This is a genomic window from Streptomyces sp. NBC_00887, assembly GCF_045207585.1.
Map to the genome: position 1 here is coordinate 4579436 of NZ_CP108788.1, position 112880 is coordinate 4692315.

The 112880-nt window shown below is 70.0% G+C and carries 107 protein-coding genes, 2 tRNA genes, 1 pseudogene and 1 riboswitch (2 of these 111 running past the window's edge); of the genes and pseudogenes, 53 read left to right on the forward strand and 57 right to left on the reverse strand.

The features are described 5' to 3' along the window. From OG844_RS20700 to OG844_RS20720, 5 genes are all read left to right on the forward strand, one after another. A protein-coding gene (locus OG844_RS20700) for a PBS lyase (protein ID WP_406392170.1) crosses the window boundary here: on the forward strand, positions 1-147 show its 3' end. The gene continues 1974 nt to the left of window position 1, outside the view; only the last 147 of its 2121 coding nucleotides appear in the window; the start codon falls outside the window, past its left edge; its stop codon occupies positions 145-147. Then, positions 144-461: a zinc-ribbon domain-containing protein gene (locus OG844_RS20705; RefSeq protein WP_406392171.1), complete on the forward strand. Its 318-nt coding sequence runs from the start codon at positions 144-146 to the stop codon at positions 459-461. Before OG844_RS20700 ends, OG844_RS20705 begins: the two co-directional genes overlap by 4 nt. 62 nt (positions 462-523) lie before the next feature. Beyond that, positions 524-1903: an FtsW/RodA/SpoVE family cell cycle protein gene (locus OG844_RS20710; protein WP_406392172.1), complete on the forward strand. Its 1380-nt coding sequence runs from the start codon at positions 524-526 to the stop codon at positions 1901-1903. After that, the gene (locus tag OG844_RS20715) at positions 1900-3363 is read left to right on the forward strand and encodes a peptidoglycan D,D-transpeptidase FtsI family protein (RefSeq protein ID WP_406392173.1); all 1464 of its coding nucleotides are present in this window, start codon (positions 1900-1902) and stop codon (positions 3361-3363) included. The genes OG844_RS20710 and OG844_RS20715 overlap by 4 nt, the downstream gene beginning before the upstream one ends. A gap of 4 nt (positions 3364-3367) precedes the next feature. Then, on the forward strand, positions 3368-4441 hold the full coding sequence (locus OG844_RS20720) for an amidase (protein WP_406392174.1): 1074 nt from the start codon (positions 3368-3370) through the stop codon (positions 4439-4441). Here OG844_RS20720 and OG844_RS20725 read toward each other — a convergent pair. Next, complete coding sequence (locus OG844_RS20725; protein WP_406392176.1) at positions 4434-5273, reverse strand: hypothetical protein; 840 nt, start codon at positions 5271-5273, stop codon at positions 4434-4436. The genes OG844_RS20720 and OG844_RS20725 overlap by 8 nt on opposite strands. A 93-nt stretch (positions 5274-5366) precedes the next feature. Further along, positions 5367-6479 carry a ferritin-like domain-containing protein gene (locus tag OG844_RS20730; protein WP_406392178.1) on the reverse strand — a complete coding sequence of 371 codons (1113 nt, stop codon included), beginning with the start codon at positions 6477-6479 and terminating at the stop codon, positions 5367-5369. Positions 6480-6656: 177 nt separating this feature from the next. Here OG844_RS20730 and OG844_RS20735 point away from each other — a divergent pair, with 177 nt between their 5' ends. The 5 genes from OG844_RS20735 (at position 6657) to OG844_RS20755 (ending at position 12959) form a co-directional block, all read left to right on the forward strand. After that, complete coding sequence (locus OG844_RS20735) at positions 6657-7592, forward strand: diiron oxygenase (RefSeq protein WP_406392179.1); 936 nt, start codon at positions 6657-6659, stop codon at positions 7590-7592. 41 nt (positions 7593-7633) lie between these two features. Continuing rightward, on the forward strand, positions 7634-8413 hold the full coding sequence (locus OG844_RS20740) for a TetR/AcrR family transcriptional regulator (RefSeq protein WP_406392181.1): 780 nt from the start codon (positions 7634-7636) through the stop codon (positions 8411-8413). A gap of 102 nt (positions 8414-8515) precedes the next feature. Continuing rightward, positions 8516-8791 carry a hypothetical protein gene (locus OG844_RS20745; protein WP_406392183.1) on the forward strand — a complete coding sequence of 92 codons (276 nt, stop codon included), beginning with the start codon at positions 8516-8518 and terminating at the stop codon, positions 8789-8791. A gap of 73 nt (positions 8792-8864) precedes the next feature. Next, entirely contained in the window at positions 8865-11645 is a 2781-nt protein-coding gene (locus OG844_RS20750; protein ID WP_406392184.1) for a PQQ-binding-like beta-propeller repeat protein, read from the forward strand. Positions 11646-11798: 153 nt separating this feature from the next. Continuing rightward, a complete protein-coding gene (locus OG844_RS20755; protein WP_406392186.1) occupies positions 11799-12959 on the forward strand; it encodes an NlpC/P60 family protein in 1161 nt (386 codons plus the stop codon). A gap of 62 nt (positions 12960-13021) precedes the next feature. Here OG844_RS20755 and OG844_RS20760 read toward each other — a convergent pair whose 3' ends face one another. Genes OG844_RS20760 through OG844_RS20780 form a run of 5 tightly spaced genes read right to left on the reverse strand, consistent with a single transcriptional unit; the run spans position 13022 to position 18828 of the window. Then, complete coding sequence (locus tag OG844_RS20760) at positions 13022-14263, reverse strand: styrene monooxygenase/indole monooxygenase family protein (protein ID WP_406392187.1); 1242 nt, start codon at positions 14261-14263, stop codon at positions 13022-13024. 39 nt (positions 14264-14302) lie between these two features. Continuing rightward, a complete protein-coding gene (locus tag OG844_RS20765) occupies positions 14303-14953 on the reverse strand; it encodes an ATP/GTP-binding protein (protein ID WP_351174928.1) in 651 nt (216 codons plus the stop codon). Next, positions 14934-15347, reverse strand: coding sequence for a DUF742 domain-containing protein (locus OG844_RS20770; RefSeq protein ID WP_406392188.1), 414 nt, complete (start codon positions 15345-15347; stop codon positions 14934-14936). Before OG844_RS20770 ends, OG844_RS20765 begins: the two co-directional genes overlap by 20 nt. Then, positions 15344-15832 (reverse strand): roadblock/LC7 domain-containing protein, encoded by a 489-nt coding sequence (locus OG844_RS20775; protein WP_406392189.1) that lies wholly within the window; start codon positions 15830-15832, stop codon positions 15344-15346. The genes OG844_RS20770 and OG844_RS20775 overlap by 4 nt, the downstream gene beginning before the upstream one ends. Further along, positions 15829-18828 (reverse strand): nitrate- and nitrite sensing domain-containing protein, encoded by a 3000-nt coding sequence (locus OG844_RS20780; RefSeq protein WP_406396201.1) that lies wholly within the window; start codon positions 18826-18828, stop codon positions 15829-15831. Before OG844_RS20780 ends, OG844_RS20775 begins: the two co-directional genes overlap by 4 nt. 363 nt (positions 18829-19191) lie before the next feature. Between OG844_RS20780 and OG844_RS20785 the strand changes: the two genes are divergently transcribed. Further along, on the forward strand, positions 19192-19977 hold the full coding sequence (locus OG844_RS20785) for a hypothetical protein (RefSeq protein ID WP_406392191.1): 786 nt from the start codon (positions 19192-19194) through the stop codon (positions 19975-19977). 67 nt (positions 19978-20044) lie between these two features. Here the strand turns inward: OG844_RS20785 and OG844_RS20790 are convergent, their stop codons facing one another. After that, entirely contained in the window at positions 20045-20542 is a 498-nt protein-coding gene (locus OG844_RS20790; protein ID WP_406392192.1) for a MarR family winged helix-turn-helix transcriptional regulator, read from the reverse strand. A gap of 239 nt (positions 20543-20781) precedes the next feature. Here OG844_RS20790 and OG844_RS20795 point away from each other — a divergent pair, with 239 nt between their 5' ends. Both OG844_RS20795 and OG844_RS20800 read left to right on the forward strand, forming a co-directional pair. Then, a complete protein-coding gene (locus OG844_RS20795; protein ID WP_406392193.1) occupies positions 20782-21615 on the forward strand; it encodes a lysozyme in 834 nt (277 codons plus the stop codon). Between the two features lie 163 nt (positions 21616-21778). Then, positions 21779-22543 carry a polysaccharide deacetylase family protein gene (locus tag OG844_RS20800; RefSeq protein ID WP_406392195.1) on the forward strand — a complete coding sequence of 255 codons (765 nt, stop codon included), beginning with the start codon at positions 21779-21781 and terminating at the stop codon, positions 22541-22543. Between the two features lie 119 nt (positions 22544-22662). Here OG844_RS20800 and lon read toward each other — a convergent pair whose 3' ends face one another. Then, positions 22663-25089, reverse strand: coding sequence for an endopeptidase La (gene lon / locus OG844_RS20805; RefSeq protein ID WP_406392196.1), 2427 nt, complete (start codon positions 25087-25089; stop codon positions 22663-22665). A 329-nt stretch (positions 25090-25418) separates the two neighbouring features. Here lon and OG844_RS20810 point away from each other — a divergent pair, with 329 nt between their 5' ends. The 5 genes from OG844_RS20810 to OG844_RS20830 all read left to right on the forward strand — a co-directional run bounded on the left by OG844_RS20810 (position 25419) and on the right by OG844_RS20830 (position 32489). Further along, positions 25419-26102: a spermidine synthase gene (locus tag OG844_RS20810; protein WP_406392198.1), complete on the forward strand. Its 684-nt coding sequence runs from the start codon at positions 25419-25421 to the stop codon at positions 26100-26102. Between the two features lie 231 nt (positions 26103-26333). Continuing rightward, on the forward strand, positions 26334-27071 hold the full coding sequence (locus OG844_RS20815; protein WP_406392199.1) for a response regulator transcription factor: 738 nt from the start codon (positions 26334-26336) through the stop codon (positions 27069-27071). Then, positions 27068-28144, forward strand: a complete 1077-nt coding sequence (locus OG844_RS20820) for an ATP-binding protein (RefSeq protein WP_406392201.1) — start codon at positions 27068-27070, stop codon at positions 28142-28144. The genes OG844_RS20815 and OG844_RS20820 overlap by 4 nt, the downstream gene beginning before the upstream one ends. A 259-nt stretch (positions 28145-28403) precedes the next feature. Then, the gene (locus tag OG844_RS20825; protein ID WP_406392203.1) at positions 28404-32216 is read left to right on the forward strand and encodes a multifunctional oxoglutarate decarboxylase/oxoglutarate dehydrogenase thiamine pyrophosphate-binding subunit/dihydrolipoyllysine-residue succinyltransferase subunit; all 3813 of its coding nucleotides are present in this window, start codon (positions 28404-28406) and stop codon (positions 32214-32216) included. 90 nt (positions 32217-32306) lie between these two features. Then, the gene (locus tag OG844_RS20830; protein ID WP_003961784.1) at positions 32307-32489 is read left to right on the forward strand and encodes a DUF6104 family protein; all 183 of its coding nucleotides are present in this window, start codon (positions 32307-32309) and stop codon (positions 32487-32489) included. On the opposite strand, the gene OG844_RS20835 is transcribed toward OG844_RS20830, so the two are convergent. Next, positions 32490-33323 (reverse strand): hypothetical protein, encoded by an 834-nt coding sequence (locus tag OG844_RS20835; RefSeq protein ID WP_406392204.1) that lies wholly within the window; start codon positions 33321-33323, stop codon positions 32490-32492. A 155-nt stretch (positions 33324-33478) separates the two neighbouring features. Between OG844_RS20835 and OG844_RS20840 the strand changes: the two genes are divergently transcribed. Next, positions 33479-34336, forward strand: coding sequence for a DUF4097 family beta strand repeat-containing protein (locus tag OG844_RS20840; protein ID WP_406392205.1), 858 nt, complete (start codon positions 33479-33481; stop codon positions 34334-34336). A 1-nt stretch (position 34337) separates the two neighbouring features. Then, positions 34338-35333 carry a helix-turn-helix transcriptional regulator gene (locus OG844_RS20845; RefSeq protein WP_406392207.1) on the forward strand — a complete coding sequence of 332 codons (996 nt, stop codon included), beginning with the start codon at positions 34338-34340 and terminating at the stop codon, positions 35331-35333. Positions 35334-35545: 212 nt separating this feature from the next. Here the strand turns inward: OG844_RS20845 and OG844_RS20850 are convergent, their stop codons facing one another. From OG844_RS20850 to OG844_RS20870, 5 genes and pseudogenes are all read right to left on the reverse strand, one after another. Further along, positions 35546-36118: a Clp protease N-terminal domain-containing protein gene (locus OG844_RS20850; protein WP_406392208.1), complete on the reverse strand. Its 573-nt coding sequence runs from the start codon at positions 36116-36118 to the stop codon at positions 35546-35548. After that, a complete protein-coding gene (locus OG844_RS20855; protein WP_329207492.1) occupies positions 36118-36327 on the reverse strand; it encodes a helix-turn-helix domain-containing protein in 210 nt (69 codons plus the stop codon). The genes OG844_RS20850 and OG844_RS20855 overlap by 1 nt, the downstream gene beginning before the upstream one ends. 31 nt (positions 36328-36358) lie before the next feature. Beyond that, a pseudogene (locus tag OG844_RS20860) lies at positions 36359-36801 on the reverse strand (GNAT family N-acetyltransferase). Positions 36802-36905: 104 nt separating this feature from the next. After that, positions 36906-37871: a zinc-binding dehydrogenase gene (locus tag OG844_RS20865; RefSeq protein WP_406392210.1), complete on the reverse strand. Its 966-nt coding sequence runs from the start codon at positions 37869-37871 to the stop codon at positions 36906-36908. Between the two features lie 150 nt (positions 37872-38021). Beyond that, positions 38022-39260 (reverse strand): NADP-dependent malic enzyme, encoded by a 1239-nt coding sequence (locus tag OG844_RS20870; RefSeq protein ID WP_406392211.1) that lies wholly within the window; start codon positions 39258-39260, stop codon positions 38022-38024. Positions 39261-39781: 521 nt separating this feature from the next. Between OG844_RS20870 and OG844_RS20875 the strand changes: the two genes are divergently transcribed. Genes OG844_RS20875 through OG844_RS20885 form a run of 3 tightly spaced genes read left to right on the forward strand, consistent with a single transcriptional unit; the run spans position 39782 to position 42498 of the window. Next, entirely contained in the window at positions 39782-40744 is a 963-nt protein-coding gene (locus OG844_RS20875; protein ID WP_351167080.1) for an ABC transporter substrate-binding protein, read from the forward strand. A 27-nt stretch (positions 40745-40771) separates the two neighbouring features. Continuing rightward, positions 40772-41740 carry an amino acid ABC transporter permease gene (locus tag OG844_RS20880; protein WP_406392213.1) on the forward strand — a complete coding sequence of 323 codons (969 nt, stop codon included), beginning with the start codon at positions 40772-40774 and terminating at the stop codon, positions 41738-41740. Further along, positions 41737-42498 carry an amino acid ABC transporter ATP-binding protein gene (locus OG844_RS20885; RefSeq protein WP_406392215.1) on the forward strand — a complete coding sequence of 254 codons (762 nt, stop codon included), beginning with the start codon at positions 41737-41739 and terminating at the stop codon, positions 42496-42498. Before OG844_RS20880 ends, OG844_RS20885 begins: the two co-directional genes overlap by 4 nt. A 183-nt stretch (positions 42499-42681) precedes the next feature. On the opposite strand, the gene OG844_RS20890 is transcribed toward OG844_RS20885, so the two are convergent. Next, complete coding sequence (locus OG844_RS20890) at positions 42682-43443, reverse strand: class I SAM-dependent methyltransferase (protein ID WP_406392216.1); 762 nt, start codon at positions 43441-43443, stop codon at positions 42682-42684. Positions 43444-43531: 88 nt separating this feature from the next. Between OG844_RS20890 and OG844_RS20895 the strand changes: the two genes are divergently transcribed. Beyond that, positions 43532-44161, forward strand: coding sequence for a CGNR zinc finger domain-containing protein (locus OG844_RS20895; RefSeq protein ID WP_383185879.1), 630 nt, complete (start codon positions 43532-43534; stop codon positions 44159-44161). On the opposite strand, the gene sodX is transcribed toward OG844_RS20895, so the two are convergent. Next, positions 44065-44502 carry a nickel-type superoxide dismutase maturation protease gene (gene sodX / locus OG844_RS20900; protein ID WP_351167088.1) on the reverse strand — a complete coding sequence of 146 codons (438 nt, stop codon included), beginning with the start codon at positions 44500-44502 and terminating at the stop codon, positions 44065-44067. The two genes, OG844_RS20895 and sodX, sit on opposite strands and share 97 nt — an antisense overlap. Positions 44503-44679: 177 nt before the next feature. Between sodX and sodN the strand changes: the two genes are divergently transcribed. Further along, a complete protein-coding gene (gene sodN / locus OG844_RS20905) occupies positions 44680-45075 on the forward strand; it encodes a superoxide dismutase, Ni (protein ID WP_406392217.1) in 396 nt (131 codons plus the stop codon). 197 nt (positions 45076-45272) lie between these two features. Here sodN and OG844_RS20910 read toward each other — a convergent pair whose 3' ends face one another. From OG844_RS20910 to OG844_RS20925, 4 genes are all read right to left on the reverse strand, one after another. Continuing rightward, the gene (locus tag OG844_RS20910) at positions 45273-46154 is read right to left on the reverse strand and encodes an SDR family oxidoreductase (RefSeq protein ID WP_406392219.1); all 882 of its coding nucleotides are present in this window, start codon (positions 46152-46154) and stop codon (positions 45273-45275) included. Next, positions 46151-46504: a DUF952 domain-containing protein gene (locus OG844_RS20915; RefSeq protein WP_406392221.1), complete on the reverse strand. Its 354-nt coding sequence runs from the start codon at positions 46502-46504 to the stop codon at positions 46151-46153. The genes OG844_RS20910 and OG844_RS20915 overlap by 4 nt, the downstream gene beginning before the upstream one ends. A gap of 9 nt (positions 46505-46513) precedes the next feature. Then, complete coding sequence (locus OG844_RS20920) at positions 46514-47518, reverse strand: NAD-dependent epimerase/dehydratase family protein (protein ID WP_406392223.1); 1005 nt, start codon at positions 47516-47518, stop codon at positions 46514-46516. A 75-nt stretch (positions 47519-47593) separates the two neighbouring features. Continuing rightward, positions 47594-48547 carry a LysR family transcriptional regulator gene (locus OG844_RS20925; protein WP_406392224.1) on the reverse strand — a complete coding sequence of 318 codons (954 nt, stop codon included), beginning with the start codon at positions 48545-48547 and terminating at the stop codon, positions 47594-47596. Positions 48548-48826: 279 nt separating this feature from the next. On the opposite strand from OG844_RS20925, the gene snpA reads away from it, so the two are divergent. Then, positions 48827-49480 (forward strand): snapalysin, encoded by a 654-nt coding sequence (gene snpA, locus OG844_RS20930; protein ID WP_406396202.1) that lies wholly within the window; start codon positions 48827-48829, stop codon positions 49478-49480. Positions 49481-49549: 69 nt separating this feature from the next. On the opposite strand, the gene OG844_RS20935 is transcribed toward snpA, so the two are convergent. From OG844_RS20935 to OG844_RS20950, 4 genes are all read right to left on the reverse strand, one after another. Beyond that, entirely contained in the window at positions 49550-50218 is a 669-nt protein-coding gene (locus OG844_RS20935) for a DUF6304 family protein (protein ID WP_406392225.1), read from the reverse strand. Between the two features lie 78 nt (positions 50219-50296). After that, positions 50297-50893, reverse strand: a complete 597-nt coding sequence (locus OG844_RS20940; protein ID WP_406392226.1) for a GNAT family N-acetyltransferase — start codon at positions 50891-50893, stop codon at positions 50297-50299. Between the two features lie 94 nt (positions 50894-50987). Beyond that, the gene (locus tag OG844_RS20945) at positions 50988-52031 is read right to left on the reverse strand and encodes a family 2 encapsulin nanocompartment cargo protein polyprenyl transferase (protein ID WP_406392227.1); all 1044 of its coding nucleotides are present in this window, start codon (positions 52029-52031) and stop codon (positions 50988-50990) included. A 95-nt stretch (positions 52032-52126) separates the two neighbouring features. After that, on the reverse strand, positions 52127-53533 hold the full coding sequence (locus OG844_RS20950) for a family 2B encapsulin nanocompartment shell protein (RefSeq protein ID WP_406392228.1): 1407 nt from the start codon (positions 53531-53533) through the stop codon (positions 52127-52129). A 177-nt stretch (positions 53534-53710) separates the two neighbouring features. On the opposite strand from OG844_RS20950, the gene OG844_RS20955 reads away from it, so the two are divergent. The 4 genes from OG844_RS20955 to OG844_RS20970 all read left to right on the forward strand — a co-directional run bounded on the left by OG844_RS20955 (position 53711) and on the right by OG844_RS20970 (position 57135). Next, positions 53711-54163: an RrF2 family transcriptional regulator gene (locus OG844_RS20955; protein WP_406392230.1), complete on the forward strand. Its 453-nt coding sequence runs from the start codon at positions 53711-53713 to the stop codon at positions 54161-54163. Positions 54164-54268: 105 nt separating this feature from the next. Further along, the gene (locus OG844_RS20960; RefSeq protein WP_406392231.1) at positions 54269-55465 is read left to right on the forward strand and encodes a globin domain-containing protein; all 1197 of its coding nucleotides are present in this window, start codon (positions 54269-54271) and stop codon (positions 55463-55465) included. A gap of 138 nt (positions 55466-55603) precedes the next feature. Beyond that, positions 55604-56194, forward strand: coding sequence for an N-acetylmuramoyl-L-alanine amidase (locus OG844_RS20965; protein ID WP_406392233.1), 591 nt, complete (start codon positions 55604-55606; stop codon positions 56192-56194). A 44-nt stretch (positions 56195-56238) separates the two neighbouring features. Next, complete coding sequence (locus tag OG844_RS20970; protein ID WP_406392235.1) at positions 56239-57135, forward strand: 1-aminocyclopropane-1-carboxylate deaminase/D-cysteine desulfhydrase; 897 nt, start codon at positions 56239-56241, stop codon at positions 57133-57135. Positions 57136-57175: 40 nt separating this feature from the next. On the opposite strand, the gene OG844_RS20975 is transcribed toward OG844_RS20970, so the two are convergent. Beyond that, the gene (locus OG844_RS20975) at positions 57176-58777 is read right to left on the reverse strand and encodes a Na+/H+ antiporter (RefSeq protein WP_406392236.1); all 1602 of its coding nucleotides are present in this window, start codon (positions 58775-58777) and stop codon (positions 57176-57178) included. Between the two features lie 35 nt (positions 58778-58812). Here OG844_RS20975 and OG844_RS20980 point away from each other — a divergent pair, with 35 nt between their 5' ends. From OG844_RS20980 to OG844_RS20990, 3 genes are all read left to right on the forward strand, one after another. After that, positions 58813-59073, forward strand: coding sequence for a UBP-type zinc finger domain-containing protein (locus OG844_RS20980; RefSeq protein WP_351167241.1), 261 nt, complete (start codon positions 58813-58815; stop codon positions 59071-59073). A 231-nt stretch (positions 59074-59304) separates the two neighbouring features. Further along, positions 59305-59718 (forward strand): anti-sigma regulatory factor, encoded by a 414-nt coding sequence (locus OG844_RS20985; protein WP_003966375.1) that lies wholly within the window; start codon positions 59305-59307, stop codon positions 59716-59718. A 17-nt stretch (positions 59719-59735) separates the two neighbouring features. Further along, entirely contained in the window at positions 59736-60662 is a 927-nt protein-coding gene (locus tag OG844_RS20990) for an RNA polymerase sigma factor SigF (protein ID WP_351167255.1), read from the forward strand. A 133-nt stretch (positions 60663-60795) separates the two neighbouring features. Here OG844_RS20990 and OG844_RS20995 read toward each other — a convergent pair whose 3' ends face one another. Further along, entirely contained in the window at positions 60796-61173 is a 378-nt protein-coding gene (locus tag OG844_RS20995; RefSeq protein WP_406396204.1) for a hypothetical protein, read from the reverse strand. Positions 61174-61400: 227 nt separating this feature from the next. On the opposite strand from OG844_RS20995, the gene OG844_RS21000 reads away from it, so the two are divergent. Beyond that, entirely contained in the window at positions 61401-62369 is a 969-nt protein-coding gene (locus OG844_RS21000) for a diacylglycerol/lipid kinase family protein (RefSeq protein ID WP_406392238.1), read from the forward strand. A 320-nt stretch (positions 62370-62689) separates the two neighbouring features. Next, positions 62690-62947 (forward strand): WhiB family transcriptional regulator, encoded by a 258-nt coding sequence (locus OG844_RS21005; protein ID WP_003953983.1) that lies wholly within the window; start codon positions 62690-62692, stop codon positions 62945-62947. 173 nt (positions 62948-63120) lie between these two features. Here OG844_RS21005 and OG844_RS21010 read toward each other — a convergent pair whose 3' ends face one another. Together OG844_RS21010 and OG844_RS21015 are read right to left on the reverse strand one after the other, a co-directional pair. Next, positions 63121-64587: a sensor histidine kinase gene (locus OG844_RS21010; protein ID WP_406392240.1), complete on the reverse strand. Its 1467-nt coding sequence runs from the start codon at positions 64585-64587 to the stop codon at positions 63121-63123. A 426-nt stretch (positions 64588-65013) separates the two neighbouring features. After that, positions 65014-66063 (reverse strand): SIS domain-containing protein, encoded by a 1050-nt coding sequence (locus OG844_RS21015; protein WP_406392242.1) that lies wholly within the window; start codon positions 66061-66063, stop codon positions 65014-65016. A 184-nt stretch (positions 66064-66247) separates the two neighbouring features. On the opposite strand from OG844_RS21015, the gene nagB reads away from it, so the two are divergent. After that, the gene (gene nagB, locus OG844_RS21020; protein ID WP_406392244.1) at positions 66248-67033 is read left to right on the forward strand and encodes a glucosamine-6-phosphate deaminase; all 786 of its coding nucleotides are present in this window, start codon (positions 66248-66250) and stop codon (positions 67031-67033) included. Positions 67034-67143: 110 nt separating this feature from the next. Here nagB and OG844_RS21025 read toward each other — a convergent pair whose 3' ends face one another. The 4 genes from OG844_RS21025 to OG844_RS21040 form a co-directional block, all read right to left on the reverse strand. Then, positions 67144-68670 (reverse strand): glycoside hydrolase family 3 protein, encoded by a 1527-nt coding sequence (locus OG844_RS21025; protein WP_406392245.1) that lies wholly within the window; start codon positions 68668-68670, stop codon positions 67144-67146. A gap of 8 nt (positions 68671-68678) precedes the next feature. Then, positions 68679-69551, reverse strand: a complete 873-nt coding sequence (locus OG844_RS21030; protein ID WP_406392247.1) for a carbohydrate ABC transporter permease — start codon at positions 69549-69551, stop codon at positions 68679-68681. Then, positions 69548-70564, reverse strand: a complete 1017-nt coding sequence (locus OG844_RS21035) for a carbohydrate ABC transporter permease (protein ID WP_406392248.1) — start codon at positions 70562-70564, stop codon at positions 69548-69550. The genes OG844_RS21030 and OG844_RS21035 overlap by 4 nt, the downstream gene beginning before the upstream one ends. Before the next feature lie 126 nt (positions 70565-70690). Further along, positions 70691-71989 carry a sugar ABC transporter substrate-binding protein gene (locus tag OG844_RS21040; RefSeq protein ID WP_406392250.1) on the reverse strand — a complete coding sequence of 433 codons (1299 nt, stop codon included), beginning with the start codon at positions 71987-71989 and terminating at the stop codon, positions 70691-70693. Between the two features lie 286 nt (positions 71990-72275). Here OG844_RS21040 and OG844_RS21045 point away from each other — a divergent pair, with 286 nt between their 5' ends. From OG844_RS21045 to OG844_RS21070, 6 genes are all read left to right on the forward strand, one after another. Continuing rightward, a complete protein-coding gene (locus OG844_RS21045; protein ID WP_383185682.1) occupies positions 72276-73040 on the forward strand; it encodes a GntR family transcriptional regulator in 765 nt (254 codons plus the stop codon). 179 nt (positions 73041-73219) lie between these two features. After that, the gene (locus tag OG844_RS21050; protein ID WP_406392251.1) at positions 73220-73474 is read left to right on the forward strand and encodes a DUF3311 domain-containing protein; all 255 of its coding nucleotides are present in this window, start codon (positions 73220-73222) and stop codon (positions 73472-73474) included. Continuing rightward, the gene (mctP, locus tag OG844_RS21055) at positions 73471-75162 is read left to right on the forward strand and encodes a monocarboxylate uptake permease MctP (protein WP_406392252.1); all 1692 of its coding nucleotides are present in this window, start codon (positions 73471-73473) and stop codon (positions 75160-75162) included. Before OG844_RS21050 ends, mctP begins: the two co-directional genes overlap by 4 nt. Before the next feature lie 196 nt (positions 75163-75358). After that, positions 75359-75859 (forward strand): GNAT family N-acetyltransferase, encoded by a 501-nt coding sequence (locus OG844_RS21060; RefSeq protein WP_406392254.1) that lies wholly within the window; start codon positions 75359-75361, stop codon positions 75857-75859. Positions 75860-75904: 45 nt separating this feature from the next. Further along, a riboswitch (cobalamin riboswitch) is annotated at positions 75905-76036 on the forward strand. A gap of 137 nt (positions 76037-76173) precedes the next feature. Beyond that, on the forward strand, positions 76174-78576 hold the full coding sequence (locus tag OG844_RS21065; RefSeq protein WP_406392256.1) for a ribonucleoside-diphosphate reductase subunit alpha: 2403 nt from the start codon (positions 76174-76176) through the stop codon (positions 78574-78576). Continuing rightward, on the forward strand, positions 78576-79592 hold the full coding sequence (locus tag OG844_RS21070; protein WP_385620431.1) for a ribonucleotide-diphosphate reductase subunit beta: 1017 nt from the start codon (positions 78576-78578) through the stop codon (positions 79590-79592). Before OG844_RS21065 ends, OG844_RS21070 begins: the two co-directional genes overlap by 1 nt. On the opposite strand, the gene OG844_RS21075 is transcribed toward OG844_RS21070, so the two are convergent. Then, positions 79589-79801, reverse strand: coding sequence for a hypothetical protein (locus OG844_RS21075; protein WP_406392258.1), 213 nt, complete (start codon positions 79799-79801; stop codon positions 79589-79591). The two genes, OG844_RS21070 and OG844_RS21075, sit on opposite strands and share 4 nt — an antisense overlap. Positions 79802-79882: 81 nt before the next feature. On the opposite strand from OG844_RS21075, the gene OG844_RS21080 reads away from it, so the two are divergent. Beyond that, the gene (locus tag OG844_RS21080) at positions 79883-80857 is read left to right on the forward strand and encodes a GlxA family transcriptional regulator (protein WP_406392259.1); all 975 of its coding nucleotides are present in this window, start codon (positions 79883-79885) and stop codon (positions 80855-80857) included. Between the two features lie 72 nt (positions 80858-80929). Here the strand turns inward: OG844_RS21080 and OG844_RS21085 are convergent, their stop codons facing one another. From OG844_RS21085 to OG844_RS21125, 9 genes are all read right to left on the reverse strand, one after another. Next, positions 80930-81667 carry a D-Ala-D-Ala carboxypeptidase family metallohydrolase gene (locus OG844_RS21085; protein ID WP_406392260.1) on the reverse strand — a complete coding sequence of 246 codons (738 nt, stop codon included), beginning with the start codon at positions 81665-81667 and terminating at the stop codon, positions 80930-80932. 167 nt (positions 81668-81834) lie between these two features. Beyond that, positions 81835-82473: a peptide deformylase gene (gene def / locus OG844_RS21090; RefSeq protein ID WP_406392262.1), complete on the reverse strand. Its 639-nt coding sequence runs from the start codon at positions 82471-82473 to the stop codon at positions 81835-81837. Positions 82474-82554: 81 nt separating this feature from the next. Next, entirely contained in the window at positions 82555-83547 is a 993-nt protein-coding gene (locus OG844_RS21095; protein ID WP_406392264.1) for a tetratricopeptide repeat protein, read from the reverse strand. Positions 83548-83638: 91 nt separating this feature from the next. Continuing rightward, the gene (locus OG844_RS21100) at positions 83639-84901 is read right to left on the reverse strand and encodes an HD-GYP domain-containing protein (RefSeq protein WP_406392266.1); all 1263 of its coding nucleotides are present in this window, start codon (positions 84899-84901) and stop codon (positions 83639-83641) included. Further along, positions 84898-86286 carry an HD-GYP domain-containing protein gene (locus OG844_RS21105; protein WP_406392267.1) on the reverse strand — a complete coding sequence of 463 codons (1389 nt, stop codon included), beginning with the start codon at positions 86284-86286 and terminating at the stop codon, positions 84898-84900. The genes OG844_RS21100 and OG844_RS21105 overlap by 4 nt, the downstream gene beginning before the upstream one ends. A gap of 158 nt (positions 86287-86444) precedes the next feature. Further along, positions 86445-86762, reverse strand: a complete 318-nt coding sequence (gene rsrA / locus OG844_RS21110) for a mycothiol system anti-sigma-R factor (protein WP_406392269.1) — start codon at positions 86760-86762, stop codon at positions 86445-86447. Beyond that, on the reverse strand, positions 86759-87415 hold the full coding sequence (locus OG844_RS21115; RefSeq protein ID WP_329215066.1) for a sigma-70 family RNA polymerase sigma factor: 657 nt from the start codon (positions 87413-87415) through the stop codon (positions 86759-86761). Before OG844_RS21115 ends, rsrA begins: the two co-directional genes overlap by 4 nt. A 304-nt stretch (positions 87416-87719) precedes the next feature. Then, positions 87720-88379 (reverse strand): alpha/beta family hydrolase, encoded by a 660-nt coding sequence (locus tag OG844_RS21120; RefSeq protein ID WP_406392271.1) that lies wholly within the window; start codon positions 88377-88379, stop codon positions 87720-87722. A gap of 9 nt (positions 88380-88388) precedes the next feature. Beyond that, entirely contained in the window at positions 88389-89204 is an 816-nt protein-coding gene (locus OG844_RS21125) for an SOS response-associated peptidase (RefSeq protein ID WP_406392272.1), read from the reverse strand. Between the two features lie 74 nt (positions 89205-89278). Here OG844_RS21125 and OG844_RS21130 point away from each other — a divergent pair, with 74 nt between their 5' ends. The 4 genes from OG844_RS21130 (at position 89279) to OG844_RS21145 (ending at position 92928) form a co-directional block, all read left to right on the forward strand. Beyond that, entirely contained in the window at positions 89279-89992 is a 714-nt protein-coding gene (locus OG844_RS21130; protein WP_384612160.1) for a M50 family metallopeptidase, read from the forward strand. A 103-nt stretch (positions 89993-90095) separates the two neighbouring features. After that, positions 90096-91475, forward strand: coding sequence for a 3-phosphoshikimate 1-carboxyvinyltransferase (aroA, locus tag OG844_RS21135; protein ID WP_406392274.1), 1380 nt, complete (start codon positions 90096-90098; stop codon positions 91473-91475). A gap of 4 nt (positions 91476-91479) precedes the next feature. Then, positions 91480-92496: a ribosome small subunit-dependent GTPase A gene (gene rsgA, locus OG844_RS21140; protein ID WP_329207568.1), complete on the forward strand. Its 1017-nt coding sequence runs from the start codon at positions 91480-91482 to the stop codon at positions 92494-92496. A gap of 108 nt (positions 92497-92604) precedes the next feature. Beyond that, a complete protein-coding gene (locus OG844_RS21145) occupies positions 92605-92928 on the forward strand; it encodes a multidrug efflux SMR transporter (RefSeq protein WP_277328279.1) in 324 nt (107 codons plus the stop codon). A 34-nt stretch (positions 92929-92962) separates the two neighbouring features. Here the strand turns inward: OG844_RS21145 and OG844_RS21150 are convergent, their stop codons facing one another. After that, on the reverse strand, positions 92963-93577 hold the full coding sequence (locus OG844_RS21150; RefSeq protein WP_406392276.1) for a TetR/AcrR family transcriptional regulator: 615 nt from the start codon (positions 93575-93577) through the stop codon (positions 92963-92965). Between the two features lie 144 nt (positions 93578-93721). On the opposite strand from OG844_RS21150, the gene hisN reads away from it, so the two are divergent. Further along, a complete protein-coding gene (hisN, locus tag OG844_RS21155) occupies positions 93722-94522 on the forward strand; it encodes a histidinol-phosphatase (protein ID WP_329207573.1) in 801 nt (266 codons plus the stop codon). Between the two features lie 228 nt (positions 94523-94750). Next, the gene (locus OG844_RS21160) at positions 94751-95152 is read left to right on the forward strand and encodes a CBS domain-containing protein (RefSeq protein ID WP_351180041.1); all 402 of its coding nucleotides are present in this window, start codon (positions 94751-94753) and stop codon (positions 95150-95152) included. A gap of 223 nt (positions 95153-95375) precedes the next feature. Here OG844_RS21160 and OG844_RS21165 read toward each other — a convergent pair whose 3' ends face one another. Continuing rightward, entirely contained in the window at positions 95376-96827 is a 1452-nt protein-coding gene (locus OG844_RS21165; RefSeq protein WP_406392277.1) for a catalase, read from the reverse strand. Positions 96828-96989: 162 nt separating this feature from the next. On the opposite strand from OG844_RS21165, the gene OG844_RS21170 reads away from it, so the two are divergent. Continuing rightward, entirely contained in the window at positions 96990-97409 is a 420-nt protein-coding gene (locus OG844_RS21170; protein WP_406392279.1) for a Fur family transcriptional regulator, read from the forward strand. A gap of 138 nt (positions 97410-97547) precedes the next feature. On the opposite strand, the gene OG844_RS21175 is transcribed toward OG844_RS21170, so the two are convergent. The 4 genes from OG844_RS21175 to OG844_RS21190 all read right to left on the reverse strand — a co-directional run bounded on the left by OG844_RS21175 (position 97548) and on the right by OG844_RS21190 (position 102979). After that, positions 97548-97621 (reverse strand) — tRNA-Met (locus tag OG844_RS21175). A gap of 82 nt (positions 97622-97703) precedes the next feature. Further along, positions 97704-99695, reverse strand: coding sequence for a tetratricopeptide repeat protein (locus OG844_RS21180; protein WP_406392281.1), 1992 nt, complete (start codon positions 99693-99695; stop codon positions 97704-97706). Positions 99696-99920: 225 nt separating this feature from the next. Beyond that, positions 99921-99994 (reverse strand) — tRNA-Met (locus OG844_RS21185). Positions 99995-100036: 42 nt separating this feature from the next. Beyond that, positions 100037-102979, reverse strand: a complete 2943-nt coding sequence (locus tag OG844_RS21190; protein WP_406396206.1) for a UPF0182 family protein — start codon at positions 102977-102979, stop codon at positions 100037-100039. 136 nt (positions 102980-103115) lie between these two features. Between OG844_RS21190 and OG844_RS21195 the strand changes: the two genes are divergently transcribed. Continuing rightward, positions 103116-103676 (forward strand): PPA1309 family protein, encoded by a 561-nt coding sequence (locus tag OG844_RS21195; RefSeq protein ID WP_384612150.1) that lies wholly within the window; start codon positions 103116-103118, stop codon positions 103674-103676. 124 nt (positions 103677-103800) lie between these two features. On the opposite strand, the gene OG844_RS21200 is transcribed toward OG844_RS21195, so the two are convergent. From OG844_RS21200 to OG844_RS21215, 4 genes are all read right to left on the reverse strand, one after another. Next, complete coding sequence (locus tag OG844_RS21200) at positions 103801-104889, reverse strand: PDZ domain-containing protein (protein WP_406392283.1); 1089 nt, start codon at positions 104887-104889, stop codon at positions 103801-103803. Between the two features lie 180 nt (positions 104890-105069). Next, positions 105070-105240, reverse strand: coding sequence for a hypothetical protein (locus OG844_RS21205; RefSeq protein ID WP_329207588.1), 171 nt, complete (start codon positions 105238-105240; stop codon positions 105070-105072). A 127-nt stretch (positions 105241-105367) separates the two neighbouring features. Next, complete coding sequence (locus OG844_RS21210) at positions 105368-105829, reverse strand: molybdenum cofactor biosynthesis protein MoaE (RefSeq protein WP_351181278.1); 462 nt, start codon at positions 105827-105829, stop codon at positions 105368-105370. Between the two features lie 140 nt (positions 105830-105969). Then, on the reverse strand, positions 105970-107112 hold the full coding sequence (locus tag OG844_RS21215) for an SDR family oxidoreductase (RefSeq protein WP_351167966.1): 1143 nt from the start codon (positions 107110-107112) through the stop codon (positions 105970-105972). A gap of 191 nt (positions 107113-107303) precedes the next feature. Here OG844_RS21215 and OG844_RS21220 point away from each other — a divergent pair, with 191 nt between their 5' ends. Then, positions 107304-108749, forward strand: a complete 1446-nt coding sequence (locus OG844_RS21220; protein ID WP_406392284.1) for a zinc-dependent metalloprotease — start codon at positions 107304-107306, stop codon at positions 108747-108749. Beyond that, a complete protein-coding gene (locus OG844_RS21225; protein WP_406392286.1) occupies positions 108746-109291 on the forward strand; it encodes an NUDIX hydrolase in 546 nt (181 codons plus the stop codon). The genes OG844_RS21220 and OG844_RS21225 overlap by 4 nt, the downstream gene beginning before the upstream one ends. A gap of 73 nt (positions 109292-109364) precedes the next feature. Here the strand turns inward: OG844_RS21225 and OG844_RS21230 are convergent, their stop codons facing one another. The 4 genes from OG844_RS21230 to OG844_RS21245 form a co-directional block, all read right to left on the reverse strand. Next, positions 109365-110120, reverse strand: coding sequence for an AIM24 family protein (locus tag OG844_RS21230; protein WP_406392287.1), 756 nt, complete (start codon positions 110118-110120; stop codon positions 109365-109367). 18 nt (positions 110121-110138) lie between these two features. Then, a complete protein-coding gene (locus tag OG844_RS21235; protein ID WP_329207599.1) occupies positions 110139-110819 on the reverse strand; it encodes an AIM24 family protein in 681 nt (226 codons plus the stop codon). A gap of 11 nt (positions 110820-110830) precedes the next feature. After that, positions 110831-112381 (reverse strand): TerD family protein, encoded by a 1551-nt coding sequence (locus tag OG844_RS21240; RefSeq protein ID WP_406392288.1) that lies wholly within the window; start codon positions 112379-112381, stop codon positions 110831-110833. A 107-nt stretch (positions 112382-112488) separates the two neighbouring features. Next, positions 112489-112880, reverse strand: the 3' portion of a protein-coding gene (locus tag OG844_RS21245; protein WP_406392289.1) for a M48 family metallopeptidase. The gene runs 232 nt beyond the window's last position; 392 of the gene's 624 nt are visible here — the last part of the coding sequence; the start codon falls outside the window, past its right edge; the stop codon is at positions 112489-112491.

The following is a 112880-nucleotide window of genomic DNA, read 5'->3' on the forward strand; positions in this document are numbered from 1 at the left end:
GTGCTGCGTGCCGAACTCCTCTCCGTACGCCGCCACAACGCGATGGACGGCGGATACGGCAGTCACGACACTTACGAGGACGAGAAACTGCTGGCGCTGTGCCGGCGGGCCCTTCTGGGGAACACGGGAGAAGGAACGACATCATGATCATTTTCGGCACGCGGGGCTACCTCTACCAGCTGGCCATCCTCACGATGGTGTGCGGCTGGTGCGGCAATCCCGCCGCACACACGCTGCGCAAGCGGGTCACGAAGTTCACGCTGTTCTTCGTACCGCTGTTCCCGTTCTCGACGAAGTACGCGACGCAGTGCACCTTCTGCGGCGGCGAGCGCCAGATACCGAAGGAGCAGGCCGACCAGCTGCTCGCGCAGCACAGCGCGGGGCAGGACGGCCTGCAGCACGGCGCCGCGCAGCAGCAGCCGGGCTACGCGCCTCCCGGCCAGAACCCGTACCAGAGCTAAGGACGAGTGCCACGAAGCCGACATAAGGGAAATAACACCCGCGTCTTGCTACGTTGCGGGGCATGACCGCAACGACGGCGGACGCGCGCCCTCCCGAGCTACGCCTGCCCAAGCGGCGCGGGGTCGAGCTCTCGCTCCTGATCGGGGCCGTGCTCATCTCCGTCTACGGCTACGCGGCCGTCGGCCTCGCCAGGAACAACGCCGTGCCCCCGGACGTCGCCGGATACGGCGCCGGTCTCGGCCTCCTCGCCCTGCTCGCCCATCTCGCGGTCCGCTTCCGTGCCCCGTACGCCGATCCGCTCCTGCTGCCCATCGCCGTCCTCCTCAACGGGCTGGGCCTGGTGCTGATCTACCGGCTCGACCTGGAGACCCCCAGGGACCAGGCGGCGACCACACAGCTGGTCTGGTCCACCCTCGGGGTCGCGTTCTTCATCGCCGTCGTCGTCCTGCTGCGCGATCACCGGGTGCTCCAGCGCTACGCGTACCTCTCGGTCGCCGCCGCACTGGTGCTGATGATCGTGCCGATCTTCTTCCCCGCGGTGAACGGGGCCAAGATCTGGATCAGGTTCGGCGGACTGTCCTTCCAGCCGGGCGAGTTCGCCAAGATCCTGCTGGCCGTCTTCTTCGCCGCGTACCTCGCGGCGAACCACAACGCGCTCGCGTACACCGGCCGCAAGATCTGGAAGATCCAGTTCCCCACCGGCCGGGTGCTGGGCCCCATCGTGGCGATCTGGCTGATCAGCGTCGGCGTCCTCGTCCTCGAACGGGATCTCGGCACCTCGCTGCTCTTCTTCGGCCTCTTCGTGATCCTCCTGTACGTGGCCACCGGCCGGACCGGCTGGATCGCGGTCGGGCTGCTGCTCGCCGCCGCGGGTGCCTTCGTCGTCGGCTCGTTCGAACCCCATGTGCACAGCCGGGTGGAGGACTGGCTGGACCCGTTCGCGACGATCAACGCCGGACAGGGGCCGAGCCAGCTCGCCCAGTCCCTCTTCGCGTTCGCGGCGGGCGGCATGCTCGGTACCGGCCTCGGACTCGGCCACTCCATCCTCATCGGCTTCGCCGCCAAGTCCGACTTCATCCTCGCGACCGCGGGCGAGGAGCTCGGCCTGGCCGGACTCACCGCGATCTTCCTGTTGTACGCCCTGCTGGTGGCCCGCGGGTACCGGGCGGGCCTCGCCCTGCGCGACCTGTTCGGCCGGCTGCTGGCGATCGGACTCGCCTCGATCATGGCGCTCCAGGTCTTCGTGATCGCGGGCGGGGTGATGGGGCTGATCCCGCTGACCGGCATGGCCATGCCGTTCCTGGCCCAGGGCGGTTCCTCCGTCGTCACCAACTGGATCATCATCGCGCTGCTGATCCGGGTCAGCGACGTGTCCCGCACCCCGGATCCGGGCAGGGCGGAGACCGGCGTCGTCGCACAGGTCACCGAGGACGAGCGGTGATCCGCTACATCCGGCGGGCCGCCGCGTTCTGTCTGCTGCTGCTCGTGGCGCTCCTGGCGAACGCCGCCCGCATCCAGCTCTTCGAGGCCGACGAGCTGGACAGCAACCCCGCCAACCGCCGCACCACGATCGACCGCTACGACCAGCCGCGCGGCAACATCCTGGTCGGCGACGAGCCCGTCACCGGATCCAAGAACACCGGCGAGCAGCTCGCGTACGAGCGCACCTACCCGCACGGCCCGCTGTACGCGCCGGTGACCGGCTACGCCTCGCAGACGTACGGCACCACGCTCCTGGAGAACGCCGAGGACGACATCCTGTCCGGCACGGCCTCGATCCTGGCGCCGCTCCCCCTCTGGGGCGACATCACGCGCAGCCGGCAGCCCGGCGGCGACGTCGTCACCACCATCAGGGACTCGGTGCAGCACGCCGCGTACGAGGGCCTCGACGGCCGCCGCGGCGCGGTCGCCGCCCTCGACCCGGCTACCGGCCGGATCCTGGCGCTGGTCTCCTCCCCGTCGTACGACCCCGAGGTGCTCTCCGGTACGGGATCCTCCGTCACGGACGCGTGGGCGCGGCTCAACCGGTCCGCGAGCCAGCCGATGCTCAACAGGGCCATCCGGCAGACCTATCCGCCGGGCTCGGCCTTCAAGATCGTGACGGCCGCGGCAGCGCTGGACGACCGTGTGGTGACCGATCCGGACGCGGCGACGGACACACCGTCGCCGTACGTCCTGCCCGGCACCTCGACCACGCTGCCCAACGAGGCGCGCGGCTGCGCGAAGGCCTCGCTGGCGGAGGCGATCCGGGTCTCCTGCAACACGGTGATGGCGCACCTGGGGGTGGAGGTGGGGCTGGACGGGATGCTGGAGGCGGTAGGCAGGTTCGGCTTCAACGACAACGACCTGAAGATCCCCTCCAGAGTGGCCCGCAGCAACTTCGACTCGGACATGAGCGACGACCAGCTCGCCCTGTCCTCCATCGGGCAGTTCGACACCACGGCGACGCCGCTGCAGATGGCGATGGTCGCGTCGGCGGTGGCGAACGGCGGCGACCTCAGGCGCCCCCACCTGGTTGACCGCACGACGGACGCCGACGGCGCCACGGTCCGCCGGCAGGACTCGGGCTCGTACAGGCAGGCGATGAACCCGGCAACGGCCATGCAGCTGCAGCGGATGATGGTCGACGTCGTGGAGAGCGGTACGGGGACGAACGCGGCGATCGACGGAGTGACGGTCGGCGGCAAGACCGGCACGGCCCAGCACGGCATCGACAACTCCGGTACGCCGTACGCCTGGTTCATCTCCTGGGCGCAGGCACCGGACTCGGGCCGTCCGGCCGTCGCCGTGGCCGTGGTCGTGGAGGACGCCTCGGCGGACCGCGCGGACATCAGCGGCGGCGGCAACGCGGCCCCCATCGCCCGGGCGGTGATGGAGGCGGCGCTCGAGGCCGGAGACTGACCGCATGAGTTCAGCAGTGGCGGCGGCGCTGGCCCGGATCGACGAACTGGACCCGGAGCTTTGCGCGTTCACCGAGGTGTGGCACGAGGACGCCCTGGCCCGGGAGCGGACCGCCCGGGACCTTCCGCTCGCAGGCCTGCCGTTCGCGGTGAAGGGCAGCGCGGGCATCCGCTCGTACGCGGCCCGCCGCCTGACCGCCGCGGGCGCCGTCCCGGTGGGTGCGACCTCGGTCCCCGGCCCGGACACGCACTGGCAGACGTGGGGGCAGGGCGCGCACGGCCGTACGGTGAACCCCTGGCACCCCGACCGCACCCCCGGCGGCTCGTCGGCGGGTTCGGCGGTGGCGGTCGCGACGGGCATGGTGGACCTGGCCACGGGCAGCGACGGGGCGGGGTCGGTACGGATCCCGGCGGCGTGGTGCGGGGTGTTCGGCCTGAAGACGACCACGGGGCTGCTGCCCTCCCCGGACCGCACGGGCCTCGCCTCCCCCGGCGTGCTCGCGAGCTCGGCGGCGCGGGCCGGAACGTATCTGCGGCACGTACTGGACGGGTACGCACCACGGCCACCGCGGCTCCCGATCCGCGCCGCCTACAGCCCGGACCTGGGCTTCGCGTCCGTGGACGCGGACGTCGCGGAGGTGACGCGAGCCGCGGTGGAGCGGCTGGCCGCGGCCGGAGTCGTCCACCTCGTCAGGGACCCCGTCACGCTGCTCGACCCCGCGGAGGCGTGGACGGCGGTACGCGGGGGATCGCCGACCCCCGCCGACCGGGCGCTCCGCGCCGCCAACGCCCGCACCCTCGACGCCTTCTTCGCCCGCACACCGGTGCTGCTCACTCCGGTCACTCCGAACGCGCCGCACGGTCACGACGGCCCGGGTGACGTCTACTCCACGGCTCTCACCTGGGCGTTCAACCTCAGCGGCCATCCGGCGGCGAGCATGCCGGCCGGATTCACCCCGGACGGCTGCCCGGCAGGCCTCCAGCTGGTGACCGACCGGGGAACGGACGCGGAGCTGCTGGGCATGGCCTGCGCGGCGGAACGCGCCCTGCCGCCGTCGCGTCCGCCCCGGTTCAGCTGATCGGCTTGCGGATCTCGGAGCGGACCTTCGCGGTGTCCTCGGCGACCCTGGCCAGGTCGAGCGACTCCGGAGCCTCGTTGAGCTCGGCCGGCCGGATCACGGCGACCGTGGCGGCGGTGTTCGCGTCGCCCCACGCGCACATCGGCATGTTGACGGTCAGGCCGATCTCCTTGGACTGCACGACCTGGCACTCCACCGTGAGGTCGTACCCCTCGGGCGTGAACTCCTTGGGCGGCACGACCACCTTCGCGTTGTCCGCCCCGGCCGCCCCCTCCATCATCTTGCTCCGCATGAGGGCGGGGCCGGCGAGCCGCCCGTACATGCCGGAGAGCACCAGCATGCCGTTCTCCTCCGAGCCGTACTGCGCTACGACGGCCCTGCCGTCCCGGATGCTCGCGTCGGGGGTGTCCTCGATCTTCTTGCCCTCGGTGTCCGACAGGTCCTTGGTGAGGGTGAACTCCCCCTCCAGGACCGTCTTCTCCACGACCAGCCTGTGCGTGGCCTCGGGGAACACGGCGTCCGCGCCCTTGCCGACCAGCTCGTAGACACCGAAGACGACGGCGATGACGCCGACGAGCGACCCGGCGACGATGCCGACGATCAGTCCGGTCCGCTTCCTGCGCGGTGGCCGCGGCTGCAGGCCGGGCATGCCGGGCTGCGCCACGTGCTGCGGCTGCCCCCACGGCCCGGGTGCGCCCTGCGGCTGCTGGGGCGGGTACCCGTAGCCCGGCTGCTGAGGAATCGCGGGCCCCGGGGGCTGCCGCCCGTACGGATTCTGCTGAGGCTGAGGCGGCCCGTACGGGCCGTGGGGCGGCTGCGGCGGCATGGTCATGCGCTCACGTTACGTCCCCACCGAGAACAGACATTCGATGCGCGCGCATCGGTATCACGTCGCAGGATTCGCCCCACCGGCCGGACGGCGCCGTCACGCCGGCGAGGCACCGCCCTCCGCTATCGCGTCCGCGACCTCCGCCACCCGTGCCTGCTCCTCCACCGCGAAGCGGTCCCGGTCCAGCTGCTCGGCTATCTCCTCGTCCTGCGCCATCAGCAGGTCGAGGCTGGAGTCCCCGAGCTCGAAGACGCCCATGTCGACGTACGCCTTCTGGAGCCGTTCGCCCCACAGGCCGATGTCCTTGACACAGGGGACGATCCGGCTGAACAGCAGCGTGCGGAAGAGCTGCAGGTACTCCGAGTGCTCGGAGAGCTCCATGGCCTCCTGCTTGCCGATGCCGAAGTTCTCCAGCACCTCGACGCCGCTGAGCCGGTCGCGCATCAGGTAGCAGCCCTCGATGACGAAGTCCTCGCGCTCACGCAGTTCCGCGTCGCCGAGCTGCTTGTAGTAGTCGCGCAGCGCCATCCGCCCGAAGGCGACGTGCCGGGCCTCGTCCTGCATGACGTAGGCGAGGATCTGCTTCGGCAGCGGCTTGGTCGTCGTGTCGCGGATCATGCCGAACGCGGCGAGCGCGAGGCCTTCGATGAGGACCTGCATGCCGAGGTAGGGCATGTCCCAGCGGGAGTCGCGCAGGGTGTCGCCGAGCAGTCCCTGGAGGTTGTCGTTGATCGGGTAGAGCATCCCGATCTTCTCGTGCAGGAAGCGGCCGTAGACCTCCGCGTGCCTGGCCTCGTCCATCGTCTGGGTCGCGGAGTAGAACTTCGCGTCCAGGTCGGGGACCGACTCGACGATCCGCGCCGCGCAGACCATCGCGCCCTGCTCGCCGTGCAGGAACTGACTGAACTGCCAGGAGGAGTAGTGCTTGCGCAGCTCACCCCGGTCCCGCTCGGTCATCTTCGCCCAGTGCGGGGTGCCGTAGAGCGTGAGAGCCTCGTCGGGGGTGCCCAGCGGGTCGGTGGGGTCGACCTCCAGGCTCCAGTCGATGCGCTTGTTGCCGTCCCACTGCTTGTCCTTGCCCTTCTGGTAGAGGGCGAGCAGGCGTTCGCGGCCGTCGTCGTAGTCCCAGCTGAACCGGGCCGCTCCGGTGGCGGGAACCTGCCACGACGGGGCCTGGGGGGCGTTGATGTAGAGGTCGTGTGTCGACACGGACAGCTCCTTCGCCTGGCGAGGATCGTAAGTTCCGTGGTGCTGAGTGCAGTTGGCAGGTTCACACGTTGGTAGACGCCGGGTCAACAAGTCGCGCACAAGGGATTGACTGCCTTGCTGACGAGCAGTCTCATAAGAGACGACCGCCGGAAGCCCACGTGCGAGGTGCCCTCAGCCATGACGACCGTGACCGAGAAGGACGTTCAGGCGCTTAGCGATGCGCTCGGCCCTCTCAAGGACCGCGAACAGCTCGCCGCCCGCCTGCTCGAAGCGTCCGCCAAGCACTCCTTCGACCCCGACACCGAACTCGACTGGGACTCTCCCGTCGAGGACGGCAAGTGGTTCCTGCCGCCCGAGCTGGTCTCCCTCTACGACACCCCGCTGTGGCGGAAGACGTCCGAGGAACAGCGGATGGACCTCGCCCGGCACGAGGCGGCTTCACTCGCCTCCCTCGGCATCTGGTTCGAGATCATCCTCATGCAGCTGCTCGTACGGCACATCTACGACAAGTCGGTGACCAGCAACCACGTCCGCTACGCGCTCACCGAGATAGCCGACGAGTGCCGGCACTCGATGATGTTCGCCCGCATGATCCAGTGGGGCAAGTGGCCCACCTATCCGGTACCTCCGCGCTACCACAACCTGGCGCGCGTGATGAAGACCGTCTCCACCACCCCCGGTTCGTTCGCCGCGACCCTGCTCGGCGAGGAGATCCTCGACTGGATGCAGCGGCTGACCTTCCCGGACGAGCGCGTGCAGACGCTGGTACGCGGCGTGACCCGCATCCACGTCGTCGAGGAGGCCAGGCATGTCCGGTACGCCCGCGAGGAGCTGCGCCGTCAGATGGTCACCGCGCCCCGCTGGGAACGGGAGTTCACCCGGGTCAGCTGCGGGGAGGCGGCACGGGTCTTCTCCGTCTGCTTCGTCAACCCCCAGGTCTACGAGAACGTCGGCCTGGACCGCCGGGAGGCAGTCGCCCAGGTGAAGGCGAGCGGCCACCGCACGGAGGTCATGCAGACGGGCGCCAAGCGGCTGACGGACTTCTTCGACGACATCGGGCTGCTGAACGGTGTCGGCCGCAGGCTGTGGAAGAGCTCGGGCCTGCTGGCCTGAGCGAACTCCCCTTCGCGAGGGGTTCGCTTAGGCTTCGGAGCATGACGTCCGCCGCTGCTGCCCCGCCGACCCGCGCGTACCGAAGGCTCGGCGTCGAGGAGCGGCGCGCCCAGCTCCTCGGCGCGGCGCTCAGCCTCTTCGCGCACCGGGCCCCGGACGACGTGTCGCTCGACGAGGTGGCGACCGTGGCCGGGGTCTCCCGGCCGCTCGTCTACCGGTACTTCCCCGGCGGACGTCAGCAGTTGTACGAGGCCGCGCTCGGGTCGGCCGCCGAGAAGCTGACGCTGTGCTTCGCGGAGCCCTCCGTCGGCCCGCCCACCGAGCGGGTCGGCCGGGTCCTGGACCGCTACCTGGGCTTCGTCGACGAACACGACACCGGGTTCAGCGCGTTGCTGCGCGGTGGCAGCGTCGCCGAGACCTCGCGTACGACCACCATCGTGGACGGCGTACGGCGCGCGGCGTCCGAACAGATCCTCCTGCACCTGGGCAGGGGATCGGGTCCCGGTCTGCAGCCCGCCGGGCCCCGGCTGCGGATGATGGTGCGCACCTGGATCGCGGCCGTCGAGGCTGCCTCCCTCATCTGGCTGGACGAGGACAAGCAGCCCGCGGCGACCGAACTGCGCGGCTGGCTGGTCGACCATCTGATCGGCCTGCTGGCGGTGACGGCCACCACGGACGCGGAGACCGCGTCCGTGGTGGCGGACCTGCTGGGCCAGGAGACCGCCGACGGCCCGGTCGGACGGCTTGCGGCACTGGTGATCCCGGTGGCCGGCGAGGCGGCGACGCGCCCGCTGCCCTCGGGTCAGGCCGCACAGGGCTGAGGGTCGACGGACGGTCAGTTCTCCCGGCGGACCCCGGGGGCCGTCCTCACCCGCCGAACCGGCCGAGGGGCCGCGTCCGGTCCTCTGGGTCACACTGGCACCGTGAAAAGCGAGAACACCCCCTTCACCGGCGGCCCCCTGGACGGCAGGGTCCTGCCCGTCCTGCTCGGCCCCACCGGACATCCGCCCAAGTGGTACGAGGTTCCCGTGCCGGACGCCGACGGCGGACCGGACACCGTGTACGCCTACCGGCGCGCCCCGGCCGGCTATACGAAGCGGCTCCGGCTGCAGCGCGGCTGGGTGTACGAGTACGTGCCCGGGGGCCGCGAGCGCCGCACCCTCAAGTGGCCCTGGAACAAGCCCGGCAGCGGCGCCTGAGCCGGTGGGGGGAACCGGACCAACTAAGATCGACGGTCAGGTGCCGAGGGCACGGTGACAAGGGGGGTGCGCCATGGAGGCGCTGCGTCAGGACGATCCACGCCACTTCGGGCCGTACACCGTGCTGGCACGCTTCCGTGAGACCGCGAGCGCGGTGCACTATCTGGCCGGAGGCGCCGACGCCGACGACATCGCCGTGGTGGCCGCCGCCCGGCCCTCCCTGGCCGCGGTGCCCGCCTTCAGCCGCCGCTTCCAGTCCGAGGCCCGCACGGCCGAACGGCTGGCCGGCGGCTGGGTGCAGCCGCCGCTCGCCGCACCGGCGGACGCCCTGTGGACTGCGGCTGCGTACGTGCCCGCCCTGACGCTCGCCGAGGCGATCGATCTCGCGGGGCCGCTGCCCGAGCGTGCCGTGCGGATACTGGGCGCCGGCCTGGCCGAGACCCTCTCCCGGGTGCACGCCACCGGGGCGGTCCTCCAAGGGCTCGCGCCCGGGACGGTGCTGCTGGCGGAGGACGGGCCCCGGCTGACCGCGTTCGGCCCCCTGGGCGCGGCTGCCGCAGCCGAGGCGAACGCGAGCGGGCAACTGTCCGTGCGGCTCGGCTACCTCACCCCCGAGCAGGTCGACGGCAAGGACGTGGGCCCGGCCTCCGACCTCTTCGTGCTCGGGCTCCTGCTGGCGTACGCGGCGACGGGGACGACCCCGCTCGCCGACGGACCCGCCGCCGAGGCGGCCGAGCGGATCGCGCACGCCTCCGCGGAACTCGACTCCGTACCCGACGAGTTGCGTGACCTGATCGCGGGCTGCCTGGCGAAGGACCCCGCCGACCGGCCGAGCGCGGGCTCGGTCGCGGCGGAGCTGGCGCTGGAGGGCGCGGCGGGCCTCGCCAAGGGCGGCTGGCTCCCCGAGCGGCTGGCGGCGTCGGTGGCGGACCAGGCCGCGCGGGTACGGGCGCTGCGGGTGCCGCAGAAGGGAGCGGATCCGGAAGCGGCCGCCGGCCAGGCAGTGACCGAACCTGCCGACAGCGCACCTGCCCCGGCATCCGGCCCTGCCGCACCCGAGGACGTCCGGCCCGCTTCCGAACGTGCCGACGGAGCCTCCGCCGGCCCGCAGGACGCACGGCCTGCCGAAGCACCGAGCGGTGCTGTCGGGGAGAGCGGAAACCTCGCGGCGCCCACCGGCACCCAGGACGTCGGCACCCCGGACGCCGGCCACCGGGAGGGAGGACTGCCCGTCCCCGCCTCCGCCGACGGGGACATCGGCGACAGCAGGACCACCCGTTTCCTGGGGACCGTCTCGCCCGCCCCGCGGACCGACCGGGCGACGACCCAGCTCGCCGTCCCGCGCGAACTGGCCGCGGGTCCGCAGGCGCAGCCACCGGAGCCCGTCCGGCCCACCACCCCTCCCGCAGCCCCTGTTTCCGCACCCGCCGCTCAGCCGTACCCGTACACGTACCCTGCCGCCGCACCGCAGGGCGCCCCCGCCCCGCTCCCGCTGCCCGCCCAGGCGCCCGCGGCACCGGCAGCTGCCGCAGCGTCCCCCACGAGCCGGCGTGCCCTGCTCACCGTGGTCGCCGCCGGGGCGGCAGGACTGATCGTCGGCGGGGGTGCGGTGGCCGCGCTCGGGTCCGGTGACGACGCCTCGGCCGCCGACGACAAGCCCGCGCCGAAGCCCCGCCGCGCCCTTCCCGGGCAGGCGCCGGAGCCCAGTTGGATCTACACGCATCCGGCCGCCGAGCCCGCCCCGCCCACCTCCGGGGTCTGGGGGGACAAGCTGCTGGTGCTGACCGGCACGACCGGGGCGACGGGCATCGATCTGCGGACCGGGCGGAAGCTCTGGGAGCGTGCGGACGCCGCCGGCGCCCAGGCGGTGCTGGCCGCCGGCAAGGACCTCTGCTTCCTGGCGAGCCCCACCGAGTTCCTCTGGCTGTCCCCGAAGGACGGGCAGGTCAAGCACCGGGTCCGGTTCGTGGACCAGTTCACCGGCGTACCGAACATGAAGGTGGCCCCGCTCACCGGCCAGTCCGGCTCCGTCGTCTGGTTCACCGGCTCCCACACCGTCCTCGTGAAGGCCCCCACGCCGAAGAAGGGCCAGAAGCCCGGCAAGGACACGCAGGTCGTCAAGGCGTACTTCTTCGCGTACGACATCGTCCTGCGCAAGGAACTCTGGCGCGTCGCCGTCCCCGCGGGCCGGTCCCCGGGCACTCCCGACTACCGGTTGACCGCGGTCCGGGCCGCCGATCTCGTCGTCCGCCAGAACGCGGCGACGCTGACACCGGCCGACGTCACGGCAGGAAAGGGCAAGGCGTTCTTCCGCTGCTTCGACCGGAAGACGGGAAAGCTGCTGTGGTCCCGGCAGTTCGGCGCGCTCACACCGGCCGGCGCGGTGCTCGGCGACGAGGAGGGCCGGCTGTACGGAGGGGTGGGCGACGACCTGCAGGCCTTCGAGACGGCCACCGCGAAGCCGGTGTGGACCCTGAACGGCACGGCGGCGTCGGTGTTCGGCACGCCCGTTCTGGCCGGGAAGCTGCTCCACACCACGAATCGCAACCAGGAGGTCGGCGCGGTCGACCGGGCGACCGGGAAGCTGCTCTGGCGGCGCTCCACGGAGGTGCCACTCGGCGGCAACGCCCCCACCCTCACTCTCAGCAGCGGCGCCAAGACCCTGCTCGCGGCGGACGCGTCGCAGGTGACCGCGTTCGCGGCGGCCGACGGGCGCCGGCTGTGGAAGTTCCAGGACATCGGGGCGCAGGACCCCGAGGGCGCCACGGTCGGCGCGCCGTACCGGGTGCTGGCCGCCGGGAAGACCGTCGTCGTCCAGCGGGGCGGGGTCTTCTACGCGTTCCCGGTGGAGTGAGGCGTTCGGGCGTCCGCCGTCCGGGCGGTCCTCCGGACGCCACGCCCCGCGGTTCTTGCATCATCTGACACCGACTGACCGGATTGACGAGATCCGAGCATTTGTGGGGTAGTCCGATTTTTGGGCGGCGCCCCCGTCACCGGAGGTGATGTCGTGTCAGGCAAAGTCGCGCGCACGCTCTGCACGGCGGTGCTGGCCGCGGTCGTGGCCGCCTCCCCCGCCACCGCGGAACCGGCGGACCCGAGCCCCGCACCGGCGGACCCGAGCGCCGCACCGGCCCCCGACGCCCCGCAGGGCGTCGCCGGGCTGCTCGAGCGGCTGCAGACGCTCTATCAGGAGGCCGAGGAGGCCGGCGAGATCTACAACGGCACGGCCGAGGAGCTCAGGAAGCGGACCGCCGAGGCCAAGAAGCTGGACACCGCTCTCGCCAAGGCACGCACGGTGCTGGATTCGAGCCGCCGGGATGCCGGACGCCTGGCCCGCGCCCAGTACCAGGGGCGCACCGACTTCTCCGTGTACATGCGGCTGCTGCTGTCCGACAACCCCGAGCACGCGCTGGCGCAGAGCCATGTGATCGAGCGGGCCCAGGCGGGCCGGTCGGCCGCGGTCGGCAGGCTCACGGACGCCGAGAAGCGTGCCGACAGCCTGGCGACCAGGTCACGTGCGGCGCTGGACCGGCAGCAGTCGCTGGCCAGGAAGCAGAAGCGGCAGCGCGACACCGTGCGGTCCCGGCTGGAGGAGGTCGAGGGGCTCCTCGCCTCCCTGTCCGACGAGCAGATCGAGGCTCTTGCGCAGCTGGAGCGGAAGAACATCGACGAGGCCCAGGACGAGCTGGTCGCCTCGGGGGCGCTGAGCTCGGCCCGCCCGCCGTCCGAGCAGGGCGGTGACGCCGTGCGGTACGCGATCGAGCAGATCGGCAAGCCGTACGTCTGGGGGGCGGAGGGACCCGAGTCCTTCGACTGCTCCGGCCTCACCTCGCAGGCATGGACGGCGGCGGGGCGGACCATTCCGCGTACCTCGCAGGAGCAGTGGCGGCAGCTGCCGAAGGTACCGGTCGAGTCGCTGCGCCCCGGCGATCTGGTGATCTACTTCCCCAGGGCCACCCATGTGGCGCTGTACATCGGCGACGGTCTCGTCGTGCAGGCACCCAGACCCGGCGCCACGGTCAAGGTCTCACCCGTGGCGTCGAACCCGCTGCTGGGCGCGGTCCGTCCGGACCCCGGCGGCGAGCCGCTGTCCACGTACACGCTGCCGGAGCTGCCCGACGAGGCCTCCTCGGGGCCGGACACGGGCTACGACGCTCCGGACGAGTGAGCCGGGCGCGCCCCGCCGTCGTGACCGGCGGGGCGGCCCGGCCGCCGTCGTTCGCGTGGACGTCAGGCCCGCGCGCCCGAGACCTCGGCGAGGTACGCGTTCGTACGGTCGGGCTCGAAGAAGAAGTTGTCGAAGTCCGCCGGGTCGTTGAACCCGTTGGCGAAGCGGTCGGCGACCGGCTGGAGCTGACCGGCGGCACCGATCAGGTTCAGCACGTGCTCCGGCGGGACGCCGAGCATCGCGTTCGTCCACTTCGTCACATGCTGGGCGGTGTCCCAGTACCGGTCGAACGTGGACTGCATCCAGTCCGCGTCGAACGCGCGGTCGCCGTGCTCGATGATCGAGTCCAGGTAGGCCTTCGCACACTTGGACGCCGAGTTGGAACCCTGGCCGGTGATCGGGTCGTTGGCCACGACCACGTCCGCCACACCGAGCACCAGGCCGCCGCCGGGCAGCCGCCCGATCGGCTTGCGGACGGTCGGGGCGTAACGGCCCGCCAGCGTGCCGTTGGCATCGGTCAGTTCGACCTTGGTGGCGCGTGCGTACTCCCACGGGGTGAACTTCTCCATGAGCTCCAGGGTCTTGGCGAGGTGCTCGGAAGGGTCCTTGATGCCCTGGAAGGCGTCGAGGGGGCCGCCGGGGATGCCCTCCCAGAACAGGATGTCCGCGCGGCCCGAAGTGGTCAGCGTCGGCATCACGAAGAGTTCGCCGACACCGGGGACCATGTTGCAGCGGACCGCGTCGAAGTCCGGGTGCTCCGGGCGTGGGCCCATGCCGTGGACGTACGAGACGGCCAGCGCACGCTGCGGGGCGTCGTACGGCGAACGGGACGCGTCCCGACCGAACATGGAGACGAGCTCGCCCTTGCCCGCGGAGACCATCACCAGGTCGTAGGTGCGGGAGAAGTAGTCCAGGTCGGAGACGGCGGCGCCGTGGATGACGAGCTGACCGCCGCGCTGCGCGAAGGTCTCCATCCAACCGGCCATCTTCACGCGCTGGTCGACGGACTGCGCGTAGCCGTCCAGCTTGCCCACCCAGTCGATGGGACGCGAGGAGTCGGGAGCGGCGACCGAGACACCGACGCCCTCGATCCGCGGCGCCTGCGACTCCCAGAAGTTGAGCTGGAGGTCGCGTTCGTGCTGGAGAGCCGTGTGGAACATGCACTGCGTCGACATGACCCGGCCGGACCGGATCTCGTCCGCGGTGCGGTTGGACATGAGGGTGACTTCGTACCCGCTGGACTGCAGTCCTAGGGCAAGCTGGAGACCGGACTGGCCGGCTCCCACTATCAGAATCTTCCGCATCGCGGTTCTCCGTTACGTGTACGTGGGTGCGTCTGGCAGTTACGCGGGGGTGACGTCGAGCGCGTGCCCCACGAGGGCGAGCAGCGATTCGACGACCGTGATCCTCTTACGCGCATCCATGATCACAACAGGCACGTGCGGCGGTACGGTCAGGGCCTCCCTGACGTCACTCTCCTCGTAACCGGTCGATCCCTCGAAGTGGTTGACCGCGACGATGTACGGAAGTCCGCAGCTCTCGAAGTAGTCGAGTGCCGGGAAGCAGTCGGCGAGACGCCGGGTGTCGGCGAGCACGACCGCACCGATCGCGCCACGCACGAGGTCGTCCCACATGAACCAGAAGCGCTGCTGGCCCGGTGTGCCGAACACGTACAGCACGAGGTCCTCGTCGAGCGTGAGACGGCCGAAGTCCATCGCGACGGTCGTGGTGACCTTGTCGGGCGTGGAGGTGAGGTCGTCGGTCTCCTCACTGGCCTGCGTCATCATCGCTTCGGTCTGCAGAGGGGTTATCTCCGAGACCGAGCCCACGAAGGTCGTCTTGCCCACGCCGAAGCCGCCCGCGACCACGATCTTGGTCGCGATCGGCGCGCGCGTGTGGTCCAGCTGCCAGGCCTGCACCGACTCGTCGGGCTGGTCCCGAGGCCCCGGCTGACGCGGGGTGAAGAGCGGAGCCTCAGAGACGGCGGAGTCCATTGAGCACCCTTTCGAGCAGTGCGCGGTCGGGCTGACCGGTTCCGTGACCGGTTCCGTACACGCGGATCTTTCCCTGGTCGGCCAAGTCGCTGAGCAGCACCCGGACCACACCGAGCGGCATCTTCAACAGGGCCGAGATCTCCGCGACCGTACGCATACGACGGCAGAGTTCGACGATGGCGCGGAGTTCCGGCATGACCCGCGAGGTGAGGTTGCCGTTCGTGAGTTCGCGGCGCTCCTCGGGGGCCTCCAGCGCTGCGACGAACGTCTCGACGAGCAGGACGTGGCCGAAGCGGGTACGGCCGCCGGTGAGGGAGTACGGGCGGACCCGTGCGGGCCTGCGGTCGGACCCCCGGACGGGGAGCTTGCGTACGGGTTCAGCGGCAGAGGTCACTGGGCGCTCTCCATCGATTTGCGCAGTTCACTGCGGAGTTCGGGGGTGAGTACGTGTCCGGCGCGGCCGACGAAGAGCGCCATGTGGTAGGCGACGACGCTCATGTCGCAGTCGGGGGTGGCGTGCACACCCAACAGGGAGCCGTCACTGATCGACATGACGAAGACGCTTCCCTCGTCCATGGCGACCATCGTCTGTTTGACGCCGCCGGCCTCCATCAGCTTCGCGGCGCCGACGGTGAGGGAGCCGATGCCGGAGACGATGGTGGCGAGGTCGGCACTCGAGCCCTTGGGGCCCTTCTGCCGCTCGGCCGGCTCGGCCGGCTCGGCCGTCGCGAGTCCGGGGTCGGAGGAGAGCAGCATCAGTCCGTCGGACGAGACGACGGTGACCGAGTGGACCCCTGGCACCTCCTCCACGAGATTGCTCAGCAACCAGTGAAGGTTCCGGGCCTCGGTACTCAGCCCGAACGTGCTGGGCGCAGTCAACTGCGTGCCTCCTCGACTGTGTCCCCCGTCTCATCGAATCGACCATCGGTACGGTCGTCCAGCTCAGTGTGGTCGGTCTGTGGGGCGCTCTCGGCGCCGTCGCTCCCGTCGGTGCTCCCGGCGATCTCGGCATCGACGTCGCGCCGGCCGTCCCTCGCACCCTGCTGGAAGCCGCCGAGCCTGCGGCGCAGGGCGTCCCTGTCCACGCCGCCCTTGCGCTCCTTGACGGGCGCCGCGACGGGCGTGACGACCTTGGGGGTGCGCTTGGGCAGCCCCTTGTCGGTGAGGGGCTCCGTGATCGGCTGCCGCGGGCCCGGGAGGTCGTCGGCGGCGGACACGGGGTCGGTTACGGGGGCGTCCGGGGAGGCTGCGGGGCTCGTGTCGGCGGCGCGCTCGTGGCTGTCGGGTCCGATGGCGTACGGGCCGGGCGCGTCCTGCGGCACCGGCAGCCTCACCTGCATCGTGGTCTCGGACTCGGACTCGGGCTCGGCGTGCCCGGAGGCATCCGCTTCGGGCCTGTCGCTCTCCGGGCCGCGGCTCTCGGGCCCGTCGGACGCGGGTACTTCGCGCGGGAGCACGGTCGACGCGGGTTCCGCATCCGTGGGTTCCGCATCCGTGGGTTCCGCGTCCGCGGGTACTGCGTCAACGGGTACTGCGTCAGCGGGTACCGCGTCCGTGGGCTCCGCGTCCGCGCTCTCGTCGAGCGCGGCGGGGGCTGCCTGGTCACTGTCCGCGCCCGCTTCAAGGACCGTCCGCTCGGCGGCGGCGATCAGCGGGTCCTCGGACACGGGCGCCGAACGCGTCGGCAGCGCGTTGGAGTTGGCCTCCGCGACGGAACCCGGCAGGTTCAGCGTGGGCGCGTCCCCGGGCATCTGCACGGGTGGCGGCGACGAGGCGGGCGGCGCCTTCGGCAGCAGGGCCTGCGGAAGCACGACGACAGCTGTCACTCCGCCCCCCTTCTGCTCGCGCAGCTGTACCCGTACACCGTGGCGTGCGGCCAGCATCGACGTCACCTGAAGTCCGAGTCCTGCCCCGTCCGCGGCCTGTTCACCGGCCTCGAACGATGCCGGGTCGGCGAGCCCGGCATTGAGCTCGCCCATCCGGACCGCCGACATGCCGATGCCCTCGTCCTGCACGGAGAGCATCACCTCACCGGACTCCAGCAGCCAGCCGGAGAGCTCGACAGGGGAGTCGGGGGGCGAGAAGGACGTCGCGTTCTCCAGGAGTTCGGCGACCAGGTGGCTCAGGTCGTCGGCGGCGAAACCGGCGATCTGGGAGTGCGGAGGCAGGGACTGGATGGTGACCCGCTCGTACCGCTCGATCTCGCTGACGGCCGCACGCAGCACGTCGACCAGCTGGATCGGCCCGCCGTGCCCGTGCCCGTGGTCGGTACCGGCGAGGACCAGCATGTTCTCGCTGTGGCGCCGCATGACGGTGGCCATGTGGTCCAGCTTGAAGAGCGTGGCGAGGCGCTCCGGGTCCTGCTCGCGCTCCTCGAGCCCCTCGATGACACCGAGCTGGCGCTCGACGAGACCGAGCGTGCGCAGGGAGAGGTTGACGAAGGTGTGGTGGACCGTGTTCCTCAGCTGCGCCAGCGCGGTGGTGAGCTCGGCGACCTGGGCCTGGAGTTCGGCGCGCTGGACAGCGAGGGCCTCGCGGTTCGCGATCAGTCCGCCGCGCTCGCTCTGCAGGCTCTCGAAGCGGCCGGCCGTCTCGTGGTGCAGCCCGTGCAGCTTGCTGTGCAGGGTGTTGATGGACCGCACGACCTGGGCGAACTCGTCGTTGCGCCCGGTGTAGCGGACCGGCTCGGCCGCCTCGGGTTCGGCGGCGAGGCGGGCTGCGCCGATCCGCAGGACGGCGAGCGGCTGCGTGAGGGTGCGTGCGACCGCGGTGGAGACACCGACGGCGATCAGCAGACAGCCGCCGAGCAGCGCGATGCGCAGTTCGAGCGCGGTGACGTCGTCGTCGCGCAGTTGTTCGAGGCTCTTGATCCGGGCGGTGCCCAGTGCGGACTCGACGCCCCGCATCCGGTCGATGCGGGCGGAGAGCGCGGAGCGGGCCTTCTTGCGGTCGGTCCTGCGGTCCGCCTCGGACAGCTCGGGGCGGTCGGTGAGCCGGGTGAGGTACTTCTCCGCGCTGTTGACCTCGGGTCCGGTCACGGTGGACGCGAGCTTGTCCCGGGCGGCCGCGCCGGCGGCCTGGTCGAAATCGGCGAGCGAGGCGAGTTCGCGCACCCGGGCCTGCTGGGCGGCGGCACTCAACTCGTCGCGGTTGCGGTCGTTCCCGCTGTCGCCCTCGTCCTGGGTCTGGACGGGGAGGCCGGTGAACGGGTCGATCTGCGGTTCCGCCGGCTCGGTGCCGGGCACGGAGAGCGCGGCCAGGAGCAGCCCCCGGGTGGCGGAGGCCTGCTCGACTGCGCCACCGAGGGCGAGCGGTGCGCGGGTGGCGTCGGCGGCGCGGGGCGGGGTGCTCTCGGCCAGCTCGTCGGCGAGGTCGTGGAGCTTGGAGATGACCTCGGAGTACGCCTGGTGGGCCTCCAGCGCCGAGCCCTTGCCCGTGAGGGCGTCGCGGCGCAGCGAGGGGATGGCGGAGAGGTCGCGTCGCAGGGCCGCGGGGGCGGCTGCCCTGATCTCGTCCACCTGCTGGTCGACGCGGGCTGCGGGTACGCGCCCTGCGTCCTTGGCGTCGTCCTCGTCACGGCCGGCGGCGATGTGGGCGGTGACGTCGTCGCGTTCGTCGGCGAGGGAGTGGGCGAGCGTGATGGCCTGCTGGTTCAGCTCGGCGAGCGTGACCAGTCGCTGGGACTCGTTGAGATCGGAGGACGCGCCGAGAGCCGCAGGGGCTCCCGCGGCGATGACGGTGATCCCGACGACGGCGACGCCGGCGACGAGCCGACTGCGCACCCGCACGGTCCGCTTGTCAGCACCCGCTGCCGGAGGCGTCGCCCCGGAACCGTCGCGCGTGCTGTCCTTGCTCCGAGGCCGCTTCTTCTGCACCGGTGCTCGCAATCTTGACTCGTCCACCCTTGAAGCAGAGGTGACACACGGTCACGTGAAAAGGCGCCCCCGCCCTGGTACGGCTTCTGACCATTCCAGTGCTTTTGAGAGGGAGGCGCGCATCAACCGCTCCGCCACTCGAAGGAGTGAACATCACTCCGGAGTTGGCGAACAAGTCTCCCCGCGGGCGCTCCCGGCCATGCACGGGCCCCTGGGTGGAACTTCGGCCCAGGCTTTGGCAAGATGCCCGCCCGCATATGCACGGAGCCTCTCCTTCTCCCCGGGGAGGCCGCTCTGACCTGCTGGTACGACCCAACCCCTGCTTCGTGCAGCCCTCGTGAAGACATCGTGCAGACTGAACGCATGCGCATCGAGCTGGCCACCGAGCCGGGCAGTCCCGAACGCCCCAACGAGGACTGGGTATCCACCGCCCTCCCGGCAGCCGGCCTGGGCGGGGCGCTCGTCCTGCTCGACGGCGTCACGCCACCCAGGGGCGACGACGGATGTGTGCACTCGGTGCCCTGGTTCACTGCGGTACTGGGTGGCTCATTGGCCGAACTGTCCGCTTCGCGGCGGGATCTGACGCTGACCGAGATCCTCTCGATGTCCATTCGGCGCACCGCCGACACGCACCGTTCCCCGTGTGACCTTTCTCACGTACGGACACCACAGGCAACGGTGGTCATGGCGCGCTGGGACGAACAGGAGATCGAGCACCTGGTTCTTTCCGACTCCGCGCTGCTCCTCGAAGCGCCCGACGGCACGGTTCGGGCGGTCCTCGACGACCGCCTCGACCGGCTGCCACCGGACTCTCTCGCCTCCGAGGCGATCACCGACGCGCGCGTACGGAACAAGGAGGGCGGCTTCTTCACCGCAGCCGCCGACCCCGCCGTGGCATCACGCGCGGTGACCGGCCGCACCCCGCGCGCGGAGGTCCGGACGCTGGCGGCGATGACCGACGGGGCGAGCCGCTGGACGGAGACGTTCCGTGAGGGCGACTGGGCGGCCACGCTGGGGCTGCTGCGCAAGGCGGGGCCGCAGGGGCTGATCGACCGGGTCCGGGAGCTGGAGCGGGCCGACACGGACCGCACGTACCTGCGCCGCAGCAAGACGCACGACGACGCGACAGCCGTCCTGGTCGAACTGTAGGCCGAATCGAGCCGCGGCCCCGCCCGTCGTCGCGCCCGCCGGCATCCGTCCGCGACGACCGACACCCTCACTCCTCGGCGCGCTCGTTCAAGTGGTGCAGCAGCCGGGCCAGTTCCGCGACCTCGGCGCGGTCCCAGTCCGCCAGCTTGCGGGCATAGCGCCCTCTGCGGGCATCCCGGACGCTCCGGAAGCGGGCGAGACCCTCCTCGGTGAGCCGGACGAGCGAGGCACGGCCATCCGCCGGGTCGCTCTCGCGGGCAACCAGCCCCAGGGTCTCCAGCGCGCGCAGCTGTCGGCTCATGGTCGCCTTGCCGACTCCGAAGTAGGCGGCGAGCTCGGTGGCACGCTGCCGGCCGGCCGACTCCAGCCGCACGAAGAGCCCGTAGGCCGCCGACTCGAGGTCCGGGTGGACCTCGCGGGCCATCTCCCCCGAGCTGGCCCGCGCCCGGCGCAGGAACACCGCCAACTCGCGCTCCAGCGCAAGGAATTCGTGGTCCACACCACTCCCGGCCGCAGCACCGGGTCCGCTTGCGCTTCCACTCCCGTGCACGTCAGCACCCTTCATACGCTTTCCCGCCGATGAAAGTTTCTTCCAGCCCCGGCCATCGCCGCAGCTGGGCCAGTATTTCGCAGGCGTAGACCATCGGCAGCGGCCGGTCCCCCTTCCGCCGGGCGGGTCTACGTGCGTAGCTTCATGAGTGTCACGGGTGGCATGTCCACACCATGGCGGCACGCACCGCAGGAGTGTCCCGCACACGCTCCTGGGCCGGCACTTCCCCCCACCGAGTCCTCGGAGGCACGCAGATGCCCGTGCACAGATCCGGATCCGGAACGACCCGCCGCTCGCGCCTCGCCGCAGCGGGATCCCTCCTCGCCGCCCTCGCCCTCCTGCTCGCGCTGCCCGGCGCGGCCGGCGCCGCCGACGTTCCTCAGCGCGGTACGGCGAGGATGGGCCAGGGCGTCATCGCCCACGACGGACAGCAGGGCGGCAGCCCCACGGGCCCCGCCGCCGTCCAGACCGAAGGTGTGGACGTCAGCGGCCATCAGGGCAACGTCGCCTGGCAGACCCTGTGGAACAGCGGCGTGAAGTGGGCCTACGTCAAGGCCACCGAGGGCACGTACTACAAGAACACCTACTTCACGCAGCAGTACAACGGCTCGTACAACGTCGGCATGATCCGCGGCACCTACCACTTCGCCACCCCCGACACGACCAGCGGTGCGGCCCAGGCCAACTACTTCGTGGACAACGGCGGCGGCTGGTCCAGGGACGGCAGGACGCTGCCCGGCGTGCTCGACATCGAGTGGAACCCCTACGGCGCGCAGTGCTACGGGAAGACCCAGGCCGCGATGGTCTCCTGGATCCGCGACTTCACGAACACCTACAGGGCACGCACGGGGCGCGACCCGGTGATCTACACCGCCACCAGCTGGTGGAAGGACTGCACGGGCAACAACGCGAGCTTCGGAGCCACCAACCCGCTCTGGGTGGCCCGCTACAACACCACGGTCGGCGAACTGCCGGCCGGCTGGGGCTTCTACACGATGTGGCAGTACACGTCGTCCGGCCCCACGGTCGGTGACCACAACCACTTCAACGGCGCCCTCGACCGCGTGCAGGCACTCGCGAACGGCTGATCGGACCCCACCCGCACGACCCGGGCCCCGGTGACAAGACCCACGTCGCCGGGGCTCCGTACTGCCCGGGCACTCACTATACATCGCGCGTATACGCACTATGTATAGTCGCGGCGTGCCGCACCGCAGGTGTGCGGCTCAGCCACGAAGGAGTGACGTTGCCGTGCCCAGAAAGATGTCGTCGTTCGGTACGGGACCGGCCGCCGCCCTCGCCGCCGCGCTCGCACTGACGCTCAGCGGCTGCTCGATGCAGACCACCGCCCCGGGGTCCGCACGCCGGGACGCCCCGTCCGACGCGAAGGGGTCGTTCGGCCAGGTGGACTGCCGCAGGGCGAAGTGCATCGCGCTGACATTCGACGCGGGTCCGGCGAAGGACACCCCGCACCTCCTCGACGTCCTCGAGGAGAAGAAGGTGCCGGCCACGTTCTTCCTCCTCGGCAGGGACCACGTCCTGAAGCACCCCGGCACCGTGCGGCGCATCCAGGCCGAGGGGCACGAGGTCGCCAACCACACCTGGACGCACGAGATCCTGACGGACAGGGAGCCGGGCGAGATACGCGCCGAGCTGGAGAAGACCCAGCTCGCGATCGAGAGGATCACCGGGAAGAGGCCGCGGCTGATGCGCCCGCCGCAGGGCCGTACCGACGACACGGTCTCCGGGATCTGCGAGGAGCTCGGGCTCTCCCAGATCCTGTGGAGCGCGACCGCCAAGGACTACTCCACGAACGACTCCGCGCTGATCAGGAAGCGGATTCTCGACCAGGCCGGCAGGGACGGGATCATCCTGCTGCACGACATCTACCGGGGGACGGTCCCCGCGGTGCCGGGCATCATCGACACCCTGAAGGACCGCGGCTACACCTTCGTGACCGTCCCCCAGCTGATGGCCCCCGCGGAACCGGAGGCCGGCACGGTGTACCGCCCCTGAACCGCCCGCGCCCCGGCCCCCTCCTCAGGAACGCGGAACGGCCCGCGCCTCCCTCGCGGGAGGAGCGGGCCGTCCGTACCGGCCGTGTCCGTGGTGCCACGCCCGTCACTGCGTGACACCTACGCCGCAGCCGGGATCCTCTCCTCTGCCCCGACCGACGCCGGAGCGAGCGCGATCTCCAGCACCTGGCGGACATCGGTGACCGGGTGGATCTCCAGGGTGTCGAGGACCTCGGCCGGGACGTCGTCCAGGTCGGCCTCGTTCCGCTTGGGGATCACCACCGTGGTGATGCCCGCCCGGTGCGCGGCCAGCAGCTTCTGCTTCAGACCGCCGATCGGCAGCACCCGTCCGGTCAGTGACACCTCACCGGTCATCGCCACATCGGTACGGACGAGCCGCCCCGAGAGCAGCGAGGCCAGCGCCGTCGTCATCGTGATGCCGGCACTCGGGCCGTCCTTGGGAACGGCGCCCGCCGGGAAGTGGATGTGCGCGCCGCGGTCCTTCAGGTCCGCGACCGGCAGTTCCAGCTCCGCGCCGTGCGACCGCAGGAAGCTCAGCGCGATCTGGGCGGACTCCTTCATCACGTCGCCGAGCTGGCCCGTGAGGGTCAGTCCGGACGCCCCGGTCTCCGGGTCGGCCAGCGACGCCTCGACGAACAGCACGTCGCCGCCCGCTCCGGTCACCGCGAGCCCGGTGGCCACGCCCGGCACCGCGGTGCGGCGCTCGGCCGGTACCTGGGCGGACTCGGGCACGTGGTGGGGGCGTCCGATCAGGCCCCGCAGGTCCTCATCGGTCACCGTGAACGGGAGCTCGCGGTCGCCCAGTTCGTGCTGTGCCGCGACCTTGCGGAGCAGTCGTGCGACCGCCCGCTCCAGGTTCCGTACGCCGGCCTCCCTCGTGTACTCGCCGGCCAGCTTGCGCAGCGCCGACTCGTCGAGGCTCACCTCGTCCTTCTCCAGACCTGCCCGCTCCAGCTGGCGCGGGAGCAGGTGGTCGCGGGCGATGACGACCTTCTCGTCCTCGGTGTAGCCGTCCAGCCTGACCAGCTCCATGCGGTCGAGCAGGGCTTCCGGGATGGCTTCGAGCACATTCGCCGTGGCCAGGAACACCACGTCGCTGAGGTCGAGTTCGACCTCCAGGTAGTGGTCGCGGAAGGTGTGGTTCTGCGCCGGGTCGAGCACCTCGAGCAGGGCGGCGGCGGGGTCGCCCCGGAAGTCCGAGCCGACCTTGTCGATCTCGTCGAGCAGGACGACCGGGTTCATCGAACCGGCCTCCTTGATGGCGCGGACGATGCGACCCGGGAGCGCGCCGACGTACGTACGCCGGTGGCCGCGGATCTCCGCCTCGTCCCGGACGCCGCCGAGTGCGACGCGGACGAACTTGCGGCCCATGGCGTGCGCCACGGACTCACCGAGCGAGGTCTTGCCCACCCCCGGCGGACCGACCAGCGCCAGCACGGCACCGCCGCGCCGCCCGCCGACCACACCGAGCCCGCGGTCGGCACGCCGCTTGCGCACCGCGAGGTACTCGGTGATGCGCTCCTTCACGTCCTGCAGGCCGGCGTGCTCCGCGTCCAGGATCTCCTGGGCGCCCCTGATGTCGTACGCGTCCTCGGTCCGCTCGGTCCACGGCAGTTCCAGGACGGTGTCCAGCCAGGTGCGGATCCAGGAGCCCTCGGGGCTCTGGTCGGACGCGCGCTCCAGCTTCTCGACCTCCTTGAGCGCGGCCTCACGGACGTTCCCGGGGAGCTCGGCGGCCTCGACACGCGCCCGGTAGTCGTCGGACTCGTCCTCCGGATCACCGTTGAGTTCGGAGAGCTCCTTGCGTACGGCGTCGAGCTGGCGCCGCAGCAGGAATTCGCGCTGCTGCTTGTCGACGCCCTCCTGGACGTCCTTGGCGATGGATTCGGCGACGTCCTGCTCGGCGAGGTGCTCGCCGAGCCACTGGACGGCCAGCTTGAGCCGGGCGACCGCGTCCACGGTCTCCAGCAGCTGGACCTTCTGGGCGGTGGTGAGGAAGGGCGAGTACCCGGAGTTGTCGGCGAGCGCCGAGATGTCCTCGATCTGCTGCACCCGGTCCACGACCTGCCAGGCACCGCGCTTCTTCAGCCAGCTGGTGGCGAGCGCCTTGTACTCCTTGGCGAGTTCGGCGGCGGAGCCGGGCAGTGGATCGGGCAGGGACACCTCGATCCGTGTGCCCTCCACCCACAGCGCCCCGCCGGGCCCGCTGGTCCCGGCACCGATCCGTACCCGGTGACGGGCGCGGATGAGAGCGCCCGGGTCCCCGTCCGAGAGCCGCCCGACCTGCTCGACGGTCCCGAGGACACCGGTCCCCGTGTAGTTCCCGTCGATACGGGGGACGAGCAGCACCTCGGGCTTGCCGCCGCCGGGCCGTGCGACGGCCTGGGCCGCCTCCACGGCGGCACGTACTTCCGCATCGGACAGATCGAGCGGCACCACCATTCCGGGAAGCACGACCTCGTCGTCGAGCGGCAGCACGGGCAGGTCGACCGGCGTGGACGCCTGGGACGTGGACTCAGCAGTCATGATCTCCCCTTCGGCAGGCAAGTTGAGTTATGTGGACTCAATGCTTCTGAGCTACCGAATGTTCCCCACCGGGTGTTCGCTCTCAGCGATCGCCCTGGAGCCCTGCCCCGCCCCGAGGCCTGCGGGCCCCACGGCGCATGCCTCTACGGCAGCGTTCCGCGTGGCACTGCCATTCCCGACGGGCCGCCCCGCGAGCGGCGAGATCGAACACGGCGGCCGCGCGGGCCGGAGGGTGACACTGCGGAAATCCGATGGTCCCGGCGGCGGCGGCTGGGGATGATGGACCCGCCGACCGTCCCGCCGCCGACCGGAGACCGGAGACCGCCCACATGTCCGTCACAGACGTCCACCGCCCCGTCACCCTCGACCGGCGCGAAGGGCCGTACGGTGAAGTCGTCCTGCGGGAGCGCGGCGACGACTTGGAGATCATCGCCAACGGCTGCTTCCTCATGGACACCTCCGACGGGCGCTCGGAGCGGCTGCTGATCGACGCGGCGCTCGACGCGCTGCCCGACGGGCGACAGGACCCTGCCGTGCTCATCGGCGGGCTCGGCGTCGGCTTCTCGCTGGTTCGCGCCGCGGCCGGCGAGCAGTGGGGCCGGATCGTGGTCGTCGAGCGGGAACAGGCGATCGTGGACTGGCACCTGGAGGGGCCGCTCGGCCGGATCTCCGGGGCCGCGCTCACCGATCCGCGGACCGAGATCCTCCGTACGGACCTCGTCGAGCACCTCCGTACGACCACGGAGCGTTACGACGCGCTGTGCCTGGACATCGACAACGGCCCCGACTGGACCGTCACGGAGGGCAACGGAAGCCTCTATTCACCGGCCGGTCTCGCGGCCTGCCTGGCCCGCCTGACGCCCGGCGGAGTCCTTGCCGTGTGGTCCGCGCAGCCGTCCGCGGACTTCGAGAACGCCTTACGGAATGCCGGATTCCACGCGGTACGGACCGAAGAAGTAGCCGTTGCCCGAGGTGTGCCCGACGTGGTCCATCTCGCACTCCGGAGTGCCTGAACCCCCACCCGGTATCCATCGCCCCGGTATCCCGCGGGCCAAGCGCCACATGGCCGACGATCCGCCGCTCCCGGGGAGGTAACACCTTCACCTCGGTCAACACCCTGCGTAGCCGTGAGCCGTCTTCTGCCTTTACGCTCTGACCGGCACAAGGGATCACCCACGAAATCCACAAGCGATAACCGTGCCTCCGGGGGAATGGCCTCCGCGAGAACGGGCAGGGGCGGGGCGATGGAACAGACACACACCACCCACAACGGCGTCGCGGCCACCCCCGGGGCTCAGCGCCGGGTTCTGGTGGTCGAGGACGACGCGACGATCGTCGACGCCATTTCCGCCCGTCTGCGGGCCGAGGGCTTTCTGGTGCAGACCGCACTGGACGGTCCGGCGGCCGTGGACGCGGCCGAGGCCTGGCAGCCTGATCTGATGGTGCTCGACATCATGCTTCCCGGCTTCGACGGCCTGGAAGTCTGCCGCCGTGTGCAGGCCCGGCGCCCCGTACCGGTGCTGATGCTCACCGCACGCGACGACGAGACCGACATGCTGGTCGGGCTCGGGGTCGGCGCCGACGACTACATGACCAAGCCGTTCTCCATGCGTGAGCTGGCGGCGCGGGTGCACGTCCTGCTGCGGCGGGTGGAGCGGGCCGCGCTGGCCGCGGTCACCCCGCGCAGCGGCATCCTGCGCCTCGGCGAGCTGGAGATCGACCACGCGCAGCGCCGGGTCCGGGTGCGCGCCGACGACGTCCACCTGACGCCGACCGAGTTCGACCTGCTGGTCTGCCTGGCCAACACACCGCGCGCGGTGCTGTCCCGGGAGCAGCTCCTGGCAGAGGTGTGGGACTGGGCGGACGCCTCGGGCACCCGTACGGTCGACAGCCACATCAAGGCGCTGCGCCGGAAGATCGGCGCCGAGCGGATCCGAACGGTGCACGGCGTCGGTTACGCCCTGGAGACTCCCGCGCCATGACGCGGCCCGGCTCCGGACTGCGGCCCTTCTCGATCAAGGCCAAGCTGGGCACGCTCGTCGTGGTCTCGGTGTTCATCACGACCGGCCTGCTGATCGTCGCGCTGCGCACCAGGACCGAGTTCAGGTTCATCACGGTCTTCTCGGTGATCGCCACGCTGCTGATCACCCAGTTCGTGGCCCACGGCCTGACCGCACCGCTGGACGAGATGAGAGCTGTCGCCCGATCGATCTCGCACGGCGACTACACGAGACGGGTGAGCGGCGCCGGACGCCGCGACGAGCTCGGCGACCTGGCGCAGACGATCAACCGCATGGCGGACGACCTGGAGGCCGAGGACAGGCACCGCAAGGAGCTGGTGGCCAATGTCTCGCACGAGCTGCGCACCCCCATCGCGGCGCTGAGAGCCGTACTGGAGAACGTGGTGGACGGCGTGTCCGCCGCCGATCCCGAGACGATGCGTACGGCCCTGAAGCAGACCGAGCGCCTCGGCAGGCTGGTGGAGACGCTGCTGGACCTCTCACGGCTGGACAACGGCGTGGTCACGCTGAAGGCACGCCGCTTCGAGGTGTGGCCCTATCTGTCGGGGGTCCTGAAGGAAGCGAACCTGGCGGCCTCGCACCGCAGGCTCTCCTCGGGCTCCGGCAACCACTCCCGTACGGACGTCCATCTGCACCTCGACGTGTCGCCGCCCGAGCTGACCGCGCACGCGGACGCGGAACGGCTGCACCAGGTGGTCGCCAATCTCATCGACAACGCGGTCAAGCACAGCCCTCCGCACGGCCGGGTGACGGTGCTGGCGCGTCGCGGGGACCACCCCGAGTCGCTCGAACTGGAGGTCGTGGACGAGGGCCCGGGCATTCCGGAGGCGGAGCGCCACCGGGTCTTCGAACGCTTCAACCGGGGCCAGGCGCCCTACCCGCACGGGTCCGGCAACGACGGCGGTACGGGGCTGGGGCTGGCGATCGCCCGCTGGGCGGTGGATCTGCACGGCGGCCGTATCGGCGTGGCCGAATCAGCTCGCGGATGCCGGATCCAGGTCACTCTTCCGGGGACCTCTCAGTTCCACGGTTGACATAGAGTTCGAACCGGAAGGCGGCGTTCTACGCCGTGGCCCCGAAAGAGATACGGTCCAAGGGGCCGTGTCCACGGCCTCGCGTACCCGAAGTGCAGCGGAACCCCGCTTGTTTCCCGCCATTTCATGCGCCGAAACCCGGCTTCCGATGTGATGTGCACGACGAAGACCGGCCCGGCCTGCATGTAACGGCTGGGGAGGCGTAGCCTTGATTTCCGCTGTCCATCACCTTGTGAAGCGGAAGAGGGCGGTTGCCGCCGTGTCGTCTCAGTCCCCCAGTAACTCGAGCATCTCGACCGATCAAGAAGCAGGCTCCGGGTCCAACCCGGCGGCCGCATTCGGCCCCAATGAGTGGCTTGTCGACGAGATCTACCAGCAGTACCTCCAGGACCCCAGCTCGGTCGATCGCGCCTGGTGGGACTTCTTCGCCGACTACAAGCCGGGCACGTCCGGCACGGCGGACAAGCCCGGCCCCGCAGCCGCGGGGGCTGCGGTGACGCCCGCTCCCGCCGCGACCACCGTCGACAACGCCGTTCCGGCCGAGTCCGTGGCGAAGGCCCCGGCCACGGCCGCCGTGCCCGCACCCGCCGCTCCGGCGCCGAAGGCGGCGGCCCCTGCTCCGGCCGCCCCTGCTCCGGCAGCACCCGCCCCGGCGAAGGCAGCACCCGCGAAGGCCGAGGCCGCCGATGCGACCGAGGCTCCGGCCGGCCCTGAGTACGTGACACTGCGCGGCCCCTCGGCCGCCGTCGCGAAGAACATGAACGCCTCGCTGGAGCTGCCGACGGCCACATCCGTCCGCGCCGTCCCGGTGAAGCTGCTCTTCGACAACCGCATCGTCATCAACAACCACCTCAAGCGGGCCCGCGGCGGGAAGATCTCCTTCACCCACCTCATCGGCTACGCGATGGTGCAGGCCCTCAAGGCCATGCCGTCGATGAACTACTCCTTCGCGGTCAAGGACGGCAAGCCGACCCTGGTCAAGCCGGAGCACATCAACCTCGGCCTGGCCATCGACCTGGTGAAGCCGAACGGCGACCGCCAGCTGGTCGTCGCGGCCATCAAGAAGGCCGAGACCCTCAACTTCTTCGAGTTCTGGCAGGCGTACGAGGACATCGTCCGCCGCGCCCGTGTCGGCAAGCTCGGCATGGACGACTTCTCCGGGGTCACCGCCTCGCTGACCAACCCCGGCGGCATCGGCACCGTTCACTCGGTGCCCCGCCTGATGCCCGGACAGGGCCTCATCATGGGCGTCGGCGCGATGGACTACCCGGCGGAGTTCCAGGGCACCTCGCAGGACACCCTGAACAAGCTGGGCATCTCGAAGGTCATGACGCTGACCTCGACGTACGACCACCGGGTCATCCAGGGCGCCGCGTCCGGCGAGTTCCTGCGCGTCCTGTCCCAGCTCCTGCTCGGCGAGAACGACTTCTACGACGAGATCTTCAAGGCGCTGCGCATCCCCTACGAGCCCGTCCGCTGGCTCAAGGACATCGACGCCTCGCACGACGACGACGTCACCAAGGCCGCACGGGTCTTCGAGCTGATCCACTCCTACCGGGTCCGCGGCCACGTCATGGCCGACACCGACCCGCTGGAGTACCGCCAGCGCAAGCACCCCGACCTGGACATCAACGAGCACGGCCTCACCCTGTGGGACCTGGAGCGGGACTTCGCGGTCGGCGGTTTCGCCGGGCAGACGCTGATGAAGCTCCGCGACATCCTCGGTGTGCTGCGTGAGTCGTACTGCCGCACCACAGGCATCGAGTTCATGCACATCCAGGACCCGAAGGAGCGCAAGTGGCTCCAGGACCGGGTGGAGCGTCCGCGCCCCGCGCCGGAGCGCGAGGAGCAGCTGCGGATCCTGCGCCGTCTGAACGCCGCGGAGGCCTTCGAGACGTTCCTGCAGACCAAGTACGTCGGCCAGAAGCGATTCTCGTTGGAGGGCGGGGAGTCCGTCATCCCGCTGCTCGACGCGGTCATCGACTCCGCCGCCGAGGCGCGCCTCGACGAGGTCGTCATCGGTATGGCCCACCGCGGCCGTCTGAACGTCCTGGCGAACATCGTCGGCAAGTCGTACGCGCAGATCTTCCGGGAGTTCGAGGGCAACCTCGACCCGCGGTCGATGCACGGTTCCGGCGACGTCAAGTACCACCTGGGCGCCGAGGGCACCTTCACCGGTCTGGACGGCGAGCAGATCAAGGTCTCGCTGGCCGCCAACCCCTCGCACCTGGAGGCCGTCGACCCGGTTCTCGAGGGCATCGCCCGCGCCAAGCAGGACATCATCAACAAGGCCGGCACGGACTTCACGGTCCTGCCCGTCGCGCTCCACGGCGACGCGGCCTTCGCGGGCCAGGGCGTCGTCGCCGAGACGCTCAACATGTCGCAGCTGCGCGGCTACCGCACCGGCGGTACGGTCCACGTCGTCATCAACAACCAGGTCGGCTTCACCGCCGCCCCGGAGGCGTCGCGCTCCTCGATGTACGCCACTGACGTCGCGCGCATGATCGAGGCGCCGATCATCCACGTCAACGGTGACGACCCGGAGGCCGTGGTCCGCGTCGCGCGGCTCGCCTTCGAGTACCGGCAGACGTTCAACAAGGACGTCGTCATCGACCTCATCTGCTACCGCCGTCGCGGTCACAACGAGGGCGACAACCCGGAGTTCACCAACCCGCAGATGTACACCCTGATCGACAAGAAGCGCTCGGTGCGCAAGCTCTACACCGAGTCCCTCATCGGTCGCGGCGACATCACGCTGGAGGAGGCCGAGCAGGCGCTCCAGGACTTCCAGGGTCAGCTGGAGAAGGTCTTCGCGGAGGTCCGCGAAGCCACCTCCGCGCCGTCCCAGCCGCATGTCCCGGACGTCCAGGCCGAGTTCCCGGTGGCGGTGAACACCGCGGTCTCCTCGGAGGTCGTGAAGCTGATCGCCGAGTCCCAGGTCAACATCCCCGACGGGATCACCGTCCACCCGCGTCTGATGCCGCAGATGCAGCGCCGCGCGGCCTCGGTGGACAACGGCACGATCGACTGGGGCATGGGCGAGACCCTGGCCATCGGATCGCTGCTGATGGAGGGCACTCCGGTCCGGCTCGCCGGCCAGGACACCCGCCGCGGCACGTTCGGCCAGCGCCACGCGGTCCTCGTCGACCAGAAGACCGGCGAGGACTACACCCCGCTGCTCTACCTCTCCGACGACCAGGCGCGCTACAACGTCTACGACTCGCTGCTCAGCGAGTACGCGGCGATGGGCTTCGAGTACGGCTACTCGCTGGCCCGCCCGGAGTCGCTGGTCATCTGGGAGGCCCAGTTCGGTGACTTCGTCAACGGCGCGCAGACGGTCGTGGACGAGTTCATCTCCTCGGCCGAGCAGAAGTGGGGCCAGACGTCCGGCGTCACGCTGCTGCTGCCGCACGGTTACGAGGGCCAGGGCCCGGACCACTCGTCCGCCCGCCCGGAGCGCTTCCTGCAGATGTGCGCGCAGGACAACATGACGGTGGCGATGCCCACCCTGCCGTCGAACTACTTCCACCTTCTGCGGTGGCAGGTGCACAACCCGCACCACAAGCCGCTGATCGTCTTCACGCCGAAGTCGATGCTCCGTCTCAAGGCGGCGGCGTCGAAGGCGGAGGAGTTCACCACCGGCGGCTTCCGTCCGGTGATCGGCGACGAGTCGGTCAAGGCGGAAGCGGTCCGCAAGGTCGTCTTCTGCGCCGGCAAGCTCTACTACGACCTGGACGCCGAGCGCGAGAAGCGTGGCGACACGGAGACGGCGATCATCCGTCTGGAGCGCCTGTACCCGCTGCCGGGTGCGGAGATCCAGGCCGAGATCGCCAAGTACCCGAACGCGGAGAAGTACCTCTGGGCCCAGGAGGAGCCGGCCAACCAGGGGGCGTGGCCGTTCATCGCTCTCAACCTGATCGACCACCTGGACCTGGCCGTCGGCGCCGATGTGCCGCACGGTGAGCGCCTGCGCCGCATCTCGCGCCGGCACGGCTCGTCCCCGGCGGTCGGTTCGGCCAAGCGTCACCAGGCCGAGCAGACCCAGCTGGTCAACGAGGTCTTCGAGGCCTGATCGGCTGCTGTAAGCACCGTCGGTGCCCGGTCCCGCGAGATCATCGCGGGGCCGGGCACCGCGGCGTTTCGGCCTCGTTATTCTGGTCGCATGTACTTCACGGACCGTGGCATCGAGGAACTTGAGAAGCGGCGCGGCGAGGAGGAAGTCACCTTCGAGTGGCTCGCCGAGCAGCTGCGCACGTTCGTCGACCTCAACCCCGACTTCGAGGTTCCCGTCGAGCGCCTGGCGACCTGGCTGGCCCGGCTCGACGACGAGGACGAGGACGAGTAGTCACCGCCGGGGCGTTCCCGCGGCTTCCGCTTCGCGTCTGAACCGGTTGTAGGCGAGCCCCAGGGCGCCCTGCGCCAGCAGGATCAGGCCCGCCGCGACCCAGCCCCCGCTGCGTCGGCGGGCACCCCACAGAGCGAGCGGAACTCCTACCGCGACCTGCGCGGCGGCCGCTGCACGGGCCCGGGGACCGAGCACCCACGGCCCGAGACTTCCGCTCTCGACCGCGTCGAGCTCCACCCGTACGGCATCGCGCCAGCCGGCCCACTCGATCTGTTCCGCTTGCGGGTGCGCCCCGGCCACGCCGCGCAGCCGGTCGGCCGGTTCGCCGGGGGTGAGGCCGGCGGGGAGGGAGACGCCGGTACGGGAGAGGACGGAGAGAAGTCCGCGCAGCCGGGCGTCGGCGTCCGCCTCCGGGTCCGGACGCGTCAGCGCCTCCAGTTCCTGGACGTCCAGGACCGGGTCGAGGCCCAGCCGTACCGCGAACGTCCGCATGGCCTCGTCCTCGCCCGCCGGGGTGCCGTCGGCCAGCCAGATGTAGCCGACCGGGCGGCGGAAGCCCGAGGCGAGGGTGTAGCCGGAGCGGTCGCCGTCCCACCACAGGGCGAGCACCGGCCACGCCGAACCCACCGCGAGCGCGGTCGCCCAGCCGCCGAGGACCCGGTCGACCGGCTCGCCGCCCTCACTGCGCCAGGGCTTCCCCTCGGGAACGACGGCGCTCCACCCGTCGCCGGCCGGGGTGAGCAGCATCGGTTCGCGCAGGAGATGCGCCAGGGGCCGTACGGTCTCGGGGTCGGCCCGGCACAGCAGCAGGGCGCCCACGGATGTCGCGGTCATGGTCCATACGCTAGGGCAATTCGCCCACACATGGCTTTATTTGTCCGCTATCGCGATCCATCGAAGGCCCCTTGACTTCCGCAATCCGCGATATATCGTGTTCTCAAGAGACGCGATATGTTGCGTCACGTCATGCTCTCCGGGAGGTCCGATCCATGCCTGAGTCGACGTGGTCCGTCGCCGAGCCCCAGAGGCTCACATTCGACGCCCCCGTGACGGCGCTCAGTGTGCGCATCGTCAACGGGGCGGTCAATGTCGTCGGCACCGACGAGGCCACCGCGCGCCTGGAGGTCTCCGGCATCGAGGGCCCCCCGCTGATCGTGACCCAGCGGGACGGCACCCTGACCGTGACCTACGAGGATCTGCCCTGGAAGGGGTTCCTCAGCTGGCTCGACCGGAAGACGCCGCGGCGTCACGCCGTCGTCTCGCTCGCTGTTCCCTCCGGTTCCGCGGTGGAGGTCGGTGTGGTCGGCGCCGGGGCGGTCGTCTCCGGGATCCGGGGCCGCACGGAGCTGCGGGGTGTCACCGGTGACACCACCCTGGTGGGACTCTCCGGCGTGGTCCGCGCGGAGACCGTCTCCGGCAACCTGGAGGCCCAGGCCGTCACCGGCGACCTCCGCTTCCAGTCCGTATCGGGAGACCTGACGGTCGTCGAGGGCGCCGGGACGTCGGTGCGGGCCGAATCGGTCAGCGGCCACATGGTCCTTGATGTCGACACGTCCCCGAAGCCCACGGACATCAGGCTGACCACGGTCTCCGGCGAGATCGCCATCCGGCTGCCGCATCCGGCGGACGCGAAGGTCGAGGCGAACACCGCGAGCGGCGCGGTCTCCAACGCCTTCGAGGACCTGCGGGTGGGCGGCCAGTGGGGAGCGAAGAAGATCACCGGCACGCTCGGCGCCGGGACGGGGAAGCTCAAGGCGACGACCGTGTCCGGCTCGATCGCCCTGCTGCGCCGCCCACCGGCCGAGGACGACCAGTACGACGCCGAGCCGACCGGAAAGGTGCTCTGACATGCCCCCCGTATTCGCCCACGGCCGCCTACGCCTGTATCTCCTGAAGCTGCTGGACGAGGCCCCGCGGCACGGCTACGAAGTGATCCGTCTGCTGGAGGAACGCTTCCAGGGGCTGTACGCGCCGTCGGCCGGCACCGTGTACCCGCGCCTGGCGAAGCTGGAGGCCGAAGGCCTGGTCACCCATGCCACCGAAGGCGGCCGCAAGGTCTACTCGATCACCGACGCCGGGCGCGCCGAACTGGCGGGCCGCGGCGGCGAGCTGGCCGACCTGGAGCTGGAGATCCGCGAATCGGTCTCCGAGCTGGCCGCGGAGATCCGCGACGACGTACGCGGGGCGGCGGGCAAGGTGCGCAGCGAGATGCGGGCGGCGGCGTCCGAGTCGCGACAGGCGACGGGCGGCGCCCGGAGCGGCTGGGACTCCGACTTCGGGGACAGCGAGACATGGCGCACGGCGAAGGAAGAGCTCCGCAAGGCGAAGCAGGAGTGGAAGGAACAGGCCCGCCGGGCGAAGGACGAGTCCCGTCGCGCCCGTGAAGACGCGGAGCAGGCCCGCCGGCAGGCCCGGGAGGCCCACGAGAAGGCGCGTGAGCAGATGCAGAACGCCGCACGCCAGGTGCAGGAGCATTTCGCTCGGGGCGACTGGCCCACGGGCGTACGGGAAGGCCTGGCCGAGATCACCGGCCAGCTCGGCAACTTCGCGAAGACCGGCAGCTGGCCCTCGTACACGAGGCCCGACCCCGCCGCCCCCGACGTCGAGTGGGCCCCCGACGTCGAGTGGGCCTCCGACGCGACGACCACGGGCGACCCGTCCCGCGACCTCGACCGCCTGCTGGACCGCTTCCGCGACGACATCCGGGACGTGGCGCGGGACCGGGGAGTCACCGAGGACCAGCTGACAGAGGCCCGCCGCCACCTCGCGACGGCCGCGGCACACATCGGCACACTGCTCCGAGGCACCGCCGACGGCAAGACCGAGAACACCAAGAAGGGCTGAACCGGCGAAGCGGCCGGGCGTAGGTTCCGACCGGGTCCGGCCGGAGCCTACGCCGGGGGGGGGGCAGGGGCAGCCCGGCGGATGGTCAGGCCCGGGGGCCCCGGGCGGCCCTTCGCCCGGGCGGCCTCTTCGCCCGGGCGGCCTCTTCGGCCGGTGGGCCTCTTTGCCCGGTAGTGGGGCGGGCCCAAGGGCCGGGGCGGGCCCGGTGGGTGTCAGCCCGCCTTCGCCCGGCCTTCCCCCTCGTCCCCGTACAGCGCACGCTCCACCGTGGCGTACGTGGCGCCGTGTTCCGCGAGCACATCGGCGACCACTCCGGGGCAGGCCGTCAGTGCCAGCAGGACGTGTTCCTCGCCGATGAATTTGTCGCCGCGCCCGAGGGCGACACGCAGGGACTTCTCCAGGATGCCCTTCGCGCCCCCGGTGAACGGGCGCTGCGCCGACCACCACCGACGGCTCCTGCGGTCGCCTTGCAGGGCTCCCTCGCCATGGGCCCCTTCGACTCTGGCCACGATCTCGGTGACGTCGATACCCAGACCGGCCAGCGCCTCCGTATCCGCCTTGGTGAGGCCGCCGAGACGCCTGGCCTCCGCGAGAGCCGCCTCCAGGGAGGAGCGTTGGTCGACGAGACCGAGGGAGGCGGTGGCGAAGGCCGCGCGGCTGCCTGTCCGGTCCAGCAGCGAGAGCAGCAGATGCTCCTCGGTGACCGAGTTCGAGCCCTTTCGCTCGGCATGAACCACGGCGCCGGTCACCGTGGCCCGGGCACCCTTCGTGAATCGCTCGAACATCAATGCCTCCCGTACTTCTTGTGCACGGCCTGCCGGCTGACACCCAGCTCTGCGGCGATTTCCTGCCACGACCAGCCCTGGGCGCGGGCACTTCTCACTTGCACGGCTTCGAGTTGCTCAAGCAGCCGCCGCAGCGCGGCGACGGCCCGCAACCCCACGCGCGGGTCGTGATCACCGGCACGTGCGGCGAGATCCGTTGCTTCGGTCATGATGTCAACTTACATTGACAACCAAGAGGCGTCAACCAAAATTGACAGGATCGGTGGCCGGCCGGGCGTGCCGCTCCACGTCGTACCGGACGTCGCCGTAGCGGAGCTTCCCCCGTTCGAGGCCCTCCACCGCGAAGCCGGCCCGCTCGGCCACCTTGCAGGAGGCCGGGTTGTTCGTCCGGTGTCCGAGTTCCAGCCGGTGGAGTCCCAGATCGTCGAAGGCCCAGCGGGCGAGCGCCCGTACGCCCGCGGCGGCAACACCCCCGCCACGCGCCCCCTCAACCGTCCGGTACGAGACCCAGCCCGTGTCGTGGACGTGGTTCACCGCGGTCACGGCGGCACACCCGAGCACCACGTTCTCCCGGACGACGGCCCACGCGTACCCGAGCCGGCCGCTCGCCCGTTCTCCCGGTCGGCGATCCAGTCCAGGGCCTCGGCCGGGGAAGTGACCGGCCGGCCCGACTGGCGCGACATCTCGGCCGGGGCGAAGGCACCAAGGACGGCCGGGGCGTCGTACGGCTGCCAGGGGCGCAGCGACAGCCCCTCCCCGGCGCACGGGGCGCCTTCGGTCCCGGCGGTCACACGGTGGTCAGAACGATCTTCCCGAACTGGTCTCCGGCAGCGAGTCGCTCGAAGCCCTCACGGGCCCGATCCAGCGGAAGGACCTCATCGATGACGGGACGTACCCCTGTGGCCGCGCAGAACGACAGCAGGTCCTCCAGTTCGTCCTTGGAGCCCATCGTCGAACCGACGACCTTGAGCTCCAGGAAGAAGATCCGGGTCAGCTCCGCATGCGCGGGACGGTCGCCGCTGGTCGCACCCGAGATGACCAGTGTGCCGCCGGGACGGAGGGACTTCACCGAGTGTGACCAGGTCGCTGCGCCCACGGTCTCGATGACGGCGTCGACGCGCTGCGGCAGCCGTGCGCCGGGCTCGTACGCCTCGATCGCACCCAGCTCGACGGCCCGCTTGCGCCTGGCTTCGTCACGGCTGGTGGCGTACACCCTGAGCCCGGCGGCCCTGCCGAGCACGATCGCCGCGGTGGCGACACCGCCACCGGCCCCCTGGACGAGGACGGAGTCGCCCGGCCGCACGCCCGCGTTGGTGAACAGCATCCGGTACGCGGTGAGCCACGCGGTCGGAAGGCAGGCGGCCTGCTCGAAGGTGAGTTCCTTCGGCTTGGGCAGCACGTTCCAGCTCGGGACCGTGACCTGCTCGGCGAACGTCCCCTGGTAGCGCTCGGTGAGGATGGAGCGGGGCTCCCGGGGACCGACGCCGTGTCCGGTCTGGCCGATCACCGAGTGCAGGACGACCTCGTTGCCGTCCTGGTCGATCCCCGCGGCGTCGCAGCCGAGGATCATGGGCAGCTTGTCCTCGGCGAGGCCGACGCCCCGCAGGGACCAGAGGTCGTGGTGGTTGAGGGAGGCGGCCCTGACGGAGACGGTGGTCCAGCCGGATCGCGCCTCGGGAGCGGGGCGTTCGCCCAGCTCAAGTCCGTTGAGGGGCTGGTCCCGGTCGATGCGTGCGGCGTAGGCGGCGAACATGGCCCCGACGATAGGCGGTGACGCGCCGTGACGTAACTGTCCGATGGTGTGACGCTCGCCCCAACGAGCTCGCCCCGACAGGAACGGGGGCGGGTGGGGAACAGACCCGCGCAGCGGACCCGCTCCCCGACCCACCCCCGCCTCACCGCATCAGCGGCGTGCCACGCCCTCGGCCCGCGCGGCCGCGGCCACCGCGGCCGTGACCGCAGGAGCGACCCGCTCGTCGAACGGCGACGGGATCACGTAGTCCGCCGCCAGTTCGTCGCCCACGACATCGGCCAGTGCGTTCGCCGCGGCGATCTTCATGCCCTCGGTGATCCGGGAGGCCCGGACCTGGAGAGCGCCCGCGAAGATGCCGGGGAACGCCAGCACGTTGTTGATCTGGTTCGGGTAGTCCGAGCGCCCGGTCGCCACGACCGCCGCGTACTTGTGCGCGATGTCGGGGTGGACCTCGGGGTTCGGGTTCGCCATGGCGAAGACGAACGCTCCCCGTGCCATCGAGGCGACCGCCGGCTCGGGAACCGTGCCGCCGGAGACCCCGATGAAGACGTCCGCACCGGCGAGGGCCGTCTCCAGCGGACCGGAGAGGCCCCCCCTGTTCGTCAGTTCCGCCAGCTCTCGCTTGACGTCCGTGAGGTCGTCGCGGTCCCGGCTGACAATGCCCTTGCGGTCGGCGACGGCGACGTCACCGATGCCCGCCTCCAGCAGGAACTTCGCGATGGCAACCCCGGCCGCACCGGCACCGGAGATGACGCCGCGCAGATCACCGAGGGTCCGCCCCGAGAGCTTGGCGGCGTTGCGCAGTGCCGCGAGCGTCACGACGGCCGTGCCGTGCTGGTCGTCGTGGAAGACCGGAATGTCCAGGCGCTCCTGGAGCTTGCGCTCGATCTCGAAGCACCTGGGGGCCGAGATGTCCTCCAGGTTGACCCCGCCGAAGGACGGCGCGAGGCGCACCACGGTCTCGATGATCTCGTCCGTGTCCGTGGTCGCGAGCGCGATCGGAACCGCGTCGACGCCGCCGAACTGCTTGAACAGGATCGCCTTGCCCTCCATCACCGGAAGGGATGCCTCGGGGCCGATGTCCCCGAGGCCGAGCACGGCGGTGCCGTCCGTCACGACGGCCACGACCTGCGACTTCCAGGTGTAGTCGTGGACGAGCTCGGGATTCTCGGCGATGGCGCTGCACACCTTGGCCACGCCCGGCGTGTACGCGAGGGACAGGTCGTCCTTGTCGCGGATGGGCACGGTGGCCTGCACGGCCATCTTCCCGCCGCGGTGGAGGGCGAAGGCCGGATCGAAGAGCTCGCCCGCACTGCTGATGTCGTTCGCACTGGCCGCACCGTGCGTCTTGCTGTCGTCGCTGCGAGGATTGACGATCTCCGCTGCCATTGTGTTGACCCCTTAAGTCTTCATCGTTTGAGGGTGGCCACTCCTGGTTGAGGAGGGGTGGGTGGGCACCACGTACGTTCCCGGCACTGAGCGGTTGGCCCGCTCCGCAGGGGAAGTACGTACGCGCGGGCGCGCCGCACACGCGCCCTGGGCCCCGGATGAGGGGTGTAAAGGTCTTTCTTACCGGACGGACGGGGCCCCGGACGAGTCCATACCGCCTCGGTGACATGACTCATAGTCGAATATCTGGACAAGTCCACTAAGGGTCATAAAGGTCGCCCGCCGGTTGAGACGCACCGGAGATTCTCCGGAAGAATGCTCGGTTTCCAACAGATGGTCCGGCCTTGCAGTACCGGCCCGTTGGGGTTCGGGGGTCGCCCGTTACCCGATTTTGACATGCCGGGTCCCCTGAATGGGCTAGTCCGAATGGCAAGATGCCGTAATCACACAAGGTTGCGACACCCGATGGTGCGTGCCAACCCGATGACCAGCGTTCTTCTCACCGCCGGAGGATTCCGACCATGACCGCAAGCACCACGCGTCGTACGACCGCGAAGTCCCGGATTGCCGCGGTCTGCGCTGTCGCGGTCGCGGGCACCCTGCTGCTGACCGCCTGTGGCGACCAGACAGAGGGCGGCTCGACGAAGGCCGGTGACGGCACCGCGTCGAAGAGCGGTGCCCCGCTGTTCGACAAGCTCCCGGCGAAGTACCAGAAGTCCGGCGTCATCAAGGTCGGCACGAACGCCGAGTACGCCCCGATGGAGTCCGTCGAGAACGGCAAGATCGTCGGCGTCGACCCCGACATCGCCGAGGCGCTCGGCAAGCAGCTGGGCGTGAAGTTCGAGTTCACCTCCGGCTCCTTCGACGGTCTGATCACCGCCCTGAACACCGGTCGCCACGACATCGCCATGTCGTCCATCACGGACAACAAGCAGCGTCAGGAGGGCCTGGACGACAAGGGCAAGAAGCTGGGCAAGGGCGTCGACTTCGTCGACTACTTCCTCGCCGGCACCGCCGTCTACACCAAGAAGGGCAACCCCGAGGGCATCAAGTCCATCGAGGACCTGTGCGGGAAGGTCGCGGCGGTCCAGCGCGGCACCACGTACGAGGAGGCCCTGAAGAAGCAGTCCAAGGCCTGCACCGCCGGTGGCGAGAAGGCCATCAAGATCGAGTCCTTCGAGAACGACACCGAGGCCCAGACCCGCGTGAAGTCGGGCGGCGCCGTCGCCGGTGTCAACGACTACCCCGTCGCGGTCGACCTGGCCCGCAAGGCCGGTGGCGGCAACGACTTCGAGGTCGTCGGCGAGCAGGTCGACGCCGGCCCGTTCGGCATCGCGGTCAACAAGGACAACACCGAACTGCGTGACGTGCTCAAGGAGGCCGTCGACGCGATCATCGCCGACGGCTCCTACAAGAAGGTGCTCGACAAGTGGGGCGCCGGCACCGGAGCGATCGACAAGGCCGCCGTCAACGGCGGCAAGTGACCGTCGCACCACCGAAGGGCAGTCACCGTGACTGACAGTTTCGACAAGGTGCCCGGCGGCACATCAGCCGTCGCCGCACCCGTCTCCAAGGCAACCACCGTCGCACCGGAGACCATCAGGGCCATTCCCGTCCGGCACTACGGTCGCTGGATCAGCGGCGTGGTCGTCGTAGGTCTGCTCGCCGCCGTCGTGTACGCCTTCTCGCAGGGCAACATCCAGTGGCAGGCGGTCCAGGACAAGGTGTTCGACGACACCGTCCTGGCAGGCGCCGGCCGCACGCTGCTGATCAGCGTGCTGGCCATGGTCCTCGGCGTGGTCCTGGGCGTGGTGCTCGCCGTCATGCGCCTCTCGAAGAACCCGGTGACCAGCTGGGTCGCCTGGCTCTACATCTGGTTCTTCCGCGGCACTCCGGTCTACGTGCAGCTGCTGCTCTGGTTCAACCTGGCGCTGATCTTCCCGGTCCTCAACATCCCGTTCATCTACAAGGACGAGATGACCGACGTGATGACCCCGTTCATGTGCGCCCTGCTGGGGCTGGCCCTCAACGAGGCCGCGTACATGGCGGAGATCGTCCGGGCCGGCATCCAGTCGGTCGACGAGGGCCAGACCGAGGCCTCGCACGCGCTCGGCATGACCCAGGCGAAGACCATGCGCCGTGTGGTGCTCCCGCAGGCGCTGCGGGTGATCATCCCGCCGACCGGCAACGAGTTCATCAACATGCTGAAGACCTCGTCCCTGGTCTACGCGGTCACCTACAACGAACTGCTGCGCTCCACGTCGCAGATCGGCTCGACCAGTTACGCGGTGATGGAGATGCTCTTCGTCGCCTCGATCTGGTACATCATCATGACCAGCGTCTTCAGCGTGGGCCAGTACTACCTGGAGCGCCGCTACGCCCGGGGCAGCCTGCGCAGTCTGCCGCTCACCCCGTGGCAGCGGGTCAAGGTCAACCTCGCCTCCTTCAGCAATCGTCCCTCGGAGGGTGGTTCCGCATGACCGCGATGGTGAAGGCCGAAGGCGTACACAAGTCCTTCGGCGCCGCGCACATCCTCAAGGGCATCGACCTGGAGGTCGCCCCGCGTGAGGTCTTCTGTCTGATCGGCCCGTCCGGTTCCGGCAAGTCGACGTTCCTGCGGTGCATCAACCACCTGGAGCAGATCAACGCCGGGCGGCTGTACGTCGACGGCGACCTGGTCGGCTACCGGCAGAAGGGCGACAAGCTCTACGAGCTCAAGGACAGCGAAGTCGCGCTCCAGCGCCGGGACATCGGCATGGTCTTCCAGCGCTTCAACCTGTTCCCGCACATGACGGCCCTCGAGAACGTCATGGAGGCGCCGATCCAGGTCAAGGGCGAGACCAAGGCTGTCGCCAGGGCCCGTGCGGAGCGGCTCCTGGACCGGGTCGGCCTGTCCGACAAGGCCAAGAACTACCCGACCCAGCTCTCCGGCGGACAGCAGCAGCGGGTGGCGATCGCCCGCGCCCTGGCCATGGAGCCGAAGCTGATGCTCTTCGACGAGCCGACTTCGGCGCTCGACCCGGAGCTGGTCGGCGACGTCCTGGACGTGATGCGCGGTCTGGCCGAGGACGGCATGACGATGATCGTCGTCACCCACGAGATGGGCTTCGCCCGTGAGGTCGGCGACGCGCTGGTCTTCATGGACGACGGCGTCGTCGTCGAATCGGGTCACCCGCGTGACGTGCTCACGAACCCGCAGCACGACCGCACGAAGTCGTTCCTGTCCAAGGTTCTGTAGAGCCTCGCTCTGCGAAGGAAGGGCGGTACGGGCCGAGGCCCGTACCGCCCTTCTACGTGTGCGCGGCCCTACTTCTTCGGCAGCACCTGAGGACTCAGCAGCAGCGTGCGCAGTTCCTCCCGGCCAGAGGGGCGGCCGCGGCCGCCCCTCTTCTGCTGCTGGTGTTGCTTCTGCTTCCCCGCCCTACTTCACCGCGAGCACCAGGGAGTCCGACGGTGAGGACCAGACCGCCCGCGCCTCCCCGAAGCCGGCTGCGCGCAGGGTGCGGGCGTGCCACTGGACGGAGGGCATGTCGCCGTCGGCGTGCTCGCCGTAGATCTTGAAGCGCTCCGCGGTCGGTCCCGCTAGGACCGGGTCCTTGGCGGCGAGGGCCCACCACTCCGCCCAGTCGAGCGCACCGTCGGCCCGGGCGCGGTCCATCGCGGCGTGCCGGTGAGCGCGTTCGGCGGCGTTGATCCGGGGCGTGTCGGTGTCGATCATGTGGTCGGCGTTCATGAACACACCCCCGTCCCGCACCAGTTGCCCGACCCGTCCGTACAGGGCTGCGAGCGGCTCGCTGTGCAGCCAGTGCAGGGCCGTGGCCGTGAGGACGGCGTCGTACGAGGTGTGCGGGAGCCGCTCGGTCCAGCGGGGGTCCTTCAGGTCGGCGGTGACGAAGGTGACCCTGTCGTCGCCGTCGAAGGTGCCGCGGGCGATGGCGAGCAGCGCGGGGTCGAGGTCGACACCGGTGCTGGTGGCCCTCGGGAACCGCTTGAGGAGCCGGTCCGTAATACTTCCCGTACCGCACGCCAGGTCGAGCACTCTCGGTTCGGGCCCCACGACGGCCTCGACCATGTCCAGCATGACCCGGAACCGCTCCTCGCGGTCCGGCATGTACCACTCCTGCTGCCGGTCCCAGCTCTCCTGCCAGGACTGCCAGTCGGTGCCCGTCGCCGTCTCCGTCACACGAACCTCCACGTAATACCCAATGATCGTGTCCACCCATTACACTGGCCGACACATCGACCATAGACCGACGCCGTAAGGACTACAAGTGGAACTGGCCTATTACTCGGACTACGCCGTGCGTCTGGTCAACACCGAGGAGCCGGCCCGCAACAAGGACTCCCTCACCACCGTCGAGTCCGTCCGCGACCTGTTCGGCGCCAACGCCCAGGCCGCCCGCCGCGCCACCGACGCGGACGTGACCCGGTTCCGATCCGTACGGGCACGGCTGCGCGCGGTCTTCGAGGCGGCGGACGGCGGCGACGAGACCCTCGCGGTGGACCTGCTCAACTCACTGCTGCTGGAGTTCCCGGTGAGCCCGCAGATCTCCGGCCACGACATCCGCGACGAGGACGACAAGCCGGACTGGCACATGCACCTGGCCGACCATCCGTCGAACGCCACGGCCGGCTTCGCCGCCATCGCGGCAATGGGTCTCGCCTTCCACCTCACCTCGCACGGCGTGGACCGGCTCGGCCTGTGCGAGGCAGCGCCGTGCCGCAACGCCTACCTCGACACCTCCACCAACCGCTCGCGGCGCTACTGCTCCGACCGCTGTGCGACCCGGGCCAACGTGGCGGCCTACCGTGCCCGCAAGCGCCTGGAGACGGAACGGTCCGAGGAGACGGGCCGCAGCGCGGACACCGCCCAGCCCAGCACACCGAACACGGACCGCTGATCCTTCTTCAGCGGCCGGTACCGGGCCCGCACCCGGGCAAGTACGAGCTCCTCGGGCACCGTTCCGTAGTCCGTGCTGTCGCCGCCCGCGTACGAGTTGTCACCCAGCACCCACCAGCCCCTGCCACGGCGCTCGGCCGCCCGCTTCACGACCAGCAGGTCCTGCTGGAACGGGTGACGCAGGATCACCACGTCCCCGGGGCGCACCGGCGCCCCGTGCTGCACGAGCAGCCAGTCCCCGTGGTAGAGGGTGGGCACCATCGAGGGCCCCGTCACCTCCACCACCTGGAACGAGCCCCGCGCCGCCCGCCCGTTTCCCGGATCCTGCGTCAGTTCCGGCATCTGTGGCACCTCCCGGTCCGTCCTCCAGTACACCGCCGCGCACCGCTCCGTACATTCGGCCACTGGTCCCGTCGTCACCCTGGACTTTTGGCCTAAGCCCATGGGGCAGCCGCAGAAACCGGCCCCCCACGGAGTAATGTCCCACCTGAGAAGACGATCACGAGGAAGGACAGCTCCATGCTTTCCCGCCTGTTTGCCCCCAAGGTGAAGGTCAGCGCCCACTGCGACCTGCCCTGCGGTGTGTACGACCCGGCCCAGGCCCGCATCGAGGCGGAGTCCGTCAAGGCCGTCCAGGAGAAGTACCAGGCCAATGAGGACGCGGACTTCCGCACGCGCGCCGTTCTGGTCAAGGAACAGCGTGCCGAGCTCGCGAAGCACCACGTCTCGGTGCTCTGGAGCGACTACTTCAAGCCCCCGCACTTCGAGAAGTACCCGGGGCTGCACCAGCTGGTCAACGACGCCCTGAAGGCGCTCTCCGCGGCCAAGGGCTCGAACGACCCGGCCACGGGCCAGAAGGCTCTGGACCTGATCGCCGAGATCGACAAGATCTTCTGGGAGACCAAGAAGGCTTGATCTGCGGTCTTCGGATCCGCAGGACCGATCTGTCCGCACCCGGTACGCGCGGCTTCCCGACGGGAGGCCCTGCGTACCGGGTGCGGGCGTTTCCGCGACAACGCGTCGGGGCCGCCGTCGGTGAGCACGTGACCCTCGTACGCCTCGGCGGTACCCAGAAGCGCGTCACGTCTTGTCCGCCTTCCTGCCTGTCCGGGTCAGGCTCCGGGGAGGAGGTGGCGGTAGCTGTCCGGGTTCTCCCGGAGGTAGGTGGCCAGGTTCTTCGCCGGGTGCCCCGTGAGGGTGGGGACGGCGTCCGAGAGCGCGGCCATCTCGCCGGCCGCGATGGCCTCGTACGACGTGACCCAGCCGGCCACTTCCCAGTCCTCGGCCCCGTAGTGCGCACGGGAGACGTAGGCCTCCTCCCTGGTCTCGGGGACGTAGCGGATCGTTCGGCCCGTGCAGCGGCTCAGCTCCTCGGCCGCCTCGGCGAGGGTGAAGGCCTCCGGACCTGTGAGGTCGTACGTCGCGCCGTCGTGGCCGACGCCCTCGTCCAGCAGGACGGCTGACGCGGCGTCCGCGATGTCCTCGTGCGCCACGGCCGACACCCGGCCCTCTCCGGCCGGACCGCGCAGGATCCCGTCGGTGCCCGTCATCGCGGGGAGTGCCGCCAGGTACCAGCTGTCGCGCAGGAAGGTGTACCGCACTCCGGTCATCCTGATGTGCGCCTCGGTGTGCCAGTGGTCGCGCCCGAAGGTGAACGTCGCGTCAGGTGCGGCGGCGAGGAAGGACACGTACACGATGCGCTCGACGCCTACGGCCACGGCCGCGTCGACGGCCGTGATGTGCTGGCCCACCCGGTCGGGGCTCTCGTGGGCGGAGACGAGGAACAGGGTGTGCGCACCGTCCAGCGCGCGGCGCATGGCCTCCCCGTCACCGTAAGGGGCGGACGGCGCGAGGTCCGCTCCGGGCAGCCGGGGCAGCCGTGCCGGATCGCGTCCGAGGAGCCGTACGGGGCCGCCGGTGCGGGCGAGCCGTTCGGCGACCCGGCCGCCCACCGCCCCGCTCGCCCCGGTCACTGCGACGAGGGGGCCGATCACAGCGCATCGCCCTCCTTCTGCGCCGTGGCGTGGGTCCACGGGCGTACCTCCACGACCGCGTGCACCGGGAGCGGTCCGTAGATGTGCGGGAACACCTCGCCACCGGGCTCCATCGCCTCGTGGCGCACGGGGACTTGGAGCCGGTCGGGGTCGATGACCAGCACCACCAGGTCCCCGTCGTCGGAGCCGTACAGCATCCGCGCGACACCGGGGAGCTGGTGCGGCAGTGAGCAGTGGATGAAACCCTCTTCGCGCAGGGTTCGGCCTCGGGTGGACATCTCGTACGTCCCGGTCCCTCGTGCCGCTTGACACAGGGGCTCTTCGGCGAGGTGCAGCAGGTGTTCGGTCATCTGGCCACGCTAAGGGGTGTCGGTTGCCGCCAGAAGCTTCGCCTCGGTCCGCGCGTCGAGGCCGACCGGGGGCCTGTCCGGCCGCTGCGGGGCCTTGCCGCCGCGCTCGCGCATCCACTGCCAGGTGTCGGCCACCGTGTCGCCCACGGGTCTGCACCGCAGCCCGGCGGCATGGGCCTTGGCGACGTCGCCCCGGTGCAAGGAGTCGTAGAGCTCGCCGGCGGGCAGCCAGACCGGCAGGTCGCTCCAGGGTTCGACTCCTGCCGCGAGGAGCACCTCCGGGTCGGTCCAGCGCAGGTCGGCTTGCGAGCCGGTGACCCGGACGCAGGTGTCGAGCAGCTCACCCATGGTGGTGTGACCGGGGTGGCTGACCGTGTTGTACGCGCCGCCGAGACCGGCCGCCGCGGCGTCCAGGATCCAGCTCGCCAGGTCGCGGGCGTCGATGTACTGGAGAGCGGCGTCCCGTGGCCCCGGGGCGATGACAGGGCCGCCGCGGGCCGTGCGCTCGAGCCACCACGGCAGCCGGCCCACGTTCTCGCCGGGCCCGAGGATCAGGCCGGCCCGGGCCAGCAGCGCCCGGTCGCCGAAGGCGTCGAGCGCCGCCAGTTCACCGCCGCGCTTGGCCAGGGCGTACGGGACGTCCGCGCCCGCGTCGGCGGAGGCGCCTGCGACCAGCGGGCCGTCCTCGGGCAGCCCGGCCGGGGTGGGGTACTCGTACACGGAACGGCTGGAGACGTAGGTGTAGTGCCCGGTCCGGCCGGCCAGCAGACGGGCCGCGTCCCGTACGGCGGAGGGGGCGCCGCTCCAGGTGTCGACGGTCAGGTCCCACGTGCCTTCGGCCAGTGAGACGAGGCCGTCCCCGCCCGTCGTACGGTCGCCGGTCAGTACCCGCACCCCCGGCGGTGCCGCGTGGCGGCCGCGGTGGAACACCGTGACCTGCCAGCCGCGGGTGAGCGCCGCGTCGGTGACGGCACGGCCGACGAATTCGGTGCCGCCCAGCATCAGGATCTTCATGGGAAGACCTTGCCCGCCGCGGCCTCTGCGGGAAACGGTGCCTCGCTGTCGGCAGAACGGGGAACTCTCCGCGGTTCAGGGCGTATGCGCGAGCGGGCTGCGGTTGCGCAGCAGCCACTGGTGGTAGCCCGCCGCCCGCCGGGCCGCTTCGCGGTACGCCGCTTCCAGCTCCCCGTACACCACGTCCGTGTCGGCGCCCGTCCGGGAGACCAGCATCAGCCGCACCGCGAGCGGGTCGCCGCGCAGGGGGCGTATCGCCATGTCGTCGCGCGGGCCCGAGGTGGGCTGGCAGGGAGCGACCGCCTCGCCGAGTACGACCAGGGAGGCCGCCGTGAGGTAGTCCCCGTGCAGGACGGGCGGGTCGAGGCCGGCGGCGCCGAGCACCCTGCGTACGCCGTCCCATTCGCCGTCGACCGACGGGTCGACCATCCAGCGGTCGGCTGCCAGGTCGCCGAGGTCCACCACGGGGCTGCCCGCCGCGGGATGGTCGCGCGACAGCGAGATGAACTGTGGTTCCCGGTCCAGGAGTACGCGCCGGTCCAGGCCCTCCGGAATGTCCAGCGGGAAGCCCTCCACCTCGTGCACGAACGCGACGTCGAGGCGGCCCGCCGCGACCGTGCGCAGCAGCGTCCGGGCGGAGACGTCGACGCGCAGCGAGATGTCGGTGTCGGGCAGCCGCACCCGCAGTCTGCGCAGCCAGCCGCCGATGACCCTGCTCGCGGTGGATCCGACGCGGAGCCGGGGGCCTTCCGCGCGGGCCGCCTCGGCCTCTGCCAGGGCGGCTCCGACCAGCGCCGCCATGCCGTCGACCAGGGGGCGGGCCCTGCTGAGGACGGCGCGTCCGAGCAACGTCGGCCGGCAGCCGGTCCTTTCACGCCTGAAGAGCTCCGCCCCCAGGGACTTCTCGATCCGCTGCAGCTGGGTCGTCAGGGAGGGCTGGCTCACGCCGAGCCGGCGGGCCGCTTGGTGCAGGCTGCCCGCGTCGGCGATGGCGCAGAGCGCCTTGAGGTGTCTGACCTCGAGCTCCATGGCGATGAGCGTATGGCTGTCCGTACGCGGTGCACCAGACGGCCCAACCCCACTAAACAGCAGCAATTCAGGGAGTGTTGGGGCGCCGTGTATGTGCGGTTGCGGTGTCGGTGCTGTGGGGCGATAAGGCGGCGTTATCGCCGGTTGACATCATCCGCTGCCGCCCGGCCGCGCAACACACTCTCTCCGTACCCCCCACCCGTTCCCTGTCCGGTCCGCCGGACAGGGTTCATCGGACAGGTAGGAGAACCCCCCATGAGACACCCCAGGACAGTCATCATGTCGGCTGTGGCCGGTCTCGGCCTCACCCTTGCCGCCGCACTGGGCGCCACGCCCGCGGTCGCCGCGCCGGCCCCTGTCGCTCCCTCCACCTCCGTGACGGCCTCTCAGGCCAGCTACGCCGCGTACGCCGGATCCAGTGAGAACGCCGCAGCGAACAAGGCCTTCTTCGACGCCGTCATGAAGTCGGTCGCCGAGAAGCGCGCCGCCAACCCGGGCGCACAGGCGGTCACCGTGATCTACAGCGCCGCCAACGCCCCGAGCTTCCGCAGCCAGATAGCGAGCAGCACCAGCATCTGGAACAGCTCGGTCAGCAACGTCAGGCTGCAGGAGGGTTCCAACGCCGACTTCCGCTACTACGAGGGCAATGACTCACGGGGCTCGTACGCGAGCACCGACGGGCACGGCAGCGGCTACATCTTCCTCGACTACGCCCAGAACCGGCAGTACAACTCGACCCGTGTCACCGCCCACGAGACCGGGCACGTGCTCGGGCTGCCGGACCACTACACCGGCCCGTGCAGCGAGCTCATGTCCGGTGGTGGCCCCGGCACGTCCTGCACGAACGCCTACCCGAACGCGACCGAGCGCTCGCGGGTGAACACCCTGTGGCGGAACGGCCTCGCAGCGGCGCTCGCCCGTACCGCTTCCTGACACCGTCGGACCAGTGCCGTAGGGGCCGCTCCGGAGCGGCCCCTACGCGCATGCCCGTGACGTCGGGAATCAGGCAAGCTCGAGCGGGAAGGCACCACGGTGGCCGGTCCCCGCCCCCTCGGCCGGACGCGGCTCGAACTCCGGGCAGCTCCATATCTCCTGGACCAGTCCCGTCCGCCTGTCCCACAGGTCGGCGACATCCGCGCCGCCTGCCGCGTCGCGGTAGGCGGCCTTCGCCCCGCGGAAGCAGGCGAGCCCGCCGGAGAGCCCGCGGACCGGTACGGGGAAGTAGTCCGAGAAGGCGCAGGCGATGCACGTCTGGAGGCGGATACCGGGCGGCAGGATGCGCTGGATCGTCGCCAGGGCGGACGCGAAGTCGCTCTCGGCCCGGTTCGATTCGTATGCCGCACCGTCCAGATGGAGGGCGAGGTACAGATCCGGGTCGGCGCGGCGCAGCGACAGCAGGCAACTGAGCGTGACCTGGCGGACCGTGCCCGAGACGAGGACCGGCAGCGGCAGGTCCCACTCGAGGACGCAGTCGCTGAGCGAACCGTCCACCATGTCGAACGCCCCGCTTTCGGGCGGCACCGCGGCCACGGGGCTCAGGCTGTCGAAGCTCTCGCCCTCGAATTCCGCACCCCTGACGCGAATCCGGAGTTGCTGCCCGTCCGTGGTGAGGATGACCGGCTCGGAACCGTGACGGTCCCGGTACCAGCCTGCCCACGACTCATCTGTCATGTGCAGGGACTGTAGCCCGTGCCCGGTGCCGCCACGGTGGCACCCTCCCCTTCCCCCTCGCTGCGGCCTGACCGCTGTTCAGACTGTGTACGGTTCACGCCACATGGGCCACATGGAGGGCCCGTCCGGTAGGTCCACGGTCTGCCCCATGAAGGTGAACCCGAGCCGCTCGTAGAGACCTCGGCTGCGCTCGCTGCTCGCCTCCAGATAGGCCGGCACACCATCGCGGTCGCACCGCTCCAGCACCTCGGTGATGAGCGCTTCCCCGATCCCCTCCCCCTGGCGCTCCGGCGAGACGCCGATCATCAGCAGATACTCGTGGGCACGGTCGTGCGGGTGGACGGCGCCCGTCAGCCTCCCGATCAGTTCGGCCCGTTCGTTGTCGGGATCCGCGTTCTCCCGCATGAGTGCGGGGGTGTCGTCGCCCCCCTCGGGTGCTCCCGCCGGCACCGGGAGCCAGAGGGCCACGGCCGTGCCGTCCTCCAGGATGTCGATCCGGCCGCCCGCGAGCGTGATGTCGGCGAAGACGCCGAGGAACTTCCCGTGCACCGCGCGCCGGTGCTCCTCGTCCGGAAAGACCCAGCTGCTCACCGGGTCGTTGTGGAACGCCTCGTCCAGGATCCGTACGACCTGGTCCCTGTCCCGCTCGTCCGCCTGCCGTATGCGTACACCCATGACCGGCCCCGCCCCTTCGTCCCCGATGTGATGGTCTCAACCGACTGTCGGGATCCTAGAGTTGCATCGGGGTGCCGGTTACGGAGGCCTCGGCTCAGTGCGTCCTGCGGGTGACGAACTCGGCCAGGGCGAGCAGGTCTCCCGCAGCGGCCGGATCGGGCACCGCACGGGACAGATGGTGGACCGCCCGGGCCATCCGGTCCGCCGCGCACATCTGCGCCCAGTCCCGGCCGCCCGCCCGGTCCACGGCGTCGGCTGCCCTGCTCACCTCGCCCGGAGTGCTCATGGCTCCCCGGTAGAGCGCGGCCAAGTCGGCGGCAGCGGGCGTGCCCGAGGTGAGAGCGGCCACCACCGGCAGGGACTTCTTGTGGGCTGACAGATCCGCCCCGACCGGCTTGCCCGTACGGTCCGCGTCCCCCCAGATTCCGATCAGGTCGTCGATGAGCTGGAAGGCCAGACCCGCCTCCCTCCCGAAGCCGTCCATGGCTCCCACCGCTCGCTCCCCCGCCCCCGCGTACAGGGCGCCGAGGGCACAGGCGCAGCCGAGAAGCGCACCCGTCTTGGCCGTGGCCATGGTGAGGCACTCGTCCAGCGTGACGTCGTCGGGGCTGCGCTTCTCCAGGGCGCAGTCGGCCTGTTGCCCCGCACACAGTTCGATGACGCAGGTGGACAGCCGGGTCGAAGCGCGCGCGGACGCCGGGTGCGGGTCGTCGGACAGGAGTCGCTGTGCGAGGGCGAGCATGGCGTCCCCGGTGATGACGGCGTCCGGCACTCCGAACACGGCCCACGCCGTGGGCCGGTGCCTGCGGGTGGCGTCCTCGTCGATCACGTCGTCGTGGAGCAGGGTGAAGTTGTGTGCCAGCTCCACCGCTACGGCGGCCCGTACCGCGTGGTCCGGATCGCCGCCCAGCGCGCGTGCGGCGGCCAGGACCAGTGCGGGCCTGATGGCCTTGCCGGCCAGCCCCGAGGCCGGGCTTCCGTCCGCGTTCTGCCAGCCGAAGTGGTACATCGCGACCTGGCGTATGCCTCCGGGCAGCGATTCCACGGCAGCTCGCAGATGCGGGTCGACTACGCCGCGGGTGCGCTCCAGGAGCGCGGCGGCCTCGTGCCCTTCCGTCGCGGCATCCGTACTCGTCATGGTCACGGTCACTCCTTCCGGGTGCCCCAAAGGCACCTCTGTCGCGGCCCTGCGCGTACGGGGCCCGGGCGGGCGTAGCCCGGGCCCCGGGCGGATCACCGCCAGCGGCTGACCTCGACGTTCTCCAGGACACCCAGGGCATCCGGCACCAGGATGGCGGCGGAGTAGTAGGCCGTTACCAGGTACGAGATGATCGCCTGCTCGTCGATGCCCATGAAGCGGACCGACAGGCTCGGCTCGATCTCGTCCGGGATGCCGCTCTGCTGAAGTCCGACGACGCCCTGCTCCGCTTCACCGGTCCTCATGCAGATGATCGATGTGGTGCGGGCATCGGTGACCGGGATCTTGTTGCAAGGGAAGATCGGAACCCCGCGCCAGGCGGGCACATGGTGCCCTCCGACCTCCACGCTCTCCGGCACCAGACCGCGCTTGTTGCACTCGCGGCCGAAGGCGGCGATGGCCCGCGGATGGGCCAGGAACAGTTTCGACCCGCGCCGGCGCGAAAGCAGTTCGTCCATGTCGTCGGGTCCGGGGGCCCCGTCGTGGGGCTGGAGCCGCTGCTCGTAGTCGCAGTTGTTGAGCAGTCCGAACTCGCGGTTGTTGATCAGCTCGTGCTCCTGGCGCTCCCTCAGCGCCTCGACGGTGAGCCGCAACTGCTGCTCTGTCTGGTTCATCGGCTGGTTGTAGAGATCGGCGACCCTGCTGTGGACCTTCAGCACGGTCTGGGCGACGCTGAGTTCGTATTCACGTGGAGCCGACTCGTAGTCGACGAACGTGTGCGGGACGACGCTCTCCCCCACATGGCCGGCGGACAGATCGATCTCCGCCTCGCCGTAGCGGTTGGTGCGCTGGTGCGGGATGGAGAGCAGTCCGGCGAGGTGGTCGCGAAGCGAGTCGGCGCGGGCCGCGAGGTTGAGCACGTCCGAACGTCGCAGGGTCAGCAGCGTGCAGGCGGTGACGGCCCGGGCTGTGTACTCCCAGGCCGCGTCGCCGTCGATCAGCGCCTGGTCACCGAAGTAGGCGCCGTCGGCGAGGACTCCGAGCACCGTCTCGTCGCCGTACGGGCCGGTGCCGACCTTCTCGACCTTTCCGTGGGCCAGCAGAAAGACGCGGTCCGCCGCGTCCCCCGAAGCGGCGAGCACCTCGCCGGCCGCCACGTCACGCTGCTCGCACCTGCGCGCCAGCTCCCCCAGCACCTCTTCGTCCCCGAAGTCCCGCAGGGCGGGCAGTTCGCCGAGCTCGGCGGGGATGACCGCGACCCGGTCGCCGGTCTGGACGAAGGTCAACCGGCCGTCTCCGACCGAATAGCTGAGCCGGCGGTTCACCCTGTACGTCCCGCCCTGCACCTGCACCCACGGCAGCATGCGCAGCAGCCACCGCGAGGTGATCTCCTGCATCTGCGGGGCGGACTTGGTCGTTGTCGCGAGGTTCCGCGCAGCCGCTGTGCCGAGACTCTGCTGCGGCGGCGACTGCGTGTCGCGAACCTCTTCACCAACGGACATCCGACATCCTCTCGATCATGGACTGACCTGCGAGAAGAAGCCTTTCAGCAGGAGGACAGGGTGCGCTATTACACAAAAGAGTGTGACTAATCGGGCTGGTGTCTGGGCACGTTGCTCTGCGTCGCCGCGCGTCCTCCTTAATTTGCATCTTTGATGCAACATACCTACGTTGAACCCATGCGCCTGACGAGATTCACCGACGTGGCACTCCGCGTACTCATGCGCCTGGCTGTCGCGACGGGGGACGAGGACCCGCCGACCACCCGCGAGGTGGCGGCCACCATGCAGGTGCCGTACACCCACACCGCGAAGGTCGTCGCCCGCCTCCAGCACCTCGGCCTCGTCGACGCACGCCGCGGCCGCGGCGGCGGTCTCACCCTCACCGGAGCCGGCCGGTCCATATCGGTCGGCGCTCTCGTGCGCCAGCTGGAAGGGCCCGGCGAGGTGGTCGAGTGCGAGGGCGCCACCCCCTGCCCCCTTCGCTCCGCCTGTCGGCTGCGCTCCGCCCTCCGGGCGGCGGAAGAGGCCTTCTACGCCTCGCTGGACCCCATCGCCGTCGCCGATCTCGTCTCCTCCCCCACCGGCCCCCTGCTGATCGGCATCAGCGGCAGCCGTCCCGCGCCGGACTGACCGGCGCACGCCCCACCGTGCGCCGATTTCGCCGCCCTGAAATATGCATCTTAAATGCCAGTTTTTTCGTCGCCCTGATCCGCTCCACACCTGAGGAGTCACCCCATGCTCTCCGAGACGTCGACCGCCACCGTCCGTGCCACCCTGCCCGCCGTCGGGGCGGGCATGGGCGCCATCGCGGACCTCTTCTACCGGAAGCTGTTCGACGCCCGACCCGAGTTGCTCCGCGACCTGTTCAACCGCGGAAACCAGGCGTCCGGCACACAGCGCCAGGCTCTCGCGGGCTCCATCGCCGCCTTCGCCTCCCAGCTGCTCGAACACCCGGAGACCCGCCCCGACGCGATGCTGATCCGCATCGCCAACAAGCACGCGTCGCTCGGCATCACACCCCCGCAGTACGAGGTCGTGCACACCCATCTCTTCGCGGCCATCGCCGAGGTACTCGGTGACGCGGTCACGCCGGAGGTCGCGGCCGCCTGGGACGAGGTCTACTGGCTGATGGCCAACGCCCTGATCGCCATCGAGAGCCGCCTGTACGCCCAGCAGGGCGTCGTCGCAGGTGACGTGTGGCGGGAGTGGACGGTGACCTCACGGACCGATGAGACGCAGGACGTCGCCACGTTCTGGATCACCCCCTCCGACGGCGCCCCGGCTCCCGACTTCAACCCTGGCCAGTACGTCTCCGTGCAGGTCGAGCTCCCCGACGGCGCTCACCAGATACGCCAGTACAGCCTCTCCTGCGCGCCGGGCTCCGCCCTGCGTTCCCTGACCGTCAAGCGGGTACGGGGCGGAGGCACTCCCGACGGCGAGGTCTCGCGGCACCTGCACGCCCACGTGCGGGAGGGCGACCGGCTGCGCGTCTCGGCCCCGTACGGCGATCTGGTCCTCGACGACAGCGACGCCCCGCTGCTCCTCGCCTCGGCGGGCATCGGCTGCACCCCCATGCTCTCGATGCTGGAACACCTGGCGACGAAGGACCACCGCTCCCCCGTCACCGTGGTGCACGGCGACCGTTCGGTCGCCGACCACGCCCTGCGCACCGACCACGCCCTGCTCACCGCCAAGCTCCAGGACGCCACCGCGCACTTCTGGTACGAGCACCCGGAGCCGGGCCACCCCCGGGAGCGCACCGGTACGGTCGACCTGACCGCCCTGCCGATCGCTTCCGGAACCCGCGCCTATCTCTGCGGCCCGTTGCCCTTCATGCGCGCCGTCCGCTCCCAGCTGCTCGCCAAGGGTGTGCGCGCGGCCGACATCCACTACGAGGTGTTCGGCCCCGACCTCTGGCTCGCCCGGGGCTGACCGACGCCGGAGGTGGTGCCCACAGCTCGCGGAACTGTCCGGAACGACTCGCACTTTGCCCGAACAGGTGGCCCGGAGGCCCACGTTCCGGTACAAGCGCTGTACGGACACACTCCCCACGTACCAAAGGAGTCGGCCATGTCCTCACCCATGTCCGCGAGCAACTTCCTCAAGGCCCTGAAGGACGAAGGGCTCACCGTCGTCCAGGTCGGCGACTGGCGTACACACAACCGCAACCACACAGGCCCCTGGGGACCGGTGCACGGTGTGATGGTCCATCACACCGTCACCAAGGGCACCGCCCGCACCGTCGAGATCTGCCGTGACGGCTACTCGGGCCTGCCGGGCCCGCTCTGCCACGGCGTGATCGCCAAGGACGGCCGGGTCCATCTGGTCGGCTACGGCCGCGCCAACCACGCCGGCCTCGGCGACGACGACGTCCTGCGCGCAGTCATCGCGGAGAAGGCACTGCCGACCGACAACGAGGCCAACACCGACGGAAACCGGCACTTCTACGGGTTCGAGTGCGAGAACCTCGGCGACGGGGACGACCCCTGGCCCGCCGTCCAGCTCGAAGCCATCGAGAAGGCCGCCGCAGCGGTCTGCCGCTTCCACGGCTGGGACGCACCTTCGGTCATCGGTCACCTGGAGTGGCAGCCGGGCAAGGTCGACCCGCGCGGCTTCTCGATGACGGGCATGCGCACCCGGATCCACGACCGGCTCAAGTAGCGGCGGGCGATCCGCGCGGGCCGCACCGGCGGCACAATGAGTGCGTGCACCACGAAGCGCTCGACCTCTCCCGGCTGCAGCCGGTTCTCCCCTCCCCCCTGCAGCCGGCCGAGGACGAGCGCTTCGCCCGTCACGGCGTGACCCTGCTCCTCAAGCGCGACGATCTGATCCACCCCGACCTGCCCGGCAACAAGTGGCGGAAACTCGCCCCCAATCTGCGGGCGGCCGCCGGACACACCGTTCTGACCTTCGGCGGGGCCTACTCCAACCACCTGCGCGCCACGGCCGCCGCCGGACGCCTGCTCGGCTTTCCCACGGTCGGGGTCGTACGCGGCGACGAACTGGCCGGCCGCCCCCTCAACCCCTCCCTCGCCCGGTGTGCGGCCGACGGCATGCGGCTGCACTTCGTGGACCGGGCGACGTACCGCTCGAAGACCGCTCCCGAGGTCCTGGACGGGCTGCTGAGCCTCTTCGGGGCGTGCACCGTCCTCCCGGAGGGCGGCAGCAACGCTCTCGCCGCACAGGGCTGCACAGCGCTCGGCCACGAGCTGCGCGGGCAGGGCGACACGGTCGCGGTGGCCTGCGGGACCGGCGGCACCCTGGCCGGACTGGCCGCCGGACTCGGTCCGGGACAGCGCGCCCTGGGCATTCCTGTGCTGCGCGGCGGCTTCCTGGAGGACGTGGTGCTGAACCTGCAGCACGAGGCGTTCGGCGGCCGGGCCGGGCAGTGGTCCCTGGACGAGCGCTTCCACTTCGGCGGCTACGCCCGTACGCCCCCGGAGCTGCACGCGTTCGCCGACGACTTCGAGGACCGCCACGGCCTGCCGGTCGAGCGGCTCTACGTGGCCAAGCTGCTGTACGCCCTTGCCGCACTGGCCGCGGAGGGCGCCTTCGCCCCGGGGTCCACGGTGACGGCCGTGATCACCGGGCGGCCGGACTGACCGGGCACGTGTACCGCCGGCGCCCCCAGGGCTTCGGCCCTCAGGTTCCGTCCGACTCCCGGTAGGCCGCCGCCTCTTCGAGGTCGAGCCGGCGCAGCAGGGCGCGCAGCATCTCGTCGTCGATCCGCCGCTCGTCCCTGAGCTGCACGAACACCTCTCGCTCGGCTCCGATCATCTCCCGCGCGAGCCGCCGGTAGGTATCGTCAGCCGATTCCCCGGTGACCGGATTGGCCGCGCCGAGCCGCTCCCACACCGCGTTGCGGCGCCGTTCCATGACGGTCCGCAGACGTTCGGTGAGCGGTTCGGGCAGCGCGTTGCGAGGATCGGACAGCAACTCCTCCAGACGCGCCTCCGCAGCCGTGGACGCCTCGCTCTGCGCCTGGGCCTCGGCCAGCGTCTCGGTCCGCACGTCACGTCCCGGGAGCTTCAGCATCCGCACGAGGAGCGGCAGGGTGAGTCCCTGGATGACCAGGGTCCCGATGACGGTCGAGAAGGTCAGGAAGAGCACCAGGTTGCGGGCCGGGAAGTCCTCCCCGTCGTGGGTGACCAGAGGGATGGAGAACGCGATGGCGAGCGAGACGACGCCCCGCATCCCCGCCCAGCTCACGATCAGCGGTGAGGACCACGGCAGGTCGGGTTCGCGTTCCCTGACGCGCCGGGAGAGCCACAGGGGCAGATAGCTCGCCGGGTAGACCCAGACGAAGCGCACCACGACCACTGCGATGAACACGGCGGCCGCGTACCAGAGGGCCTCGATGACGCCGTAGGTGCCGAGCCCCCTCAGTACGAAGGGCAGCTGCAGCCCGATGAGCGCGAAGACCGCGGACTCCAGGATGAACGCGACCATCTTCCAGACCGCAGCCTCCTGGAGCCGTGTGGCGAAGTCGACCTGCCAGGAGCGGTGTCCCAGGTAGAGCGCGACGACGACCACGGCCAGCACCCCGGAGGCGTGCACCCGCTCCGCGGCCGCGTACGCCACGAAGGGGATCAGCAGCGACAGGGTGTTCTGCAGCAGCGCCTCCTTGAGGTGCGTGCGCAGCCAGTGCAGCGGCACCATCAGGACCAGACCGACACCGACTCCGCCGACCGCCGCCAGCAGGAACTCGCCGATCCCCTCGGCCCAGGTCACGCCCTCCCCGACCGCGGCGGCGAGGGCCACCCTGAAGGCGGTGATCGCGGTGGCGTCGTTCACCAGGGACTCGCCCTGGAGGATGGTCGTGACCCGGGCGGGCAGCCCGACCCGGCGCGCGATCGCGGCGGCCGTGACGGCGTCCGGCGGGGCGACCACCGCTCCGAGCACGAGCGCGGCAGTCAGCGGCAGGTCGGGCACGACCAGGTACGCCAGCCAGCCCACCGCGACGGTGGCGAAGAGCACGTACCCCACGGAGAGGAGCGCGACCGGCCGCAGATTGGCCCGCAGATCGAGGTACGAGCTGTCGACGGCGGCCGTGTACAGCAGCGGGGGCAGCAGAAGCGGCAGCACGACGTGGGCGTCCAGCGTGTAGTCCGGTACGCCCGGCAGATACGCCGCCAGCAGTCCCACGGCCACCAACACCAACGGGGCCGGCACCGGGGTCCGCCGCGCGGCCCCCGCGACCGCCGCGCTGGCCGCTACGAGTGCCACCAGCGGCAACGCGTCCATCTCACCGTCCTCGCATCCGTCGTAACGTGGCCATCATGAGTGAGTGCCTGCATGTTCTCGAAATGCCGCGCCCCGAGCCCGCCCCGCTCAGCGAAACCTGTCTCGAGTGTCTGGCCGCGGGCAGCCATCCCGTGCAGTTGCGGCTCTGTCTCACCTGCGGCCACGTCGGCTGCTGCGACTCGTCGCCCCTGAAGCACGCCACGGCGCACTTCCAGGAGACAGGCCATCCGGTCATGCGAAGTTACGAATGCGGCGACAACTGGCGCTGGTGCTTCGAGGACGGTTCGATCGTCTGACGTCTGGGTACGTCAAACCGGCGCCGGTTCTTCGCAATTGACCACCGTAGACCCCTAGCCACTGTGCGTACTCATGGGCTTACCATGAGTGACGGTCAGGGGATGGGGGCTCGGCGACACGGCATCATGGATCGCGATAGCGTCGCCGAACCACAGAACCGACGAAGACCGCATGGCTCCGGGCACTCGTCCCGGAGCCTCGAATGAGTTTGTGCCACCTTGGAGGTGAGGGTGTCCCAGATCGCAGGCGAGCCCGGGAATCAGGACTTCGTAGAGGTCCGGCTGCCCGCTGCGGGTGCCTACCTGTCGGTGCTGCGTACGGCCACGGCCGGTCTCGCAGCGCGCTTGGACTTCACTCTCGACGAGATCGAGGATCTTCGCATCGCGGTCGACGAGGCCTGCGCGATCCTGCTCCAGCAGGCCGTGCCGGGTTCCGTCCTCAGCTGCGTCTTCCGCCTCGTCGACGACTCCCTCGAGGTGACCGTGTCGGCTCCGACCACGGACGGCCGCGCTCCCGAGCGCGACACCTTCGCCTGGACGGTGCTCTCCGCACTGGCCGGCAAGGTCGACTCCACGGTCGCCGACGACCGCACGGTCAGCATCAGCCTCTACAAACAGCGCGGCGCGGGACCCGGGCCGGCGTGAGCAACGGGGACGGTCCCGTGCGGGACGAGACGATCCGACCCGGGGTGGCGCGCCCAGCAGCCGTCCCGGAGCAACAGGCCCGGCCGCATCCGGTGGACGGTGCGGACGGGACCCAAGGCCGCACGGTCGCGGTGAAGCAGTCGCAGGCAGAGCGGGCGGGCCAGATGAGCGAGCACGGGCACCACGATCCACATGACCGCAGCGGGGCGCGGGCACTCTTCATCGAGCTGCGCGAGCTTGCCGACGGTTCGCCGGAGAAGGCGGAGCTGCGCAACCGGCTGGTGCGCATGCACCTCCCGCTCGTCGAGCACCTGGCCCGCAGATTCCGCAACCGGGGCGAGCCTCTGGACGACCTGACCCAGGTCGCGACGATCGGACTGATCAAGTCCGTGGACCGGTTCGACCCGGACCGCGGTGTCGAGTTCTCGACGTACGCGACTCCTACGGTCGTCGGCGAGATCAAACGGCACTTCCGTGACAAGGGCTGGGCGGTGCGGGTGCCCCGCCGCCTCCAGGAGCTGCGGCTGTCACTGACCACGGCAACCGCGGAGCTCTCCCAGCAGCACGGCCGCTCCCCGACGGTGCACGAGCTCGCGGAGCGCCTGGGCATCTCCGAGGAGGAGGTCCTGGAGGGCCTGGAATCGGCCAATGCCTACAGCACGCTCTCACTGGACGTCCCGGACACGGACGACGAGTCCCCCGCTGTCGCGGACACGCTCGGCTCGGAGGACGAGGCACTGGAGGGCGTCGAGTACCGGGAGTCGCTCAAGCCGCTGCTCGAGGACCTCCCGCCACGAGAGAAGCGGATTCTCCTACTCCGCTTCTTCGGCAACATGACCCAGTCGCAGATCGCCCAGGAGGTCGGCATCTCCCAGATGCACGTCTCCCGGCTACTGGCGCGCACGCTCGCACAGCTGCGCGAGCGACTGCTCGTCGAGGAGTAGGCAGAAGCAGGCCCCGGGGCGTCGAATGCCCCGGGGGCGTATGGGGACTCGGGGCGTCGAATGCCCCGGGGGCGTATGGGGACTCGGCCCCCGGGGTCGTACGGGGCTCAAACCGCGGGTGCCGTCCGGAGGCTCAGGCCTCGGGGGTCGTCCGCGGCCCCCGGATGCCCAGCGCCCGAGTGGTCGCCGGGTTGAGCAGCAGCACGAGCGCCGTCACGGCGACGGCGGCGAGGGCGATCCCGGCCGGGATCAGGGCGCCCTGCGCACGCAGCAGCGTCCAGGCGACCGGCAGCGCCATGAGCTGGGTGATGAGCGCGGGGCCGCGGCTCCAGCTGCGCCGCAGCAGCAGCCCGCGGGCGGCGAACAGGGGGATCAACCCGAGTGCCAGCAGCGTGAGTCCGCCCATCTCGGCCTGCTGGGGGCTCTCGGGCCGTCCGAGCAGCCCCATGACCAGCATGTAGATCCCGCCGATGGCGAGCGCCGCCCCTTCCAGGGCGCTGAGTGCGGCCACGACGGCGATCCGGCCCTGCCTCTCCGGGCCGTCCGAGGGCGACGAGGAGGGCGCGTTCTGCTGAGTACTCACGTCGTTCAGGTTGGCATCCCGGCCCGCCGAACGCGAAGCCGGGGTCGAGCCGGAGCGGAGCCGGACCCTGGGGCATCATTACTTTCCGTTACGGGCGGCGGACCGAGCGGATCAGGACTTCAGGCCGGTACCGCGCGGTAGGTACTCTGGCGGGCATGCGCGCACTTCTCGTGGTCAACCCAGCTGCCACCACTACCAGTGCGCGGACGCGTGATGTCCTCATCCACGCCCTCGCGAGCGAGATGAAACTGGAGGCCGTGACCACGGAGTACCGCGGCCACGCCCGGGACCTGGGACGACGGGCTGCCGACTCCGACGACATCGACCTCGTGGTCGCCCTCGGCGGTGACGGCACGGTGAACGAGGTCGTGAACGGCCTGCTGCACAAGGGGCCCGATGTGGACAGCCTGCCGGCCCTCGCCGTGGTTCCGGGCGGCTCCACCAACGTGTTCGCACGCGCCCTGGGCATTCCCAACGACGCCGTGGAAGCGACCGGCGCCATCCTGGACGCCCTCGCCGACCGCAGCGAACGCACGGTGGGTCTCGGCCTGGCGGCCGGCACCCCGGGTACGGCGGACGAAGCCGTTCCGGAACGCTGGTTCACTTTCTGTGCCGGACTCGGATTCGACGCGGGCGTCCTCGGCCGGGTCGAACAGAAGCGCGAGCGCGGCAAGCGTTCGACCCATCCGCTGTACGTGCGCCAGGTGATCCGGCAGTTCCTCGAGGAACCGCACCGGCGCAAGGGCCTGATCACCCTGGACGTACCCGGCCGGGACCCGGTCACGGAGCTCGCGCTGTCCATAATCTGCAACACCGCTCCCTGGACCTACCTGGGGAATCGTCCGATGTACGCCGCTCCGAAGGCATCCTTCGACACCGGCCTGGACATCCTCGGCCTGAAGCGCCTCACCACGCCCGCGGTGGCGAGGTACGCCACCCAGCTGCTCACTTCGAGCCCCGAGAAGGGCCCACACGGCAAGCACGCAGTCTCCCTCCATGACCTCACCGACTTCACCTTGCATTCAAAGGCTCCACTGCCCTTCCAGATGGACGGTGACCACCTGGGACTGCGTACGAGCGTGACGTTCACAGGCGTACGCCGTGCACTGCGTGTGATTGTGTGAGTGGAAGGGCTCAAAGTCCTTTAACTCGAACGTTTGGGCTGGCCCCCACCCCTTAGAAGTACGGCTGTGACCTAGTCGACACCGAGGAATCAAAAAAAACTTTCCAGAAGGGGTTGTATCCGTCGCCGAGGTTTGCGAATCTCTACATGGCGATCGGGACGGCCCGCAACATCGGCCTCCACTGAGAGCCAGAACCCCTCCTCACCACAACAGGACCACAACCAGTTCATCTGGGAGTCGGATCTTCGTCTGCGGGGGGATTCGTGAAAGCGTTCACATTCACAAGCATCCGCATGTAATACCAAGGAGAGGTAGCAGCCATGGACTGGCGTCACAACGCCGTTTGTCGTGAGGAAGACCCGGAGCTGTTCTTCCCCATCGGCAACACCGGTCCTGCGCTGCTGCAGATCGAGGAAGCCAAGGCCGTCTGCCGTCGCTGCCCCGTCATGGAGCAGTGCCTGCAGTGGGCGCTCGAGTCCGGCCAGGACTCCGGCGTCTGGGGTGGCCTCAGCGAGGACGAGCGCCGCGCAATGAAGCGCCGCGCCGCTCGCAACCGGGCGCGTAACGCCAGCGCCTGACCGACGCCCCCCGCACGACGAGCCTCAGCCAGGCGGCGCGTACAGAGCGTACGCACAGCCCCGCCTTCGAGTCGCAGCGCGCAGTACCCCCGAAGCGCATCGCACCGTGAGTACTACGCAGTGGGCCCGGACCGTTACCACGGTCCGGGCCCACTGCTCTGTGCGGTGCCGCTCTATTTGTCGTTGGTGACCGGGATGTCGAGGACGACCTGCGTGCCGCGCCCGGGCGCCGGGACCATGCCGAAGGTGCCGCCCAACTCGCCCTCCACCAGCGTTCGCACGATCTGCAGACCAAGATTGCCGGCCCGCTGGGGGTCGAATCCCTCGGGCAGGCCGCACCCGTCGTCCGTCACCGTGATCAGCAGCCGCCCCTCGGAGGGTGAGCCGCCCCGTACCGCGGACACCTCCACCGTGCCGGACTCGGCCAGGGTGAAGGCGTGCTCCAGTGCGTTCTGCAGCACCTCGGTGAGCACCATCGAGAGCGGAGTGGCCACTTCCGCATCGAGAACGCCGAAGCGGCCCGTGCGGCGGCAGGTGACCTTGCCGGGCGAGATCTCGGAGACCATCGCAATGACCCGGTCGGCGATCTCGTCGAACTCGACCCGCTCGTCCAGATTCTGGGACAGCGTCTCATGCACGATCGCGATCGAACCGACGCGTCGTACCGCCTCGTTGAGTGCCTCGCGGCCCTGTTCGGAGTCCATGCGGCGGGCCTGAAGACGCAACAGGGCGGCCACCGTCTGGAGGTTGTTCTTCACCCGGTGGTGGATCTCCCGGATGGTGGCGTCCTTGGTGATCAACTCCCGCTCACGACGCCGCAGTTCCGTGACGTCACGGAGCAGGACCAGTGAACCGATGCGGACACCCTTGGGCTTGAGCGGAATCGCTCGCAGCTGGATCACGCCGCCTTCGCCCTCGACCTCGAACTCCCTGGGCGCGTACCCGCTCGCCACCTTGACCAGGGCCTCGTCGACCGGCCCGCGCGAGGGTGCGAGCTCGGCCGTCGTCGCTCCGAGGTGGTGGCCGACCAGGTCGGAGGCGAGGCCGAGACGGTGGTAGGCGGAGAGGCCGTTGGGGCTGGCGTACTGGACGACGCCGTCGGCATCGAGCCTGATCAGCCCGTCGCCCACGCGCGGCGAAGCATCCATGTCGACCTGCTGACCCGGGAACGGGAAGGACCCGGCGGCGATCATCTGGGCCAGGTCGGAGGCGGACTGGAGGTAGGTGAGTTCCAGTCGGGACGGCGTACGCACGGTGAGCAGGTTCGTATTGCGGGCGATGACCCCGAGGACCCGGCCCTCACGGCGTACGGGGATCGACTCGACCCGCACGGGAACCTCCTCGCGCCACTCCGGGTCGCCCTCGCGCACGATCCGCCCCTCGTCCAGGGCCGCGTCCAGCAGGGGTCGGCGGCCCCGCGGCACCAGATGGCCGACCATGTCGTCCTGGTAGGAGGTGGGGCCGGTGTTGGGCCGCATCTGTGCCACGGACACATAGCGGGTCCCGTCGCGGGTCGGCACCCACAGGACGAGGTCGGCGAAGGACAGATCGGAGAGCAGCTGCCACTCCGAGACCAGCAGATGGAGCCACTCGAGGTCGGTGTCACTCAGGGCTGTGTGCTGGCGGACAAGGTCGTTCATGGAGGGCACAGGGCGAGAGTACCTGTGGATACCGACAGGTTCCGAACCGATCCGCCCGCCGATGCGTGACACTGGGCAGTGCGGTCGTGCACGGAAAATGTCCGTACCCACGGATGGACAGGGACTATTGGTCTAGTCCACAATGCACCAGGAATGTACATGGTGGAATAAGAGCATCATGTACAAGACAGACCTCCGCTCTCCCCGCACAGGAGAGCGGATCGAGGCACCCGGCGCTCTCTGCCCTGACTGCGCCGGTGTCTCCATTGGCCGGAGGCACCGCACACCGCCGGCCAGGTAGCTCCGGGCTGCGGTGCCGGACGGGCTGAGGGTCCCGTCCCGGCGCCGCGGCCCGCGGGTGTCTCCGGGGCCCGACGGACCGGCCTCCGGACCGCCGGGGAACGGCCCAGGATCCACCCCCGGGCGTCAGCTCGTCTCGGTGACCTTGGCAAGGGCGCGCGGCGCGTCCGGATCCTGCCCCCGGGCGATGGTCACCTCGTACGCCAGCATCTGCAGCGGCAGGATCTCCAGAACCGGCTGCAGTTCCTCCGCCACCCCCGCCGTCGGCAGCGCGAAGCCCGCCGACGCCGCCTCCACCTGCGCCTGGGGGCCGACGACGAAGAGGTCGGCGCCCCGGCCGCGGAGCCGGTCCAGGACGGGCTGCAGGGCCTTTCCGCCCCGGCCGTCCGTGACCACGGCGATCACCGGGGAGATGTTGTCGACCATGGCCAGCGGACCGTGCAGCAGATCCGCGCCCGAGTAGGACAGCGCGGGGATGTAGCTGGTCTCCATCAGCTTGAGGGCGGCCTCCTTGGCCGTGGGATAGCCGTAACCGCGCGAGGTGATGACCATGCGCTCGGCGAAGCGGTAGCGCGAGGCCAGCGCCGCCACCTCCGCCCTGCGGCCCAGGATCTCGTCGGCCAGGTCCGGCAGCACCCCGGCCGCGGCCGCCCCGTCGCCACCGCCCAGGGCCTCCACGAAGAGGTACAGCGCCAGCAGGGAGGCGGTGTAGGTCTTCGTGGCGGGCAGGGCCCGCTCCGGGCCCGCCAGGATGTCGATGTGGTGCTCGGAGACCGCGGCCAGCCCCGAGTCCGGATTGTTCGTGACCGCGAGGGTGACCGCACCGGCCTCCCTCGCGGCCTTCGTGGAGGCGACCAGGTCCGGCGAGCCCCCCGACTGGCTGATGATGATCACCAGGACGTCCGTCAGATCCGGCTTCGCGCCGTACGCCGTCGTGGTGGACATCGAGGCGAGCCCGCACGGCAGGCCGAGCCGGATCTCCAGGAGGTACTTCGCGTAGAGCGCCGCGTTGTCCGACGTACCGCGCGCGGTAAGCAGGACGAAGCGCGGCTTCCTCGCCGCGATCTCGGCCGCCACGGCGCCGATCGGACCGGCCCCCCGACGGAGGATGCGCCTGAGCACCTCGGGCTGCTCGGCCATCTCTGCGGACATGATCACACCCGGACGATCGGACATGACGGTACCTCCCGGTCGGTGCTGGCTCGCACGAGTCGAACACGACAAACCGGACCTCCGCCAGCGGGGCGACGCAGGGCTCTCCGTGTGCGGACAGTTCGCCTCCGGACTACCCGTTTCTGCTAGATTGGGGTTCGATTGGTCTATACCACATGACGCCACTCTCCAGATCGGCAGGCACAGCGTGGAAGTTGTCATCGTCCCGGACGCCACGGCAGGCGGCGAACTCATCGCGGGGGCCATCGGCGCCCTGCTGCGCCGCAAGCCCGACGCCCTGCTCGGCGTTGCCACCGGCTCGACCCCGCTGCCCATCTACCAGGCCCTGGCGGCCAAGGTCCGCTCCGGCGCGGTGGACGCCTCGCGCGCCCGCATCTGCCAGCTCGACGAGTACGTGGGGCTGCCTGTCGGCCACCCCGAGTCCTACCGTTCCGTGGTGCTGCGCGAGGTCGTCGAACCGCTCGGCCTGTCCGAGGCCTCCTTCATGGGCCCGGACGGCTCCGCCGAGGACGTCCAGGCCGCCTGCGAGGCGTACGACAAGGCGCTCGCCGAGGCCGGCGGAGTCGACCTCCAGCTGCTCGGCATCGGCACCGACGGGCACATCGGCTTCAACGAGCCGTGCTCCTCGCTCGCCTCCCGTACCCGGATCAAGACCCTGACCGAGCAGACCCGCGTCGACAACGCACGCTTCTTCGACAACGACATCGAACAGGTGCCGCGCCACGTCATCACCCAGGGCATCGGCACGATCCTGGAGTCCCGCCACCCCATCCTCCTGGCCACGGGCGAGGGCAAGGCCGATGCGGTGGCCCAGACCGTGGAGGGGCCGGTCGCCTCGATCGTGCCGGCGTCCTCGCTGCAGCTGCATCCGCGCGCCACGGTGGTCGTCGACGAGGCGGCGGCGTCGAAGCTGAAGCTCGCCGACTACTTCCGGGCCACCTATGCGGCGAAGCCCGCATGGCAGGGGATCTGAGACACCCCGACGGGAGAGGGCCGGACACCCAGTGGGTGTCCGGCCCTCTCCCGTTCCGATATGGCGTGCCCTCGGCCGACGGACGCTCCGCCCGTCGGCCGGGCCCGCACTCACACGTCCCGGACGCCCGTGATCGCCTCGGCTGCCGCGATCCCGCACACCCGCGCCGCCCCGTGGGTGGCGATGTGAAGTGCCCCTCTCGGCGGTGCCTTCGGCAGGCCCATCTCGACCACGATGGTGTCGGGACGCGCCGCCACCAGGGCGTCGAGCGCCTCCCCCATCCAGGCATGGCGGTGCGCGTCACGGACGACAGCGACGATGCGCCGATCCCCCGCCGCCTTGAGCACCTGGTCCGTGGCCGCCTGCGTCCCGTCGCCGTACGTGTCCGTCCCGGTGCCGGGCACCGACCGGGCCAGCTCCTCCGCGACGCCCCACGGGGTCTCGTCGCCGACCGCGATGTTGGCGACCGGGGTGAACGCGGCAACGTACCCGGGCCCGGTCAGCGGTCCGGCGCTGCCGGTGACCTTCACGGCACGGCGGGCCGCGACGAGCCCGATGCCGCTGTCGGCTCCGGGCGCGGTCCCCTCCTGCATGTCCGCGCCCGGCTCCGAGGCAGCCCCCCTGGCCCTCTGCGTCCAGGACGCGAGGGCCCGTACCCGTACGGCGGCGTCGGCCAGCCGCTCCTCGGGGAGTTCACCGCTCCGTACCGCCGCCACCAAGGCGTCGCGCAGCCGCAGCACGGTCTCCTCGTCCGCCAGCCCGCCTCCGACACAGATGGCGTCGGCGCCGGCGGCGATGGCGAGGACGGAGCCGCGCTCGATGCCGTACGTACCGGCGATGGCGTCCATCTCCATGCCGTCGGTGACGATCAGCCCGTCATAACCCAGCTCCTGGCGCAGCAGACCCGTGAGGATCTGGGGGCTCAGCGTCGCCGGGCGGTTCGGGTCGAGCGCGGGAAGCAGGATATGTGCACTCATCACTGATTTGGAACCCGCCGCGATGGCCGCCCGGAAAGGCACCAGCTCACGGGCGTGCAACGTGTCCAGATCCACATCGATGCGGGGCATCGCGTGGTGCGAGTCGACCGCCGTGTCGCCGTGTCCGGGGAAGTGCTTGGTGCAGGCGGCCACGCCGGCGGCCTGGAGGCCCTCGACGTACGCCGCGGTGTGCCGGGCGACCAGGGCGGTGTCGGCGCCGAAGGACCGGACACCGATGACCGGATTGCCGGGATTGGAGTTGACGTCCGCGGACGGCGCCCAGTTGAGGTTGACGCCGCACTCGGCCAGCCGGCGGCCGAGCTCCCGGGCCACCGCCCGGGTCAGGTCGATGTCGTCGACGAAGCCGAGGGCGTTGTTGCCGGGGAACGAGGAGCCGTTGCGGACCTCCAGGCGGGTGACGTCGCCGCCCTCCTCGTCGATCGCGACGAGGACGTCGTCCCGCTCGGCCCGCAGCTGCGCCGTGAGCGCGGCAAGCTGTTCGGGGGATTCGATGTTCCGGCCGAACAGGCCGACGGAGGCGAGGCCTTCGCCGACCCTTCGCCGCAGCCAGTCGGGGGCGGTGGTGCCCGTGAACCCGGGCTGCAGCACGGCGAGGGCGTCGCGCGTGACGGTGTCCGTAATGGATACGAGGGTGGTCATCGCGCGCGTTATCCCTTCACTGCGCCGGACGTGAGCCCCGTGGCCATCTTCCCCTGAATGATCATGAAGAAGATGACCACCGGGATGGAGATGAGCGTGGAGGCAGCCATCAGCGCGCCGTAGTCCGTGCCCCGTTCGGTGGTGAAGGTCATCAGCCACACGTTGAGCGTGTACTTGGAGTTGTCGTTGATCAGGATGTACGCGAAGAGGTACTCGTTCCACGCGTTGACCAGCGCGAAGATGGACGCGGCCGCGAGCCCCGGGGCCAGCAGCGGGAAGATGACCCGGCGGAAGGCCCCCATGCGGGTGCAGCCGTCCACCATCGCCGACTCCTCGAGCTCCACCGGGATGTTGATCACGAAGCCGCGGATCATGATGGTCGCGAAGGGCAGCGTGGACACCAGGTAGACGACGATGAGTCCCCAGTACTCGTCGATACCGCCCAGCGCGTTGAGCTGGAGGTAGATCGGGATCAGCATCGCGGTCGGCGGCAGCATCTGGACCAGGATCATGATCATCATCAGCGCCTTCCGCCCGAAGAAGCGGAAGCGTCCGATGGCGAGCGCGGCGAGCGTCGCGATGATCATGCCACCGAGCACGGCGGTGACCGAGACGATCAGGCTCGACTGGATCGCGGTGGCGAAGTTGTCCTGCTTCACCGCGCGCGCGAAGTTGTCGAAGGTGAGGGAGGAGGGCCACAGGGTCTGGTCGTACGACCTGATCTCGTGGTTGGGGCGCAGGGAGCTGACGATCAGCCAGTAGACCGGGAAGGCCATGAGGCCGGCTGTGACCAGCGCCAGGACGTTGTAGCCGAGGCGGTTCTTCTTGCGGTCGGGCCGCAGAACCTGGGCAGGAGCGTTCGAGGGTGCGGAGGTGCTCATTCGACCTCTCCCGTCTTGATCAGCTGGCGCAGGTAGTACACGGCGACACCGGAGAGCATCAGGACGGTGATCAGAGCGATCGCACTGCCCTGGCTGAAGGAGGTGGACTCGAACGCCTTGGAGAAGGAGTAGAGGCCGAGGGTCTCGTAGTCCGGCTCCGGCTTGTTGCCGCGCAGCAGCCAGATCTGGCCGAAGACGTTGAAGTCCCAGATGACCGACAGGGTGGCGACCATCGTGAAGACCGGCCTGATGACCGGCCACGTCACGAAGCGGTAGACACCGAACGCGGAGGCCCCGTCGAGGGCTGCCGCCTCCTCCAGTTCCTTGGGGACCTGGGTGAGGGCCGCGTACATCGTGATGACGACGAACGGGATGGCGCCCCAGACGACCAGCAGCGTGATGATGCCGAAGCCCTGCCAGGGATCGAGGAACCAGTTGTGGCCGAGCCATCTGTCCTCGTCGCCGGTGAGGTCGGCGAGCAGTGTGTTGATGAGGCCGTAGTCGGAGTCGGCGAGCCAGCGGAAGACGGACGCGGCGACCATCAGCGGCATGGACCAGGCGGCGATCAGTGCCACCGTCAGGACGAGCCGCACCCAGGTGGACAGGCGCAGCATCATCAGGGCGATCAGCAGACCGATGCCCATGGTCAGGACGACACAGATGGTCATGAAGACGACGGTCCGGCCGGTGACCGACCAGAACTCGGGGTCCCCGAGGATGTTGGTGAACTGCTCGAAGCCGACCCACGGCGTCTCGCCGTTGCCCCACAGAGCCGCGCGCCCCAGGTCCTGGAAGGACATGATCACGGTCTTGATCAGCGGGTAGACGTAGACGGCGGCGATCGCCAGGATCGCCGGCAGGATCAGGAAGTACGGGAGGAGCTCGCCCTTCTTGCGCCGCTTCTTCGGGTGCGGCCCGGCAGCATCCTGCTTGGAGGGTGAGGTCCCGATCTCCTCCGGGGCACTCGGTACGGATACCGGTGGACCGGCGGCCTGGGTGTCGGCAGCAGTCACGTGGCTGACCTTCCATCGGGATTCCGGGGGTGCGCACCCGGAAACACGGCGTTCTCTACCTACGAAAGAAAGGGGGCGGGGACCCGGTGTCGCGGGCCCCCGCCTGGAGAGCCGAAGGCTCAGGGACTACTTGTTGATCAGCTCGTTGATCTTGCCGTCGGCCTTCTTGGCGGCGTCGGCGACCGAGGCTCCCTTGAGGATCTCCAGGAGCATGTTCTCCAGGACCTCCTCCTTCTCGATCGAGGTCCAGCCCGGCGCGATCGGCGTGAACCAGGCGTCCGGCACCGCGTTGGCGACGGCGGCGGTCTCCGGCTTGGCCTTCAGCGGCTCGAGCTGCTTCTCGTTGTTCGGGAGGATGTTCTTGGAGGCGAGCACCTCCTGCGACTTCTCACTCGTGAAGAGGGAGATCCACTCCTGACCCAGGTCGGTGACCTTCGACTTCGCGGTCACCGCGAGGTCGGAACCACCGATGAAGGACGGGAGCGCCTTGCCGTTCGGGCCGGGCATGCCGGCCGTCCCGATCTTGTCCTTGAGCTTCGGGTTGCCGTTGTTCGCACCGTCGACGACGGACCCGGCCTCCCAGCCGTTGCCGTACAGCAGGGCCGCCTTCTCGTTGGCCATGACGTTGGCGTGGTCCTGCTCGTCCTTCGTCTGGTCGGCCTTGTTGTACTTCTTGACCAGGTTGATGAAGTGCTCGATGCCCTTCTGGGACTCGGCGGAGGAAAGGTTGCCCTTCCACTCCTTCGCACCCTCGTCGTACTCGGCGATGGAGCCGCCGTACGCCGCGACGTAGGAGGCGGCCGCGTACCAGTAACGGCCCGGCAGGTAGAGGGACGAGAAGCGCTTGTCCTTCTTGCCGTACTCGGCCTGGACCTTGTCCAGGGCGGCGAGCAGCTCGTCCTCGGTCTGCGGCAGCACGTCGCTGCCGGTGCCCTTCTTGAGCATGTCCTTGTTGTAAATGGCGACACGGGCACCGGCGTAGTAAGGCACGCAGAACTGCTTGCCCTCAAAGGTGCAGGTGTCCTTCAGACCCTTGATCCAGGTGTCCGAGTTGTCGTACTTCTTGGGGTCGATCTCGGCCAGTGCGCCGTTCAGGATGTACTGCATCGTCTCGGTGTTGCCGAGCTCGACGACATCCGGGAACTTGTCGCCACCGAGAGCGGTGTCGAGCTTCTTGGCCTTGTCGGCCCACTGCTGGTACTGGACGTTGACCTTGACCTTGGGATACTTCGCCTTGAACTGCGCGTTGACATCCTTGACCAGCTCCGGCCAGGTGCTCTGCGCGTCAACCATGAGCCAGACCGTCAGGCTCTCGGTACGGTCCTTGGGATCCTTCGAAGCGTTGTCACCACTGTCCCCACCACACGCCGCGATACCGGTCATCATCGCTGCGACGCCTACTGCCGCTATGAGCTTGCGCTTCATGCCACACCCTCCTCAGGGATACCAGCAACCCCCCGCCCACCGCGGAAATGTACGACCAGTACTGCCTGTGGGTCTGGGACCTGGTCTTTAATGGTTTAGACCAGTACCGGGAGCTTGGCCTAGACCTTTAGGGGTGTCAAGGGTGTATAAGAAGTGCACTCGCGTCCGTTATAGGACCGACATCTAAGGGAGGGCGACGACCCGTGACCGGACCGTGCCACCATGTGAGCCGCGACAGACGGAGGAGCCGGTGACGGCAGCAACGCAGCAGTCGGGAAGGCGGGCCATGGGTGCCGACGGGGCCAGCAGTACGAGCGAGACCGGCGCGGGTGCGCGAACGGCGCGCGTCCCGAAGTATTACCGGCTCAAGCGCCATCTCCTCGACATGACCGACACCTTGCCGCCGGGCACGCCGGTGCCGCCCGAGCGGACCTTGGCGGCCGAGTTCGACACCTCGCGCACCACCGTGCGCCAGGCCCTCCAGGAACTGGTCGTCGAGGGCCGGCTGGAGCGCATCCAGGGCAAGGGCACGTTCGTCGCGAAGCCGAAGGTGTCCCAGGCGCTGCAGCTCACCTCGTACACCGAGGACATGCGCGCCCAGGGCCTGGAGCCCACGTCCCAACTGCTGGACATCGGTTACGTCACAGCGGACGACACGCTCGCCGGGCTGCTCGACATCACGGCGGGCGGACGGGTGCTGCGCATCGAACGGCTCCGGCTGGCGAGCGGCGAGCCCATGGCCATCGAGACCACCCACCTCTCCGCCAAACGCTTTCCCGCGCTGCGCCGTTCGCTGGTGAAGTACACCTCTCTCTACACCGCGCTGGCTGAGGTGTACGACGTCCGGCTCGCCGAGGCCGAGGAGACCATCGAGACCTCTCTCGCCACCCCGCGCGAGGCAGGGCTGCTCGGTACGGACGTCGGACTGCCGATGCTCATGCTGTCCCGGCATTCGATCGACGGACACGGCGAGCCGGTGGAGTGGGTCCGCTCGGTGTACCGCGGCGACCGCTACAAGTTCGTGGCCCGTCTGAAGCGGCCCACCGACTGAGAAAAGCCCGGAATGCGGAAATATGACTGATCCCCCTGCAGGCGCAGGGGAATCAGTCATTCCGGGCGACGCCGGACCGTTGCAGGACCGCAATGCGGACGGGGGTGACGGTTGCCGGAGCCCTCGCCTAGATTTCGTGCGCATTGCCATCGGTGATCAGCGAGGGACGGAGTCGCCACATGCCGGAAGTTACAGACGCGAAACGACCAACAGTGACACCCACAAGGGTGATTATCGCCCTTTGTCTTATCGCGCCGTTCGTGGCGATGCTCTGGGTGGGCTCGTACGCGAAGGTCGATCCGACCTTTATCGGCATCCCGTTCTTCTACTGGTACCAGATGCTCTGGGTGTTCGTCTCGACCGCTCTCACGATGGTCGCGTACAAGCTGTGGCAGCGTGACCAGCGCTCCCGCAAGGGAGGTGCGTCAGCATGAAGGACGGCGTGAACGGCGTCGCACTCGCCGTATTCGTATTCTTCTTCCTGGCCGTCACGGTCATCGGATTCATGGCCTCACGCTGGCGCAAGGCCGAGAACGAGGCGAGCCTCGACGAATGGGGCCTGGGCGGACGGTCGTTCGGCACCTGGGTCACCTGGTTCCTGCTCGGCGGTGACCTCTACACGGCGTACACCTTCGTCGCGGTCCCCGCAGCGATCTACGCGGCGGGCGCGGCCGGCTTCTTCGCCGTCCCGTACACGATCCTCGTCTACCCGCTGATCTTCACCTTCCTGCCGCGGCTGTGGTCGGTCTCGCACAAGCACGGCTACGTGACCACCTCGGACTTCGTCCGCGGACGCTTCGGCTCGAAGGGGCTGTCGCTGGCGGTCGCCGTCACCGGCATCCTCGCCACGATGCCGTACATCGCCCTCCAGCTCGTCGGCATCCAGGCCGTGCTGGACGTCATGGGCGTCGGCGGCGGCGAGACCACGCACTGGTTCGTCAAGGACCTGCCGCTGCTGATCGCGTTCGCCGTACTCGCCGCGTACACCTACTCCTCGGGACTGCGCGCGCCCGCACTGATCGCGTTCGTCAAGGACGGCCTGATCTATCTGGTCATCGCCGTCGCCATCATCTACATCCCCATCAAACTCGGCGGATTCGACGACATCTTCGCCAAGGCGGGCGAAGCCTTCGCGCAGACGAACGAGGCAACGGGCAAGCCACGCGGTGCTCTCGTGCCCGGCGACTTGGGTCAATGGGGTTATGCCACGCTGGCCCTGGGCTCGGCGCTGGCGCTCTTCATGTACCCGCACTCCATCACGGCGACGCTCTCCAGCCGCAGCCGTGACGTGATCCGGCGCAACACCACGATCCTGCCGCTGTATTCGCTGATGCTCGGCCTGCTGGCCCTGCTCGGCTTCATGGCGATCGCCGCCGGAGTGAAGGTGGACAACGGCCAGCTGGCCATTCCGCAGCTGTTCGAGAACATGTTCCCCGACTGGTTCGCCGGTGTGGCCTTCGCCGCGATAGGCATCGGTGCGCTGGTGCCCGCGGCGATCATGTCGATCGCCGCGGCGAACCTCTTCACCCGCAACATCTACAAGGACTTCATCAAACCCGATGCGACCCCGGCCCAGGAGACCAAGGTCTCCAAGCTGGTCTCGCTCCTGGTCAAGGTCGGTGCACTCGCCTTCGTCCTCACCATGGACAAGACGGTCGCGATCAACTTCCAGCTGCTCGGCGGGATCTGGATCCTCCAGACGATGCCGGCCCTGGTGGGCGGCCTGTTCACCCGGTGGTTCCACCGCTGGGCCCTGATCGCGGGCTGGGCGGTCGGCATGATCTACGGCACGGTCGCCGCGTACGGGGTCGCCAGCCCGACCCAGAAGCACTTCGGCGGGTCCTCGAAGGAGATCCCCGGCATCGGCGAGATCGGCTACATCGGTCTGACCGCGTTCGTGCTGAACGTCGTCGTGGTGCTCGTACTGACCGTCGTCCTGAACGCGCTGAAGGCACCGGTCGGGATCGACGAGACCTCCCCGTCCGACTACACGGCGGACGCGGGCGACCCGGGCGTCAAGGTGGAGCTCCCGCCGGCCACCGTGGGCGCCCCGGGCGGCGGTCCCACCGTGGGTGCCCAGGGCGGCGGTCCGGCCGTGGAGGCCGCGGGCGGCGGTCACTGACCCCGCCTTTCGGGAGCAGGTTCCGGAGCGGGCCGCCGCGTCCCCGAGGGGCGCGGCGGCCCACTGCGTTCCGGGCCGCCGCCAAGGAGTCCGGCTCGCCGTGGAAGGAGTCCGGGCCGCCCCTCCGCTCCGCCACGTGTCCGGCCCGCCGTCAAGGGGTTCGACCCTCGCCTCCGCCTGCGGCAGACTCCCGCCCATGGACATCGTGATCAGGCCCGTCGGCCTCCAGGAGCACGAGGCGCTGGCCGGCATCACCGCCGAGGCGTACCTCGCCGACGACCTGCTGGACTTCGGCGCCGACGACCCCTATCTGACGGAACTGCGCGCGGTCGGCCGCCGGGCCGCCGAGGCGGAGGTACTTGTCGCGGTGGACGATGAGGGCACACTGCTCGGCGGTGTGACCTACGCGGCGCCCGGCAGCCCGTGGGCGGACATCGCCGGGGTGGACGAGGCCGAATTCCGGATGCTGGCCGTCTCCCGCGAAGCCCGTGGACGCGGGGCGGGAGAGGCGCTCGTACGGGCCTGTATCGACCGGGCACGGGCCACGGAGGGCGTCTCCGGTCTCGTCCTGTCGACGCAGCAGGCCATGCTCGGCGCTCATCGGATCTACCGGCGCCTGGGTTTCGTACGGACTCCGGCACGGGACTGGAAGCCCGTCGAGCACATCTCGCTCCTGACATTCCGCCTGGAGCTCTGACCGAGCGCGACACAACATGTGGGGGCTGCCGTGCCCGGCGGCCCCCACATGTATGCTCATGCTCGCTGTCTCCGCAGGGGAATCCGGTGCGAATCCGGAACTGTCCCGCAACGGTGTGATCGGTGTGCTTCTACGCACCCGGAAGTCCGAAGACCTGCTGACAGCGCGTCCGGCTCGACCGAACCGGACGCCCGACGTCCGGGCCTCGCGGAGGGCCGGTGGACGCCGTGCGCAGTGCTGCCCCCTTCCCGGGTACCGCCCTGCCCGGCTGCCCCCGCTCCCGCCGGCCCCGAGCCGAGCGAGGGGTAGTCCCAGTGACCATCGCGCCAGCCGATCCGGTTTCAGCGGTCGATTCAGCCGAGTCCGCGCACGCCACGCCCGACGGGCCCGGTACCGCACTGCTGCGGACCCTGACCGACCTCACCGTCGATCTGCCCGACACCGACCCCGGACGGGTCGCCGCCGCCGCGCTGCGCGGCCGCAACGCCCGGTCGGACGAGGCCGAACTGCGCTCGCTGGCCACCGAGGCCGCCGCGGGCCTGATCTCCGAGGACCCCGCCTACTCCCGGCTCGCCGCACGGCTCCTCACCCGAACCATCGCGGACGAGGCCGCCGGCCAGGGCGCTGTCTCCTTCTCCGCCTCGGTCGCCGTCGGCCACCGCGAGGGCCTGATCGCGGACCGTACGGCAGAGTTCGTCACGCTGCACGCGGACGCCCTCGACGCGCTGACCGGGCAGGCTCTCGCCGACGGCGCCGACGACCGTTTCGGCTACTTCGGGCTGCGGACGCTGTTCAGCCGCTACCTGCTGCGCCATCCGCTCACCCGCCAGGTCATCGAGACACCGCAGCACTTCATGCTCCGGGTGGCCGCCGGCCTCGCCGAGGACTCCTCCGAGCGCGCCCTGGACGAAGTCGCCTCGCTGTACGGGCTGATGAGCCGGCTCGACTACCTGCCCTCCTCGCCCACCCTGTTCAACTCAGGTACCCGGCACCCGCAGATGTCCTCCTGCTATCTGCTGGACTCCCCGCTGGACGAGCTCGACTCGATCTACGACCGCTACCACCAGGTGGCGCGGCTGTCCAAGCACGCCGGCGGCATCGGCCTCTCGTACTCCCGGATCCGCGCCCGGGGTTCGCTGATCCGTGGCACCAACGGGCACTCCAACGGCATCGTGCCCTTCCTGAAGACGCTCGACGCCTCGGTCGCCGCGGTCAACCAGGGGGGCCGCCGCAAGGGCGCCGCCGCCGTCTACCTGGAGACCTGGCACGCGGACATCGAGGAGTTCCTGGAGCTGCGCGACAACACGGGCGAGGACCAGCGCCGCACGCACAACCTGAATCTGGCGCACTGGATCCCCGACGAGTTCATGCGCCGTGTCGACGCGGACACCGAGTGGTCGCTGTTCTCCCCGGCCGACACCCCCGAACTGGTCGACCTGTGGGGCGACGAGTTCGACGCCGCCTACCGTGCGGCGGAGGCCAAGGGCCTGGCCCGCAGGACGATGCCCGCCCGTGAGCTGTACGGCCGGATGATGCGGACGCTCGCCCAGACCGGTCAGGGCTGGATGACGTTCAAGGACGCCTCCAACCGGACCGCGAACCAGACCGCCGAACCGGGCAGGGTCGTGCACTCGTCGAACCTGTGCACGGAGATCCTCGAGGTCACCGACGACGGCGAGACGGCCGTCTGCAACCTGGGTTCGGTCAACCTCGGCGCGTTCGTCGTCGGCGGGGAGATGGACTGGGAGCGGCTGGACGCCACGGTCCGTACCGCCGTGACCTTCCTCGACCGCGTGGTGGACATCAACTTCTACCCGACCGAGCAGGCAGGCCGCTCCAACGCCCGCTGGCGTCCGGTGGGCCTGGGTGCGATGGGCCTGCAGGACGTCTTCTTCCAGCTGCGGCTGCCCTTCGACTCGCCCGAGGCCCGCGCGCTCTCCACGAGGATCTCCGAGCGGATCATGCTGGCCGCGTACGAGGCGTCGTGCGACCTCGCGGAGCGTTCGGGCCCGCTGCCCGCCTGGTCCGAGACGCGCGCCGCCCGCGGTGTGCTGCACCCCGACCACTACGACACCGAGCTGAACTGGCCGGAGCGCTGGGACGCGCTGCGTGCCCGGGTCGCGAGGACCGGGATGCGCAACTCGCTGCTGCTCGCCATCGCGCCGACGGCGACGATCGCCTCGATCGCAGGTGTGTACGAGTGCATCGAGCCGCAGGTCTCCAACCTCTTCAAGCGCGAGACGCTCAGCGGTGAGTTCCTCCAGGTCAACGCGTACCTGGTGGACGAGCTGAAGAAGCTCGGCGTGTGGGACGCGCGGACCCGGGAGGCGCTGCGCGAGGCGAGCGGCTCGGTGCAGGGCTTCGCCTGGATCCCCGAGGAGGTGCGTGCGCTGTACCGCACGGCGTGGGAGATCCCGCAGCGCGGCCTGATCGACATGGCGGCGGCCCGTACGCCGTTCCTCGACCAGAGCCAGTCACTGAACCTGTTCCTGGAGACGCCGACGATCGGCAAGCTCTCCTCGATGTACGCGTACGCCTGGAAGCAGGGGCTGAAGACGACGTACTACCTGCGCTCGCGTCCGGCCACCCGGATCGCCCGTGCGGCGTCCGGGACGGCCGCCGCCGCGCCCATTCCCGTACAGCAGGCTTCGGCGCCCGACGCGGACGCCATCGCCTGCTCGCTCGAAAACCCCGAGTCCTGCGAGGCCTGCCAGTAATGAGTTCCGACACCACCAAGAACCTGCTCGACCCGGGCTTCGAGCTGACCCTGCGCCCCATGCGCTACCCGGACTTCTACGAGCGCTACCGGGACGCGATCAAGAACACCTGGACGGTGGAGGAGGTCGACCTCCACTCCGACGTCTCCGACCTGGCCAAGCTCTCCCCCGGCGAGCAGCACATGATCGGCCGGCTCGTCGCGTTCTTCGCGACCGGTGACTCGATCGTCTCCAACAACCTGGTGCTGACGCTGTACAAGCACATCAACTCCCCGGAGGCGCGGCTGTACCTGTCGCGTCAGCTGTTCGAGGAGGCGGTGCACGTCCAGTTCTATCTGACGCTGCTCGACACCTATCTGCCCGATCCGGAGGACCGTGCGGCGGCGTTCGACGCGGTCGAGGAGATCCCCTCCATCCGCGAGAAGGCGCAGTTCTGCTTCAAGTGGATCAACGAGGTCGAGAAGCTCGACCGCCTGGAGACGCAGGCCGACCGCCGTCGCTTCCTGCTGAATCTGATCTGCTTCGCGGCGTGCATCGAGGGACTGTTCTTCTACGGCGCCTTCGCGTACGTGTACTGGTTCCGCTCGCGCGGCCTGCTGCACGGCCTGGCCACGGGCACCAACTGGGTCTTCCGCGACGAGACCATGCACATGAACTTCGCGTTCGAGGTCGTGGACACCGTCCGCAAGGAGGAGCCCGAGCTCTTCGACGACGCCCTCCAGCAGCAGGTCACCGACATGCTGAAGGAAGCCGTCGAGGCGGAGCTGCAGTTCGGCCGCGATCTGTGCGGCGAGGGACTGCCCGGAATGAACACGGAGTCGATGCGCCAGTACCTGGAGTGCGTCGCCGACCAGCGGCTCACCCGGCTCGGCTTCCCGCCGCTCTACGGCTCCGAGAACCCCTTCTCGTTCATGGAGCTGCAGGGCGTCCAGGAGCTGACGAACTTCTTCGAGCGCCGGCCCTCCGCGTACCAGGTGGCGGTGGAGGGGTCGGTCGGCTTCGACGACGACTTCTAGATCCTCGCCCAGGACCTGAGGTACGGGCGCCGCGTGGCCGTGACCGGCTGCGCGGCGCCTGCCGTTTCCGGGGGCTGCGCGGTCCGCTGCCGTTCCGCGTCCCGCAGCTCGCGGTCGATCCGGCGCTCCCGTGCGAGCCCGGCGAGTGCGGGCAGCAGGACGAAGGCGAAGAGTGCGGCTGTGGCCAGGTAGTTCAGGAATGTGTTCATGGCTCCACTGTCGTCCGTGCGAGCGGATTCGGTCAGTGGCAGGACTGTCATAGAGCATCGAATTACTGCCACACTGTCGCCATGCTGAAGAATGTCGCCGCTCTGCTGCTCGACGAGGTCCACCCCTTCGAACTCGGCGTGCTGTGCGAGGTGTTCGGACTCGACCGCTCCGACGAGGGGCTGCCGGTCCACGACTTCGCGGTCGTCTCCGCCGAGGGCCCGGTCCTGCGGACGCACGCCGGGTTCACCATCAGCACGCCGTACGGGCTGGACCGGCTGGAGGAGGCCGACCTCATCGCCGTACCGGCGGGCAGCCACTTCATGGAGCGGGAGTACCCCGAGGAGGTCCTGGACGCCCTGCGCCGGGCCGTGGAGCGGGGAGCGCGGGTGCTGAGCGTCTGCTCCGGCGCGTACGTCCTCGGCGCGGCCGGGCTGCTGGACGGCCGCCGCTGCACCACCCACTGGCGCCATGCGGCCGAGCTGGCCCGTCGCTTCCCGAAGGCGATCGTGGAGCCGGACGTGCTCTATGTGGACGAGGGGCCGGTCATCTCGTCGGCGGGAACGGCGGCGGGGATCGACGCCTGTCTGCATCTGGTCCGCCAGGCGCACGGGCCGGCTGTCGCCAATGCCATCGCCCGCCGCATGGTGGTGCCGCCGCACCGGGACGGCGGCCAGGCCCAGTACATCAAGCGCCCGCTGCCCCGCACCCGGTGCGACACGGTCGGGGACACGCTCGCCTGGATGGAGGCCCACCTCGACCAGGAGATGACCGTCGAGCAGCTGGCCGCGCAGTCGCACATGTCGCCCCGCACGTTCGCGCGCCGCTTCCAGCAGGAGACGGGCACCACCCCGTACCGCTGGCTGCTGCGGCAGCGCGTGCTGCTGGCGCAGCACCTGCTGGAGACCTCGGACGAGACCATGGACACGATCGCCGGGCGGACCGGTTTCGGGAACGCGGCGGCGCTGCGCCATCAGTTCGTGCGCTCGCTGGGAACGACGCCGAACGCCTACCGCCGCACGTTCCGGGGGCCCGTCGCCGTGACCGACGCGGCCTGAACCGCGAACGGCGGTGCCCCGCCCGGGAGATGATGCGGTCCCGGACGGGGCAGGCCGGCGGTGCGTGTGCGATCAGATGCCGCACTGGGAGGCCGACCAGAAGTGGCTCGGCCCCTGGTTCACGTGGATGTGGTCGCTGTGCCCGGCGTAGCCCGGGCCGAGGATCCCGTTGAACCCGTGGTTGCGGGCCTGCTTGGCGATGGTGCACAGCGAGTGCGGTCCGGAACCGAGGTCGACCGCGTCGCCGTACAGATGACGGCTGTTCGTCGCCCCACCGACGGCGGAGTTGCAGGAGGTCGACCGGAAGCCGCTCGTGACACGGATGGACTGGTCACCGAGCGCGTGCCGCAGCGCCTCCAGCTTCCACATGGAGCTCAGCGCGTTGGCCTTGGCCGTGCCTGCGGCCACGGCCCCGCCGGCCCAGGTGCTGTTGCACGTGTTGAGCTCGGGGTAGGTGAAGTGGATCGGGGTGCAGTCGTCGTCCTGGAGCGCGTAGAGCTTGGACTGCGTGGCCGGTCCGGCGATGCCGTCCGCGGCGAGGCCGTAGGCCGACTGGAAGCGCTTGACCGCGGCCGTGGTCGCGGGGCCGTACGAGCCGTCGATGGCGAGTACGGAGTTGTACCCCGGGTAGCCGGACACCCGGATCTGGAGCTGGGTGACATCGGCCCCGGAGGCTCCGGAGGACAGGGTGCGGGTCCAGGTGTAGCAGCCGTCGGCCTGCGCGGGGCCTGCGGTGACGATGGCCCCGCCCACAGCGAAGGCCATGGTCATGACAAGACCGAGCAGCAGATGTGCGGTACGTCTGAGCATGGGTTCTCCCAACCACGGTGAGGTGTAGGGGTGAGCCTGTCGGACGAGTCGACGCGCGTCAACTACCCCATGAGAAACATTGGTTGGCGGTTGAATACCATCTGCCGGGGCAACGGGAAGGCCCTGCCGCCGACTCACCGGCAGCAGGGCCATGACCCGGGGACGGCTCAGCCGTTCGCGACGACCTCGTAGCGCGGCGTGCCCTCGTCCATCTGTCGAAGCGCGTCCTTGCGGTCCCGCTTCGAGAGCCGGTCGATGTACAGGTACCCGTACAGGTGGTCCGTCTCGTGCTGGAGGCAGCGCGCGAAGTACCCGCTGCCCCGCACCTTCACCGCGTTGCCCTTGGCGTCCTGGCCGCGCACCACCGCGTAGTCCGGGCGGGCCAGTGCGGCGTACGCCGTCGGGACCGAGAGGCAGCCCTCGTTGGAGTCGTCGAGGATGCGCTCCTCCGGCGCCAGCTCCTCGAGCACAGGGTTGCAGATCGCGCCGACGTGCCGCACACCGTCGTCGTCGGGGCAGTCGTAGACGAAGACCTTGAGGTCCACACCGATCTGGTTGGCGGCCAGGCCCACGCCCTCGGCCGCCCGCTGGCTGGCGAACATGTCGTCGATCAGCTGTGCGAGCTCGTCACCGAACTCCGTGACGTCTCTGCACTCCTTGTGCAGCACCGGGTTGCCCACGACCGTGATCGGGCGGGAGGTGCCGCGCTCGCGGTACGCCGCCTCGCGCGCCTCGCAGTCCTCGGTGTCCACGAGGAACCCCTCGTCGTCCACGCCGACCTGCTCGTCCGTCTCCTGCTGCGACATGTCCGCCGTATGCCTTCCTGCAAACCTGAAACCAGTGAGAACCGCACCGGAATCGGTGCCCGTACAGCCTACGGGCACCGGTCAGCAGACTTCTTCCAGATCGCGCCACTCACGGCTGTCCGGGCTGTCGGCGACCCAGCTGTCCAGCAGCCCGCGCACGAGCCCGGCCGGCGCCGCTATGCCGCATTCACGCTCCGGAACCCAGAGGTCGCCCGCTGTGCGGTGGCCCAGCGGGCCCGGGTGGCCCGGTTCGCTGTGGTCGTGCGGGTCCAGGTGCTCCCCGTCGCCCTCGTCGCTCTCCATCGGGCTCTCCGAACAGGCCCGGCACAGGAGCCGTACGGAGGACGACCAGTCCTCCGCTGCGAAACCGGCATCGGAGGCGAGCTGCTCCAGCGCGTCCCGGTCCACCTCCTCGGCGGCTTCCAGGAGCACCACCCAGGTGGGTACGGGAGAGGGCGCCCACAGCTCGATCTCGTCGAACACGGGGTAGGACGGGCCCGCCGCCGTGATCCGCTCGCCGTTCGGCACCCCGTCGTGCAGGACGACCTCGCCCCAGCGCCGGCCGGAGGACGGCAGCGGGATCGACAGCACTTCCATCCGCGCAGGATCGAGCCTGCGGCCCCAGACGACCTCGGCCTCGCCCTCGGGCGACAGCCGTACCGCCGCGCTGCCCAGCTCCATGCCCGTCGGCTCACTGTTTGCCGCCGCGTTGTACTGACCGCTGCCCGGCACCGTGAGGCCGTACGCCTGCCAGGCCCGGCGCGCCAGGGGCCAGTCCTGCAGTGCGGTGGCCGCGATCCCGACGTTCCACCAGTCGGGGGCGCCGGACTCCCTGTCGAGCAGGGCCACGGCACGCAGGCCCGCCGCCCTGGCCTGTTCCCAGTCGTGCCGGAACTTGTGCAGCAGCGCCAGATTGAACCAGGACTCCGAGAGCCAGGGCTCCAGATCCGCCGCGCGCGTCAGCAGCGCCCCCGCGTCCTCGTACCGGCCGTCGCCGATCAGCGTGAACGCGCGGTCCGTGGCCTGCCGCCAAGAGGCGGATGGCCGATGCCGTACCTTCCCGAAGATCCTCACGATTCCCGCCTGTCCCGACTGGACACCCTCGTTTTCCGCTCTCCTTCGCATCCAACCATGCCCGGCCGGACGCTCGCTCATTACCCATGGGTTACCCAGACCGGACCGGGGTCAGACCGCCTCGTGCCAGGACTCTGGCCAGCGCTTCGACCACCTGCGGCTGGTGGTCACGGCCGGTGCCGAGCCTGAGCTGCTCCAGCGCCCCCAAGGGACCACTGACGCCTTCCCCGCACAGGTCGTCGTACGCATTGACCGTGCGGACGATCCTGGCCGCGATCGGCTGGTCCCGGTACGGATCGGCCTGCTGCTCCACGACCACCGCCACCTCGGTGTCCACTCCGGTCTGCCTGACCACGGCGCCGCCGAGCAGCGCGATCCGGCGCTGCTCGGCGGGCGGCAGCCCGGCGGTCGCGCCGTCGGGCACCGGATCGACGAGCGAGAGCTGGCCGATGTCGTGCATCAGCGCCGCGTACTCCAGGACGGTCAGCTCGGGGCCGGCCAGGCCGAGCTCCCTCCCGACTGCGGTGGAGAGCTCGGCGACCCTGCGGGCATGGCCGTGCCGGGTGTATCCGGCGATCTCCGTGGACCTGGCCAGCGAGGTGATCGTCTGGCGGTAGGTCGTGCGGACGGCGGCGTACCGGCGGAAGGACACCTGGGTGAGCAGCAGCGGGACGCACAGGACAGGCAGCGTCCAGAGCCCGCCGACGGCGACGCCGAGCGCCATGACGGCACCGGTCGCGCAGACGGCCGAGCCGATGCCGCTGAGGGCCCGGAGCTCCTCACGGAGCAGGGGGCCGTACGGGTATCGGGTGCGGGAGTGCAGCAGCAGGGCGGCGAGGACGGCGTCGCACAGGGCGGTGAGGAGCAACAGCAGAAGCAGGAAGAGCGCGAAGTACGGTCCTTCGCCGAACCAGAGCGAGGTGCGCCCCGAGTTGAAGAGCGGCTGGAAACACACCGCGGCGAAGGCGACAGCCAGGATGCGGCGGGCCACCCGGTCGGGTCCCGGTCCGCTGCCGCGCGCCAGCTGCGGCACCGAGGCGAGCAGCTGCGCCGCGGCGACGACGGTGATCACCTGGAGGACGCCGTGCGCGCTGGGTTCCCCGGCGCTGCGCCCGAGCAGCGCGTACGCAAGCGCTCCTGCCGCCCCGAGCGGCGCGGGCTCCCGCTCGCCCGGCAGGGCGCCCCAGCGGGCCAGCTCGCCCACGGTGACGAGGACTCCGAAGGCGAGCGCGTGCCCGGGTTCGACGACACCGTTCCACAGGGTGTGGCCGAGCGCGACGACGGCGAGGGCGAGCGCGGCGCCACGGACGGCGAGGACGGCCGGGGGCAGCGAAGGGCGGCTGAGCAGACTCACCGGAGCCGTCCGTGCCTGTCCCCGGTGCCTGCGACGGACGACGGCTTCCCCGACCGCTGGCGGGGCACACCGAACGCCTCCTCGTCCGAGGTGACCGCGTTGGACGCCGAGGACCAGCCGTGCCGGTCCAGGGCCTTCGCGAGCGCCCGCACCATCCGCAGGTCGAACTGGCTGCCGGCGCAGCGCTCCAGCTCCTCCACGGCCGCAGGAACGGGGCGTCCACGCCGGTAGGAGCGGGTCGAGGTCATCGCGTCGAAGGCGTCGGCGACGGCCACGACCCGGGCGAACTCGGGGATCTCGTCACCGGTGAGGCCGTACGGATAGCCGCTGCCGTCGAGCCGTTCGTGGTGGTGGAGGATCGCGGCGCGCGCCTCGTCGAGGAAGCCGATGCCCCGGACGATCTCGTGCCCGTACTCCGGATGCAGCTCGATGACCCGGCGCTCCTCGGGAGTCAGCGGACCGTCCTTGCGCAGCACCCGCGTCGGAACGCCCAGCTTGCCGACATCGTGCAGGATCCCGGCGAAGCGGAGCGCCTCCATGCGCTCCTCCTCCATGCCGAGCTCACGGGCGATCAGCTCGGAGGCCCGCCCCACCCGCTCACTGTGCCCGCGGGTGTACTTGTCCTTGATGTCGACGGCCTGGACCAGCGCGCGGATGGTGGCGCGGTGGGCGGCGTGCTGACGGTGGTACTGGGCGAACACCCAGCAGGAGATGTACATCGGCAGCAGGACGACGAGCGCGGACACCGGCCCGTACGAGCTGCGCCAGAGGACGGCCATCATCAGCCCGGCCAGCGCGTGCACCAGATGCGGCCCCAGTGAGCTCGCCGGCAGTCCGCGCCAGGCGTGCCGCAGCGGCACGCGCTCGGCCGCGGCGAGGATGCCCCCGTCCAGCGCGGCCAGGACGAGGCTGAAGACGAGCGCCGAGGCGCAGGCGGGAAACAGGGCGTACGGGAGGTCGGGCACCGTACCGCCGCCGGGGCCACCGAGCGTGACCGGGCCCCCGAGCGCGGTGTGGACCGACGAGGCCGCCCACACCGCGAGGGAGAGCTGTGCGGCCCGCCAGACGCGGCGGGCGGCCGCCGGCGGCTGTTCGACCCGGCCGGCCAGCGACCCGGGTACCGCGACCATGACGGCGGCGGCGGGCGGCAGCAGGAAGGCGGCGGCGAGCAGCAGGGGGAAGAAGGATCCGGCGGTGACCGGGACGGAACTGCCGAAGAAGGGGCAGCGCCCGGGCAGCTCACAGCCCAGGTAGAGCGCCGTGAGAAGGGCGAGAGTGCCCCAGGGGGTGCCCGCCCCGGGGGACAGCGCCGGCAGGGCGCAGATGACGGAGCAGATCAGCGCGGCCAGAATGTATGCGCGCGCCGCCCCCGGTGTGCTCCTCACCCGTACCGCCCGCCCCCATCCTGGTCAATGAAGGCGCCAGGCTAGCGAGTTGGGCGTGCGCAGGGGCCCCGGTCGACGGGATTAGCACATTCGGGTGACAGTGCCGGGGTTCCGGCGCTCGACGAAGGGTGCGTGACGGCGGCGCCGGACGGCAGACGTCACTCGGCGGTGGCGGACCGTTCCGCCCCGCCCATCGCGACATCCTGCTCCGGGACGGCCTGTCCCGAACGGATCAGGTCGATCCGCCCCATCACCTTCGAGCGCAGGTCGGTCGGGACGTCGTCCTGGCCGCAGCAGCGCTTCACCAGCTTCTTCACGGCCTGCTCCAGGCCGTACTTCTCGAGGCACGGGGAGCACTCCTCGAAGTGCACCTCGAACTTGGTGCAGTCGCCCTCGGGCATCTCATGGTCGAGGAACTCATAGAGATGATCGAGAACCTCTGAGCAATCCGTCTCGTGCGGCTCTCCGCAGCTCATGAGGTCGAGCCTTTCCTGTCGTCCGACTCCCCGGCACCGGCCGGGACGAGCCCGCGCTCACGCGCGTAGTCCTCCAGCATGCCGCGCAGCTGACGGCGTCCCCGGTGCAGGCGGGACATCACCGTACCGATGGGGGTCCCCATGATGTCCGCGATCTCCTTGTACGCAAAGCCCTCTACGTCGGCGAGATACACGGCGATGCGGAACTCTTCGGGGATCGACTGCAGCGCGGACTTCACATCGGAGTCCGGCAGGTGGTCCAGCGCCTGGGACTCCGCCGAGCGCAGACCGGTCGACATGTGCGACTCGGCACGTGCCAGCTGCCAGTCCTCGATCTCCTCGGCGGCACTCCGCTGGGGTTCGCGCTGCTTCTTGCGGTACGAGTTGATGAATGTGTTCGTGAGGATGCGGTACATCCACGCCTTGAGGTTCGTGCCCTCACGGAACTGGTGGAAGGAGCCGTACGCCTTGGCGTACGTCTCCTGGACCAGGTCCTCGGCGTCGGCGGGGTTGCGCGTCATGCGCAGCGCGGCCGAGTACATCTGGTCGAGAAATCCGAGGGCGTCCCGCTCGAAGCGCGCGTTGCGCTCGGCGGTCGTCTCCTCCGCACGGCCGTCGTCGGTCCCTGTGTCGGTCCCAGTGACCGGACCCACCTCCTCCAACGATGTGGCGGAACCGAAACCGGACCCGCTCGCCTCGGAGAATAGTCGACCTTGCTTCGACGCGGGCTGTCGATCCGGTCCGCCGACGGCGCGCTCGGGAGTGGTCTTGGCCGCGTGCAGGACCGTCCACTCCAGGTCAGCTGTGTTCGAGCGGCGCGGGCAGATGGTCGAACCCATGCGACGGACTCCCTCTCCACGTAGGACTTTCTTGTACCGACGTCCCGAACAACAGCGGCCCCGCACGCCGCATTCCCGGGGCCCCGCCGGTGCCGGGGAGGTGGCCGGAACCACGTGGCTAGGCGAGTCCGTCCAGCCACTCGGCCGCCGCACCGGTGAGGAGCTCCATGGCCTGATCCTGGGTCAGAGGGGCCTTCTTGGGAACGGCGAAACCGTGGTCCCCGTACGGCACCTCGACGATCCGGTGCTCCCCCGGAGGGAACTCCTCGGGTCGTCCGAACGGGTCGCGCCCGCCCTGCACGACCAGGACGGGCACGCCCGCCCCCAGCAGCTCGTCCTTGCGGGACTTCTCCGGTCTGCCCGGCGGGTGCAGCGGAAAGCTCAGCGCGAGCACCGCGTGAGCACCGAGCTCCGTCGCCGTACGGCAGGCCACCCGGGCCCCCGCGCTGCGCCCCCCGGCGACGACGGGCAGCCCCGGGGCGGTCAGCGCGGGCCACAGTCCGCGCCAGCCCGTGTCCAGGGTCCGGGGAGCGGGCGCGAGCTTCTTCCCCGCCACCCGCCAGGGCTGCTCCACCAGGGCGACGCTCACCCGGTGGCCGGGGAGCACGGCGGCGAGGGCCTGGAGATCGCGGGCCTCGATGCCGCCGCCCGCTCCGTGGCTCACGGCGAGCACCAGCCGGGCATCCTCGGCGGGCCACCAGGTGATCCTGGCCACTCCGGCTTCCGTATCGACCGTCTCGGTCCACTGCGCTGTCTCTGCACGGGTCACGGGCCCCATCCTGACGGGTCAGAAGAGCGTGCTCACCTCCGGCGCGGCCAGCTCCTCCAGCAGTTCCGGGCCGTTGTTGCGGACGTTGCTGACCGTCGTGGCCACCGGGTAGGCCCGCATGAGCCCTCCGGGCGGCGGTGCCAACAGGGACTTCAGCTCCGCGATATCGGTGTGCGCAGGGTCGAGCCAGTCGTCCCAGCGGTCGGGGGTGAGCATCAGGGGCATCCGGGGGTGGATGTCGGCGAGCGCGGCGGGCCCCTCGGCGGGGGCCACGGCCAGCGGGGACGTCTCCGCCTCCGTCGTGATCACGGAGCAGGTCACCCACCAGGACTGCGGATGGTCGTCGGGCAGGGTCCGGTCCCGCCAGAACTCGTACAGACCCGCCATCGCGAAGACCGCGCCGTCCGCCGGTGTGACGAAGTAGGGCTGCTTACGGGGGCGTTTCCGCTTCCCCGTCTCCTCCAGCTGCCGCTCGTCGGCGCCGGTGACCCACTCGTAGTAGCCGTCCGCGGGAAGGATGCAGCGCCTCGACACGAAGGGGCGGCGGAAGGAGGGCTTCTCGTGGACGGTCTCCGCGCGGGCGTTGATCATGCGGGCGCCGCCTTCGGGCGACTTCGACCAGGACGGTACGAGGCCCCACTTCAGGGTGCGCAGCTGGCGAACCGGACGCTGGTCCTCTGCGTCCTTCACAGGACGCTCCAGAACCGCGTAGACCTCTTTGGTCGGCGCCACGTTCCAGTCCGGCTCCAGGGTCTCGGTGGGTTCCCACTTCTCGACCCCGAAGAGCCCGGTCAGGTCCTCGGGCCGCCGACTCGCTGCAAACCGTCCGCACATAAGTGCCAGACTGCCACGACCGTCATGTCGAGTGGACGCCAATACCTCAAGTACCTCAAGGAGCCGCCCGCACCATGGACAGCACCGAACTGGGCGATCTGTGGGATCGCGTCTTCGGCACCCAGCCGGCGCCCGAGCAGTGGCTCGTGGTCGTGACGGCCACGGTGGCGCTCATCGCCGTCGTGCCGAACCTCATATGGCGGCTCTCCCGGAACGCGATCACCATCGCGCACGAGGGCGGCCACGGACTGGTGGCCCTGCTCACCGGTCGGCAGCTCTCCGGAATCCGGCTGCACTCCGACACCAGCGGGCTGACCGTCAGCCGCGGCAAGCCGACCGGCGCCGGCATGATCCTCACGGCGGCGGCCGGGTACACCGCGCCTCCGCTGCTGGGGCTGGGTGGTGCCTGGCTGCTCACCAACGGCCGGATCACCCTTCTCCTGTGGCTGGCGACCGCGCTGCTCGCGGTGATGCTGGTGATGATCCGCAATCTGTACGGGGCGCTGACCGTCATCCTCACGGGTGCGGCCTTCCTGCTGGTGTCCTGGCTGACGTCGGCCGCTGTCCAGTCGGCGTTCGCGTACACCGTGGTCTGGTTCCTCCTGCTCGGCGGAGTCCGCCCGGCGTTCGAGCTGCAGTCCAAGCGCCGGCACGGCGGTGCGCCGGACTCCGACGCCGACCAGCTCTCCAGGCTGACGCACGCACCGGCCGCGATGTGGCTCCTCCTCTTTCACGCGGTGTCGCTCTGCTCGCTGATCGGCGGCGGACGCTGGCTGCTCGGACTGTGACGGCACGGAACGCCCCGCCGTGTGTACCACCCTTGCGTTACATCACTATTTCGTCCCATTTGATCTGGATCTGGGTTTGCGGTGTGCCACTAAAGTGAGGGCCATGACCGAAAGTTCCGTGCACCCCGCCCTCTGGCCCGCCCCGCTTGCCGGCGGAGCCGTCGACGCGACCGTCACCGTGCCCGGATCGAAATCGGTCACCAACCGCGCCCTCGTCCTCGCCTCCCTCTCCTCCGAGCCGGGCTGGCTGCGCCGCCCACTGCGCTCCCGGGACACCCTTCTGATGGCACAGGCGCTCCGTGTGATGGGCGTCGGAATCGAGGAGGGCGTCGGCCCGGACGGTTCCGGCGAGGCGTGGCGGGTCATTCCGGCAGGCCTGCACGGCCCGGCCACGGTCGACGTCGGCAACGCGGGAACGGTCATGCGCTTCCTGCCGCCCGTGGCCTGCCTGGCGGACGGCCCGGTCCACTTCGACGGCGACCCCCGTTCCTACGAGCGTCCCCTGAACGGCGTGATCGGCGCCCTCCGGGCGCTGGGCGCCCGGATCGACGACGACGGGCGCGGGGCACTGCCGCTGACCGTCCACGGCGCGGGCGCGCTGGACGGGGGCCCGGTGGCCATCGACGCCTCCTCGTCCTCCCAGTTCGTCTCCGCCCTGCTGCTGTCGGCGCCTCGCTTCAACCAGGGGGTCGAAGTACGCCACACAGGGTCGGCCCTGCCCTCCATGCCGCACATCCGGATGACCGTCGACATGCTGCGCGCGGTCGGCGCCCAGGTCGACGAGCCGGAGACAGGGGGCGAGCCCGACGTCTGGCGGGTCTCCCCCTCCGCGCTGCTGGGCCGCGACCTGACCGTCGAGCCGGACCTGTCCAACGCCCAGCCGTTCCTCGCGGCCGCCCTGGTCACCGGCGGCCGGGTCACGGTCCCCGACTGGCCGCAGCGCACCACCCAGCCGGGTGACGCGCTGCGCGAGATCCTCACCGCGATGGGCGGCAGCTGCGAACTGACGGAGCGCGGTCTCACCTTCACAGGATCGGGCCGCGTCCACGGCATCGACATCGACCTGAGCGAGGTCGGCGAACTCACCCCGGGCATCGCCGCACTCGCCGCACTCGCCGACTCCCCCTCCACGCTGAGCGGCGTCGCCCATCTGCGGCTGCACGAGACGGACCGGCTGGCCGCTCTGACGAAGGAGATCAACGGCCTGGGCGGTGACGTCACCGAGACCGCCGACGGACTGCTGATCCGTCCGCGCCCGCTGCACGGCGGCACCTTCCACACGTACGACGACCACAGGATGGCGACGGCGGGCGCGATCATCGGCCTCGCCGTCGCGGGGGTGGAGATCGAGAACGTCGGCACGACGGCGAAGACGCTGCCGGACTTCCCCGAGATGTGGGCCGGCATGCTCGGTGAACCCTCCGGAACGGTCGGCGTCTCGCCGGGAGCACTCGGGGCGTCCCCGGGAAAGCGCGAGGTCTGAGGACATGCGCCGCTACGGGAAGAACCCGGACGAGGACGACATCCGCGTCCGCCCCAACCGCAAGGGCAACCGGCCTCGCACACACACCCGTCCGAAGCACGAGGACGCCCAGGACGGCATGGTCCTCACCGTCGACCGCGGCCGGCTCACCTGCCTCGTCGACGGGCGCACCGTGATGGCGATGAAGGCCCGCGAGCTGGGCCGCAAGGCCGCAGTCGTGGGAGACATGGTCTCCATCGTCGGCGACCTCTCCGGCGACAAGGACACGCTGGCCCGCATCGTCCGCATCGGCGAGCGCCGCTCGGTCCTGCGCCGTACCGCTGACGACGACGATCCGTACGAACGGGTGGTGGTCGCCAACGCCGATCAGCTGGCCATCGTCACCGCGCTCGCCGACCCGGAACCCCGCCCCCGCATGATCGACCGCTGTCTGGTGGCGGCGTACGACGGCGGGCTCACCCCGCTCCTCGTCCTGACCAAGTCCGACCTGGCGTCACCGGACAAGCTCCTGGAGGCGTATACCCCGCTGGGTGTCCCGTACATCGTGACCAGCCGCGAGGAACTGGAGAACGGTGACGCGGCCGACCGGGTGCGGGAGCTGCTCAACGACCGGGTGACCGCATTCGTCGGGCACTCCGGAGTCGGCAAGACGACCCTGGTCAACGCCCTGGTGCCGAAGGACCGACGGCGTACGACCGGTGTGGTCAACGCCGTCACGGGCCGCGGCAGGCACACCACCACGTCGGCGCTCGCGCTGCCGCTGCCGGACGACCGCGGCTGGGTGGTCGACACCCCGGGTGTCCGCTCGTTCGGGCTGCACCACGTCGACCCGTCCCGGGTCATCAACGCGTTCCCCGATCTGCAGCCGGGTACGGAGAACTGCCCGCGCGGCTGCACCCATGACGACCGGGAGCCCGAATGCGCCCTGGACGCCTGGGTCTCGGAAGGGCACGCGGATCCCGCACGGCTCGATTCCCTGCGGCGGCTGCTCTCGACCAGGGAGCGGCGCGAGGGGGACTGAGGGACGGCGGCCCGCACGACTCGCCACGTTTGCGAGCTCCCACAACTGGTAAGTGCATAATCGCGTCAAGCGAGACGAAGCAGTCACCTACGGGGGAGGCACCTGACGATGGCGTGGTTGCTGGTCGTGGTCGCAGGACTGCTCGAGACCGGCTTCGCCGTGTGTCTGAAGCTCTCGCACGGATTCACCCGGCTGTGGCCGACGATCGCGTTCTGCGTGTTCGCGCTCGGAAGCTTCGGGCTGCTGACGCTGTCCCTCAAGAAGCTCGATGTCGGCCCCGCCTACGCGGTGTGGACGGGTATCGGCGCGGCAGGCACCGCGATCTACGGGATGGTCTTCCTCGACGACGTGGTCTCCACACTCAAGCTCATCTCGATCTCGCTGGTGATCGTCGGTGTGATCGGCCTGCAGTTGTCGGGCTCCTCCCACTGAGCGTCCGTACACCCCGCACACCGCACCGCGGGTTTCAGCGTGCCGGGTGCCGCGCCAGGGCCTCGCGCACCAGCGTCACCGCGTCCGCCCCGACCGGGGACGGTGCGGGGACCGCCGGCACCATCGCGTAGGAGAGGGCAAGACGGAGCGCGATCTCGCAGGTCAGCGCCAGTTCCGCGGCGTCCTGCGGAGAGCTCTGGAGCGCGGCCACTGCCCGGTCCCGGACGAGCGCGAGCAGCTCCGTGGGCGTCGGCAGCGCGGCATCGGCCCGGCGTTGCGCGGGCACGACCGACGACGACGGCCCGGTAGCCACGGGCCGGGGTAACCGGTCCCCCCAGAATCCCGTGAGCAGGGCCTTGACCAGGTCGTTCGCCCGGGCGGCGCGCACCGTCCAGAGGGCGAGCTCCGCGGGTCCCGCTCCCGCGGTCCCGTGCGCGCGAAGGGCCCGTTCCGCCCCGGCCAGATAGCCGTCGGCTGCGCGCCGGATCAGGGCGCGGGCCAGGCCGTCCTTGCTGCCGAACTCGTTGTAGAGGGTCTGCCGGGAGACCCCGGCGGCGGCTGCCACGTCGATCATGCGCACCGCCGTCCACGGCAGCGTGGAGAGTGCCGACAGTGCCGCGTCCAGCAGGGCTTCTCGCGCTGCAGGCATCGTTGCCTCCCACGCCCGGGAATCTGCGATTCAGAGTTGACGCGCTCCCTCGCACTGTCAAGGGTCCGCGCACCGGCTTCCCCGCAGCGCTCCTGCGCACGGGGCCGTGTAGCCCGCACGGGTGCCTGTGGATACTGTGACGGCATGCCCGACTACCACGATGATCTGCGCCTCGCCCACGTGCTGGCGGATGCCGCCGACGCGACGACGATGGACCGGTTCAAGGCTCTGGACCTCAAGGTCGAGACGAAGCCGGACATGACACCGGTGAGCGAGGCCGACAAGGCCGCCGAGGAGCTGATCCGCGGCCACCTCCATCGGGCCCGCCCACGCGACGCGATTCTGGGCGAGGAGTACGGCATCGAGGGGACCGGTCCGCGCCGCTGGGTGATCGACCCGATCGACGGTACGAAGAACTACGTGCGCGGGGTGCCGGTCTGGGCGACGCTGATCTCTCTGATGGAGGCGGGTGAGGACGGCTTCCAGCCGGTGGTCGGCGTGGTGTCCGCGCCCGCGCTGAACCGGCGCTGGTGGGCGGCGAAGGGCGCCGGAGCGTTCTCCGGCCGCAGTCTGACCTCCGCGACCCGGCTGCACGTGTCGAAGGTGGAGCGCATTGCGGACGCGTCGCTCGCCTATTCCTCGCTGACCGGGTGGGAGGAGCAGGGCCGGCTCGACGGCTTCCTGGATCTGACCCGGGCCTGCTGGCGCACCCGCGGTTACGGGGACTTCTGGCCGTACATGATGGTCGCCGAGGGATCGGTCGACATCTGCGCGGAGCCGGAGCTCTCGCTCTGGGACATGGCGGCGAACGCGATCATCGTCCAGGAGGCGGGCGGTCAGTTCACCAGCCTGGACGGGGTCCCCGGTCCGGGCGGCGGCAACGCGGCGGCTTCGAACGGAACGCTCCACCACGAACTTCTGGGTTATCTGAACCAGCGCTACTGACCGGGCGGGACCGGCCTTCCGAGGCGGTCCACCGCCTGAGCAGCCATGCCGGGAGCCCGGGCGGGCGCACCGGAACGACGAGGGGCGTGCCGCACCACCGCACGCCCCTCGAACGGTCTTCGCCACCCCTTGTTGCCGCCCCCCATCGGTGCGACTCTGAGAGTCCCCCTACTTGTGAACTTGTGAATCGACTCACGTAGTCGCTTCACGAAGGAGGTGGCTCCCTTCATGCTCGTCCGTGACGCCATGAGCACGGTGGTTCTCACCATCGGCCCGACCCACACCCTCCGCCAGGCCGCCCGGCTGATGTCGGTACGCCGCGTCGGAGCAGCCGTCGTCCATGACCCGGACACCTGCGGATTCGGCATTCTCACCGAACGCGACATCCTCAACGCCGTCGGATCGGGCCAGAACCCCGATGTCGAGACCGCCTCCAGCCACACCACCACCGATGTGGTCTTCGCCGCCCCCGTCTGGACCCTGGAGGAGGCGGCCGAGGCCATGACGCACGGCGGCTTCCGGCATCTGATCGTGCTGGACGGCGACGGACCGGTCGGCATCGTGTCGGTGCGCGACATCATCCGCTGCTGGGCGCCGGCCGGGCGTCCTCCGGTGGAACTGGTCGGCTGAGCGATCGGCGACGACCGGCCGGCCCCCGCGCGCACGGGATCCGCCCGGTCGCGCGGCGCTGTCGTCGCCGGTAGCTCTCGCAGCGTCAGCAGCCGCCCCGCCATGAACGGCCACCGGCTGTACGTCGGCACGGTGTGCGGCTCACCCCGTGAAGCGAGCACATGCAGAAGTGCGGGGTGGGGCAGCGGATCCGCTGCCCCACCCCGCACTCGTGTCCGACGGCTCAGCCCCGCAGCGCCTGGACCGCAGCTTCCAGCCGCTTGCCGAAGTCACCATCGGCCTGGCGGAAGTTGTTGACCGCGCGCTCGGCGATGTCGTCGCGCGAGACCTTCGAGATGAACCCGGCGAGGTTCTCGATCAGCCGGTCCTTCTCGTCCTCGGAGAAGAGCCGGTAGAGGTTTCCGGCCTGGACGAAGTCGTTGTCCTCGGCGTGGCTCGGAGCCTCGTGGTTGCCTGTGCCGCCGGTGACGGGAACGGGCTCCCACATCGGCCTGCCGGTCTGGACCGGGCCGCCGAAGCTGTTCGGTTCGTAGTTCTTGGTGCCCTTGTGGCGGCCGTCGTACAGATAGCCGTCACGGCTGTTCGTACGCGCCTCGGTGGCGTGCGGGCGGTTCACCGGCAGGTGGTCGGCGTTGATGCCGACGCGGTAGCGGTGGGCGTCGCCGTACGCGAAGAGGCGGCCCTGGAGCATCTTGTCCGGGGACGGTCCGATGCCGGGCACGAAGTGCGCGGGGCTGAAGATGGACTGCTCGACCTCGGCGAAGATGTTCTCCGGGTTGCGGTTGAGCTCGAGCTTGCCGATCTCGACCGGCGGGTAGTCCTCGTGCGGCCAGACCTTGGTCAGGTCGAAGGGGTTGAAGCGGTAGTTCGCCGCCTCGGCCGCCGGCATGATCTGCACCTGCACCGTCCAGGACGGGAATTCGCCGCGCTCGATGGACTCGCGCAGGTCGCGCTGGTGGCTGTCCGGGTCCACTCCCGAGAGGCGGTTGGCCTCGTCGGTGGTGAGGTTCTTGATGCCCTGGTCGGTCTTGAAGTGGTACTTGACCCAGAAGACCTCGCCGGCCTCGTTGTTCCACTGGTACGTGTGCGACCCGTACCCGTTCATGTGGCGCAGCGTGGCCGGGATGCCGCGGTCGCCGAACAGCCAGGTCACCTGGTGCGTGGACTCGGGCGACAGACCCCAGAAGTCCCAGACGTTGTCCGCCTCCTGCGAGCCGGTGTACGGGTCGCGCTTCTGGGTGTGGATGAAGTCGGGGAACTTGATGGCGTCCTTGATGAAGAACACCGGGGTGTTGTTGCCGACGAGGTCGTAGTTGCCCTCCTCGGTGTAGAACTTCAGCGCGAAGCCGCGGGGGTCACGCACCGCGTCGGCGGATCCGAGGTTGCCCGCGACGGTGGAGAAGCGCAGGAACGTCTCGGTCTGCTTGCCGACCTCGGAGAGGAACTTCGCACGCGTCCACTGCGAGACATCACGGGTCAGCGTGAACGTGCCGTACGCACCTGCGCCACGGGCGTGCACTATGCGCTCCGGAATGCGCTCACGGTTGAAGTGGGCGAGCTTCTCCAGCAGCGCCTGGTCCTGCACGAGCACGGGTCCGCCCGGGCCGGCAGTCTCGCTGTTCTGGTTGTCGGCAACCGGTGCGCCGGCCTCCGTGGTGAGCGGTCCCTGCGTCACGTGCGCCTCCTGCGTCATGTCCTGCACAGTCGTCGTTCCCTGCACAGCCTGTCCCTTGGCCAATACCCTTCCCGATCCTACAATGGACATTGTCCAAGTCAAGTGAGCATCCAAAGTCACACCCATTCGGGACTCAGTTCCCCCACTGTTAGGCTGGACCCCATGAGTGACCTCCTGGAACGACTTCGTGGACGCGGCTGGCGCATGACGGCGCAGCGGCGTGTCGTGGCCGAGGTCCTTGACGGGGACCACGTACACCTGACGGCGGACGAGGTGCACGCGAGGGCTGTCGACCGGCTGCCGGAGATCTCCCGCGCCACCGTGTACAACACGCTGGGCGAGATGGTGTCCCTCGGGGAGGTCCTCGAGGTGTCGACCGATCACCGGGCCAAGCGGTACGACCCGAACGCCCACCACCCCCACCACCACCTGGTGTGCGCCCGGTGCGGAGCCATCCGGGACGTGCACCCGTCGGGAGATCCGCTGGCCGACCTGCCGGCCGCCGAGCGCTTCGGATTCACCGTCTCCGACGTCGAGGTGACCTACCGGGGCGTCTGCCCGACCTGCGCCGCCACGGCCTGAGCCGGGACCGGTCCCGCCCCCTGGGTGCGGGACCTTGCCGCGCACGGGGTCCCGCCCTGCACAGGACCTTGCCCTGCGCTCGACCGGACATACGACTGAGGCCCGGATCCTTTTCAGGATCCGGGCCTCAGTCTTCAGTAGCGGGGACAGGATTTGAACCTGCGACCTCTGGGTTATGAGCCCAGCGAGCTACCGAGCTGCTCCACCCCGCGTCGTTGTGAGTGCAACATTACGGTACCCCGCCGACCAGCGCAAATCCCTTTCGCGGGCACCCGCGCCCCCGGGAGCGCACGGCTATGCGGTGAGCTCCTGGTGGAGCGCTTCCAGCAACCGGGCGGCCCGCTCGGCCACCTCCGCCGGTCCGAGCTCGACGGCACGGGCACACCAGCGCTGCCCCTCCGTGAGCTCGCCCCGGCGGGCTGCGAGCAGCGCGAGGCGCAGGGCGGCACGGCCGTGACCGTCGTTCGCGGCGCGACCCCACCACAGGGCCGCTTCGCGCTCGCTGCCCTCACGGGCGAGCAGCAGGCCGAGGTTGAAGGCCCCGTTGCGGCTGCCCGACTCGGCCGCCTCGCGGTACCAGCGGGCGGCACTCTCCATGTCGCCGCGGGCCGCGGCGAGCATCCCGGCCCGCACCTGGGCACGGCGGTGCCCCTGCTCGGCCGCGCGCTCGTACCACTCCTCGCACTCGGTCTTCTCCGGCATCGGCTCACCCAGTCCGGGCGGGCCGGGCGGCGGCTGGCGCAGATCGAGGACGCCGGCCAGTCGGAACGCCGCCTCGGCGCTGCCGCCACCGGCGGCGCAGCGCAGATGGCGCTCCGCCTCCCGCTCCTCACCGTCGCGCAGCAGCGCCATGCCGACCTGCAGCGCGGCATCCGTGTGCCCTGCCGCGGCCGCCCGCTGGTACCAGCTCAGCGCCGTGCGGTCCTCGTCGCGTCCGGCGTGCAGGATGCCGAGGTTGAACGCCGCATCCACACTGCCCGCCTCGGCAGCCTTGGAGAACCACGGCTCGGCGCCTGTGCCGTCGCCCGCCTGGAGCAACAGCACGGCCAGCGCGTTGGCGGCCTCGCGGTGTCCCGCGTAGGCGGCACGGCGGTACCACTGCTCGGCCTGGGGAGTGCGGTCCTGGGCCGCGCAGAGCAGACCGAGATTGTACGCGCCGTTGACGTCGCCCGCGTCCATCGCGGCGCGGTACCAGCGCTCGGCGGTCTGCTGCTCGCCGCGGGCCGCGTGGAGTGCTCCCAGGGCGTTGGCGGCGTTGCCGTCGCCGTCCTGGGCGGCGCGCAGCCACCACACGGCCGCGCTCTCCTCGTCGCCCGCGTCGCGCAGCAGGAAACCGAGGGCGCAGGCGGCACGGGGCTCGCCGTCCTTGGCCGCGGTGAGGTACCAGCGGCCCGCCTCCTTGAGCTCACCGCGCTGCTCCAGGATGGCTCCGAGGTGCAGGGCGGCACGGCGGTGACCGCGCGCGGCAGCCTGCCGGTACCACTGCTCGGCCTCGCCCACCCGGCCGGCCGCCGGGCCCGCGACGGGACCGACGCCCTTCCCTGCCGCCGCACGGCCGTCCAGGACGCTCGGCGCGCCCGCTCCGGCGTTCCGCCCCATGCCGAAGGCATCCTGCGGCTCCTCGACGGCGTTGCGTTCCAGGGTGCGTGCGAGGCGGTACGCGGCCTCCCGGTGGCCCTGTTCGGCGGCAGCCCGCAGCCAGCGCTCGGCTCCCACGTCGCTGCGGTGCTCGAGCAGGTCGGCCAGGGCGTAGGCGCCCAGCGCGTGGCCCTGTTCGGCGGACTGGCGCAGCCAGTACTCGGCCCCGGGCTCGTCGCCGCACTCCCGGAAGTGGCGCCCGAGGGCGTGCGCGGCGGCGGCGGACCCGGCGACGGCGGCGATGCGCCACCACCCGGCGGCCTCGTCCGCGTATCCGCGCTGGTGGAGAAGGACACCCAGGTTGTTGGCTGCGGCCCGGTCGCCCTCGGCGGTGGCGGCACGCAGGTAGGACTCGGCGCCGTCGAGGTCGCCGCGGCGCAGCAGGAGCGCGCCGAGGACGCTCATCGACGCGGCGTCACCGGCCTCCGCCGCACGACGGTGTCGCGCCTCGGTCTCGGCATGATCCGTGGTATCAGTGGTGTCCGTGGCGTAGGCGGCGTCCTCGGCGGAGGTGTCGTCAGCGGTGTCGGCGGCCTCGGCGAGGGCAGCGGCAAATACCGCATCCGCCACGTTTTCCGTCTTCCGGACGTGTCGCTGCACAAACCGCCCTGTCTCCAACAGAGTTGCCCTGTCCCCCATAAATACCATCGTCGCACCACCTGCAACCCGCGTACACCTGGAATACCGCGGCCAGTGAGGTCACTTCAGCGTTTTGTCGACATGCCCACAGAGAGACAAGTCAAACACGTTCAAGCCCAACTCGTGCTCTGCGAACCGCACTTCGCACCGACAACTTGAGAAAGTGGCCGAGGCGACAATCGACGGCATGACGAAGGCCCGGATCCTTTTCAGGATCCGGGCCTCAGTCTTCAGTAGCGGGGACAGGATTTGAACCTGCGACCTCTGGGTTATGAGCCCAGCGAGCTACCGAGCTGCTCCACCCCGCGTCGTTGTGTTCAAACCGTACCACGACGCGGGGTGGAACTTTCTCAGGTGCCCTGGTCCTCGCCCTTCTCATCGGCCTTGTCGGCCGTGTCGGGCTCTGCCACCGTGTCGGCTCCGCCGGCGGCCTTGGGCTGGGCAGCCGCCGCTCGCCTGAGGGCATCCTCCAGGTCCGCCTGCGCCTTGCCGTAGGCGGTCCAGTCGTTCTTCTTCAGGGCCGCCTCACCCGCGGTGTACGCCTTTTGCGCATCCGCGATGGCCTTCTTCAGAGCGGCCTCCCCGGTGGCAGGCGGCTCGGTCGTGTCACCCGGTGGCTCGGTGGGCTCCGTCGGCGGGGTGGTCGTATCGGATTCCTCCACCCCGAAGACCGCGTTGAGCGCCTCCCCGAGGCTGTTCTCAAAGACGATCTTCGACCCGTACGAGGCGGCGACCTTGCGCAGCAGCGGATAGTTCTGCGTGCCACCGCGCGTGTACACCGGCTCGATGTAGAGGAAGCCCCCGTCCAGCGGCACGGTCAGCAGATTGCCGTACTCGATGTCCGAGTCGGTGCCCTTGAGGTTCCTCACGAACTCGGCGACGTCGTCGTTGCCGTTGAGCTCACTCTGTACCTGGCCCGGGCCCTTCACCGTGGTGGTGACTCTCAACAGCCTTATGGTGCCGTAGTCCTTGCTGGCCGCGTCCGCGTCCACCGCCATGAACGCCCCTAGGTCGGGCCGTCCCTTCGGTGTGAACGTCGTGGTCAGGGAGAACCGCTGCACATTCTGATCTGGCATCTTCATGCTCAGGTAGTACGGCGGGACGGCCCCGGGCTCCTTGTTGGTGGGGTCGTCCGGAACCTGCCAGGCGTCACTGCCGCTGTAGAACTGCGCGGGATCCTGGACGTGGTAGCGCGTGAGCAGTTCCCGCTGGACCTTGAACAGGTCCTGCGGGTAGCGCAGGTGGTCCATCAGATCCTGCGGGATGTCGCCACGCGACTTCACAGTTCCCGGGAACGCCTTGCGCCAGGTCTTGAGCACCGGGTCCTCGGTGTCCCACTCGTAGAGTTTGACCTTGCCGTCGTAGGCGTCGACGGTGGCCTTCACCGAGTTGCGGATGTAGTTGACCTGGTTCTGCTGGGTGACGACGGCGCGCTGGTTGGTGGTCAGCGAGTCCGCCGTGGTGTCACCGAGCGTCGTACGCGACGCGTACGGATAGCCGTTGGTCGTCGTGTAGGCGTCGACGACCCACTGGATCCGGCCGCCCACGACCGCCGGATAGGCATCACCGTCGATGGTCAGCCAGGGGGCGACCGCTTCGACGCGCTCCTTGGGGGTGCGGTTGTACAGGATCCGCGAACCCTCGCCGATGGCTCCGGAATAGAGTATCTGCGGCTCGCTGAAGGACACGGCGTAGGCAGCGCGGTTGAAGGCGTTGCCGAGACTGACCCCGCTGTTGCCCTTGTAGCTGGTGGTCTTCTCGCCGTCCTCCTCGTAGTCGAGCTCCTTCTGGGGCCCTCCGACGATGGAGTACTGCTCGGTCTTCTCGCCGTAGTAGATCCGCTGCTCGTACTTCGGCAGCTCACCGGTGGTCGGCAGGCCCGACTCCGTGAAGTCCGGGGAGCCCGCCGGGTTGGTGCCCGTCGTGGTGCCCCGGGCCGCGATGGCGCCGTAGCCGTGCGTGTACGTGAAGTGGTCGTTGATCCAGTTCCGCTTGGGGAGGCCGTCGAGGTTGAGCTCGCGCAGGCCGATGACGGTGTCCTGCTCCTTGCCGTCGGTTCCCTTGTAGCGGTCGACGTCCAGGGTCTTGGGGAACTGGTAGTAGTTCCTCTTCTGCTGGAGCTGCTGGAAAGCCGGCGAGACGACGTTCGGGTCCATCACGCGGTAGCTGGCCGCGGCGTCCGCACCGGCCCGGAGCTTGGCGTCGTCCGTGGTCGTGCTCTTGCCCGAGTAGTCGTCCACCTTCGCGTCGTCGATGTCGTAGGCATCGCGGGTCGCGTCGATGTTCTTCCGGATGAACGGTGCTTCCTTGGCCTGCTCGTTCGGCTGGACCTGGAACTTCTGCACGATCGCCGGGTAGAGCCCGCCGATCAGGATCGCGGAGAGCACCATCAGGCCGAAGCCGATCACCGGCAACTGCCACGTGCGCCGCCAGAGCGTCGCGAAGAACAGCAGGGCGCAGATGACGGCGATGCAGAACAGGATCGTCTTCGCCGGAAGGTAGGCGTTGGCATCTACGTACCGCAGGCCCGTCCAGTTGTCCGTGGCCTTGAAGTCACTCGACTTCACGGCCAGGCCGTACCGGTCGAGCCAGTACGCCACGGCCTTCAGCGAGACGAAGATGCCGAGCAGCACGGAGAGATGGCCGGTGGCCGCACCCGTGGCCCGTGCGCCGGGGCTGGTGATCCGCAGCCCGCCGTAAAGGTAGTGCGTGAGCGCTGCGGCGATCAGCGACAGCACGGCAGCGGCGAAGCCGAAGCCGAGCATGAAGCGGTACCACGGCAGGTCGAAGGCGTAGAAGGACACGTCCAGCTTGAACTGGGGGTCCTTCTGCCCGAACGACACACCGTTGACGTACATCAGCCACGTACGCCACTGGCCCGACGCGGACGCTCCGGCGATCAGCCCGACAAGGGCGGTGATCGCGAGCAGCACCCACTTCTTGTACGGGGCGACACTCATCCGGTAGCGGTCCAGGCTCTGCTGCTCCATCGACATCGCGCTCAGCGGCGGCCTCAGCCGGTGCGCGAGCCAGATGTTCACGCCGACGGCGACGGCCATCAGCAGTCCGAAGACGAGGAACAGCCCGATCTTGGTCCACAGGGTGGTGGTGAAGACGGATGAATACGCGACCGACCGGTACCAGAGCCAGTCCGTCCAGAACCCGGCGAACATGACAAAGGCCATGGCGAGAATCGCCAGGACACCCAGTGTCATGAGCAGGGTACGGACGCGCCGGGACGGGCGGCCGACTCTGATCCGTGGCCCGGTCGGGCCTCCGCCGCGGTCCGGCATCTGGAAAGCCAACGTGCGCACCTCGAAGTTCGCGGTCGTGTGAAGCAGGCCCAGCGATCGTAGAGCCCACCTATGCAACTTACTGAGGCTTTACCTAGTTCCCGTTCCCGGGGCGGAAGGAGGCAGGATATTGACCATGCCCAACGTTTCCCCCTCAGGCCCTCCGATGGCCGCGAGCCCCCTCACCGTCGCCGTACTCGAAATCGACGCCTACGCCGCAGGCCTCGGCTGGGATCAGCCCGCCCGGCTGTTCGCCCTCGTCGACACCGCCAGGCTGCGCGCCAGCGAGCCGGGCCTCGCGGCCCAGCTCGGTCTCGACGACGCCTCGTCGACCACCGCCGCCTTCACCCCTATCGAACAGGAGGAGCTTCCCGCCGGCACCGCCCTGGACGAATTCCTCGCCACGATCGCCTGGCCCGACGCCGTGGTCGGCTGCGCCATGACGGTGGAGCGGCTGATGCTGCCGCCGTCCGCCGAGGCCTCCGTACCGGAAGGCCTGAGCGACAGCCAGCTGACCAAGTGGGTCGCCAAGCACCCGGACCGGCAGGAGGTCCGGATGACCGTGGCTGTTCTGCGGGACGGGGCGCGGGACTCCGCCGTGCGGCTGCGGGAGAAGGACTCCCCGACCGAGGTCCTCACCGGTGCGGGCCTGGTCCCGGGGCTGGCCGAGGCGCTCGCGGCCACTTTCGAAGCCTGATTCCTACGGTTCCGCGGGGCTTCCCGTCCCGCGGAGCCCGGCTGGTACCGTCCTGCGGAACCTGTCCCGGCCCCTGCCTCGCGAGCGGGGGCCGGTCTCAGCCGGCCGTCGCGTGCGGGCCGACTCAGCCTGCCGAGCAGCTCGGCAGGTCGGCCGGTTCCCCTGCGCGGATCTTCTCCAGCGACTTCTTCGCGTCGTCGAGGTTCTTGACCCTCACCAGGGTGAGACCGCTCGGGGTGTCGGCCGCCGCGGCGGCACAGTTGTCGTCGGGGGTGAGGAAGTACCGGGCGCCCGCATCGCGCGCACCGACCAGCTTCATGTTGATGCCGCCGATCGGCCCGACCTTGCCGCTGTCGTCGATGGTGCCGGTGCCGGCGATGAACTTCCCGCCCGTCAGCTGGCCGGGCGTGAGCTTGTCGATGATGCCCAGCGAGAACATCAGCCCGGCGCTCGGGCCGCCGACGTCGGCGAGCTTGATGTCGATCTCGAACGGGAACGCGTGGTCCGTCCCTGCCTGGATGCCGACGATCGCGCGGTCCTCCGCCGGGGCCTTCCGCGTGGAGAGGGTGATCTCACGCGTGCCCTGAGGCTCCTTGCCGGCCTTCTCGGCCGCGGCCGATGCCTTGGCGGGGATGATCGTGAACACTACGTTCTCACCGGGCTCGTGTTCTGTGACGAACTTCGCGACGTCCTCGGGCTGCTTGACCGCCGTACCGTCGACGGCCTTGATCACGTCGCCCGCGTGGAGCTTGCCCTGGGCGGGGCTGTCCTTGACGACGGTGGAGACCACGACGCGTGAGGTGACGGGGATCTTCAGTTCCTCGAGGGCCGCGACCTTGGCGCTCTCCTGGGACTGGCTGAACTCCTCCGCGTTCTCCTGCGTCGACTCCTCCTCCGTCTTGCCGTCCGGGTAGAGGGTGTCGTGCGGCACGATCACGCTGTCGTGGGCCAGCCAGCCGTAGACGGCCTCGACGATGTTCATGTCGTAGTCCGCGCCGGTGACGCGGACCGTCGTCATGTTGAGGTTCCCGGACGTCGGGTAGGTCTTGCGGCCGGTGATGTGCAGAACGGGTTCGCCACGTGCGTCGCCGAGGGTGTTCACGGTCGGGCCGGGAGACATCTCCGAATACGGCACGGGGATCAGCACGCCCACGCAGAGCAGCGCGATCAGAATGAGCGTGGAGGCGAGCATCGTCGCGGTGCGGCGTGGCATGGAACGACAGTACGGGAAGGGCTTGTCAGTGCACCGTCGGGGCCGGTCCGTACGGGGCCCGGGGCCGCGTGGCACGGCGATGGCCGAGGGGGCCGCCGGTCAGCTCGCTGCGCGGAGAACGCGCGGAGGAGGAGCGAGGACGCGATGCGGGATTGGCAACTGCGTACAGCTGCCGCTGTCTCAGACCGCCTCGGAACCGGAGTCCGACTTCTCCATCGCTTCACGGAACCTGGCGTAGCCGGCGAGTTCGGTGACATCGCCGGTCGTTCGATTGCGGGCTGCCCACCCTCCCCATATCGCCGCACCGAGGGCGGCGAAAAGTGGAATCAAAAGCCAAGCGAGTGCTGCCATCACGACCTCCCTACCCCATGAGCGACCGCAACTGACGATCAGAAGATTAACCACCTGCAGGACCAACGCTCGTGGCAGGGGTGCGGTTACGCAAATCGGGGCTGAACACCCCTGGGGCGGTTTGCGCTCAGCAAGCGCCGACCCACTCCTCCGTGCCGTCCGAGAAACGCTGGTGCTTCCAGATCGGGACCTCGTGCTTGAGGTCGTCGATCAGCTTGCGACAGGCATCGAAGGCCTCACCCCGATGGGCGCAGGAGACGGCGACGACCACCGCCAGATCGCCCACACCCAGCTCACCCACCCGGTGGACGGCGGCCAGCGCCCTGACCGGGTACTGCGCGACGACCTTCTCCGCGACTCTGCGGAGCTCGTCCTGGGCGCTCGGATGGCAGGAGTAGCCGAGCGTGCCGACGTCCTGTCCGTCGTCGTGATTGCGCACCGTGCCGACGAAGAGCGCGATGCCGCCGGCGGCGTCGTCGCCGACCGCACGGAAGATCTCGTCGACGGAGAGCGGCGTCTCCCTGATCTCCAGCAGCCGGATCGGGTCCTGAGCTGCCTGCTCGCCGGGGTGGTCGTGGGTGCGTGCCATGGGACCCATCGTGCCGCACGGCGCCGACATCGCGGAATAGCGCTTTCGACCAGCAGGCCGGCCGGCCTGCTTGGAGCCTCCTACAGGTCCCCCCGGGAGCGCCCGGTGCGCGCCTGGGGAGACGAGGGGCCCGGGCCTCTCTAGAAGCGCCGGCGCGCTTTGCGGGCGCGGCGTACCAGCGCCGCCGTGCCCAGCAGTGCGACCGTGGCTCCCGCGGCGCCTGCCGCGGTGGCGTCCTTGCGGCCGAGACGGCGGCCGGCGACCGTGTGGCGCCCCTCCACCTCTTCCAGGAGCGCTCCGAGGACCTCCTCATTGGTCCACCGCGGACGCCAGCCGACGTCGTGGAGCCGGCTCACGCTGACCACCCACGGGTGCATGGTGTAGGCGAGGTCGCCCGCCGGGGACGGAGTGAGGCCGATCCGGTGCAGCCGGGCCGCTGCCCCGAGGGCGACGGCGGACGGCAGCTCCATCCGGCGCACGCCGGAGAGCTCCTCCACCTCCTCCTGCTCCAGCCAGCCGTCGCAGCCGACCGCGAACTCCCCGTCGATCTTCTCCAGGGCCGCGTACTCCAGGGCGCTCACCAGGTCCTCGACGTGGCAGAACTGCCAGGCGGGCCGCGATCCGGCGACGACCAGGAGCCTCGGCGACTCGAAATAACGGGTCAGCGCGGTGTCCGTGCCGCCGACCAGGACGGTCGGGCGTACCACCGTCACATTGAGTCCGGGGTGGGCACGGGGTGCGCGGCGCCCGAGCCGTTCGATCTCCAGCAGGTCGCCGACACCGGTGGCCTCCGCCGTGGCACGCAGTTCGGCGTCCTCGGAGAGCGGGATGTCGTTGTCGGGAAGCGCGCCGTAGACCATCGCCGAGGTGCACAGCACGACCCGGTGGACCCCGACGGCCGCCGCGGCCGTCAGCACGGTCTGGGTGCCGCGTACGTTGTACGCGGTACGGGCCGCGGGATCGGTCTCCAGGTCGAGATCGAGTGCCAGGTGCACGACGACGTCCGCACCGCGCAGTTTCTCCGCGATGGCGGGGTCCCGTACGTCCAGGATGTGCCACGTGGCCTCGGACACCTCCCCCCGGCGCTCATCGATGGCGATGACCTGCTTGATCTCGTCGGATGCGGCGAGATGCGCGGTGAGAAGCTCACCGACGCCGGTCGCGGCACCGGTGACCGCGACGACGGGGCCCCGGCTTCTGGAAGGATTCTTCGTCGGCTTGCTCTCGGGCGAGGGGTCGGCCAGGTTTCGCGCTGCGCGAACCTGTGGATCTGGGGAACTCACCGGGCGTCTCCAGCGGTTGTCTTCAGTACGTACCCGAATGACGCGTACGTACCAGGTGGCGTCCATCCTGCCGCAGGCCGGGAGCCGGCGGAGCACTGAGTCCCTAAGCGGGCTTTGGTGTCTACGCTGGATGGTGATGTCGGGCAGTCGCCGTCGGTTCGAGCCGGCGGCCCTACGAGCCGAGGAAACCCGTGAGTGACACCCCATTCGGATTCGGCCTTCCGCCGGAGGAGCCGGAAAACGGCGACGAAGGCAAGAAGAAGGACCCCACCGGAGGTGGGCAGGGTTCGGGCGGGCCGGCGAACCCGTTCGGCATCGGGCCGGGCGCGGGCGGGGACAACCCGTTCGCAGCGATGTTCGGCACGATGAACCCGAACGACCTGGGAGCGGCCTTCCAGCAGCTCGGCCAGATGCTGAGCTACGAGGGCGGCCCCGTCAACTGGGACATGGCCAAGCAGATCGCCCGCCAGACGGTGTCGCAGGGCACGCCCGACGGCAGCAAGGACGCGAGCGTCGGCCCGTCGGACCAGTCGGCGGTCGACGAGGCGCTGCGTCTGGCGGATCTCTGGCTGGACGGCGTGACGTCGCTGCCCTCCGGTTCCGTCTCGACGGTGGCCTGGAGCCGTGCGGAGTGGGTCGAGGCGTCCCTTCCTGCCTGGCAGCAGTTGGTGGACCCGGTGGCCGAGCGGGTCGGGCTGGCCATGGGCGACGTCCTCCCCGAGGAGATGCAGGCCATGGCGGGCCCGCTGATCGGGATGATGCGTTCGATGGGTGGTGCCATGTTCGGTCAGCAGATCGGGCAGGCGGTCGGCGTGCTCGCCGGCGAAGTCGTCGGATCGACGGACATCGGGCTCCCCCTGGGCCCGGCCGGCAAGGCCGCGCTGCTTCCTCTGAACATCGAGCGGTTCGGTAAGGACCTGAGCGTCGCGCAGGACGAGGTGCGGCTGTATCTCGCGCTGCGTGAGGCCGCCCACCAGCGGCTCTTCGCCCACGTTCCGTGGCTGCGCTCGCACCTGTTCGGTGCGGTCGAGGCGTACGCGCGCGGCATCAAGGTCGACACCAGCAAGCTCGAGGACGTCGTCGGCCAGTTCGACCCGACGCAGCCCGAGCAACTGCAGGACGCGCTCCAGCAGGGCATGTTCCAACCGGAGGACACACCCGAGCAGAAGGCCTCGCTCGCCCGCCTGGAGACTGCGCTCGCCCTCGTCGAGGGCTGGGTGGACGCCGTGGTGCACGAGGCTGCGAAGTCCCGGCTGACCTCGGCGGACGCCTTGCGCGAGACGATGCGCAGGCGCCGTGCGTCCGGCGGTCCCGCCGAGCAGACCTTCGCCACCCTCATCGGCCTCCAGCTGCGTCCGCGCCGCCTGCGGGACGCTTCGAGGCTGTGGGCCTCACTCACGGACGCCCGGGGCGTCGACGGCCGTGACGGCCTGTGGGAGCACCCGGACATGCTGCCGACGGCCCATGACCTGGACGACCCGGACGGATTCGTGCACCACGAGCAGCTGGACTTCTCCGAGCTCGACAAGATGCTCGGCGAGGCCGCGAAGGGCCCGCACAAGCCTGCGGCCGAGGACTCGGACGACTCTAAGAGCGACGACTCTAAGAGCGACGGCAAGGACGACACCGACAAGTGAGCCTGCTCGACGACGCCGTTCTCGTACTCAAGGGCTACGACTCGGAGCAGGAGGACCAGAGGGAGCTGCGCCAGACGTACCTGGACCATCTGGCCGGGCACCCGGACGGTATGTGGAAGGCCTGCGGGGCCGGGCACCTGACGGCCAGCGCACTGGTGATCGATCCGGAGCGGGGCCGGGTTCTGCTGACGCTGCACAGGAAGCTGCAGATGTGGCTCCAGATGGGTGGCCACTGCGAGCCGCAGGACTCGACCCTGGCTTCCGCGGCTCTGCGTGAGGCCACGGAGGAGTCCGGGATCGCCGGACTGACCCTGCTGCCCGGCGGGCCGGTCCGGCTGGACCGGCACCCCATCCCGGCGCCCTGTCACTGGCACCTCGACGTCCAGTACGCGGCTACGCCTCCCGCCGGCGCGACGGAACGGATCAGCGAGGAGTCCCTCGATCTGCGCTGGTTCCCGTACGAAGAGGTTTCCGGAGTCGCGGACGCCTCGGTCGTGCGGCTGGTGGAACGGACCCGGGCACGGCTGGAGCACGGCAACTAGCCCGTGCGCGTGGGCATGGGTAAGGGGCGGCCTCCAGGGAGGCCGCCCCTTGGCTGTGCCGGGTCCGGCTGACTCAGTTCCAGGCGTTGTTCTGGTTCTGGCTGTGGGCGCCGTGCTGACCCACGCCGAACTGCGCTGCCGCGCCCTGGCCGATCTGCGCGTGCTGCGGAGGCAGCACCTCACTCGGCTGGACGAGCGCGAAGCCCTGGCCCAGGAAGCTGAGCTCCCAGCCCTCCCCGGTGTTGCCACGGCGCCGGAGAACGCCGGAGGAGTGCGTCTGCGCCTGCATCTGCACCCTCAGCCCACTCGACCAGGCAACGATCGCGTCGGCGTCGGCATTCACGTACTTGTCGGGCGTGACCTGCATCATCAGCGGCTGGCCCGAGGTCATCAGCGCGACCTTGCCACTGCCGGAGATGTTGAGCTGGTACTTGCCCGTGCCCGAGATCCCGTACTGGCTGTCCACCGCGATGACCTCGGTGTGCAGCGACGAGTCGAGGGCGAGGACGTACGCGCTGTCGACCGTCATGCCCTCGCGGTCCACGTCGACCACGTGGATGTACTGGGCGAGGTTGGCCAGATAGACCGTTCCCTGGCCCGAGCAGCGCATCAGGTCGAGGCCCTCGCCCGTCCTCCTGCGGGCGTTGCGCTGTCCCTGCGACTGGTACTCGCCGTCGAATTCCATGAGCCCCTGATAGGCGACCATGGCTCCCTTGCGGGCGAGGACGTCGTCATGACCGGTCAGCGAGACCCGCAGGAGCTGCGGGTTCTGGACGGTGTACCGGTCCTGCGACTGCTGTTCGGTGTGGCTGAAAAGCGGACTCTGCATGATGTGTTCTCCCCCCGCTCAGTTCCGGATCCGCAGGCGGTCGGTACTGTCCTCGCTCGGCTGGACGACGACGATGCCCTGACCGGAGAAGGCCATCTGGTAGGCCTCTCCGCTGCCCCGACCGATGAGCGAGCTCGCCTTGAAGCTGCGCTTGCCCTTGACCTTCAGGTTCGGGGACCACGCGACGAGCGCGTCGGGGTCGACGTAGGTCTCGTCCTCGCCGCGGCCGCAGTCGACGACGATCGGCGTGCCGCGCGAGGTGATCGCGACCCATCCGGTTCCTTGGACGCAGACGTTCCACAGGCCCTGGCCGGCGAACTTGGCCAGGCCCTTGACCCGCTCCACACCCCAGGTGAGGTGGCCGTCGAAGGCGAGGAGATTGGTGCCGTTGACCGACAGCGAGTCGTTGTTGAGGTTGATGACGACCACATCGGCGCCGTAGTCGGCGAGGTAGAGCAGCCCGTCACCGGCGCACTTCATCAGGGGTGCGCCCTCGCCGGTGATCCACTGCGAGGCGATCTGGCGGACGGCGGGCGGGTTGGGCTCGTACTGGATGAAGCCCTCGTAGGCCACCATCGAGCCGGTACGTGCGTAGAGGTCCTGCCCGGAGGCCATGGCGACCTTGAGCATCGTGCGGCCGTGGTTCTCCATCCGGGCCGTGACGGGGGTCGGGGCGAAGCCCGCGAGTTGCTGATTCATGACGGGCTCCCTCAGACCTCGTAGGGCTGGACGACGATGAAGTTCCCGGGGGCTCCCCGGAACTGGAGGTTCACGGTCTCCCCGCTGTGGCCCGGGTACGCGTTGCGGCGCAGTCGGACCTGGCTGGAGATGATCACCTGGGACGCCGCCGACCAGGCCACGACCGCGTTGCAGTCGGCGAACGTGGTCGGGGTGACCGGCAGGACGACCGGAACACCGTGGGTCTTGACGACGACGGTGCCCGTGCCCTGGAACTGCATGGTGAACAGGGCACCGCCGGGAATCCCGTGCCCTTCGATCCTGCGCACCTCGTACTGCAGCGACTCGTCGAACGCGAGGACGCTCTCCGCCGAGACGCAGATGCCGTCACCCTGCAGCTCGATGGGGTGCAGGTGCGATCCCTCCTCGGCAAGGAAGACCTGCCCGCGACCCGTACAACGCATCAGCTGCATTTCCTGGCCTGTGGCGTTACCGACCATGCGGCCCGCGAAACCGGCGCCCTTGTAGCCGAAGTCGACCTTCCCCTGGTACATCACCATGCTGCCCTGACGGGCGAGCACGGGTGTTCCTCCCATGGTCAGGTCCACACGCATGAGCTGCTGGTTCTGCGAGGTCCAGCGCTGCCCGGTGGCCGTCTCCTTGTACGGCTGGAGGGCTGCCTGCAGCCCTGCGCCGGCCTGCGGGACACCCTGGGGCACCATTCCCTGGGGCGCACCGGGCGGCATGCCCGGGGGCTGCTGCCCATAGGCAGGAGGCTGCTGACCGTACGGCGGCGCGGCCTGGCCCGGTACCTGGCCGAACTGCGGCTGCTGGGGCGGCTGCCCGTACGGGGCCGGCGCCTGGGGTGCCAGGGGCGCAGCGATCGTCGGCGCGGCGTGCACCGGCTGCTGCGGTGCGACGGGCGCCCCGAACGACGGTGCGGGCTGAGGAGCTTGGGGCGCTGCCGGGGCGCCGAAAGCGGGGGGCGCGGTGGACTGGGCGGGCGGGGCGAACGACGGCGCCGCACCCTGTGGCTGCGCTGCTGCCGGAGCTTCCTCGGCGACCTCGCCACCGAAGTTCTTGAGCAGCGCGTCCAGGCCGCCGTCGAAGCCCTGGCCCACTGCGGCGAACCGCCAGACGTCCTTGAGGTAGAAGTCACCCAGCATGACCGCGCGCTCGGTGGTGAACTCCGAACCGGTGAAGGCGTACTTCACCACTTCCTCGCCGCCGGCGACGATCCGGATGTACCCGGGGCCGACCTGCGACATCTGCCCCGCACCGTCGAGGGTCGCGGTGAACGAAAGCTTGTGGATGTTCGCCGGAATGCGGTCGAGGGTGACGCGGAAGGACTCGGTGTCGCCGGCCTGGGCACCGAGCAGCTGAATGGACTCCTCGGGTGATTTCGGCTGGTTGAAGAAGATGAAATACCGGTCGTCCGAGAGCTGCTCATTGGCATCGAGACCGAAGCAGCTGATGTCGAACGTCAGACCCGGGCCGGCGATCTGCACACCTACGTACAGATCCGTCCCTGGCGTGAGATCACTGATCTTGGCCTTGTGGCCGCGTTGGAATTCCCTGGCCATGCGTAACGACCGTCCCCCATCCCGAATGTAAATGCGTCGCGTCAGGCTAACCGCAAACCACGACATTGAGCTAAGTCGGTACAGACCCGGTACAGAATCACCGAACGTCACTCTTCACGTGCGGTGGGCAGATGCGGCAGCCGCTCGGCCGCCACGACTCCTTCGAGATAGCCACGCGCCCGCTCGGTACGCGGATACGCCTCCAGCAGGCGCCAGAAGCGCGGGCCGTGTCCGGGAACCAGCAGGTGGGCCAGTTCATGGAGGAGGACGTAGTCGACGACGTACTCCGGCATGCCCTGCAGCCGGTGCGAGAGACGGATGCTGCCCTCAGCCGGGGTGCAGGAGCCCCAGCGGGTGTTCTGATTGGTCACCCATCGCACCGAGGCGGGGCGCGCCCGGCCCTCGAAGTACTGGGCGGAGAGCCCTTCGGCACGTTCGGCGAGCTCGCTGTCGCCGATCACCCGCCTGCTCTCCTGGGCGGCGAGCTTGTCGAGCATCA

Excerpts from the sequence above, each read along its gene's own strand:
- OG844_RS20765 (WP_351174928.1), bottom strand. The coding sequence starts at position 14,953 with ATGGACTCCGCCGTCTCTGAGGCTCCGCTCTTCACCCCGCGTCAGCCG.
- OG844_RS20940 (WP_406392226.1), bottom strand. The coding sequence starts at position 50,893 with ATGGGTGTACGCATACGGCAGGCGGACGAGCGGGACAGGGACCAGGTC.
- OG844_RS20740 (WP_406392181.1), top strand. The coding sequence starts at position 7,634 with ATGACGTCCGCCGCTGCTGCCCCGCCGACCCGCGCGTACCGAAGGCTC.
- OG844_RS21190 (WP_406396206.1), bottom strand. The coding sequence starts at position 102,979 with ATGCCGGACCGCGGCGGAGGCCCGACCGGGCCACGGATCAGAGTCGGC.
- OG844_RS20760 (WP_406392187.1), bottom strand. The coding sequence starts at position 14,263 with ATGCGGAAGATTCTGATAGTGGGAGCCGGCCAGTCCGGTCTCCAGCTT.
- OG844_RS21085 (WP_406392260.1), bottom strand. The coding sequence starts at position 81,667 with ATGCTCAGACGTACCGCACATCTGCTGCTCGGTCTTGTCATGACCATG.
- OG844_RS21145 (WP_277328279.1), top strand. The coding sequence starts at position 92,605 with ATGGCGTGGTTGCTGGTCGTGGTCGCAGGACTGCTCGAGACCGGCTTC.
- OG844_RS20870 (WP_406392211.1), bottom strand. The coding sequence starts at position 39,260 with ATGGCAGCGGAGATCGTCAATCCTCGCAGCGACGACAGCAAGACGCAC.
- OG844_RS21200 (WP_406392283.1), bottom strand. The coding sequence starts at position 104,889 with ATGCCACGCCGCACCGCGACGATGCTCGCCTCCACGCTCATTCTGATC.
- OG844_RS21010 (WP_406392240.1), bottom strand. The coding sequence starts at position 64,587 with ATGAACGACCTTGTCCGCCAGCACACAGCCCTGAGTGACACCGACCTC.
- OG844_RS20840 (WP_406392205.1), top strand. The coding sequence starts at position 33,479 with ATGCCTGAGTCGACGTGGTCCGTCGCCGAGCCCCAGAGGCTCACATTC.
- OG844_RS20845 (WP_406392207.1), top strand. The coding sequence starts at position 34,338 with ATGCCCCCCGTATTCGCCCACGGCCGCCTACGCCTGTATCTCCTGAAG.
- def (WP_406392262.1), bottom strand. The coding sequence starts at position 82,473 with ATGTCGCAGCAGGAGACGGACGAGCAGGTCGGCGTGGACGACGAGGGG.
- OG844_RS20925 (WP_406392224.1), bottom strand. The coding sequence starts at position 48,547 with ATGGAGCTCGAGGTCAGACACCTCAAGGCGCTCTGCGCCATCGCCGAC.
- OG844_RS20875 (WP_351167080.1), top strand. The coding sequence starts at position 39,782 with ATGACCGCAAGCACCACGCGTCGTACGACCGCGAAGTCCCGGATTGCC.
- sodN (WP_406392217.1), top strand. The coding sequence starts at position 44,680 with ATGCTTTCCCGCCTGTTTGCCCCCAAGGTGAAGGTCAGCGCCCACTGC.
- OG844_RS20820 (WP_406392201.1), top strand. The coding sequence starts at position 27,068 with ATGACGCGGCCCGGCTCCGGACTGCGGCCCTTCTCGATCAAGGCCAAG.
- OG844_RS21075 (WP_406392258.1), bottom strand. The coding sequence starts at position 79,801 with ATGAACACATTCCTGAACTACCTGGCCACAGCCGCACTCTTCGCCTTC.
- OG844_RS21040 (WP_406392250.1), bottom strand. The coding sequence starts at position 71,989 with ATGAAGCGCAAGCTCATAGCGGCAGTAGGCGTCGCAGCGATGATGACC.
- OG844_RS21025 (WP_406392245.1), bottom strand. The coding sequence starts at position 68,670 with ATGACCACCCTCGTATCCATTACGGACACCGTCACGCGCGACGCCCTC.
- OG844_RS20725 (WP_406392176.1), bottom strand. The coding sequence starts at position 5,273 with ATGACCATGCCGCCGCAGCCGCCCCACGGCCCGTACGGGCCGCCTCAG.
- OG844_RS21070 (WP_385620431.1), top strand. The coding sequence starts at position 78,576 with ATGAGTTCCGACACCACCAAGAACCTGCTCGACCCGGGCTTCGAGCTG.
- OG844_RS20705 (WP_406392171.1), top strand. The coding sequence starts at position 144 with ATGATCATTTTCGGCACGCGGGGCTACCTCTACCAGCTGGCCATCCTC.
- OG844_RS20810 (WP_406392198.1), top strand. The coding sequence starts at position 25,419 with ATGTCCGTCACAGACGTCCACCGCCCCGTCACCCTCGACCGGCGCGAA.
- snpA (WP_406396202.1), top strand. The coding sequence starts at position 48,827 with ATGTCGGCTGTGGCCGGTCTCGGCCTCACCCTTGCCGCCGCACTGGGC.
- OG844_RS20920 (WP_406392223.1), bottom strand. The coding sequence starts at position 47,518 with ATGAAGATCCTGATGCTGGGCGGCACCGAATTCGTCGGCCGTGCCGTC.
- OG844_RS21005 (WP_003953983.1), top strand. The coding sequence starts at position 62,690 with ATGGACTGGCGTCACAACGCCGTTTGTCGTGAGGAAGACCCGGAGCTG.
- OG844_RS21015 (WP_406392242.1), bottom strand. The coding sequence starts at position 66,063 with ATGTCCGATCGTCCGGGTGTGATCATGTCCGCAGAGATGGCCGAGCAG.
- lon (WP_406392196.1), bottom strand. The coding sequence starts at position 25,089 with ATGACTGCTGAGTCCACGTCCCAGGCGTCCACGCCGGTCGACCTGCCC.
- mctP (WP_406392252.1), top strand. The coding sequence starts at position 73,471 with ATGAAGGACGGCGTGAACGGCGTCGCACTCGCCGTATTCGTATTCTTC.
- OG844_RS21120 (WP_406392271.1), bottom strand. The coding sequence starts at position 88,379 with ATGGGGCCCGTGACCCGTGCAGAGACAGCGCAGTGGACCGAGACGGTC.
- OG844_RS20830 (WP_003961784.1), top strand. The coding sequence starts at position 32,307 with ATGTACTTCACGGACCGTGGCATCGAGGAACTTGAGAAGCGGCGCGGC.
- OG844_RS20960 (WP_406392231.1), top strand. The coding sequence starts at position 54,269 with ATGCTCTCCGAGACGTCGACCGCCACCGTCCGTGCCACCCTGCCCGCC.
- OG844_RS21060 (WP_406392254.1), top strand. The coding sequence starts at position 75,359 with ATGGACATCGTGATCAGGCCCGTCGGCCTCCAGGAGCACGAGGCGCTG.
- OG844_RS20785 (WP_406392191.1), top strand. The coding sequence starts at position 19,192 with ATGCGCATCGAGCTGGCCACCGAGCCGGGCAGTCCCGAACGCCCCAAC.
- hisN (WP_329207573.1), top strand. The coding sequence starts at position 93,722 with ATGCCCGACTACCACGATGATCTGCGCCTCGCCCACGTGCTGGCGGAT.
- sodX (WP_351167088.1), bottom strand. The coding sequence starts at position 44,502 with ATGCCGGAACTGACGCAGGATCCGGGAAACGGGCGGGCGGCGCGGGGC.
- OG844_RS21170 (WP_406392279.1), top strand. The coding sequence starts at position 96,990 with ATGAGTGACCTCCTGGAACGACTTCGTGGACGCGGCTGGCGCATGACG.
- OG844_RS21180 (WP_406392281.1), bottom strand. The coding sequence starts at position 99,695 with ATGGTATTTATGGGGGACAGGGCAACTCTGTTGGAGACAGGGCGGTTT.
- OG844_RS20955 (WP_406392230.1), top strand. The coding sequence starts at position 53,711 with ATGCGCCTGACGAGATTCACCGACGTGGCACTCCGCGTACTCATGCGC.
- OG844_RS21150 (WP_406392276.1), bottom strand. The coding sequence starts at position 93,577 with ATGCCTGCAGCGCGAGAAGCCCTGCTGGACGCGGCACTGTCGGCACTC.
- OG844_RS20965 (WP_406392233.1), top strand. The coding sequence starts at position 55,604 with ATGTCCTCACCCATGTCCGCGAGCAACTTCCTCAAGGCCCTGAAGGAC.
- OG844_RS21240 (WP_406392288.1), bottom strand. The coding sequence starts at position 112,381 with ATGGCCAGGGAATTCCAACGCGGCCACAAGGCCAAGATCAGTGATCTC.
- OG844_RS20945 (WP_406392227.1), bottom strand. The coding sequence starts at position 52,031 with ATGACGAGTACGGATGCCGCGACGGAAGGGCACGAGGCCGCCGCGCTC.
- OG844_RS21160 (WP_351180041.1), top strand. The coding sequence starts at position 94,751 with ATGCTCGTCCGTGACGCCATGAGCACGGTGGTTCTCACCATCGGCCCG.
- OG844_RS21205 (WP_329207588.1), bottom strand. The coding sequence starts at position 105,240 with ATGGCAGCACTCGCTTGGCTTTTGATTCCACTTTTCGCCGCCCTCGGT.
- OG844_RS20885 (WP_406392215.1), top strand. The coding sequence starts at position 41,737 with ATGACCGCGATGGTGAAGGCCGAAGGCGTACACAAGTCCTTCGGCGCC.
- OG844_RS21130 (WP_384612160.1), top strand. The coding sequence starts at position 89,279 with ATGGACAGCACCGAACTGGGCGATCTGTGGGATCGCGTCTTCGGCACC.
- OG844_RS20915 (WP_406392221.1), bottom strand. The coding sequence starts at position 46,504 with ATGACCGAACACCTGCTGCACCTCGCCGAAGAGCCCCTGTGTCAAGCG.
- OG844_RS20735 (WP_406392179.1), top strand. The coding sequence starts at position 6,657 with ATGACGACCGTGACCGAGAAGGACGTTCAGGCGCTTAGCGATGCGCTC.
- OG844_RS21125 (WP_406392272.1), bottom strand. The coding sequence starts at position 89,204 with ATGTGCGGACGGTTTGCAGCGAGTCGGCGGCCCGAGGACCTGACCGGG.
- OG844_RS20980 (WP_351167241.1), top strand. The coding sequence starts at position 58,813 with ATGAGTGAGTGCCTGCATGTTCTCGAAATGCCGCGCCCCGAGCCCGCC.
- OG844_RS21045 (WP_383185682.1), top strand. The coding sequence starts at position 72,276 with ATGGGTGCCGACGGGGCCAGCAGTACGAGCGAGACCGGCGCGGGTGCG.
- OG844_RS20865 (WP_406392210.1), bottom strand. The coding sequence starts at position 37,871 with ATGTTCGCCGCCTACGCCGCACGCATCGACCGGGACCAGCCCCTCAAC.
- OG844_RS20950 (WP_406392228.1), bottom strand. The coding sequence starts at position 53,533 with ATGTCCGTTGGTGAAGAGGTTCGCGACACGCAGTCGCCGCCGCAGCAG.
- OG844_RS21030 (WP_406392247.1), bottom strand. The coding sequence starts at position 69,551 with ATGAGCACCTCCGCACCCTCGAACGCTCCTGCCCAGGTTCTGCGGCCC.
- OG844_RS20975 (WP_406392236.1), bottom strand. The coding sequence starts at position 58,777 with ATGGACGCGTTGCCGCTGGTGGCACTCGTAGCGGCCAGCGCGGCGGTC.
- OG844_RS21210 (WP_351181278.1), bottom strand. The coding sequence starts at position 105,829 with ATGGCACGCACCCACGACCACCCCGGCGAGCAGGCAGCTCAGGACCCG.
- OG844_RS20850 (WP_406392208.1), bottom strand. The coding sequence starts at position 36,118 with ATGTTCGAGCGATTCACGAAGGGTGCCCGGGCCACGGTGACCGGCGCC.
- OG844_RS21195 (WP_384612150.1), top strand. The coding sequence starts at position 103,116 with ATGCCCAACGTTTCCCCCTCAGGCCCTCCGATGGCCGCGAGCCCCCTC.
- OG844_RS20815 (WP_406392199.1), top strand. The coding sequence starts at position 26,334 with ATGGAACAGACACACACCACCCACAACGGCGTCGCGGCCACCCCCGGG.
- OG844_RS20790 (WP_406392192.1), bottom strand. The coding sequence starts at position 20,542 with ATGAAGGGTGCTGACGTGCACGGGAGTGGAAGCGCAAGCGGACCCGGT.
- OG844_RS21050 (WP_406392251.1), top strand. The coding sequence starts at position 73,220 with ATGCCGGAAGTTACAGACGCGAAACGACCAACAGTGACACCCACAAGG.
- aroA (WP_406392274.1), top strand. The coding sequence starts at position 90,096 with ATGACCGAAAGTTCCGTGCACCCCGCCCTCTGGCCCGCCCCGCTTGCC.
- OG844_RS20750 (WP_406392184.1), top strand. The coding sequence starts at position 8,865 with ATGGAGGCGCTGCGTCAGGACGATCCACGCCACTTCGGGCCGTACACC.
- OG844_RS21000 (WP_406392238.1), top strand. The coding sequence starts at position 61,401 with ATGCGCGCACTTCTCGTGGTCAACCCAGCTGCCACCACTACCAGTGCG.
- OG844_RS20855 (WP_329207492.1), bottom strand. The coding sequence starts at position 36,327 with ATGACCGAAGCAACGGATCTCGCCGCACGTGCCGGTGATCACGACCCG.
- OG844_RS20835 (WP_406392204.1), bottom strand. The coding sequence starts at position 33,323 with ATGACCGCGACATCCGTGGGCGCCCTGCTGCTGTGCCGGGCCGACCCC.
- rsrA (WP_406392269.1), bottom strand. The coding sequence starts at position 86,762 with ATGAGCTGCGGAGAGCCGCACGAGACGGATTGCTCAGAGGTTCTCGAT.
- OG844_RS21235 (WP_329207599.1), bottom strand. The coding sequence starts at position 110,819 with ATGAATCAGCAACTCGCGGGCTTCGCCCCGACCCCCGTCACGGCCCGG.
- OG844_RS20720 (WP_406392174.1), top strand. The coding sequence starts at position 3,368 with ATGAGTTCAGCAGTGGCGGCGGCGCTGGCCCGGATCGACGAACTGGAC.
- OG844_RS21230 (WP_406392287.1), bottom strand. The coding sequence starts at position 110,120 with ATGCAGAGTCCGCTTTTCAGCCACACCGAACAGCAGTCGCAGGACCGG.
- OG844_RS20710 (WP_406392172.1), top strand. The coding sequence starts at position 524 with ATGACCGCAACGACGGCGGACGCGCGCCCTCCCGAGCTACGCCTGCCC.
- OG844_RS20935 (WP_406392225.1), bottom strand. The coding sequence starts at position 50,218 with ATGACAGATGAGTCGTGGGCAGGCTGGTACCGGGACCGTCACGGTTCC.
- rsgA (WP_329207568.1), top strand. The coding sequence starts at position 91,480 with ATGCGCCGCTACGGGAAGAACCCGGACGAGGACGACATCCGCGTCCGC.
- OG844_RS21080 (WP_406392259.1), top strand. The coding sequence starts at position 79,883 with ATGCTGAAGAATGTCGCCGCTCTGCTGCTCGACGAGGTCCACCCCTTC.
- OG844_RS20795 (WP_406392193.1), top strand. The coding sequence starts at position 20,782 with ATGCCCGTGCACAGATCCGGATCCGGAACGACCCGCCGCTCGCGCCTC.